At 60.6% G+C, this 115,343-nt stretch carries 99 protein-coding genes and 2 tRNA genes (1 of these 101 running past the window's edge); 58 read left to right on the top strand and 43 right to left on the bottom strand.

The window, feature by feature from the left end:
- Positions 1 to 3,034, bottom strand: partial view of a glutamate synthase large subunit gene (gltB, locus tag JN12_RS00505; protein ID WP_145017000.1) — the 5' portion only. Its footprint begins 1,547 nt before the window's first position; only the first 3,034 of its 4,581 coding nucleotides appear in the window; the start codon lies at positions 3,032 to 3,034; its stop codon lies beyond the left edge, outside the window.
- 396 nt (positions 3,035 to 3,430) lie between these two features.
- Here gltB and JN12_RS00500 point away from each other — a divergent pair, with 396 nt between their 5' ends.
- Together JN12_RS00500 and JN12_RS00495 are read left to right on the top strand one after the other, a co-directional pair.
- On the top strand, positions 3,431 to 3,760 hold the full coding sequence (locus JN12_RS00500; protein ID WP_145016998.1) for a helix-turn-helix transcriptional regulator: 330 nt from the start codon (positions 3,431 to 3,433) through the stop codon (positions 3,758 to 3,760).
- A 9-nt stretch (positions 3,761 to 3,769) separates the two neighbouring features.
- Entirely contained in the window at positions 3,770 to 5,077 is a 1,308-nt protein-coding gene (locus tag JN12_RS00495; protein WP_145016996.1) for a type II toxin-antitoxin system HipA family toxin, read from the top strand.
- A gap of 155 nt (positions 5,078 to 5,232) precedes the next feature.
- On the opposite strand, the gene JN12_RS00490 is transcribed toward JN12_RS00495, so the two are convergent.
- From JN12_RS00490 to glmU, 4 genes are all read right to left on the bottom strand, one after another.
- Positions 5,233 to 5,466: a hypothetical protein gene (locus JN12_RS00490; protein ID WP_145016994.1), complete on the bottom strand. Its 234-nt coding sequence runs from the start codon at positions 5,464 to 5,466 to the stop codon at positions 5,233 to 5,235.
- A gap of 24 nt (positions 5,467 to 5,490) precedes the next feature.
- Entirely contained in the window at positions 5,491 to 5,769 is a 279-nt protein-coding gene (locus tag JN12_RS00485; protein WP_145016991.1) for a hypothetical protein, read from the bottom strand.
- Between the two features lie 72 nt (positions 5,770 to 5,841).
- Positions 5,842 to 7,671, bottom strand: a complete 1,830-nt coding sequence (gene glmS / locus JN12_RS00480) for a glutamine--fructose-6-phosphate transaminase (isomerizing) (protein WP_145016989.1) — start codon at positions 7,669 to 7,671, stop codon at positions 5,842 to 5,844.
- A 77-nt stretch (positions 7,672 to 7,748) separates the two neighbouring features.
- Positions 7,749 to 9,128: a bifunctional UDP-N-acetylglucosamine diphosphorylase/glucosamine-1-phosphate N-acetyltransferase GlmU gene (gene glmU, locus JN12_RS00475; protein WP_145016986.1), complete on the bottom strand. Its 1,380-nt coding sequence runs from the start codon at positions 9,126 to 9,128 to the stop codon at positions 7,749 to 7,751.
- A gap of 155 nt (positions 9,129 to 9,283) precedes the next feature.
- Here glmU and JN12_RS00470 point away from each other — a divergent pair, with 155 nt between their 5' ends.
- Both JN12_RS00470 and JN12_RS00465 read left to right on the top strand, forming a co-directional pair.
- Positions 9,284 to 9,823, top strand: coding sequence for an MXAN_5187 C-terminal domain-containing protein (locus JN12_RS00470; protein WP_145016984.1), 540 nt, complete (start codon positions 9,284 to 9,286; stop codon positions 9,821 to 9,823).
- A gap of 71 nt (positions 9,824 to 9,894) precedes the next feature.
- Entirely contained in the window at positions 9,895 to 11,757 is a 1,863-nt protein-coding gene (locus JN12_RS00465) for a B12-binding domain-containing radical SAM protein (protein ID WP_145016982.1), read from the top strand.
- On the opposite strand, the gene JN12_RS00460 is transcribed toward JN12_RS00465, so the two are convergent.
- The 5 genes from JN12_RS00460 to JN12_RS20390 form a co-directional block, all read right to left on the bottom strand.
- Positions 11,747 to 12,154, bottom strand: a complete 408-nt coding sequence (locus JN12_RS00460) for a response regulator (protein WP_246125675.1) — start codon at positions 12,152 to 12,154, stop codon at positions 11,747 to 11,749. The genes JN12_RS00465 and JN12_RS00460 overlap by 11 nt on opposite strands.
- Positions 12,155 to 12,156: 2 nt before the next feature.
- On the bottom strand, positions 12,157 to 14,742 hold the full coding sequence (locus tag JN12_RS00455) for a response regulator (protein WP_145016980.1): 2,586 nt from the start codon (positions 14,740 to 14,742) through the stop codon (positions 12,157 to 12,159).
- Positions 14,739 to 15,608 carry an HDOD domain-containing protein gene (locus tag JN12_RS00450; protein WP_145016978.1) on the bottom strand — a complete coding sequence of 290 codons (870 nt, stop codon included), beginning with the start codon at positions 15,606 to 15,608 and terminating at the stop codon, positions 14,739 to 14,741. Before JN12_RS00450 ends, JN12_RS00455 begins: the two co-directional genes overlap by 4 nt.
- The gene (locus tag JN12_RS00445) at positions 15,595 to 15,930 is read right to left on the bottom strand and encodes a hypothetical protein (protein WP_145016976.1); all 336 of its coding nucleotides are present in this window, start codon (positions 15,928 to 15,930) and stop codon (positions 15,595 to 15,597) included. The genes JN12_RS00450 and JN12_RS00445 overlap by 14 nt, the downstream gene beginning before the upstream one ends.
- 218 nt (positions 15,931 to 16,148) lie before the next feature.
- Positions 16,149 to 16,229 (bottom strand) — tRNA-Ala (locus tag JN12_RS20390).
- A 151-nt stretch (positions 16,230 to 16,380) separates the two neighbouring features.
- Between JN12_RS20390 and JN12_RS00440 the strand changes: the two genes are divergently transcribed.
- From JN12_RS00440 to JN12_RS00405, 8 genes are all read left to right on the top strand, one after another.
- Positions 16,381 to 17,781 (top strand): tyrosine-type recombinase/integrase, encoded by a 1,401-nt coding sequence (locus tag JN12_RS00440; RefSeq protein WP_145016974.1) that lies wholly within the window; start codon positions 16,381 to 16,383, stop codon positions 17,779 to 17,781.
- A gap of 23 nt (positions 17,782 to 17,804) precedes the next feature.
- Positions 17,805 to 18,191 carry a hypothetical protein gene (locus tag JN12_RS00435; protein ID WP_145016972.1) on the top strand — a complete coding sequence of 129 codons (387 nt, stop codon included), beginning with the start codon at positions 17,805 to 17,807 and terminating at the stop codon, positions 18,189 to 18,191.
- Between the two features lie 101 nt (positions 18,192 to 18,292).
- Entirely contained in the window at positions 18,293 to 18,496 is a 204-nt protein-coding gene (locus JN12_RS21065) for a helix-turn-helix transcriptional regulator (protein WP_145016970.1), read from the top strand.
- Positions 18,497 to 18,843: 347 nt separating this feature from the next.
- Complete coding sequence (locus JN12_RS00425; RefSeq protein WP_145016968.1) at positions 18,844 to 19,188, top strand: AAA family ATPase; 345 nt, start codon at positions 18,844 to 18,846, stop codon at positions 19,186 to 19,188.
- An 80-nt stretch (positions 19,189 to 19,268) separates the two neighbouring features.
- Positions 19,269 to 19,487 (top strand): hypothetical protein, encoded by a 219-nt coding sequence (locus JN12_RS00420; RefSeq protein ID WP_145016966.1) that lies wholly within the window; start codon positions 19,269 to 19,271, stop codon positions 19,485 to 19,487.
- 28 nt (positions 19,488 to 19,515) lie between these two features.
- Positions 19,516 to 20,037, top strand: coding sequence for a hypothetical protein (locus JN12_RS00415; RefSeq protein WP_145016964.1), 522 nt, complete (start codon positions 19,516 to 19,518; stop codon positions 20,035 to 20,037).
- 82 nt (positions 20,038 to 20,119) lie between these two features.
- Positions 20,120 to 20,632, top strand: coding sequence for a terminase small subunit (locus JN12_RS00410; protein WP_145016962.1), 513 nt, complete (start codon positions 20,120 to 20,122; stop codon positions 20,630 to 20,632).
- Positions 20,633 to 20,994: 362 nt separating this feature from the next.
- Entirely contained in the window at positions 20,995 to 21,336 is a 342-nt protein-coding gene (locus JN12_RS00405; protein WP_145016960.1) for a hypothetical protein, read from the top strand.
- A 721-nt stretch (positions 21,337 to 22,057) separates the two neighbouring features.
- Here the strand turns inward: JN12_RS00405 and JN12_RS00400 are convergent.
- The 4 genes from JN12_RS00400 to radA all read right to left on the bottom strand — a co-directional run bounded on the left by JN12_RS00400 (position 22,058) and on the right by radA (position 26,464).
- Positions 22,058 to 22,133, bottom strand: a tRNA-Ala gene (locus JN12_RS00400).
- Between the two features lie 59 nt (positions 22,134 to 22,192).
- Positions 22,193 to 24,604 carry a GAF domain-containing sensor histidine kinase gene (locus JN12_RS00395; RefSeq protein WP_145016958.1) on the bottom strand — a complete coding sequence of 804 codons (2,412 nt, stop codon included), beginning with the start codon at positions 24,602 to 24,604 and terminating at the stop codon, positions 22,193 to 22,195.
- Positions 24,605 to 24,663: 59 nt separating this feature from the next.
- Positions 24,664 to 25,020: an RNA polymerase-binding protein DksA gene (dksA, locus tag JN12_RS00390; protein ID WP_145016956.1), complete on the bottom strand. Its 357-nt coding sequence runs from the start codon at positions 25,018 to 25,020 to the stop codon at positions 24,664 to 24,666.
- Between the two features lie 97 nt (positions 25,021 to 25,117).
- Complete coding sequence (radA, locus tag JN12_RS00385) at positions 25,118 to 26,464, bottom strand: DNA repair protein RadA (RefSeq protein ID WP_145016954.1); 1,347 nt, start codon at positions 26,462 to 26,464, stop codon at positions 25,118 to 25,120.
- Positions 26,465 to 26,639: 175 nt separating this feature from the next.
- Between radA and JN12_RS00380 the strand changes: the two genes are divergently transcribed.
- From JN12_RS00380 to mltG, 10 genes are all read left to right on the top strand, one after another.
- Positions 26,640 to 29,339, top strand: a complete 2,700-nt coding sequence (locus tag JN12_RS00380) for a 2-oxoglutarate dehydrogenase E1 component (protein ID WP_145016952.1) — start codon at positions 26,640 to 26,642, stop codon at positions 29,337 to 29,339.
- 154 nt (positions 29,340 to 29,493) lie between these two features.
- Positions 29,494 to 30,675 carry a 2-oxoglutarate dehydrogenase complex dihydrolipoyllysine-residue succinyltransferase gene (gene odhB / locus JN12_RS00375; RefSeq protein WP_145016949.1) on the top strand — a complete coding sequence of 394 codons (1,182 nt, stop codon included), beginning with the start codon at positions 29,494 to 29,496 and terminating at the stop codon, positions 30,673 to 30,675.
- A 312-nt stretch (positions 30,676 to 30,987) separates the two neighbouring features.
- Positions 30,988 to 32,430 carry a dihydrolipoyl dehydrogenase gene (gene lpdA / locus JN12_RS00370; protein WP_145016947.1) on the top strand — a complete coding sequence of 481 codons (1,443 nt, stop codon included), beginning with the start codon at positions 30,988 to 30,990 and terminating at the stop codon, positions 32,428 to 32,430.
- Positions 32,431 to 32,490: 60 nt separating this feature from the next.
- The gene (locus JN12_RS00365; RefSeq protein WP_145016945.1) at positions 32,491 to 34,431 is read left to right on the top strand and encodes an aconitate hydratase; all 1,941 of its coding nucleotides are present in this window, start codon (positions 32,491 to 32,493) and stop codon (positions 34,429 to 34,431) included.
- Between the two features lie 16 nt (positions 34,432 to 34,447).
- Positions 34,448 to 36,631 carry an ATP-binding protein gene (locus JN12_RS00360; protein WP_145016942.1) on the top strand — a complete coding sequence of 728 codons (2,184 nt, stop codon included), beginning with the start codon at positions 34,448 to 34,450 and terminating at the stop codon, positions 36,629 to 36,631.
- A gap of 8 nt (positions 36,632 to 36,639) precedes the next feature.
- On the top strand, positions 36,640 to 37,617 hold the full coding sequence (gene pdhA, locus JN12_RS00355) for a pyruvate dehydrogenase (acetyl-transferring) E1 component subunit alpha (RefSeq protein ID WP_145016939.1): 978 nt from the start codon (positions 36,640 to 36,642) through the stop codon (positions 37,615 to 37,617).
- The gene (locus JN12_RS00350; RefSeq protein WP_145016937.1) at positions 37,610 to 38,593 is read left to right on the top strand and encodes an alpha-ketoacid dehydrogenase subunit beta; all 984 of its coding nucleotides are present in this window, start codon (positions 37,610 to 37,612) and stop codon (positions 38,591 to 38,593) included. Before pdhA ends, JN12_RS00350 begins: the two co-directional genes overlap by 8 nt.
- Positions 38,583 to 39,848 carry a dihydrolipoamide acetyltransferase family protein gene (locus tag JN12_RS00345; protein ID WP_145016934.1) on the top strand — a complete coding sequence of 422 codons (1,266 nt, stop codon included), beginning with the start codon at positions 38,583 to 38,585 and terminating at the stop codon, positions 39,846 to 39,848. Before JN12_RS00350 ends, JN12_RS00345 begins: the two co-directional genes overlap by 11 nt.
- Before the next feature lie 29 nt (positions 39,849 to 39,877).
- On the top strand, positions 39,878 to 42,325 hold the full coding sequence (locus JN12_RS00340) for a Lon protease family protein (protein WP_145016932.1): 2,448 nt from the start codon (positions 39,878 to 39,880) through the stop codon (positions 42,323 to 42,325).
- 54 nt (positions 42,326 to 42,379) lie between these two features.
- On the top strand, positions 42,380 to 43,480 hold the full coding sequence (mltG, locus tag JN12_RS00335) for an endolytic transglycosylase MltG (protein ID WP_246125674.1): 1,101 nt from the start codon (positions 42,380 to 42,382) through the stop codon (positions 43,478 to 43,480).
- A gap of 75 nt (positions 43,481 to 43,555) precedes the next feature.
- Here the strand turns inward: mltG and JN12_RS00330 are convergent, their stop codons facing one another.
- Both JN12_RS00330 and JN12_RS00325 read right to left on the bottom strand, forming a co-directional pair.
- Positions 43,556 to 46,009, bottom strand: coding sequence for a molybdopterin-dependent oxidoreductase (locus tag JN12_RS00330; protein WP_145016930.1), 2,454 nt, complete (start codon positions 46,007 to 46,009; stop codon positions 43,556 to 43,558).
- Between the two features lie 48 nt (positions 46,010 to 46,057).
- Complete coding sequence (locus JN12_RS00325) at positions 46,058 to 48,076, bottom strand: FAD-dependent oxidoreductase (RefSeq protein WP_145016928.1); 2,019 nt, start codon at positions 48,074 to 48,076, stop codon at positions 46,058 to 46,060.
- A 233-nt stretch (positions 48,077 to 48,309) separates the two neighbouring features.
- Between JN12_RS00325 and JN12_RS00320 the strand changes: the two genes are divergently transcribed.
- The 3 genes from JN12_RS00320 to coaE are packed head-to-tail and all read left to right on the top strand — an operon-like array spanning position 48,310 to position 51,748.
- Positions 48,310 to 49,443, top strand: coding sequence for an aminopeptidase (locus JN12_RS00320; protein WP_145016926.1), 1,134 nt, complete (start codon positions 48,310 to 48,312; stop codon positions 49,441 to 49,443).
- A gap of 33 nt (positions 49,444 to 49,476) precedes the next feature.
- Entirely contained in the window at positions 49,477 to 51,096 is a 1,620-nt protein-coding gene (locus JN12_RS00315) for a DUF342 domain-containing protein (RefSeq protein ID WP_246125672.1), read from the top strand.
- Positions 51,097 to 51,139: 43 nt separating this feature from the next.
- Entirely contained in the window at positions 51,140 to 51,748 is a 609-nt protein-coding gene (gene coaE, locus JN12_RS00310; RefSeq protein WP_145016924.1) for a dephospho-CoA kinase, read from the top strand.
- A gap of 73 nt (positions 51,749 to 51,821) precedes the next feature.
- On the opposite strand, the gene JN12_RS00305 is transcribed toward coaE, so the two are convergent.
- A complete protein-coding gene (locus JN12_RS00305) occupies positions 51,822 to 52,604 on the bottom strand; it encodes an IclR family transcriptional regulator (RefSeq protein WP_145016922.1) in 783 nt (260 codons plus the stop codon).
- 334 nt (positions 52,605 to 52,938) lie between these two features.
- Here JN12_RS00305 and JN12_RS00300 point away from each other — a divergent pair, with 334 nt between their 5' ends.
- Positions 52,939 to 53,394 carry a universal stress protein gene (locus JN12_RS00300; protein WP_145016920.1) on the top strand — a complete coding sequence of 152 codons (456 nt, stop codon included), beginning with the start codon at positions 52,939 to 52,941 and terminating at the stop codon, positions 53,392 to 53,394.
- On the opposite strand, the gene JN12_RS00295 is transcribed toward JN12_RS00300, so the two are convergent.
- From JN12_RS00295 to trmB, 11 genes are all read right to left on the bottom strand, one after another.
- Positions 53,376 to 54,194, bottom strand: coding sequence for a sugar phosphate isomerase/epimerase family protein (locus tag JN12_RS00295; protein ID WP_145016918.1), 819 nt, complete (start codon positions 54,192 to 54,194; stop codon positions 53,376 to 53,378). The two genes, JN12_RS00300 and JN12_RS00295, sit on opposite strands and share 19 nt — an antisense overlap.
- Positions 54,195 to 54,248: 54 nt before the next feature.
- On the bottom strand, positions 54,249 to 55,322 hold the full coding sequence (locus tag JN12_RS00290) for a DUF294 nucleotidyltransferase-like domain-containing protein (protein ID WP_145016916.1): 1,074 nt from the start codon (positions 55,320 to 55,322) through the stop codon (positions 54,249 to 54,251).
- A gap of 33 nt (positions 55,323 to 55,355) precedes the next feature.
- Positions 55,356 to 58,538 carry an ATP-binding protein gene (locus tag JN12_RS00285; RefSeq protein ID WP_145016914.1) on the bottom strand — a complete coding sequence of 1,061 codons (3,183 nt, stop codon included), beginning with the start codon at positions 58,536 to 58,538 and terminating at the stop codon, positions 55,356 to 55,358.
- Positions 58,535 to 58,726, bottom strand: coding sequence for a hypothetical protein (locus tag JN12_RS00280; protein WP_145016912.1), 192 nt, complete (start codon positions 58,724 to 58,726; stop codon positions 58,535 to 58,537). Before JN12_RS00280 ends, JN12_RS00285 begins: the two co-directional genes overlap by 4 nt.
- A 94-nt stretch (positions 58,727 to 58,820) precedes the next feature.
- Positions 58,821 to 61,316 carry a 3'-5' exonuclease gene (locus JN12_RS00275; RefSeq protein ID WP_145016910.1) on the bottom strand — a complete coding sequence of 832 codons (2,496 nt, stop codon included), beginning with the start codon at positions 61,314 to 61,316 and terminating at the stop codon, positions 58,821 to 58,823.
- Positions 61,313 to 61,684 carry a response regulator transcription factor gene (locus JN12_RS00270; RefSeq protein WP_145016908.1) on the bottom strand — a complete coding sequence of 124 codons (372 nt, stop codon included), beginning with the start codon at positions 61,682 to 61,684 and terminating at the stop codon, positions 61,313 to 61,315. The genes JN12_RS00275 and JN12_RS00270 overlap by 4 nt, the downstream gene beginning before the upstream one ends.
- 22 nt (positions 61,685 to 61,706) lie before the next feature.
- Positions 61,707 to 63,002, bottom strand: a complete 1,296-nt coding sequence (locus JN12_RS00265) for a putative nucleotidyltransferase substrate binding domain-containing protein (protein WP_145016906.1) — start codon at positions 63,000 to 63,002, stop codon at positions 61,707 to 61,709.
- Between the two features lie 23 nt (positions 63,003 to 63,025).
- Positions 63,026 to 64,564 carry a VC_2705 family sodium/solute symporter gene (locus tag JN12_RS00260; protein ID WP_145016904.1) on the bottom strand — a complete coding sequence of 513 codons (1,539 nt, stop codon included), beginning with the start codon at positions 64,562 to 64,564 and terminating at the stop codon, positions 63,026 to 63,028.
- Entirely contained in the window at positions 64,557 to 64,880 is a 324-nt protein-coding gene (locus JN12_RS00255; protein WP_145016902.1) for a DUF4212 domain-containing protein, read from the bottom strand. The genes JN12_RS00260 and JN12_RS00255 overlap by 8 nt, the downstream gene beginning before the upstream one ends.
- 53 nt (positions 64,881 to 64,933) lie before the next feature.
- Positions 64,934 to 66,202 (bottom strand): tRNA pseudouridine(13) synthase TruD, encoded by a 1,269-nt coding sequence (truD, locus tag JN12_RS00250; RefSeq protein ID WP_145016900.1) that lies wholly within the window; start codon positions 66,200 to 66,202, stop codon positions 64,934 to 64,936.
- Between the two features lie 164 nt (positions 66,203 to 66,366).
- Complete coding sequence (gene trmB, locus JN12_RS00245) at positions 66,367 to 67,026, bottom strand: tRNA (guanosine(46)-N7)-methyltransferase TrmB (protein ID WP_145016898.1); 660 nt, start codon at positions 67,024 to 67,026, stop codon at positions 66,367 to 66,369.
- 127 nt (positions 67,027 to 67,153) lie between these two features.
- Here trmB and JN12_RS00240 point away from each other — a divergent pair, with 127 nt between their 5' ends.
- A complete protein-coding gene (locus JN12_RS00240; protein WP_145016896.1) occupies positions 67,154 to 68,476 on the top strand; it encodes a DEAD/DEAH box helicase in 1,323 nt (440 codons plus the stop codon).
- An 83-nt stretch (positions 68,477 to 68,559) separates the two neighbouring features.
- Here the strand turns inward: JN12_RS00240 and JN12_RS00235 are convergent, their stop codons facing one another.
- The 8 genes from JN12_RS00235 to JN12_RS00200 all read right to left on the bottom strand — a co-directional run bounded on the left by JN12_RS00235 (position 68,560) and on the right by JN12_RS00200 (position 74,524).
- Positions 68,560 to 68,856, bottom strand: coding sequence for an MTH1187 family thiamine-binding protein (locus tag JN12_RS00235; protein WP_145016894.1), 297 nt, complete (start codon positions 68,854 to 68,856; stop codon positions 68,560 to 68,562).
- Positions 68,857 to 68,876: 20 nt separating this feature from the next.
- Positions 68,877 to 69,206 carry a TfoX/Sxy family protein gene (locus JN12_RS00230; protein ID WP_145016892.1) on the bottom strand — a complete coding sequence of 110 codons (330 nt, stop codon included), beginning with the start codon at positions 69,204 to 69,206 and terminating at the stop codon, positions 68,877 to 68,879.
- Positions 69,207 to 69,471: 265 nt separating this feature from the next.
- Positions 69,472 to 69,897, bottom strand: a complete 426-nt coding sequence (locus JN12_RS00225) for a cupin domain-containing protein (RefSeq protein ID WP_145016890.1) — start codon at positions 69,895 to 69,897, stop codon at positions 69,472 to 69,474.
- Positions 69,898 to 69,958: 61 nt separating this feature from the next.
- Positions 69,959 to 70,549 carry a TetR/AcrR family transcriptional regulator gene (locus JN12_RS00220; RefSeq protein WP_145016888.1) on the bottom strand — a complete coding sequence of 197 codons (591 nt, stop codon included), beginning with the start codon at positions 70,547 to 70,549 and terminating at the stop codon, positions 69,959 to 69,961.
- Positions 70,550 to 70,610: 61 nt separating this feature from the next.
- On the bottom strand, positions 70,611 to 71,795 hold the full coding sequence (locus JN12_RS00215) for a M24 family metallopeptidase (RefSeq protein ID WP_145016886.1): 1,185 nt from the start codon (positions 71,793 to 71,795) through the stop codon (positions 70,611 to 70,613).
- A gap of 105 nt (positions 71,796 to 71,900) precedes the next feature.
- Positions 71,901 to 72,755: an HhH-GPD family protein gene (locus JN12_RS00210; RefSeq protein ID WP_145016884.1), complete on the bottom strand. Its 855-nt coding sequence runs from the start codon at positions 72,753 to 72,755 to the stop codon at positions 71,901 to 71,903.
- Between the two features lie 4 nt (positions 72,756 to 72,759).
- Positions 72,760 to 73,989, bottom strand: coding sequence for a hypothetical protein (locus JN12_RS00205; protein ID WP_145016882.1), 1,230 nt, complete (start codon positions 73,987 to 73,989; stop codon positions 72,760 to 72,762).
- Positions 73,990 to 74,041: 52 nt separating this feature from the next.
- Entirely contained in the window at positions 74,042 to 74,524 is a 483-nt protein-coding gene (locus JN12_RS00200; RefSeq protein ID WP_246125670.1) for an aminoacyl-tRNA deacylase, read from the bottom strand.
- Between the two features lie 689 nt (positions 74,525 to 75,213).
- Between JN12_RS00200 and JN12_RS00195 the strand changes: the two genes are divergently transcribed.
- Together JN12_RS00195 and JN12_RS00190 are read left to right on the top strand one after the other, a co-directional pair.
- A complete protein-coding gene (locus tag JN12_RS00195) occupies positions 75,214 to 75,915 on the top strand; it encodes a class I SAM-dependent methyltransferase (RefSeq protein ID WP_145016877.1) in 702 nt (233 codons plus the stop codon).
- Positions 75,916 to 76,030: 115 nt separating this feature from the next.
- The gene (locus tag JN12_RS00190) at positions 76,031 to 76,237 is read left to right on the top strand and encodes an AbrB/MazE/SpoVT family DNA-binding domain-containing protein (protein ID WP_145016875.1); all 207 of its coding nucleotides are present in this window, start codon (positions 76,031 to 76,033) and stop codon (positions 76,235 to 76,237) included.
- A gap of 179 nt (positions 76,238 to 76,416) precedes the next feature.
- Here the strand turns inward: JN12_RS00190 and JN12_RS00180 are convergent, their stop codons facing one another.
- Complete coding sequence (locus JN12_RS00180; RefSeq protein WP_246125668.1) at positions 76,417 to 77,568, bottom strand: glycosyltransferase; 1,152 nt, start codon at positions 77,566 to 77,568, stop codon at positions 76,417 to 76,419.
- A gap of 267 nt (positions 77,569 to 77,835) precedes the next feature.
- Between JN12_RS00180 and JN12_RS00175 the strand changes: the two genes are divergently transcribed.
- The gene (locus JN12_RS00175; protein ID WP_170241800.1) at positions 77,836 to 79,107 is read left to right on the top strand and encodes a rhodanese-like domain-containing protein; all 1,272 of its coding nucleotides are present in this window, start codon (positions 77,836 to 77,838) and stop codon (positions 79,105 to 79,107) included.
- A gap of 78 nt (positions 79,108 to 79,185) precedes the next feature.
- The gene (locus tag JN12_RS00170) at positions 79,186 to 79,617 is read left to right on the top strand and encodes a glycine zipper 2TM domain-containing protein (RefSeq protein WP_145016871.1); all 432 of its coding nucleotides are present in this window, start codon (positions 79,186 to 79,188) and stop codon (positions 79,615 to 79,617) included.
- A gap of 86 nt (positions 79,618 to 79,703) precedes the next feature.
- Here the strand turns inward: JN12_RS00170 and JN12_RS00165 are convergent, their stop codons facing one another.
- Positions 79,704 to 81,344, bottom strand: coding sequence for a methyl-accepting chemotaxis protein (locus JN12_RS00165; protein ID WP_145016869.1), 1,641 nt, complete (start codon positions 81,342 to 81,344; stop codon positions 79,704 to 79,706).
- Positions 81,345 to 81,556: 212 nt separating this feature from the next.
- On the opposite strand from JN12_RS00165, the gene JN12_RS00160 reads away from it, so the two are divergent.
- Entirely contained in the window at positions 81,557 to 82,882 is a 1,326-nt protein-coding gene (locus JN12_RS00160) for a radical SAM protein (protein ID WP_145016868.1), read from the top strand.
- A 97-nt stretch (positions 82,883 to 82,979) separates the two neighbouring features.
- Here the strand turns inward: JN12_RS00160 and JN12_RS00155 are convergent, their stop codons facing one another.
- Positions 82,980 to 83,756 carry a DNA-binding protein gene (locus JN12_RS00155; protein WP_145016866.1) on the bottom strand — a complete coding sequence of 259 codons (777 nt, stop codon included), beginning with the start codon at positions 83,754 to 83,756 and terminating at the stop codon, positions 82,980 to 82,982.
- A 145-nt stretch (positions 83,757 to 83,901) separates the two neighbouring features.
- Here JN12_RS00155 and JN12_RS00150 point away from each other — a divergent pair, with 145 nt between their 5' ends.
- On the top strand, positions 83,902 to 85,692 hold the full coding sequence (locus JN12_RS00150; protein ID WP_145016864.1) for a GspE/PulE family protein: 1,791 nt from the start codon (positions 83,902 to 83,904) through the stop codon (positions 85,690 to 85,692).
- 78 nt (positions 85,693 to 85,770) lie between these two features.
- Here JN12_RS00150 and JN12_RS00145 read toward each other — a convergent pair whose 3' ends face one another.
- On the bottom strand, positions 85,771 to 87,216 hold the full coding sequence (locus JN12_RS00145; protein ID WP_145016862.1) for a glyceraldehyde-3-phosphate dehydrogenase: 1,446 nt from the start codon (positions 87,214 to 87,216) through the stop codon (positions 85,771 to 85,773).
- A gap of 101 nt (positions 87,217 to 87,317) precedes the next feature.
- Positions 87,318 to 87,593: an acylphosphatase gene (locus tag JN12_RS00140; RefSeq protein WP_145016860.1), complete on the bottom strand. Its 276-nt coding sequence runs from the start codon at positions 87,591 to 87,593 to the stop codon at positions 87,318 to 87,320.
- Between the two features lie 238 nt (positions 87,594 to 87,831).
- On the opposite strand from JN12_RS00140, the gene JN12_RS00135 reads away from it, so the two are divergent.
- Together JN12_RS00135 and JN12_RS00130 are read left to right on the top strand one after the other, a co-directional pair.
- Positions 87,832 to 91,161, top strand: coding sequence for a beta strand repeat-containing protein (locus tag JN12_RS00135; RefSeq protein WP_145016858.1), 3,330 nt, complete (start codon positions 87,832 to 87,834; stop codon positions 91,159 to 91,161).
- A gap of 27 nt (positions 91,162 to 91,188) precedes the next feature.
- The gene (locus tag JN12_RS00130) at positions 91,189 to 91,722 is read left to right on the top strand and encodes a hypothetical protein (RefSeq protein ID WP_145016856.1); all 534 of its coding nucleotides are present in this window, start codon (positions 91,189 to 91,191) and stop codon (positions 91,720 to 91,722) included.
- Between the two features lie 100 nt (positions 91,723 to 91,822).
- Here the strand turns inward: JN12_RS00130 and JN12_RS00125 are convergent, their stop codons facing one another.
- Positions 91,823 to 93,163 carry an MFS transporter gene (locus JN12_RS00125; RefSeq protein ID WP_145016854.1) on the bottom strand — a complete coding sequence of 447 codons (1,341 nt, stop codon included), beginning with the start codon at positions 93,161 to 93,163 and terminating at the stop codon, positions 91,823 to 91,825.
- Between the two features lie 289 nt (positions 93,164 to 93,452).
- Positions 93,453 to 95,474, bottom strand: coding sequence for an NAD-dependent DNA ligase LigA (gene ligA / locus JN12_RS00120; RefSeq protein WP_145016852.1), 2,022 nt, complete (start codon positions 95,472 to 95,474; stop codon positions 93,453 to 93,455).
- A gap of 461 nt (positions 95,475 to 95,935) precedes the next feature.
- Between ligA and rho the strand changes: the two genes are divergently transcribed.
- The 23 genes from rho to JN12_RS00005 all read left to right on the top strand — a co-directional run.
- A complete protein-coding gene (gene rho, locus JN12_RS00115) occupies positions 95,936 to 97,183 on the top strand; it encodes a transcription termination factor Rho (RefSeq protein ID WP_145016850.1) in 1,248 nt (415 codons plus the stop codon).
- 105 nt (positions 97,184 to 97,288) lie between these two features.
- A complete protein-coding gene (gene rpmE, locus JN12_RS00110; protein WP_145016849.1) occupies positions 97,289 to 97,486 on the top strand; it encodes a 50S ribosomal protein L31 in 198 nt (65 codons plus the stop codon).
- Between the two features lie 130 nt (positions 97,487 to 97,616).
- On the top strand, positions 97,617 to 98,306 hold the full coding sequence (thyX, locus tag JN12_RS00105) for an FAD-dependent thymidylate synthase (protein ID WP_145016847.1): 690 nt from the start codon (positions 97,617 to 97,619) through the stop codon (positions 98,304 to 98,306).
- 82 nt (positions 98,307 to 98,388) lie between these two features.
- Positions 98,389 to 99,306 (top strand): DUF1385 domain-containing protein, encoded by a 918-nt coding sequence (locus JN12_RS00100; RefSeq protein ID WP_145016845.1) that lies wholly within the window; start codon positions 98,389 to 98,391, stop codon positions 99,304 to 99,306.
- Between the two features lie 218 nt (positions 99,307 to 99,524).
- On the top strand, positions 99,525 to 100,592 hold the full coding sequence (gene prfA, locus JN12_RS00095; RefSeq protein ID WP_145016843.1) for a peptide chain release factor 1: 1,068 nt from the start codon (positions 99,525 to 99,527) through the stop codon (positions 100,590 to 100,592).
- Positions 100,589 to 101,434 (top strand): peptide chain release factor N(5)-glutamine methyltransferase, encoded by an 846-nt coding sequence (prmC, locus tag JN12_RS00090; protein ID WP_145016841.1) that lies wholly within the window; start codon positions 100,589 to 100,591, stop codon positions 101,432 to 101,434. Before prfA ends, prmC begins: the two co-directional genes overlap by 4 nt.
- Positions 101,435 to 101,509: 75 nt before the next feature.
- Entirely contained in the window at positions 101,510 to 102,763 is a 1,254-nt protein-coding gene (murA, locus tag JN12_RS00085; RefSeq protein ID WP_145016839.1) for a UDP-N-acetylglucosamine 1-carboxyvinyltransferase, read from the top strand.
- Between the two features lie 73 nt (positions 102,764 to 102,836).
- Positions 102,837 to 103,475, top strand: a complete 639-nt coding sequence (hisG, locus tag JN12_RS00080; protein ID WP_145016837.1) for an ATP phosphoribosyltransferase — start codon at positions 102,837 to 102,839, stop codon at positions 103,473 to 103,475.
- Entirely contained in the window at positions 103,472 to 104,761 is a 1,290-nt protein-coding gene (gene hisD / locus JN12_RS00075; protein WP_145016835.1) for a histidinol dehydrogenase, read from the top strand. The genes hisG and hisD overlap by 4 nt, the downstream gene beginning before the upstream one ends.
- Positions 104,762 to 104,888: 127 nt before the next feature.
- Entirely contained in the window at positions 104,889 to 105,944 is a 1,056-nt protein-coding gene (gene hisC, locus JN12_RS00070) for a histidinol-phosphate transaminase (protein WP_145016833.1), read from the top strand.
- Between the two features lie 17 nt (positions 105,945 to 105,961).
- Positions 105,962 to 106,549, top strand: coding sequence for an imidazoleglycerol-phosphate dehydratase HisB (gene hisB, locus JN12_RS00065; protein ID WP_145016831.1), 588 nt, complete (start codon positions 105,962 to 105,964; stop codon positions 106,547 to 106,549).
- A 72-nt stretch (positions 106,550 to 106,621) separates the two neighbouring features.
- Positions 106,622 to 107,245 (top strand): imidazole glycerol phosphate synthase subunit HisH, encoded by a 624-nt coding sequence (gene hisH, locus JN12_RS00060; protein WP_145017348.1) that lies wholly within the window; start codon positions 106,622 to 106,624, stop codon positions 107,243 to 107,245.
- A complete protein-coding gene (hisA, locus tag JN12_RS00055; protein WP_145016829.1) occupies positions 107,242 to 107,982 on the top strand; it encodes a 1-(5-phosphoribosyl)-5-[(5-phosphoribosylamino)methylideneamino]imidazole-4-carboxamide isomerase in 741 nt (246 codons plus the stop codon). The genes hisH and hisA overlap by 4 nt, the downstream gene beginning before the upstream one ends.
- Positions 107,976 to 108,737 carry an imidazole glycerol phosphate synthase subunit HisF gene (gene hisF / locus JN12_RS00050; protein ID WP_145016827.1) on the top strand — a complete coding sequence of 254 codons (762 nt, stop codon included), beginning with the start codon at positions 107,976 to 107,978 and terminating at the stop codon, positions 108,735 to 108,737. The genes hisA and hisF overlap by 7 nt, the downstream gene beginning before the upstream one ends.
- A gap of 86 nt (positions 108,738 to 108,823) precedes the next feature.
- Positions 108,824 to 109,147 carry a phosphoribosyl-ATP diphosphatase gene (locus JN12_RS00045; RefSeq protein WP_145016825.1) on the top strand — a complete coding sequence of 108 codons (324 nt, stop codon included), beginning with the start codon at positions 108,824 to 108,826 and terminating at the stop codon, positions 109,145 to 109,147.
- Positions 109,148 to 109,271: 124 nt separating this feature from the next.
- Positions 109,272 to 109,469 carry a 30S ribosomal protein S21 gene (gene rpsU, locus JN12_RS00040; RefSeq protein ID WP_145016823.1) on the top strand — a complete coding sequence of 66 codons (198 nt, stop codon included), beginning with the start codon at positions 109,272 to 109,274 and terminating at the stop codon, positions 109,467 to 109,469.
- Between the two features lie 3 nt (positions 109,470 to 109,472).
- Positions 109,473 to 109,922 (top strand): GatB/YqeY domain-containing protein, encoded by a 450-nt coding sequence (locus JN12_RS00035; protein WP_145016821.1) that lies wholly within the window; start codon positions 109,473 to 109,475, stop codon positions 109,920 to 109,922.
- Positions 109,923 to 110,155: 233 nt separating this feature from the next.
- Positions 110,156 to 110,665 (top strand): CvpA family protein, encoded by a 510-nt coding sequence (locus JN12_RS00030; RefSeq protein ID WP_145016819.1) that lies wholly within the window; start codon positions 110,156 to 110,158, stop codon positions 110,663 to 110,665.
- A gap of 25 nt (positions 110,666 to 110,690) precedes the next feature.
- The gene (gene dnaG / locus JN12_RS00025; RefSeq protein WP_145016817.1) at positions 110,691 to 112,451 is read left to right on the top strand and encodes a DNA primase; all 1,761 of its coding nucleotides are present in this window, start codon (positions 110,691 to 110,693) and stop codon (positions 112,449 to 112,451) included.
- 28 nt (positions 112,452 to 112,479) lie between these two features.
- Positions 112,480 to 114,240 (top strand): RNA polymerase sigma factor RpoD, encoded by a 1,761-nt coding sequence (gene rpoD / locus JN12_RS00020; protein ID WP_145016815.1) that lies wholly within the window; start codon positions 112,480 to 112,482, stop codon positions 114,238 to 114,240.
- A gap of 188 nt (positions 114,241 to 114,428) precedes the next feature.
- Positions 114,429 to 114,710 carry a type II toxin-antitoxin system Phd/YefM family antitoxin gene (locus JN12_RS00015; protein WP_145016813.1) on the top strand — a complete coding sequence of 94 codons (282 nt, stop codon included), beginning with the start codon at positions 114,429 to 114,431 and terminating at the stop codon, positions 114,708 to 114,710.
- Entirely contained in the window at positions 114,707 to 115,003 is a 297-nt protein-coding gene (locus JN12_RS00010) for a type II toxin-antitoxin system RelE/ParE family toxin (protein ID WP_145016811.1), read from the top strand. Before JN12_RS00015 ends, JN12_RS00010 begins: the two co-directional genes overlap by 4 nt.
- Positions 115,004 to 115,077: 74 nt before the next feature.
- Positions 115,078 to 115,343: helix-turn-helix domain-containing protein (locus tag JN12_RS00005; protein WP_170241799.1), on the top strand; the 266-nt coding region annotated here is incomplete at its 3' end.

Genomic DNA, 115,343 nt, shown 5'->3' with positions numbered 1-115,343 from the left:
GTTCCGCCAGGTCTTCGATGGAGTAGATGTCGTGGTGCGGCGGTGGCGATACCAGCCCGACGCCGGGGGTGGTGTGACGGGTTTTGGCAACCCATGGATAGACCTTGTGCCCGGGCAGTTCGCCACCTTCGCCCGGCTTGGCCCCCTGGGCCATCTTGATCTGCAGTTCAGAGGCATTGGTGAGGTAGTTGCTGGTAACGCCGAAACGGCCGGAGGCCACCTGCTTGATGGCGCTGTTCTTGGAATCGCCACGCTCGTTGGTCCAGGTGAAACGGGCCGGGTCTTCTCCCCCCTCGCCGGTGTTGGAGCGGCCGCCGATCCGGTTCATGGCGATGGCCAGCGCTTCGTGCGCCTCCTGGCTGATGGAGCCGTAGGACATGGCACCGGTCTTGAACCGCTTCATGATCTCTTCGACCGGTTCAACCTCTTCAATCGGCACCGGCACACACGTTTCGGTGTTGAAGTCAAGCAGGCCGCGCAGGGTGTACAGCCGTTCGTTCTGGTCGTCTATCAGCGAAGAAAACAGCTTGAACTCGTTATAGTCATTGGTACGGGTTGCCTTCTGCAGCGACTGGATGGTCAGCGGATTGAAGAGATGTTCCTCCCCCTCCTTGCGCCACTGGTAGTTACCGCCCGGATCCAGGGTCGGCTCGGCAGCTACCCGTTGCGGATAGGCCTTGCGGTGCCGGGTCAACTGCTCCTCGGCAATGCCGTTCAGGTAGATCCCCCCGATCCGGGACGGTGTCCAGGTAAAGTACCTGTCGATCACCGACTGATGGAGCCCGACCGCTTCGCAGATCTGAGCACCTCGGTAGCTCTGCACGGTAGAGATCCCCATCTTGGCCATGGTCTTGACGATCCCCTTGATGGATGCCTTGACGAAGTTCTTTACCCCCGTCTTATAATCGATGCCGGGGAGCATCCCCTGCTTGATCATGTCGTCAATCGACTCGAAGGCCAGATACGGGTTGATGGCAGTGATGCCGTATCCCAGCAGCACGGCAAAGTGATGCACTTCGCGGGGTTCCCCCGACTCCAGCACCAGGGAGACGCGGGTTCGGGTAGCCGTTCTGATCAGGTGGTGATGCAGGCCGGCAACCGCAAGCAGGGCGGGAATCGCGGCATACTCCTCGTTTATCCCCCGGTCGGAAAGGATCAGGACGGTCGTGCCGGACTCAATGAACCTGACCGCGGTACTGAACAGGCTTTCAAGGGCTTTCTCCATCCCTTCGGTACCGTCAGCAGCCTTGAAGAGCAGGGTCAGGGTGGTGGTCTTGAACCCGGGCTGATTGAGGTGCCGCAGTTTTTCAAACTGCTCGTTGGTAAGGATCGGATGCTCAAGCCTGATGACGCGGGCGCTGGTGGCTGAGGGCTTCAGCAGGTTGGACTCCGAACCGATCCTGACTGTCGTCGAGGTGATTATTTCCTCGCGTATCGGGTCGATCGGGGGATTGGTTACCTGGGCAAAGAGCTGCTTGAAGTAGCTGTAGAGGAGCTGTGGCTTTTCGGACAGCACCGCCAGCGGCGTGTCGGTCCCCATTGATCCCAGCGGCTGCACGCCATCGTTGGCCATGGGACCCAAAATGACCCGCTGGTCCTCATAGGTATAGCCGAAGGCCTGCTGCCGTTGCAGCAGGGTGGCGTGGTCGGACTCCTGCACCCGGGGTGCATCGGGCAGATCCTCCAGCAGCAGGTGGTTCACTTTCACCCAGTCGCCGTACGGTCGGGCCGAGGCCAGCTCCTTCTTGATCTCTTCATCGGGTATGATCCGCCCCTGTTCGGTATCCACCAGGAACATTCTTCCCGGTTGCAGGCGACCTTTCTGGAGCACCTTTTCGGGTGGTATCTGCAGAACGCCCGCCTCAGAGGCCATGATGACCAGACCGTCGTCGGTGAGGTAATAACGGCATGGCCTGAGGCCGTTTCTATCCAGCACCGCGCCGATAATGCGGCCATCGGTGAATGCCAGCGCCGCCGGCCCGTCCCACGGCTCCATCAGGCAGGAGTGGTACTCGTAAAAGGACCGCTTTTCCCGGCTCATCTCCTGGTGGTTTTCCCATGGCTCGGGCACCATCATCATGACCGCGTGGGGGAGGGAGTACCCGGACATCGTCAGCAGTTCCAGGCAGTTGTCGAACATGGCCGAATCGGAGCCGTTGGTGTTGATGACCGGCAGTGCCTTCTTGATGTCGTCGCCGAACAGTTCGCTATTGAAGAGCGACTGGCGGGCATGCATCCAGTTTACGTTGCCGCGCAGGGTGTTGATCTCGCCGTTGTGGGCCAGCAAGTGATACGGGTGCGCCCGGTCCCAGCTCGGGAACGTGTTGGTGGAGAAGCGGGAATGTACGATGGCGAGGGCGGTTTCCATTGCCGGGTTGCGCAGGTCGGGATAGAACTGGTCCAGCTGCGTCGGCATCAGCATCCCTTTGTAGATCAGGGTTCGGGTCGAAAAGCTGGAAACGTACCAGTAGGGATCGACCTCCGTGTCGCGGATTTCATGGATGGCACGCTGGTTGACGACGTAAAGCTTGCGGTTGAACGCCTCCTCGTCGGCATAGGTCGCGTCTCTTTTGAAGAATATTTGCCGAACCTTGGGCTCCCCGGCCTTGGCGGTGTCCCCGAGAGAGGAGTTGTCCGTCGGCACCTCGCGCCAGCCGATGACCTCCAGTCCCTCCTCGGTTATGATCCGCTGGAAGATATGGCGGGCACTGCTTTGCTGCGTCGACTCCGGAGAGGTGAAGAGCATGGCAACGCCGTAAAATCCAGGGGGAGGGAGTTCGATGCCCAGCTGTGGGCAGACCGTGCGCAGAAAGGCATCGGGCATCTGGATGAGGATACCGGCTCCGTCACCGGTATTCGGTTCACTGCCGACAGCGCCGCGGTGATCGAGGTTGGCCAGCACGGTTATTGCCTGTTGTACGATCTCATGGGACTTCTTTCCCTTGAGGTTGGCCACAAAGCCGACGCCGCAGGCGTCATGCTCAAACCGGGGATCATACAGACCTTGTTTGGGGGGTAATCCAATAGTTTTCATGTGCAACCTTTGTGAGTTGTTGATCGCTTAGTTGGTCTTCCGTTTCGGAAGTCTAAGAGTGGTTCGCATGGAACGTGCCAGATGTTTGGAATGGTTTTGTGTTCCAATAACTGATGCCAAATCGAGGTGTTATGTTGAATGAATGGTGTCATGGCATATTGAGATGGTACAGTCATTGTTTGAATTGAGTTGTTTGTGTACACAGTTGAGTGCGCCACTGGTTTTCTGGGCAATGTAAGAGCCTCGTCGGGAATGGCATATGCAGGTGGTCTGTGACTTAAACATTGTGTTTGCATTCAGAGCCGTCTGGGACTATTCTTTATCATAAGCCATAACGACTAGAAAACGAGTCATTCAGCGTTGAGATAAAGTTTAATGACTCAATAAAGAGGTGCTATGAACTTGTATGCCATGACTGATGCGGCCATTGAAAAGGAGGTCGGCCGCCGACTCAAAGAATTGCGCCTACGCAAGAACCTTACCCAGGTCGAGCTTGCGGCCGCTGTATCGGTGGCCAGGGCCACTATTGAACGACTCGAAAACGGAAACGGTAAGATATCAACTCTCATTGCTGTGCTGCGGGAACTGGGCCAACTCGACAATTTTGACCTGTTAATCCCGGACCAACCGGTAAGCCCCCTGGTGCTGGCAGAACGACTAGGAAGGCAAAGAGAACGGGCGGGCAAGAAACGTGCTCCCAAGCAAGCTGCAGAAACAGATTGGTAGGAGAGACCCATGCCACCGAATAGGACAGCGAAAATTTATCTGTGGGGGAAGCTAGTCGGTGCGGTCGCGTGGATGGAAGACCGCGGCCATGCGGCGTACGAGTTTGATCCGGCCTTTCTCAAAAAAGGATGGGATATCTCCCCCTTGCACCTTGGAATCGAATCGGCGGCCGGACAAATTTTTACGTTCCCAGCTCTCAACAAGGTTACCTATATGGGACTTCCCGGGTTCCTCGCTGATGTTTTGCCGGATAAGTTCGGGAATGCCATCATAGACGCTTGGCTGGCCCGCCAAGGCAGCGGCGTGCAGAGCTTTGGTCCGGTGGAAAGGCTTTGCTACACTGGCAAACGCGGCATGGGAGCGTTGGAATTCGCTCCACCGATCAATCATAACCTTAACAAAGCTGTTCCTGTAGAAATTGAAGCATTGGTCAGCCTAGCTCAGGATGTAATGCATACTCGAGAAAAGCTGGACATCACGCTGGGGGACAATGAGGCGGCCAACGCAGAGGCCATGCTGGACATCCTCCGTGTCGGGACCTCGGCCGGCGGCGCCAGGCCGAAAGCCATTATAGCGATGAATGACAAAGGACGCGTGATCTCAGGTCAGACCGACGTCCCCCAAGGCTATGAGCACTGGCTGCTCAAGTTCGACGGCGTTACGGATCTGGAACTGGGTGAGCCAAAAGAATTTGGGCGCATCGAGTTCGCATATCACCTGATGGCACAGGCGGCCGGGATCGAGATGACTGAATGCCGCCTGTTGGAGGAAACCGGGCGAGCGCATTTCATGACCAAGCGTTTTGACCGTGATGGCCGCAAGAAGATCCACATGCAGACGTTGTGCGGGATAGCCCACTACGATTTCAACATGGCCGGCGCTTATGGCTATGAACAGGCTTTCCAGGTCATGCGAAGGCTAAGGCTGCCCAAGTCAGATGCCATCCAGCTCTTCCGGAGGATGGTATTCAACGTTCTGGCCCGCAACCAGGACGACCACACGAAAAACATCTCCTTTCTGATGGATCAGACGGGGACTTGGCGGCTCTCTCCTGCCTACGACGTCACCTACGCTCATAATCCAGCTGGCAAGTGGACGAACACGCACCAGATGTCCATCAACGGGAAGCTTGACGGCTTCACGATAGAGGACATGGCAATTATCGGGGAATCAATACGACTATCGAACCCGAAAGCGATCGTGTCCGAGATAGCTGGGACGGTGGACCGGTGGCCGGAATTTGCCAAACAAGCCGGTCTGCGTACCGACCTTGCAATCATGATCGGCCAGAACCATCGCAAGCTTTCACCCCGGTAATACGCATGCACGGGGCTTTAGCAGAACGCAGAAAACGCCGACTCAACCCAGCTGAAACCTATTTTTTCTTGCTCGCGCCGCAAATTCTGACGAGTTCGGTTGTCCCGCACAAGACTGGACTGGGTTTGAATGTCAAGACTCGGCGAGTTGAGAAATTACTTCGCTGCCGGAGCTGCTTCAGCAGGCTTAGCTTCTTCTTTCTTCTCGGCTTTCTTTGCCTTCTTTGCTTTTTTGGCTTTCTTTGCCTTCTTAACCGGAGCTTTTTCTTCTTTCTTCACGTCAGCGGCAGCAGGAGCAGCAGGAGCAGCAGCCGGCTCAGCGGCGCAAACGATACCGGCGAAAGAAAGAGCAACGATAGCGGCAACGAGGGTGGAGAGAACTTTTTTCATGTGTGAATCCTCCGAGAGTTTAATTTAAAATAAAGGTGTAGCATATGACATGCCAAAGATTTGTTGTTTGGTAACTTGCTGAAATACCGCAGCATTGCGAGGCTGAGCCAAATGTGCCAATGGCACGGCCACCTGATAAGCTCCAGAGAATACCTCATTTGCGGTTATCTCCTTAAGATAAAGTTGCATGTTGGCAGAGGTTGCTCCCACTCTTGAGAAATCGTGTTTGTCCATATCCAACTTGTCTCTAACTGGGTCCGTGCTGAGAAAAAGAGCGTCCCTGGTGAAGTTGGCAAGAGTCATTGAGGTGTCCACTATTGACGACCAACATCACTTAATTTTACGCCTATATTTGAACCACAATATCATCCCGAGTTACTCCACCGTAACGCTCTTGGCCAAATTGCGTGGCTGGTCCACGTCGGTCCCCTTCAGGACGGCGACGTGGTAGGAGAGGAGTTGGAGCGGCACGGAGAGGAGGATCGGCATCACCGCTTCGCTGGCGTCCGGGACCTCAAGGACCACCTCTGCCTTCTTGCGGATCTCCTCGTCTCCCCGGGTACAGATGGCGATGACCCGGCCGCCGCGGGCGATGACTTCCTCCATGTTGGAGGCGACCTTTTCGTAGGTGGCGTTTTTCGGCACCAGCACCACCACCGGCATGTTCTCGTCGATCAGGGCGATCGGGCCGTGCTTCATTTCGCCTGCCGGATATCCCTCGGCATGGATGTAGGAAATCTCCTTCAGCTTCAGCGCCCCTTCCAGGGCGATGGGATAATTCATGCCGCGGCCGAGATAGAGGAAATCCCGGGCGTTCATGTAACGGCGGGCCACCTTCTCCACCTCGGCATCCAGCGTGAGGGTCTCTTCCAGCAGGGTGGAGACGTGGAGCAGATCGGCCAGCATCTGCTGTCCCCTGGCCTGATCGATGGTTCCCCGTGCCCGGCCGAGCCGGACGGTGAAGAGGTAGAGCGCCACCAACTGGGTAACGAAGGCCTTGGTGGAGGCGACCCCGATCTCGGGACCGGCATGGGTGTAAATGACGCCATCCGCTTCCCGGGCAATGGAGGAGTCGACCACGTTGCAGATGGCGATGGCTTTGGCGCCGCGGCCATGCGCCTCGCGCAGGGCCGCCAGGGTGTCGGCGGTCTCGCCGGACTGGGAGATGAGGATGACCAGGGTCTTCTCGTTGACCACCGGGTTGCGGTAGCGGAATTCCGAGGCAATGTCCACTTCGACCGGGACGCGGCCGTGCTCTTCGATGAGGAATTTCCCCACCAGGCCGGCATGCCACGAGGTGCCGCAGGCGATGATGCAGATCCGCTCCATCCCTTTCAGCGCCTCGGCAGAGAGCCGCAGGTCTTCGAGGAATACGTCCCCGTCCTCTTCCCGCAGCCGGCCGGTGATGGTGTCGCGGATGGCGCGGGGCTGCTCGTAGATCTCCTTGAGCATGAAATGCTTGTAGCCACCCTTTTCGGCCATGAGTGGGGACCAGTCGATATGCCGCGGCTTCTTCTCCAGCGGCGCGCCGGCGATGGTGGAGAAGGCGGGGACGCCGTTTCGGAAAAGCACCAGTTCGCCGTCTTCCATGAACACCATCTGGCGCGTGTGGGACAAAATGGCCGGGATGTCCGAAGCAACGAAATACTCGCCCTCGGCCAGCCCCACCACCATGGGCGATCCCTGTTTGGCGGCGATCAGGGTCTCCGGCTCCAGCTTGCAGAGGATGCAGACAGCAAAGGCGCCGCGCAACTCCTGCAGCGCCTGCCGGACTGCCCGTTCAAAGTCGCCGGTTTCTTTCAGCCGCTCGTCCACCAGGTGGGAGATCACCTCGGTATCGGTCTCGCTCTTGAAGATCCGGCCGAGCCCCTTCAGCCGTTCCTTCATCTCCAGGTAATTCTCGATGATACCGTTGTGGACCACGATGATGTCGCCGGCCTCGTGGGGGTGGGCGTTCCTCTCCGACGGGCGGCCATGGGTGGCCCAACGGGTATGACCGATACCGATGGTGCCGGACAGCGGCTTCTGGGTCAGGAGCCGCTGCAGATTGACCAGTTTCCCCTCGCTGCGGACGATCTCGGCGCAGCCGTCCTGAATGGTGCAGATGCCGGCCGAGTCGTACCCCCGGTATTCCAACTTCTGCAGTCCTTCCAAAATAATCGGAGTGGCCTGCTGCCCTCCGACGTATCCCACTATTCCGCACATAATAATCTCCGGGAGGTGTTAGGAGTGAGGAGTGAGGATCAGCAAGATAGAAAGCTTTTTACCTCACTCTTCACCCTTCACTCCTCACTTTTCTTGAGTCTCCAACCTTCCTTGTTCACCTGGGGGACCCTGGCCAGGGCCAGGGAGTCGGGGGGGACATCCCGGGTGACCGTGGTGCCGGCGGCGATCAACGAGTTGTTGCCGATGGTGACCGGGGCCACGAACTGGACGTCGCTGCCGACGAAGACGTTATCGCCGATGACGGTCCGGTGCTTCTTTACCCCGTCGTAGTTGCAGGTGATGGTGCCGCAGCCGATGTTCACGTCCCGGCCGATCTCGGCGTCGCCCAGGTAGGTCAGGTGGGATGCCTTGGACCCTTCGCCCATGATGATCTTCTTGGTTTCCACGAAGTTGCCGATCTTCACGTGTGCCTTCAGTTCGGTGCCGGGGCGCAGGTGGGCCATGGGGCCGATGGTCACCTCTTCGTGGAGCAACGATTCGGCCAGCACTGATCCGGCCTTGATGGTGACCCGGTCTCCCAGGCGGCAGTCGCTGATTACCGCGCCCGCTTCGATGACGCAGTCAGCACCGATGGTGGTGGTGCCGCTGATCTGGACTCCGGGGTAGATGACACTGTCCCGGCCGATGGTCACCCCTTCCTCGATGTAGGTGGCGGCGGGGTCGACGATGGTGACCCCATCCAGCATGAACCGCTCGTTGATCCGCTGCCGTAGCACTGCTGCAGCGCTGGCCAACTGGACCCGGTCGTTGATTCCCATGACCTCGTCCGGATCAGCCACCGTAAAGGCGTAACAGGAGCGGTTCTGCTCGGTTGCCAGGGTGATGATGTCAGTCAGGTAATATTCTCCCTGGGCATTGTCATTGCCGAGGCGGCTGACGGCGTCAAAGAGAAAGCCGGCCTCGACGCAGTAGATGCCGGAGTTGATTTCGTCGACTTCGCGTTCCTGGGGGGTGGCGTCCTTTTCTTCCACGATCCTGACGATGCGGTTTGCTTCCCGCTTGAGCACTCGGCCATAGCCGAAGGGATTTGCCAGGTGGGTGGTGAGCACGGTTACCGTCGCCTCCCGTCGGTTGTGGGCGTCCAGCATGGCTTTGATGGTTTCGGGGCGGATGAGCGGGACGTCGCCGCACAGGATCAGGACGTTGCCGCTGAACCCGGCCAGTTGTTCCCCGGCGCAGGCTACTGCGTGGCCGGTCCCCAACTGTTCGGCCTGGAGGGAGAAGGCGAGGTCGTTCGCTCCGGTGAAATAGTCCCGGACCGCGTCAGCCTGATGGCCAACCACCACGGCGATTCTGCCGGCACCGGCAGCCCTGGCCGCCGCGACCGGCCAGGCGATCATGGGGCGTTCCCCCAGTTTGTGCATGACTTTGGCAAGGTCGGATTTCATGCGGGTGCCTTTGCCCGCGGCAAGGATCACGGCTGCTGTTTCACTCATTGTCCATCCTCCGTCGCATCTGACGAAAATTCCTGATACTGTAATCGATGAGTGGCAGGATGGTCAAGGGATTATAGGCTCTCTCATCCCGCCTCAAAAAGGGTTTCACTTTACAGTGGGGCGGCGAGCCGCTATAGTTTCCCCGGGAGTCACGCATGGGCGTACAGGAAGACATCTACCTCTTCGAGCAGCGTCTGAACGATCTGGTCGTGAAGTATGAACAGTATTTCCTCGGACTGGAGAAGCGGGAGCCGCTCAAGCTCCTGGATGATGTGGAGCGGCAGTCAAGGAAGTACGCGACGACCAAGATCAGCAACACCATGCTCAAGTTCCGCTATAACTCGCTGGTGGCCAGGTTCAGCAGCTACCGCCAGTACTGGGGCCGCATCATCCGCCTTATCGAGGAGGGGAAGTATTCCCGGGACCGGGCGAAGATGGCGCGCCATGCCCTGTTGCCGCCAGCCCCGGAACCGGTGTCATCGGTGCCTCCCGAGGCTGAGCAGGTCTACCGTGATTACCTGGCGGCCCGCCGGGCGTGCAACCTGAACAGCGGCACCATCTCCCCTGAAAAGATCGCCGATCTCATCGCCCAGCAGCAACCATTAATCCAGAAACGTTATGGCACGGACCGCATTACCTTTGTGGTGGTGATCGAGAATGGTGTTCCGAAGATCAAGGCCCGTCCGCAAAGGTGATGATTGCTCAGAGCTCCGGCGGTAACGTATGGTTATCCCCGCCCCGAACTCCGAACCATAAAGGTTTTCCTATGCGTCTCCTGCTGGTTACCAGCCATACCGAACCCTCGCCCCAGGCCATTCCCCTGGCAGCGGCCTTCCTGAAAAGCGCCCTGGCCGCCTCTCCGGTCGCTGATGCCGTCGATATCGTTCTCTGCGACCTTTTCGCCAACGATGACGTGGCGGCCTGTGTCGACAAGATCCTTGCCGTTGAGCCCGAAGCGGTCGGTTTTTCCCTCTACCTCTGGAACCGCGACCAGTGCCGGGCCATTATGCTTTCCCTCCGTCAGCTGCGGCCTGCCTTGGTGCTTTTTGCCGGAGGGCCGGAAACGACCGCCGACCCGGCAGGACTACTGGCCGGTTCCGCCTGTGACTTTGTCGTCTGCGGAGAAGGAGAGCAGGCGATCTGTGCTGCTGTGGCGCGACTCCTTGCCGGAGGCGATGTCGCCGGCATCCCCGGGGTGGTGACCCGCGACCAGTCTTTCCCGCATACCGTGGCCCTTGTTCCCGAGCTGGATAGCGTGCCGTCGCCGTACCTTTCCGGTATCCTGCCACTGGTTGACGGCGGGGGGGGCCTCTGGCAGCATTCCCGTGGCTGCGACTATGCCTGTGACTACTGTTTCGACACCCTGGGCCAGCGCGGGGTGCGTCGGTTTTCCGTGGAGCGCCTGGCGGCAGAGCTCGATCTGTTTGTTGCCAGCCGGATTGCCCAGGTCTTTGTGCTCGACTCCACCTTCAACCGTGACATGGCGCGGGCAAAGACGCTGCTCCGCCTGATTCGGGACAAGGCACCCCATATCCATTTCCACTTCGAGGTCCGGAGCGAATTCATCGACGAAGAGATGGCCGAGCTCTTTGCGGCAATTACCTGTTCACTGCAGATCGGCCTGCAGAGCGCCGACCCGCGGGTGCTGAAGAATGTGGGAAGGATCTTCAACCGGGAGGGGTTCGTTTCGCGCATCATGCTGCTCAATGAGGCCGGTGCGGTGTTCGGCTTCGACCTGATCTACGGCCTTCCCGGTGACACCCTTGAGGGCTTTGCCATGAGCCTGGACTTCGCCTTCGACTGCTATCCCAACCACCTTGATATCTTCCCGCTGGCGGTGCTGCCGGGAACCCGCCTGGCTGCCAGAGCAGGCGAATGGGGGCTTGAGCATCTGCCGTCCCCCCCCTATACCCTGCTCCGTTCGGCCACCATGGACGAAGGCGCTCTGGCCACGGCCAGGGGGGTGGCTACGGCCTGCGACATCTTTTTCAGCCGGGGCAAGGCGGTGGCCTGGTTCAATGCGGTGGTGCGCTCACTGGGGATGCGGCCGGCCGGGTTCCTCGGACATTTTTGGGAAAGGCTGTCGCAGCGGCACGGTGCCGGCGTGACCGAGCGGGCGTTCACGGACGAACAGATCTGGCAGCTGCAACGGTCGTTTCTGGAGGAGCTGTTTTCCGCGGAAGGGGTGGCGCATCTGCTGCCGGTGGCCCTCGATCTGGTCGATTACCATCATCTGTTTGCCGTGGCACTCATGACGGTTCCTCCGGAACTCCCCACGGATCGGGAGCTGGCAACGGAGGATCTGCTGGGGCGGCCGTTCGTGCTCGCCCCGTCTGCCCGTCTCGCCCGTTTCCACTACGAGATCTTTGACCTGCTGGAGTCCGGGGAGCCCGATCTGGAGGAGTTTGCGGACTGTTTTTCCCCGACGGGATCATGGGCGGTTATCTATCCCAGGGCCGGTGAGGTTTTTACCGAATCCATTGACGAACGGCTTCACGCTCTGCTCGAAGAATTGGATGGCTGTCGGCCGGCGCGGGAGGCTGCCGAAGCGGCAGGCATGGAGCCGGCGGCGGCAGCAGCCTTCCTGGAGTTTGCAGCAGCCGAAGGGATCGTGACGCTTATCTCTTAAGGCCCACTTTCCCCAGGGTTTCCCGCAGTTTCGCCGGTTCGACCGGCTTGACCAGGTGGGCGGCCGGCTGGGACGACATGAAGGAGTTCATGACGTCCTGGGGGGTGTTGAGGGCGGTGAGCACAATGATCTTTACCTGCTGTGCCAACGGTATCCCCCGTTCCTTTTCGATCCGTCGTATCTCTTTGCCCGCTGCGTGACCATCCATGTTGGGCATGACGATATCCAGGATGATCAGGTCAAAGGGGGTTCCTTCCTCGTGGGCCGTCATGAACTGTTCGACGGCTTCGTTGCCGTCGGTCGCCATCGTACAGGAAGCAGTTCCCTCCAGACACTGGGCAATCAGCCCTCTCCCCAGCTCATCATCGTCAACGATCAGGCATTTCAGATTTTCCATGGTCACTCCTTTTCCGTTGGATTAACAATTCCTTCCGTGGTCCGGGTAAAAGCGTCGAGTTCTTCCCTCAGCCGCGGTACTGCTGATAATGCCTCGTCCAGGTTGCCACTCTTGGCGGCCAATTCGATCCGATGGGCAACTTCCTGCACCCGTACGGCACCGATGTTGGCCGCACTCCCTTTGACGGCGTGGGCGTGCACCCGTATGGCGTCTGTATCCTTTGTTCCTACTGCGGTAGCGAGCTCGTCCCAGCAGACCGCCACTCGTGTGCTGAACATGGCGACAAATTTGGCGACCAGATCGTCCCGCCCTCCCAGCCGTTCCACAAGCCCTGTTCGATCAAATACCGGCGTCGGTGGGGAGGATTCGGTTTCATCCGGATGTGCCCCGGTTGGTGTCGGCGCAGCGGCATCGGCTTTAGTGTGACAGTGCTCCCGGAGGGCGGCCCGAAGTTCTTCCGCTTTGAACGGCTTTGAAATATAGCCGTCCATGCCGGCAGACAGGCAACGCTCCCTGTCCTCTTTGGCCGCGTAGGCCGTCAGCGCCAGGATGGGGGTACGGTGGCCGGTACTGGCCTCCCGCTCGCGGATCGTCTGCGTGGCCTGCAGACCGTCCATGCCGGGCATCTGTATATCCATCAGGACCACATCGAACCGTCCGGCAAAAAAAGTGGCGACCGCTTCATGTCCGTTCTTCGCGAAGGTTGCACGATGCCCGGACCGGGAGAGGATTACCGCGGCCAGTTCGCGATTGACCTCAACATCATCTGCCACCAGGATGCTCAACCGGGGACCCTCTTCGTCGGCGGCTGACCCGGTGGGGCCGGTGGTGCATTCGTTGCGGCCGCTCATCACCGCTTTGATCGTCTCCCTGAGTTCTGAGTGGACCACCGGCTTGGTCAGGTAGTCATCGATCTTTAACTGCTTGAATACCCCGGCGTCAGCCGTGTTCCCGGCATTGCCCATGACAATCACCTTGAGCATGCCCCCTGTTGCTTTTTGCAGGCATTCGACCAGCTCTGTTCCGTCAGTGCCGAGGAACTGCATGTCGATCACGGCCAGGAAAGGGGCTGCGTTGTGCTGCGCCAGCTTCCGGAGCCGGGTCGTGGCACTCTGTCTGGTATCGGCAGTTGTCGGGAGCATCCCCCAATTGGTGAGAAAATCGGCAAACATCTGCCGGTTCGACGCCAGGTGGTCGATCACCAATACCTCGACCCCGCGCAGTGCCGGCTCTGTGTCAAGAGCGGCGCTCTGTCCTTCCACGCCGCACGGCACGGTAAAGTGAAAGGTGCTCCCTTTGCCCAAAACGCTGTCAACCCAGATGTCGCCATCCATCATTTCCACGATACGTCGGGAGATGGCGAGTCCCAGGCCGGTCCCGCCAAACTGCTTGGTAGTCGATGCATCCGCCTGTTCAAAGGCATAGAAGATTCTGGTCATGACATCGGGAGTCATGCCGATCCCCTGGTCGGTCACGGAGAACTGCAGCAGCACTCGGTCCGGCGACCTGCTCTTTATCTTGACGGTGGTGGAGATTTCGCCGTGGTCGCTGAATTTGATGGCATTGCCGACCAGGTTGATCAGGACCTCCTTCAATCGTTCCCCATCGCCCACCAGGATCTCGGGTATGGCGGGCGCCGGGGTGAACGTCAGTTCCAGCCCCTTCTGACTGGCCCGGACCGCCAGGGAGCGCAGTGTCTGGCCGATGGTGGTCCGGAGCATGAAGGGACTGTTGTCGATCGTGAGCTTGCCGGCCTCGATCTTGGAGAAATCCAGAATGTCGTTGATCAGCAGCATCAGGCTGTCGGCGGAATCCTTGATGATGCCGAGGTACTGGTGCTCCTGTTGGGGCGAATATCCACCCTGCAGAAGCTGTTCGGTCATCCCCAGGATGCCGTTCATGGGGGTGCGGATTTCGTGGCTCATATTGGCCAGAAATTCGCTCTTGGCGTTATTGGCAGCCTCTGCCATCTGCCGGGCGGACTCCAGCTCGTTGGTCCGCTCCCGGACCCGTTCTTCCAGGTGGGTCATCTGTTCCCGCACCATGGCGGAGAGGGAGGTGCTCTCCAGGGCGTAGGCGCAGGTGTAGAACAGGATCGACAGCGCATTGAGCGCTGCTGCGTCGATCGTTGCCGTCCCGCCGACCAGGATGGCGGCAAAGACTCCCCGAATGCCCGTGCGGGTGGCAATGACGTGCAGAAGCACGCTACGGTCTTCCGGTAGCGGGAATAGAATTGCCTGGTTCCGGTGGAGCGCCCAGGAAAAGGAACCATCCAGGATCATGACGTCGAGTTGCTGCTGAAGAACCCCATGAGAAATTTCGGGAGAGCAGGTGGATAGCTCGAAACTACCGTCGTCCATTGCTTCGAGACAGCCCATCACCTGGCACGACAGCAAACGCCCCACCTGACTGAACGTGGCGTGGAAAATATCCCGGGAACTCTTTGCCCTGCTCAGATCGCCGTGGAAATCGCCGCTTGACGTCAGCATCTCCAGAATAGCCATATAGCGGCGATTCATTTCCTCAAGGTAGTCAACCCGTTCCTGGAGGAAGGTCGGGGAAGGGGTTATTGTCCTCTCCTCGTTCATGACCCCTCCGTCAGGATGGTAAAGGTTTCGTGGATCTGCGGTTCGGACTGTTTCAGGATGGTACCGAGCATGCTGATGGGCATGCCCAGGCGGTCCCAGGCGGCCTCGGCCAGCGGGGGAACGAACCATTCGGCGCTTTGGCCGAACTGCATACCCTGACAGATGATGTCGGCAAGGTGAATAACCGCTGTTTGCAGCGGGAACTGGGTCGCCAGGGCCGGGGCGTGATGACAGGCGACCGGTTCGACGATGCTTGCCGGGATCTTCCATTCGCGGAACAGTGCGCTGCCCACATCGGCATGATCGAAACCAAGCAGTTCCCGCTCGGCGCAGGAGTAGAGCTGACCCGATTCCCTGCTCCTTTCGGAAAGGGTGCGGACCGTGTCGGGAACGGTGGTGCACATGATCAGCTGACCGACATCGTGGAGGATGCCGGCGACAAAAAAGCGTTCCACGTTGCTCTCACGGAGGTAGGTGGCCAGGTTGCGGGCGATGATGCCGCAGGCAATACTGTGCTGCCAGAACGAAGCCATGCTGATCAATTCTTCGGGGATGCCATGGAAGACCTTGATGACCGAACTGGCCAGGGCCAGGTCCCGGAGCTGCTGCGTGCCGATGATCGTCACCGCCCTGGTGATCGAGTCGACCCTGGAGTAATAGCCGAACATGGGGCTGTTGGCGAGCTTGAGGATGCGGGCCGTCAGTCCCTGGTCTTCGGTGATGATCCTGGCAATATCGTCGATGGAACTGCGCGGGTGGTTGATCGCCTCGTTGAGTCGTTCATAGAAGAATGGCAGGGAGTAGACCGTTCTGGTCTCTGCGACGAGGCGTTCAATCGTAATGGGTGACGTATCAGTGATGGCCATGAAGGATTTTACTGATTGCCGCCAGGCGCAGCAGTTCGCGGATTGCGGGATGGTTCGTGTTGGCGTGACGGAACAGGGAGGTAAGGGACTGTTCGGTTTCTTCCAGTTGAGATTGGGTGACTTCCGGTGGAAGCGGGACGGAGCGGTCGACATCATCTATGCCGGCAATGTCGGCCTCTTCTACTCCCCAGGTCCGGAAGATCACCAGGTGTTTCTGGGTCAGCTCGACACCGCTTCCCAGGAGCAGTCTGCCGGTGCTGTCCTGAACGTCTGTCGCCAGGACCATCCCGGTTTCCAGCGTATCAATTGGTACCATTCCCATGTGGTAGTTCCGTGCCACCCAGCGGTTCGACGGCAGATGTCTGTTGCCGGGCCAATAGATGGTATTGACATGTACCAACTCTTCGGTGGCGTATTGGCTTTCTTTAGGGAATGGGTGTTTCAGGAGCAGGTTAGCGGTTTGTTCCTGCTGGAGGAAACCTATAAACAATAATCGAAAAACAAAAGGGCTATGCCCACAGGCATAACCCTTTGATTTATTGGTGGAGCTGAACGGGATCGAACCGTCGACCTATGCGTTGCGAACGGCAACATATTGTAATTCCAGCCTATACCAGCCTCACCCACTCTCCGTGTAAATAATTACCTCAAATGCTTGACAGTACTGGTTTTTTCCATTATTCTCTGTTTCAAGTTGTATCAACTGATTCATGCCACGGCCACAATTTAACACGGCAACAGTACGGCAACAGTTACGGGGGAGGGCAACAGTATGGAATTCACTATGAACGATATGTCTCTGAGGAACCTGAAGCCTGAAGCAAAGGAATTCACGCGCCGTGAGAAAGGCGGTTTCGGCGTTCGGGTGCATCCATCAGGAACAAAGACACTCTTCTTCATGTACCGTGTTGCCGGTCAAAGGAAGTTCCTGAACCTGGGGGAGTACTACGAGCCGAAGCACAAAGGGGAACCGAAGGGCAACAGGGTTACATTGTCGGAAGCCCGCGCGGCATACGAGACGGAGAAGAAAAAGGTTGAGCTGTTCGTCAAAGGTCAAGGCGGTGCTGATCCTGTTGCAGTCAAGAAAACTGCCCGGCTGCAACAACTGGAAAGCCGTAAGGCCCATTCCGTCGACGATCTTGCCAAAGAGTACATGGAGAAGCACGCCAAGCCGAATAAGAAGACCTGGAAGCGTGACGAGTTCTGTCTAAACAATGACGTGCTCCCGCTGATCGGGAAGGCCAAGGCTCAGGACGTGAAGAAACGCGACCTGATTCTTTTGCTGGAAAAGATCGTTGAGCGTGGCGCGCCTGGGCAGGCCCGAACGGTTCTTGAAGTCATGCGCCGGATGTTTACCTTTGCCGTGGAGCGCGACATATTGGAGAACAGCCCCATGTTCGGGGTGAAGCCGCTGACGAAGAAGGTCGCCAAGGACCGAGTGCTGACCGCTGACGAAATCAAGGCGTTATGGATCGGCCTTGACACCGCGGGAATATCTGACGAGATCAAGCGCGCCTTGCGGCTTATCCTTGTGACCGGAGCACGGCCAGGGGAAGTAATCGGGATGCACACAAGCGAGCTTGACGGCGATTGGTGGCAGATACCGGCAGACCGGAGCAAGAACGGTATTGTTCACCGGGTGTTCTTGACCGGCACGGCAAAGGAGATCATCGGCCCCCTGGAGATTCTGGACACCGGAACCGGCGAGATGGTTGCAAAGGGATACATCTTCCCTTCACCTCGTGTTGAGATCGACCCCGAAACCGAGAAGCCCATTATCAAGCCGATAGACGTCAACGCGCTGGCCTATGCTATCCGGCGCAACCTGAAGGACTACAAACGCCAGAGAGCAGCACGGAAGTCGCCAGACAGTGACACCCCCGTTATGGTGCCGGTCAAGGATGAAAAGAAGATCGACATGCAGCCGTTCACGCCTCACGACTTGAGGCGGACGGCGGCAACATTGCTTGCCGAGATCGGTTACAGCAATGAGGTGATCGACGCCATTCTAGGACACAAGGCGCGGGGCGTGGTGGCAGTCTATAACCGGCACGACTACGCCAAAGAGAAGCAAACCGCAATGGAGGCGCTGGAACGCAAGTTGACCAGCATCACCACCAGCAAGAAGTCAGACAACGTGGTCAGTATCCAGATAGGCAGAAGAAGCGCATAATCATTGCTTCAGGAGGCGCGAATATGAGCGGATGGGATTTGCTTCCCAGCACAGAGGATGAAGAACGCTACCAGGCTGAACTATCTGCAAAGCTCCTGAGTGGCGGTGAACTATCCGAGCTTGATCGGCGCTATCTTGCGGATCGAATTGCACCCAAGGCAAAGGCCCAACCGAAGAAACCAGCACACCGGCCGAAAGGATCAATAACCACTTACGGGAGAAACCTGCATCTCTGTGTTGAGTATCTTGACCTGTTGGAGCAGTTTGGCGCCGGTGGATCAGACGCCGCCTATAAGGCTCTTGCAGCAAATTATGGCATAAAAGAGTCAACTATAAGAAAATCTGTTGGTACTGAACTATTGCACCATGTCAAAATTCTCCACCCCTTCATCCTACGAGAAAAAAAGTAACCCTCCTTTAATAGTTTTATTATCCTGCAAAATCAGTGCATTACAAGATATAGCCTGCTATTGATTGGTTCAGCTTGAACCAATTTCTAGGAGGTAACGTTATGGCGTACAAGTCTAAGCCTACCGTCGAGGATCGGAACGTCTCACTCGGGGAATGCATCAGTATCCTGGGGCGGTCTCGGTCCTCAATTCTGCGTGACGTTGAGGCTGGTAGGATTCCCCGCCCTTTCAAACTGGGGGGAAAGGTGTATTGGCGGCTGTCTGAACTCAGGGAGTGCATGGAGCAGATGAGGCACGCAGCCTAGAGCGAGGATCACGACCGACTGTCGTGAGACAGCCAGCGCCGACGCCCAGAGGCGCGGCGCAGTGAGGCGAAAGGAGCCCACGCCACATACAGGAGACCTTATATCGTGAGAACATTCGAGACTGAAAACCTAGACCTTTCGAGCTACCTTGTCACGACCGGCTATCAGCCGGACATATTCCGCAACACGATCAGCAACCGGGCCGTCTTACCTACCTACGTCGACCCGGGAAAAATACTGGAATCAGCGGGACGCTAAATTATCAGGGTAACGACCTGTTTCATAACTTCAGCTCGTCCACTCCATTCGAGCAACGCAGCTACACCAAATTCGGAGCCTATGCCCTGTTGTACCACGGCGGCGACTTCGGAGCGGCTGCTCGGGAGCTGGCGCGGCAGGGATACGGGGAGAAGGCACCGGAGCCAGCTATTGTTGGAAACCAGGAACCCGGCACAAAACCTTCCCTCTTCATGTCCGCCGGTGATTTCCTCGACACTCACATCTCCATAAATCACCTCATCAAGCCGTTTATCGAACGCGACACCACGGGGCTACTATTCGGCCCATCAGGATGCGGGAAAACCTTCACCGTTTTGGATTGTGGGCTTGCTGTAGCGGTAGGCGGCGAGCCTATTACCGAAAACGGGACAAGGGACATAACCGGGACATGTCCCGGACTTGTCCGGGGGTAGTAAGGGGGACAGACGGGACACACCTCTTTAGAGGTGTCCCGATGTCCCGCTACCTGTCCCGTCCAAAAAAGGAGGAAGCAATGAACCAACCCGACAAAGTCACATTGAGATTACTGCGCCAGAATAATCGCCTTGATGTAGTCCTATCTGACAGCACCTTCGACATTGTTCAGAAGTTGGCGGCCGGCCTGGGAGTTGATGCCGCCCTGTATCTGAAGAGCGTTATTACCGACCATATCTGCCTGAACGCTTCAAAGGTACTCCCCCCGCCACCTGTACCGGCGTGGGTTAACAGATGACCCAACTACACCAAAAGGAGGCGCAAAAATGACCGCTCCAAGCCACAAGGCAGACATAAACAAGTACGGTATCCCCTGTATCAAACATGACCTGTGGGCATGGTTCAACCGGGACATGGGAACCGTTGCATGGATCAGCCGTGAGTTGTGCACACTCTCCCAGCACACGGTTGCCTACTGCGTAAAGGAGGGATTGCTTACTCCCGAGCAGATCAAGCGTGACCTGGTAGAGCCAAGCCGGAAAATGCTTGAGCATGGCGATGCATCCCTTACCGATGATGAGCGGGAAAGAGGCGCGGATATGGGGGACTTCATCAAGGCCCATACCATCATTGCCTTGGATTACTGGTTCAAGGATATGGCCGGGAGCCGGTGCCGCTTGCATTGTTGGGGGAAACTGAGCAGCCTCAGCAACCTGCCTTGCGGGTTTGATGACCTGGCGGAAAGGTGCAAATCCGACCCGGAATTATATGACGCTTTCAAGACTGTCCTGGCAGGTGTGACAGATGGAGGGGACACCCGGCAGGATCAGGCCGAGCAGTTAACTTGAACGGCTCAACACCCCGCGCCAGCGGTAAACGGCACGGCACCCTTAACCACCCCCGCGCCACTCTACGGAAAGGAGGCAGACATTGAAGAAGATCGACGATGCAGTGTTGCTGGCAATGATCGACCAGGGCACGCCACAAAAGGACGCAGCAGCCCATTTCGGCGTTACCGAAGCGGCAGTATCGAAAAGGCTTCGCCGGTTGCGACTGGCAGCGAAACGGCCGGCGATCCTGGACAAGCTCACGGACAAAGAGCAGGCATTTGTGGTGGAGATCGTAAGCGGCAAGACACAGACCGACGCCGCGGCCGCTGCCTTCGACGTGACCACCCGTGACAGTGCCAAAAGCCTCGGTTGCAGGCTGGCTAAAAAACCTGACATTGCCGAGGCGATCACGGCCGTAATGGAGACGGAAGGTTTGGGGCGCCGGCACCTTATCCGCACCCTGAAGCGCCATGTTGACGGTCCAGATGCACAGGTGTCGATTCGGGCCACCACGGAGGCCTTGAAGCTTCATGACGCATACCCCGCCAACAAGTCCGTATCGCTTCAGATCACGGCCGTCTGCCCGGTCGACTTGGACCGGTACCGGCGATAGGAAGGAGGCGAACCCCGATGAAACGAAAAACACCACTTTATGCAATCCGTGGCAAGCGCGTTGATGGAGGGTTGTTACTGGTACGGCAGGCGTTTGCCGGTTGATTGCGGCGCCTGCCCGTTCTGGCAACCGGAAGAATTCTGTTTTCTCTCCATTCCGCGCCAGTTGTGGCCCGAGGCTTACACAGAGAGAATGCAGAGCATGACACAAGCCGAAATTATGGGGCACTATGACAACTTGAGTCTTGCACTGACTGATTCAGGGTACACGGAATACGGCGCGGCCATGGCATTGATAACAGCGACAAACAGAAAGAATTTCAATCGGTGGTCATGAGCACCGCCAGAAAAGGAGGTTGAACGATGCCAGTGCTTGAAAACTTACTGATGATGAACAACCGGACAGGTGCAGACCGCCAGACAGAACAAGAGCAGCCAGCCGACCAGCAGACGCAGCCGACCGGCTGGGGAATATTGGCAGACAAGGCCACCACCTACGGCGAGAAATTTGTTGACCAGCTTTGGCAACAGCACATGGCACAGGCTTTGGCGCGTGGTCGCTACGATCCGGCACAGTACCCCGTCGAGATCAACATTGACTACCAACCCGGGGGGGCAACCCCTGTTTACGGTCCGACCTTGCAGCGATCAGACCCGAAGATAAAGCGATACTTGGATTATCTGGGGTATCGTGGGGGATACTGAGCAAACGGAGAAGGGGAGGCGTAACCGCTTCCCCTTTTTCTCCCCCTGGCGAAGATTCCGGCAGCAATCAGCCTGCTTTGTGGCTTTGCCCCACTCCGTACTGACCGCCAGAACGAACACCCCTCAGAATCGAAATTTGGACGTTGCCAGTCTTCCCGGCCTGTAAGATTCATCCCGCCAGCTATGCGACCCCATAGCACACATGCAGCCTGACATATTCTGTCGTGATTCGTTGGCGCGTCAGAAGCACCTTGTCCCGGTGAATGTCTCGGGGGTCGATTGTCTCGGCTTCGCATCCAGGGATGCTAACCCGAGATTCCTGGTTGATCAGATTCCCAATGTGGTCTTTTCCTGCTTGTCTCTGCCGCTCCTTCGCCTCTGCCTTCAGCAAGGGTAGCATTTCGAGCATGGGGAGCCGTGACGGGCCGCTCGTCAACCACTTGACCATTTCTAAAAATATGTCGCAGCCCAGAAGGAGGGTACGGCAAACTCCTGAGGAGAGTCCGATGCCACCCCCCCCCTCTGATCGATGCCCGCTCCCCGTACCTGGTACGGGGGGAGGGGAGGGCTAGGCTTCACCCCAATAGAGGGCCGGAAATATCAAGTCGTATCAGTCGCTATCAGGCAGCTATGCGGCAACAAAGCGGCAACAAAGCGGCAACAGTGTTGCCGAATAAATAACAAAGGCGCTATGGAATGATCCATAACGCCTTGTTTTTATTGGTGGAGCTGAACGGGATCGAACCGTCGACCTATGCGTTGCGAACGCATCGCTCTCCCAGCTGAGCTACAGCCCCATGGTTATCAGCTAATAGACGAAATATATACCCCAAACACCGATCATTGAAAAGAAAAATTAGTGGTTCAGGGGGAGGATGACCGTGAAGTCGGTTCCAACGCCCGGTTGGCTTTTGACCTGTATCTTGCCGCCGTGGTTGGCGACTATCCGGCTTGCTATGGGGAGCCCCAGGCCGGTACCGTCCAACTTTGTCGTATAAAATGAATTGAAGATCTTGTTGATCGCATCAGTGGGGATGCCGCTGCCCGTGTCACCAACTTTTACGGCAACGGCCGGTTTTCCGTGCAGGGTCGAGCCGGAGATGGCTATGTGCAGTTCCCCCTTATTCTGCATCGCTTCGTTGGCGTTGCTGAACAGGTTTATGAAGATCTGCTTCAGCTGCTGACAGTCGGCAAAGAGATGGATCGATTTGCGCGGGTAGGCCTTGACTACCTTGAGGGCACTTCGCTCCAGAAGCGGCATGACAATGGTGAGGGCGTCTTCCACAACGTCGGTTATGTCACAGCGGTCGTAGCAGATGGTCGCTTTACGCGAGAAGGAGAGGGTATCGGAGAGGAGTTTTTCCAGTCTTTTGACTTCATTGACGATGGTTTCTGCATATTGAGCCTCGACGGAGTCCTTGTTCATCTTCCTGCCAAGGCGACGGGCAAATCCACCAATGGATACCAGCGGCCCTTTCAGCTCGTGGGCGATACTAGCTGCCATCTCGCCGATAGTGGCGAGTCGTTCGCCATGCAGGAGTTGGTCCTGGGCTTCCCGCAGTCGCCGGTTCGCCTCCTCCAGGCTGCCGTACAGGAGCGAGTTCTCGATGGCTATGCCGGCTTGGCTGGTAAAGAGCTGGAGGAAACGCAGATCTTCACGGGTGATCGCCTTACCGCTGTCCGGGTTGTCGACGAAGACGACCCCGAAAACGCGATCCTTGGTCTGGAGCGGGGCAACGGCAAACGATCTGATGGAGAAGTTGTTAATGATGGCCGGGTTTACGCGCTTGTCGTTCACCGCATCGGGAATGTAAAAAATTCTCTTTTCCAGCACTGCCCGGGATGAGATGTTTTTCGTTTTGTCCAGTTCGATACGGACCTTTTTGACCTGGGAGCAGAGCTCGGATTCACGCTGGCATGCCAACCTGGCGTCGTCCAGGTCCCAGGGAGTGGGGTGGCCGAGGTCGGGCTTGGTCGGAAACGGCAGGTCTATGGAGGTTCCCCTGTCCACTCCCAGCATCCCTTGGAGGATGCCTGAACGTTCGTTGATCATGAAAAGCATGGCCCGTTCGAACACCGGCGACGGTCCGGCCGTGAGGGCGGTCAGAATCAGATGCGCCAGCTTATCCACCCGTACCGTCGCCAGGATCGGGCTGCTGAGGCGATGCAGCAGTGAGAGTTCCTGCAACTTCTGGTTGTTTTCTTCACTTACCTTGCGGAGTTCTTCGGTCCGCTTGGCCACTCGCTTTTCGAGGCCGCTGTTGAGCCGCTGGATTTCCAACTCCGCCCGGCGCCGTTCCTTTACCTCCAGTGTCAGTTTCTGGTTGAGGCGGAGGAGTTCGGCCGTCCGGTTTTTTACTCGCTTTTCTTCTTCCTCGAACAGGACTCTGAGGGTTTCTTCGGCATGCTTGAGTTCGGATATGTCGCTGAAGATCAACACCATGCCGATGAGCTGTTTGCTGAAGTCGAGCAGTTCGCGCCCGAATACCTGGTACTGCCGGACCCCCTGGCGTGTCTCGAGCATCAGCGTTATCGGCTCTGCATTAAGAAGCATTGAAAGATGCGGACGGATTTTTTTGAACAGTTGTGAGGCGGCGTCCTGTTCCGTAGGGCGTCCGTAATAACGTCCTCCGGGGGTCGGCAGCTCTTCCAGAAGCTGGGCAGCGGCCAGGTTCAGGTTGATGGGGCGAAATGCCTTGTCATAAAGTATGGCCGGGGTAGGGAGGCTTTCGAACGTGGTCAGGTAGCGGTTTTTTTCATGGATCAGGTCGCGGTTGGCGTCCTGCAATTCGGCTATGTACGCATCTGCCGTTGTCTGTTCCCATTCGCCGAGGAATCCGAGCTCAACCCGGTCGAAATAGTGATCGATAAAATGACGACAACCCAGCCGTTCCGTTTCGGCCTTCATCTCGTCGATCAGGTCCAGATAGCTGCGCCGAAAGTACTTCATGAGTCCGAAAAACATGGCGACGGTGACGCCGCGTTGCCGGTGGCGCTTCGCCTCAAGAACGCCGAAGGCAACAGAGGGGTCGTCCCGGTCGATCTCCGGGGTTATGGGGGGAGGGGACGGATGCTGGCGGATGCTGGTCAGCATCCCGTTGGACAGGCCGGAGATGGAACTGCGCCATGCTTCTTCCAGGGGGGGGGTAAAGGGGGTGTAGCCGCGCTCTTCGGCATACTTGAGCAGGCGCCTGACGAGCCAGGTCTCACTGGCAGCGATCAGTTCGGCAAAGGACTGCAGGGGCTTTTCCGCATGAGGTCGACGCATCGTCACCGTATTGGGTCTGGTCGCGTGTGCTGGTTAGCCTTCTGGGGGATGATCCGGTGTCAGGGGACCTTTTCCTGGCGTTCCTGCTCCATCTTGCAGTCGATGCAGAGGGTGGTGACCGGTCGGGCCTTGAGCCGCCCTTCGCTGATATCCTCGCCGCAAACCTCGCAGGTACCGAAGGAGCCATCGTCGATACGGCTCAAGGCCTCCTTGATCTTGTTGAGGAGCTTCCGTTCCCGGTCACGGATACGGAGTTCGAAGTTGCGGTCCGACTCCTGGGTGGCACGGTCGGTGGGGTCGGGGAAGTTCGTGCTGTCCACGGTCATCTCTGATACGGTTTTGTCTGCTTCCTGCAGAAGGGAGTGCATCTCTTCCTGAAGCACAGTTCTGAAATATTCGAGCTTGTCCTTCTCCATAACTCTCTCCACTGGCTGGCAAAATACAATGCACTATTAAAAAGCATTTCGTAAGCCAAGTAAAGGGAAATTTCCTCACCATGGCTGCCCCAACGGTTCAGAAAAGCCGTTCCATGGCATCGTCGACGGTCTTGACGCCAACCAGTTCGATCCCTTTTACCCGCACCTGCTTCAGGTTGCCGGCCGGGAGCAGGCAGCGGGTGAAGCCGAGTTTGGCAGCCTCCCTCGCCCGCAGTTCCGGTTGGGTGATCCCCCGCACCTCGCCGGCCAAGCCGACTTCACCGAGCAGCAGCACCCCGGGGTCCACCGGTTTGTCCAGGTGGCTTGAGGCAACGGCCATGATCATCCCCAGGTCGGCTGCCGGTTCGTTCAGCTTCACTCCGCCGGCCACGTTGAGGAAGATGTCCTGCCCTGCCATGGTCAGACCGACCTTCTTTTCCAGCACCGCCACCAGCAGGGCCAGCCGATTGTGATCCACGCCGATGGTGGTGCGCCGGGGGGTGCCGAACGGCGAGCTGCTGACCAGGGCCTGCAGCTCGACAAGCAGGGGGCGGCTTCCTTCCATGGCTGCCACGACCACCGACCCGGCCACCCCCAGGGGGCGCTCGGCCAGAAAGAGCTCGGACGGGTTCTGCACCGGCAAGAGCCCTTCGCTCTTCATCTCGAAGACGCCGATTTCGTTGGTGGAGCCGAAACGGTTCTTGACCGCCCGGAGTATCCTGAACGGGTGCCCGGCATCCCCCTCGAAGTAGAGGACCGTGTCCACCAGATGCTCGAGAACCCGGGGGCCGGCCAGGGAGCCGTCCTTGGTGACATGGCCGACCAGGAAGATCGGGATGTTGCTCCCCTTGGCCAGCAGCATGAGCCGGCCGGCCGACTCCCGCACCTGACTGACGCTGCCGGCGGCCGACTCCAGGGCCGCGGTGAAAACGGTCTGGATGGAGTCGACCACCACCGCCCGCGGCTTCATGGTGCCGATATGGGCGATGATCCGCTCCAGGCTGGTTTCGGCCAGGAGAAAGAGTGCCGGGGCGTTGACCCCCATTCTGGTGCCGCGGAGCTTTATCTGCTGGGGGGACTCTTCGGCAGAGACGTAGAGGACCGGTTCGCCGCTACGGGCCAGGTGGTCGGCGGCCTGGAGCAGGAGCGTCGACTTGCCGATACCCGGGTCGCCGCCGATCAGCACCAGCGAGCCGGAAACCAGCCCCCCTCCCAGGACCCGGTCGAATTCGGAGATACCGCAGGGAAGGCGCTTCTCCGCATCGCCCGACACCTGCCCGATGGGGCAGGGCGGGTTATCAGCGGCCGTGCCGGCTGTCCCCCCCCCTTTGACGAGCAACTCTTCCACCATGCTGTTCCAGGCGTTGCAGTCGGGGCATTTCCCCAGCCATTTGGCCGATTGGTAGCCGCACTTCTGGCAGGTGAAGAGGGATCTGGGTTTCATGGTAGCTCCTGGAATGCGGGGATTGCCGCATAGTAGCCTTGCCATTCGGGGCTGTCAATGAGCCGGCGTGCCGGACAGCTACCGGTGTCGTTTCTCTGCATTGAACGCCGGGGATGCTCTGGTATACTTCCATCTGGTCAGATCTGACCAATTAAGCGATGACAAGGAATGCTGCATGGTCTCTCTTGGAAACCTCTCTCCGCAATGGATCGAAGAACAGTACCGCCTCTGGCGCCAGGCACCCGACCCGCTGCCGGCTGACTGGCAGGCCTTTTTCGCCGGATACGAACTCGGCGGGGGCGCGCTGGCGGCTGTGCCGGCAGAAGGCGGCCCCTCTGCCGCCCCCCTCAAGCAGTCGGGGGTACAGTCGCTGATCTACCGCTACCGGGATATCGGCCACCTCCTGGCCTGTACCGATCCCCTCTCTCCCTGTGCCCTTTCCCATCCGCTCTTGGACCTGGCTGCCTTTGACCTGACCGAAGCCGATCTGGACACGCTGGTGCATACCCGGCGCTTCATGAAACAGAGCACGACGCTTCGGGAGATCCTGGAAGTGATGCGTGACACCTACTGCCACGCCATCGGCGTGGAGTTCATGCATATCCAGGAACCTGCCGAGCGGCAGTGGCTCATCGACCGGATGGAGCCGGTCGGAAACCGCACCCGCTTTTCCCGCGACGAGCAGCTCCGGATACTCAGGCGGCTCCAGGAAGCGACCCTGTTCGAGGAGTTTCTCCACCGCAGGTTCATTGGCCAGAAACGGTTTTCCCTGGAGGGGGGCGAAGCCCTGATCGTCCTCCTGGACCAGCTGGTCGGCAGTGCAGCCGGCCACGGCATCAGTGCCATGGTCCTCGGCATGGCACATCGGGGGCGGCTGAACGTCCTGGCCAATATCCTCGGCAAGCCGCTGGCCAACATCTTTGCCGAGTTTGCCGACAACCGGGAACTGGGTATCGTCGGTGAGGGGGACGTGAAATACCACAAGGGGTTTTCCGTTGACCTGGAAGCGGCTCCCGGCCACCGGCTCCACCTGGCCCTGGCCTTCAACCCCTCCCATCTGGAGGCGGTCGATCCGGTGGTGGAAGGGACGAGCCGTGCCCGCCAGGACCGTCTCGGCACCGACGGCAGGAAACGGCTCCTGCCGGTCCTGATCCACGGCGACGCGGCCTTTGCCGGCCAGGGGATCGTGGCCGAGACCTTCAACCTCTCCCAACTGGAAGGGTACGGCACCGGCGGCACCCTCCACGTGGTCATCAACAACCAGATCGGCTTCACCACCCTGCCGGCGGACGCCCGGTCCACCCGGTATGCCACCGATATGGCAAGGATGCTGATGATCCCGGTTTTTCACGTCCACGGCGAAGATCCGGAAGCCGTTGCCCATGTGGCGAGGCTGGCGCTCGATTACCGGCAGGCGTTCGGCCGGGACGTGGTGGTGGAGATCATCTGCTACCGCCGGCACGGCCACAACGAGGGTGACGAGCCGTTCTTCACCCAGCCGCTCATGTACGAACGGATCAAGGGACGGCCGCCGGCCTATCGTCTCTATGCCGACCAGTTGATTGCCGCGGGTGAGGAGACGGCAACCATTGACGCCATGGAGCAGGAGGTGAAGGCCCGCCTGGAGAGCGCTCTGCAGGAGGAGCCCGATCCCACGGCGGATCTCGGGCATGAAGGGGCCTGGCACGAGATCCGGCGCGACTACGCACCGGTGGAGGTTGCCACCGGTGTGCCGCGGCAAACCCTGGCCTCCCTGGCCGACCGTCTCGCAACGCTCCCCGATGGGTTCACCCCCCACCCCAAGGTGGCTGCCCTTCTGGACCGCCGCCGGGAAATGGTCCAGGCGGGAACCGGGCTTGACTGGGGGAGCGCCGAGGCCCTTGGCTATGCGACCCTGCTGAATGAGGGGGGCGTGGTCCGACTTTCGGGGCAGGACTCCCGGCGCGGCACCTTCAACCATCGCCATGCCGTGCTGCACGACCTGCATACCGACGCCCGCCATATCCCGCTCGCCGGCGTGGCGAAGGCCGGGGCGACCTTCCAGGTTTTTGACAGCATGCTTTCGGAGAATGCCGTGCTCGGTTTCGAGTACGGCTACGCCGTCAGCTTCCCGGACAGCCTGGTGATCTGGGAGGCCCAGTTCGGCGACTTCGCCAACGGCGCCCAGGTGATCATCGACCAGTTCATCGCCGGCGGCGAGAGCAAGTGGGACCGCTCCTGCGGCCTGGTCCTCTTCCTCCCCCATGGGTACGAGGGGCAGGGGGCGGAGCACTCCAGCGCCCGGATCGAGCGGTATCTCCAGCTCTGCGCCGAGGACAATCTTCTGGTCGTGTATCCGTCCACGCCGGCACAGCTCTTCCATCTCCTGCGACGCCAGGTAAAGCTCCCCTTCCGCAAGCCGCTGGTCGTGTTCACCCCCAAGAGCCTGCTCCGCCATCCTGCGTGCGTCTCGGACCTGGCCGACCTTAGCGACGGCTCGTTCCGCGAGGTTCTGCCCGATCCCGAGATCCGGGAAGGGGCGACGACACTGCTCATATGCAGCGGCAAGATCTATTACGAACTCCTGGAGCAGCGGGAGGCGCTTGCCAGGCGGGATGTGGCGATCATCCGGGTGGAGCAGCTCTACCCGGTACGGACCGACCTGCTCCGGAAAGCGGTAGCCACGTTTCCCGACGCCGTTGAGTGGCGCTGGGTCCAGGAGGAGCCGGCCAACATGGGGGCCTGGGAGCATCTCCGACCGTACCTGACGGAAGCGATCGGCCATGAGCCGCGCTATGTGGGGCGGCCACCGGCCGCGGCGCCGGCAGTCGGCTCCCATCGGCTGCATGCGGAGGAGCAGAAGAGGATCATTGAGGCGGCGTTCGGCGCTTTGTGAGACCCGAGCTGTCCCGGTTCCTGTCGGGAAAGGCGTTTGAACCGCGGATGCACGCTGATCGATTGGATGCGTCTTGTTTCAAGGATTTTATCGGCGTTCATCCGCGTTCATCAGCGGTTGACAATTGTTTTCAGGTTAGGGCACTGGAGGAATCATGGATATCAAGATCCCCGAGGTCGGCGAATCGGTGCATGAGGCGTTGGTGGCGAAATGGCTCAAGGAGGACGGTGCGGCGGTGCAGAGGGACGAGCCGCTCTGCGAGTTGGAGACCGACAAGATCACCCTGGAGCTGCCGGCCGAGGCGGACGGCGTGCTTACCATTGCCGTCCCGGCCGGCGAAACGGTGAAGATCGGCACGGTGATCGGCAGTCTCGCCACGGGGCCGGTACCGAAAACAGTGCTGCCGGCCGGAGATGCTGCAAAGCGGCCACCCCTGTCGCCGGCGGTGAGGAAGCTGGCGGCCGAGCAGGGGGTAGACGTGACGGCTGTCGTCGGTACCGGCCGGGGTGGACGGGTAACGGTCGAGGATCTGCTGGGGACTGGAAAACAGGAACCAGGAAAAGGCGATGAGACCTTGCCGTCGTCCGTCAGGTCGGAGGAGCCGGCCCCCTACCGGCCGACAGCGGACCGGACTGAAGACCGGAGCCGGCGGGTGGCAATGAGCCCGATCCGGAAGCGGATCGCCGAGCGGCTCCTTTCGGCCCGGCAGCAGACCGCCATGCTCACCACCTTCAACGAGGCGGAGATGAGCCGGATCATCGAGCTGCGCAGGCGCCACAAGGAGCATTTCCAGCAGAAACACGGCGTATCCCTGGGGTTCATGTCTTTTTTCGTCAAGGCCTGTTGCGAGGCGCTGCGCGAGTTTCCGGCCGTTAACGCCAGCATCGACGGCGACGACCTCGTCTTTCACGATTTCTACGACATCGGCATCGCCATTGGCGGGGAAAAGGGGCTGGTGGTGCCGGTCCTGAAGGATGCCGACCAGCTCCATTTTGCGGAGATCGAGCAGCGGATTGCCGGTTTCGTGGAGAAGGTCCGGACGAACCGCCTGGCCATTGCCGACCTGGAGGGGGGTACCTTCAGCATCAGCAACGGCGGGGTCTACGGCTCCCTGATGAGCACCCCGATCCTCAATCCGCCCCAGAGCGGCGTGCTGGGGATGCATGCCGTCCAGGAGCGGCCGGTGGTGCGGGATGGTCAGATCGTGATCCGCCCCATGATGTACCTTGCCCTCTCCTATGACCACCGGATCATCGACGGTCGGGAGGCTGTGCAGTTCCTAAAGAAGGTGAAGGCGTATGTGGAAGAGCCGGAAGAGCTGTTTCTGGAGGGATAAGAAAAACGGTCTTATCCGTTGGGTTGAGGAACGAAACCTTATGGTGTAGCAGTGGCGAGAGAGGTTGTTGGTTTTCGAGGGCTCAACATAACCGACGGGACTTTTCGTCCCGTCAGGGACAGAATGCGTGTAGCCGGGGGATTTATCCCCCGGTTGCAGGATTCCTCGTTATCGGCAAGCCGCGTAGCGGCTTATCGTTAGAGATGTCGCTACGCGACAGAAATGGTTTGGGTGATAGTTTCCCCGGCGATGAATCGCCGGGCTACAGGCGTTCGGTCGCTACGCGACGAAAATCTTGGAGGATTTCTTAACATGTCTGAAATTTTTTTTGACCTGATTATCATCGGTGCCGGCCCGGGTGGCTACGTGGCCGCGATTCGGGCTGCCCAGCTGGGGATGACGGTAGCGGTGGTGGAGAGCCGTTCCGCCCTGGGCGGGGTCTGTCTTAACGAGGGGTGCATCCCGAGCAAGGCGCTCCTGGATTCTTCCGAATACTTCGCCCTGGCGCGGGACCGGTTTAGCAGCCACGGCATCGAGATCCCTCCGCCGGTCCTCAATCTGGGCCGGATGATGGCGCGGAAGGACGACGTGGTGAAAAAACTCACCGATGGCGTCGCCTTCCTCTTCAAAAAGAACGGGATTACCCTGGTAACCGGCCAAGGCCGGCTGGCCGGAAAGGGTGCGGACGGGATGCATCGGGTGGAGGTGAAAAATGGGGACCAGGGACCGGGGACCGGGGACCGGGAAGATTCAAAGGCCATAAGGGGCCGTCGCGTCCTCCTTGCCACGGGCAGTGCCGCTGTCGAGCTGCCGTTCATGCCGTTCGACGACGAGACCGTGGTGAGTGCGCGGGAGGCACTCTCCTTTGCAACGGTGCCGGAACATCTGCTGGTGGTGGGTGCCGGCTACATCGGCCTGGAGCTCGGATCGGTCTGGCGCCGGCTCGGCGCCAGGGTGACGGTGGTGGAGATGCTTCCCAAACCTCTGCCGGCCACCGACGGCCAGGTTGCGGACGCCCTGGTGCGGGGACTCAAGAAGCAGGGGATAGCCTTTCGCTTCGAGACACGGGTGACAGGCGTCACCAAGCGGGACGGCCAGACCGTGGCCAGCATCGAGGGGCCGGGGGGGAGCGAAGAGCTTCCCTGTAGTGCACTGCTGGTGGCGGTCGGCAGGAAGCCACTGACCGGCGGCCTGGGGCTCGAAGCGGCAGAGGTAAAGTTGGATGACCATGGTAGAATAGTTGTAGACGAAAACTATCAGACTTCGGCACCCGGCATCTACGCCATCGGCGATCTGATTCCCGGTCCGATGCTGGCGCACAAGGCGATGGAGGAGGCGGTGGTGTTCGCCGAACGGCTCCGCGGTGAGGCATCACAGGTCGATTACGACTATCTGCCCGGCATCTGCTACACTTGGCCGGAGGTGGCGTCGGTGGGGAAGACCGAGGAGCAGCTGAAGGCGGAAGGAGTCCCTTATGGGAGCGGCAGGTTCAGTTTTGTGGCCAATGGACGGGCCAGGTGCCTGGACGAAACCGAGGGGTTCGTCAAGGTACTGGCCCATCAGCAGAGCGGCCGGCTCCTGGGGGTCCATATCATCGGGCCGCGGGCCTCTGACCTGATCGCCGAGGCGGTCACCGCCATGACCTACGGTGGGACAGCCCAGGATGTGGCCATGACCTTCCATGCCCACCCGACCTTTTCCGAGGCGATGAAAGAGGCGGCACTGGACGTGGAAAAGCGGGCCATCCACGCGTGAAACAGCACCCATTGAACCGCTCTCTGCAACTGTTACAAAGGTTTTCAAAAGGAGAACGCCATGGCAAAGAACCTTACGACAAAGATCCTGGAGGCTCACCTGGAAAAGGGTGAGCTGATTCCGGGCACAGAAATAGCTATCAGAATCGACCACACCCTGCTGCAGGATGCGACCGGCACCATGGCCTTGCTGGAGTTCATGGCCATGGGGGTCGACCGGGTGAAGGTGGAGCTGGCGGCCCAGTACATCGACCACAACCTGCTCCAGACCGACAACAAGAACGCCGACGACCACGTCTTCCTGGCAACGGCGGCCCAGCGGTTCGGCATCCACCTCTCCAAACCGGGTAATGGTGTCTCCCACCAGGTGCATCTGGAGCGGTTCGGGGTGCCGGGAAAGGTGATGCTCGGTGCCGATTCCCACACCCCGTCGGCTGCCGGGCTGGCCATGCTGGCCATCGGCGCCGGCGGCCTGGACGTGGCCCTGGCCATGGCCGGCCACCCGTTCCATCTTCCCTGTCCCAAGGTCTTTGGGGTGAAGCTGACCGGTCAGCTGCCGCCGTGGGTCTCGGGCAAGGACGTGATCCTGGAGATGCTCCGTCGCCACAGCGTGAAGGGTGGCGTGGGGAAGATCATCGAGTATTACGGCCCGGGCGTGGCGACCCTGTCGGCCACCGACCGGGCCACCATCGGCAATATGGGGGCTGAACTGGGTGCAACCACCTCCATCTTCCCGTCGGACCACCGGACCCGGGAGTTCCTGGAGGCCCAGGGGCGCGGTGCTTCATGGTCGGAACTGGCCGCCGATCCCGATGCCGGTTACGACGAGTACGACGAGATCGATCTTTCCACCCTGGAGCCGCTCATCGCTTGTCCCTCGTCACCGGACAAGGTGGTACCGGTTCGTGAGGTGGCCGGGACCAAAGTGGACCAGGTGATCGTGGGGAGCTCGGTCAACTCCTCGTTCCGCGACCTGATGACCGTCTGCCGCATCTTGGACGGCCAACGGGTGGCACCCCATGTTTCCTTCAACATCAACCCCGGCAGCCGCCAGGTGTTGGAGAATGTTGCGGCGCAAGGGGGCTTCATGATGCTCCTTCTGGCCGGCGCCCAGATCCACCAGCCCGGCTGTCTGGGGTGTATCGGCATGGGGCAGGCGCCGGGCACCGATCAGGTTTCGCTGCGCACCTTTCCCCGCAATTTCCCGGGCAGAAGCGGCACCAAGAACGATCGGGTCTACCTCTGCTCGCCGGAGACCGCCGCTGCCGCCGGCCTGTTCGGTGTCATCACCGATCCGCGGGAGCTGGGCAAGCTGATGACATGGCCGGCCGTCCAGAACCCGGATAGTTACCTGCTGGACGACTCCAGCATCATCCATCCCCTGCCGCCGGCCGAGGCGGCACGGGCGGAGATCGTCACCGGGCCGAACATCGTGCCGTTCCCCGACTTCGAGCCGCTGCCGGACGATCTGTCGGCGGAGGTGATCATCACGGTGGGTGACAATATCTCCACCGACACCATCATGCCGGCCGGCAACAAGGTGCTCCCGTTCCGGAGCAACATCCCGGCCATCAGCCGGTTCGTGTTCGAGATCATCGATCCGGAATTCCCGGAGCGGGCCATGGCCAAGGGAAGCGGGGTGGTGGTTGCCGGCGAGAACTACGGCCAGGGGTCAAGCCGGGAGCACGCGGCACTGGCGCCGCGTTACCTGGGAATCCGCGCCAAGATTGCCAAGAGCTTCGCCCGGATCCACAAGGCGAACCTGATCAACTTCGGCATCCTGCCGCTCACCTTCAGGGACCCGGCCGATTACGACACCCTCAGGCAGGGGGAGAGGCTGCTGTTCAAGGGTGTGCGGCAGTTCGTCGCCTCCGGTGCCACGGAGATCCCGGTGGAGGTGAACGGCAGGACCATCGTTACCCTGCTGGAGGTGTCGGCACGGCAGCGGCAAGAGCTGCTGGCCGGTGGAACGCTCAATTTCGTGAAACAGGGTGGCGCATGACGGAGCCCGGCAGACCATGACCGAACAGTCCGCAAAGGCCAAGAGCGGGCTGGTGCCCCGGTACCGCACGGCAGTTGCCATTACCTTTGTCGTAACCTTGCTGGCCTCGCTGGGTGCCATCTGGCTGCACATGCACATTATCCGGCGGGACAACCAGGAAGAGGCCCTGGCCCTGGCGGGGTATCAGGCAAGCGTGTTGAACCAGTACCTGGATGGGGCACTTTCCGCAACCTATGCCCTGGCAGTGGTGCTTCGCGAAAACGGCTACTACGTCAACCCTCCCGCGTTCGAGCGGCTCGCCACCGACCTGCTCCGCTTTCATCCCGGGGCCAGCAGCCTGCAGTATGCACCGGGAGGGGTGGTGCGGCACATCGTTCCGTTGGCAGGAAACGAGCGGGCCATCGGCCATGACCTGCTGGCCGACACCAAGCGTAACCGGAAAGCCCGGGAAGCGGTCGAAACACGGCAACTGACGCTGGATGGGCCACTCAATCTGGTCCAGGGAGGAGTGGGGCTGGCCGGCCGACTCCCCGTTTTCCGGGTGGACCGCATTACAGGCGATGATTTCTGGGGCTTCGCCAATGTGCTCATACGGCTGACCGACCTGCTCAAGGCGGCAGAAATCAGGAGGCTGGAAAAACAGGGGTACGATTATGTCCTCTGGCGGCTCCACCCGGACACAAGCAAGCCGCAGATTATCGCCCGGAGCGGACCGGACCGGTTAAACGATGCCATTTCCTACGATTTTGCCGTATATAGCGGGACCTGGCACCTGAGTCTCCAGCCCAGGGATGGGTGGCTGGCACGTCGTCACGGCGTGCTCTGGCTGGAGGTGGGGATAGCGCTCTTCCTGTCGCTGCTGGTTTCCCGGCTGGCGTATCTCCTGCTGAAGCAGCCGATCCTGCTGCAGCAGGAGGTGGAACTGCGGACCAGGGAGCTGCGCGAGAGCGAGGAGGCGCTTAGGCGCCATCAGGAGCAGCTGGAGGATCTGGTACGGGAACGGACGTCAGAGGTGGCGCGGACGGTTTCGCTCCTCAACGCCGCCATCGAGTCAACGGTCGACGGGATACTCGTTGTCGGACTGGACCGGAAGGTCAGCATCTACAACCGGAAGTTCGTCAACTTGCTGGACGTACCGGAAGAGCTGCTGACGCAGGCCACAACCCGCGGACTCCTGGAGTTCATGAGTAGCCGGGTAGATGGGATAGAGGGCTATATCCAGCGCATTGACGAACTCTACCGTGACCCCGTTCGGATGGAGCGGGACCTGTTCCGCACCCGGGACGGCAAGGTTTTCGAGTGCTACTCCATTCCCCAGCTGTTGGAAGGGAAGCCGATCGGCCGAGTCTGGAGCATCAGGGACGTGACCGAAGAGAAGCTGGCGGAAAAGGCGTTGCAGGAAAAGGACGAGCTGCTGGAGGAGAACAACCTGGAACTGGAAGCGATCAACGACGAACTGGAGACCACCATCGGCCAATTGGGGACCGCCAATCGTGAGCTGGAGTCGTTCACCTACGCCGTCTCCCACGACCTGCGGGCACCGCTCAGGCATGTGGGGGGCTTTGCCCGCATTCTCATCGAGGAGAGCGCGGAGCGGCTTGACGAAACGGGACGGGAGTATCTCGACCGGATCGTCAGAGGATGCAACCGGATGCAGGAGATGATCGATTCTCTCCTGGCCCTTTCCAGGATCAATCAGAGCGAACTGGTCTTCAAGGAGGTCGATTTGAGCGAAACGGCCCGGGGGATTGCCGACGAGCTCCGGGAAGGTCAGCCGGGGCGCAGGGTGGAGTTTACGGTCGCCGAAGGGGTGACTGTCATGGGTGACCCTTCCCTTCTGAAGGGGCTCCTTGAAAATCTTCTTGAAAATGCCTGGAAATACAGCAGCAAGCAGGATGTGGCGCGGATCGAATTCGGCAGTTCGGCAGAGAGCGGCGAGACGATCTACTTTGTCCGGGACAATGGTGCCGGTCTCGACATGACCTATGCAAACAGGCTTTTTGTCCCGTTCCAGCGGCTGCACCGCGACGAGGAATTCCCCGGCACCGGCGTCGGCCTGGCCACGGTGCAGCGGATCGTTCACCGCCACGGGGGGCGGATCTGGGTCGAGGCAGCGCCCGGCCGGGGAGCTACCTTCTCGTTTACCCTGGCCGGCTGGCGCCACGACAGCCATGAAGGTGACCGACAGAAAAGTCATTGAGGTGATACATGGAGACGAGACTGAGGGCGGTCCTGCCCGACCAGCAGTTGATCAGGCTTTACGAACAGATGGTCCTTTCCCGCGAGTTCGAGGAGTCGTGCGCCGAGCAGTACACCAAGGGGCAGATCACCGGTTTCCTCCACCTGTACAGCGGCCAGGAGGCGGTGGCAGTCGGCGCCACGGCCGGGCTTCACAAGGATGACTACATCCTCTCCGCCTACCGGGAGCATGCCCAGGCGATCGTCCGGGGGGCGGACCCGAAACGGGTGATGGCCGAGCTGTTCGGCAGGAGCACCGGGATCTGCAAGGGGAAGGGGGGCTCCATGCACCTCTTCGATCCTTCCTTAAACTTCATGGGGGGATACGCCATTGTGGGGGGCCAGTTCCCCATCGCCGTCGGGCTGGCCTTCAGTGCCAAGTATCGGGGCGAGGACCGGCTTGCCGCCTGCTTCTTCGGCGACGGCGCGGTCAACCAGGGGACCTTCCACGAGGGGCTCAACTGGGCGCGGCTCTGGGAGCTGCCGGTCCTGTTCGTCTGCGAGAACAACTTCTACGGCATCGGCACCGAGGTGCACCGTTCCTCGGCCATTCCCGACATCCACAAGCGGACCTGCGGCTACGACATCCCGTCGGAAAAGGTGGACGGCATGGACGTGCTGGCGGTCTATGCGGCGGTCAAACGGGCGGCCGAGTGGGTGCGGGAGCATAGCCGACCCTACTTCATCGAGGCGGTCACCTACCGGTTCCGGGGTCACTCCATGGCCGACCCGGCCAAGTACCGCAGCGCCGCCGAGCACGAGGTCTGGAAGGCCCGGGACCCGCTTCCGGCCTTTAGCAGGCGGCTCCTGGAGGAGGGGATCGTTACCCGGCCTCAACTGGATGCCATCCTGGCAAAGGCACGGGCGCGGGTGGCAGAAGCGGTCACGTTTGCCGAGGAGTCGCCCTGGCCTGAGGATGGGGCGGTGTGGGAGGATATCTATGTCTGAAATGACCTATCGAGACGCATTAAATCTCGCCCTGAAGGAAGAGATGCGCCGCGACCCGTCAGTCGTGACCTTTGGCGAGGACGTGGCGCTGTACGAGGGCTCCTTCAAGGTGACCCGGGGGCTGTTGGCCGAGTTCGGCGAGGAGCGGGTGAAAGACACCCCCATTTCGGAAAACACCATCGTCGGCGTGGCGGTTGGCGCCGCCATGGGGGGCCTGCGGCCGGTGGCCGAGCTGATGACCGTCAACTTCGCCCTCCTGGCCATGGACCAGATCGTCGACCATATGGCCAAGATCCGCTCCATGTTTGGCGGCCAGACCTTCCTCCCCATGACGGTCCGGATGCCGGGCGGTGGCGGCAGCCAGCTGGGCGCCCAGCATTCCCAGTCCCTGGAGACCTATTTCATGCACTGCCCCGGTCTCCGCGTTGCCTACCCGGCCTTTCCGGCCGACGCCAAGGGGCTCCTGAAGAGCGCCATCCGGGACAACAACCCGGTGATCTTCCTGGAGCACGAGCTCCTGTACAACAGCAAGGGGGAGGTGCCGGACGACCCGGAATTCCTGGTGCCGTTCGGCAGGGCGAACGTAGTAAGGGAAGGGACGGACGTGACCATCGTCGCCTATGCCCGGATGACCATCCTGGCCCTGCAGGCCGCTGCCGAGCTGGAACAGGCCGGGATCTCCTGCGAGGTGGTCGACCTGCGGACCCTGAATCCGCTGGACACGGAGACCTTCATCGCTTCGGCGCGGAAGACCGGCCGGGCCGTGGTGGTCGAGGAATGCTGGCGGACCGCCGGCCTGGGAGGGGACCTGGCCCACCGGATTCACGAGGCCTGCTTCGAGACCCTCCTGGCACCGGTAAAGAGGGTGGCCGGCCTGGATGTGCCGATGCCCTATTCGCGGAAGATCGAAAAGTTATGCATCCCGCAGACGGAGACGATCGTCGCGGCGGTAGAAGAGGTGCTGCATGGCAACTGAAATCACCATGCCGAAACTCTCTGACACCATGACCGAGGGACGGCTCGGCGCCTGGAAGAAGGGGATCGGTGAGGCGGTCCAGCGGGGGGACGTGATTGCCGAAGTGGAGACCGACAAGGCCGTGATGGACCTGGAGGCGTTTACCACCGGTGTCCTGCTGGAGCAGCGGGTCAAGGCCGGCCAACTGGTGCCGGTTGGTACCGTCATCGGTCTGATCGGCGCGCCGGACGAAGCGGTGGCAACAGCACTGCCGCCGGCCTCCGAACCGCCGGTGGATCGCGTCGGGATCGGTCCGGAGCGGGTGATCGAGGAACCGGCTCCGCCCGTGACCGTTGCCGCTCCGGATCACCACGAGGAGCAGGCGGCGCCGGTGGTGCGCCGCAAGGCGCGGGAAATGGGGATCGATCTGGCGTTAGTGCAGGGAAGTGGCCCCGGTGGCCGGGTGCTCCTGGAGGACCTGGAGCGGTTCTCCGGGGTCAGCCTGTCAGCGGCTCCGCTGAACGAGGAGCCTGAGCCGGCGACCGCCGCCACTGGCGAGGCTGGCGCGCCGGCCGGCCAGGTTTTCACCGGAGCGCCGCAGACCGTTTCCGAGCTCCCCCTCTCCCGGATGCGGGCGGCGATTGCCCGGACCGTGGAACTGGCGTGGCGGACCATTCCCCATTTTTTCGTGACCATGGAGGTGTTCATGGATGCCGCGCTGGAGCTGCGGCGCGAATTGAAGGCGAACGGTATACCGGCCAGCGTGAACGATTTCGTGCTGAAAGCCAGTGCCGTGGCCCTGCAGAAGTTTCCCCGTATGAACGCCTCGTTCGGTGGCGACCGGATTATCGTCAACCAGGAGATCAATATCGGAGTGGCGGTCAGCCTTCCCGACGGGCTTCTGGTGCCGGTGTTACGGGGCTGCCAGGGGCTGTCGCTCAGGGAGATTGCTGCCAGGAGCCGTCCTTTGTTCGAAAGAGCCCGCAGTAGCAGGCTGAGCGAGGCGGAACTGAGCGGCGGCACCTTCACAATCTCCAACCTGGGGATGTACGGGGTGCATGAGTTCGCTGCCGTGATCATGCCGCCCCAGGCGGCGATACTGGCTGTTGGCGGACTGCAGGATGCGGTGCTGGCCAGGCACGGGCAGCCGATGGTCGGGAAGGTGATGAAGCTGACCATCTCCGCCGACCACCGGATACTGGACGGGGCCTATGCCGCCGGGTTCCTGCGGGAGCTGAAAGGGCTCCTGGAGCATCCGGTGAAACTGCTGTTGTGACGTTGAATTATAACTTTCAGGAGGGAATCATGTCAGTAAGCGACAAACAGAAAGTGCCAATGGAGAAGCTCCGCTGGGAATGCGACGAGAACCTCTTCACCTTCGGGACGACCGCGGAGATCCCGGAACTGGAAGGGAGCATCGGCCAGGAGCGGGCGCTCCGTTCAATCGACTTCAGTCTGGGGATGCGGGATGGCGGCTTCAACCTTTTTCTGTCCGGACAGGTCGGGACCGGCCGGAACTCGACGATCAAGAACATCCTGAAAAAGCGGGCCAAGGGCGAGCCGACCCCGCCCGATCTCTGCTACGTCTACAACTTCAAGTCCGCTGACAACCCGATCTGCCTTCCCCTGGCGGCAGGTCAGGGGTCCGTTTTCGTTGCCGACATGAAGGAGATGGTGGAGGGGATCAAGATCAATATCCCCAAGGCGTTGGACAGCAAGGATTACGAGACCGGCAAGTCGGCGGTGGTCGAGGAATACCAGGAGAAGAACGGCGAGCTTTTCAGCGCCCTGGAAAAGGAGGCCGAGGAGCGGAGCTTTGCCCTGCAGCGTACCGTGTCGGGTCTGGTCATGGTTCCCCAGAAAGAGGGGCGCAACTATACCCAGGAGGAGTACGAGGCCCTTCCCCGGGAAGAGCGGGAGAAGCTGGACGAGAACGGCGGATTCCTCACCGAGCGGCTGAACGATGTCCTGCGTCAGGTGCGTGAGAACGAAAAGGCGACCAGGGATGCCCTGGCGCTCTTGGACCGGAATGTGGGGCTTTCGGCGGTTGGCCACCACATTGACCCGCTGAAGGAGAAATACGCTGACTGGCCCAAGGTGGTGACCTACCTGGAGTCGGTCCAGGAGGATATCCTGAACAACCTGGACGATTTCAAACCCCAGGGACCCCAGCCGCAGATCGCCGGCATCCGCCTTCCACGCCAGGAGCCCTCCTTCGAGCGGTACGAGGTGAACCTGTTCATCGACAACCACGAAACGGAAGGCGCACCGGTTATTTTCGAGCAGAATCCCACCTACAACAACCTCTTTGGCCGTATCGAGCATGTGATGCAGATGGGGGGGATGGCCACCACCAACTTCACCCTGGTGAAACCCGGGGCAATGCACAAGGCCAACGGCGGGTACCTGGTCGTGGATGCCAGGGAGGTCCTGATCAATCCGTTTGCCTGGGATGCCCTCAAGCGTTGCATCCGGAGCGGCGAGATCAAGATCGAGGATGTGCTGGAGCAGTACCGGTTCATGTCCATTGCCTCGCTCAAACCGGAGCCGGTGACGCTCCAGACGAAGATCATCATGATCGGTTCTCCCTGGATCTACTATCTCCTCTTCTACCTGGAGCCCGATTACCGGAAGTTTTTCAAGGTACGGGCCGATTTCGACAGCCGGATCAGCAGGACGCCGGAAATTGTGCAGGATTACGCCCTGTTCGTCGCCACCCACTGCAAGGAAGAGGGGCTCCTCCCCTTCGACCGGAGCGGGATGGCCGGGCTCCTCGATTACTCGGCCCGGCTCGTGGAAGACCAGCAGAAACTCTCCTCCCAATTCACGGAGATTGCCGACCTGATCCGCGAAGCCAGCTACTGGGCCGGGAAGGACGGGGCCACGGTGGTCTCGCGGCAGTTCGTGAAGCGGGCCATCGAGGAGAAGATCTACCGGAGCAACTTGATCGAGGAGCGGATGCAGGAACTGTTCGAGGACGGCACCATCATGGTGGACGTGGATGGTGACGTGGTGGGGCAGATCAACGGCCTCTCGGTCATTACGCTGGGCGACTACATGTTCGGCCGGCCCTCGCGCCTGACGGCACGGGTCTACCTGGGGCGGGCCGGCATGGTCAATATCGAGCGGGAGGTGAAACTCTCCGGCCCGATCCACGACAAGGGGGTCCTGATCCTGACCGGGTACCTGGGGGGGAAGTTTGCCTATGACAAGCCGCTGTCGTTCTCTGCTTCACTCTGCTTCGAGCAGAACTACGAGGGGGTGGAGGGGGACAGCGCCTCGTCGACGGAGCTCTACGCCCTGCTCTCGGCCCTCTCCGGGGTGCCGATCCGGCAGGGGATCGCCGTCACCGGCAGCGTCAACCAGTTGGGCAGGGTCCAGCCGATCGGCGGGGTCAATTACAAGATCGAGGGGTTCTATGCGGTCTGCAAGGCCAAGGGGCTGACCGGCGACCAGGGGGTGATGATCCCCAAAAGCAACGAGCGGCACCTGATGCTGTCGGATGAGGTAGTGGCCGCGGTGCGCGAGGGGCGATTCCATATCTGGAGCGTGGCCACCATCGACGAGGGGATCGAGATCCTGACCGGGATGCCGGCCGGCGAACGTAAGGATGACGGCAGCTGGCCGGACCAGACCGTGAACGGCCTGGTGGACCGGCGCCTCAGGGAGATGCTGAAGCAGATGAAGAAATTCGGCGCTGGCAGTGATAAGGAAAGTGGCAAGGAGAAAAAGGCGAAGGAGGGGCCGGAGTAGAGTTCGGACTTGACAGGAGGGAGCGTATCTCCTAGAAGGGGATAGACATTCTCTTTGCACCACCCCAAGGATATGGCCGCTGACCTTCTAGCAAAACTGACACGCCTTCTCCGCCAGCAAAGGATCGCCCTGGCCAGTGCCACCACTCTGCTGGTGGTTGGTACCGTTATTGGCTCACTCTTCCTCCTTACCCCGCCTGGCAGGGGCGAAAAGGTCGTCCTGGCCGATTTTGCCAAAGGGGGCTCTCTGAAACGGTTTGCCGAGGACCTGGAGAAAAAGAGGGTCATCCGCAGCCAGCGGCTGTTCGTTCTGTATGCCCGGCTCGGCGGTGACGCCAGCCGTTTGCAGGCCGGCACCTACCGTTTCACCGATGGGTTGTCGCCGGCAGAGATCATCAGGGAGATGGCCCGTGGCGAGGTGTACGAGCAGCGGTTCGCTTTGCCCGAGGGGTATTCCATCTACCAGGTGGCCGAACTTCTGGAGGGGCGGAAGCTGTTCACCAGGGAGCGCTTCCTGGCTGCCTGTTCCGACGGCAAGCTCCTGACAGAGTTGAAGCTGCCGGGAAAGAGCGTGGAAGGGTATCTTTACCCGAGCACCTACGGCATTCGTCCGGGAATGGACGAGGCGGCAACCATCCGGGCCATGGTGGGTGCGTTCAGGAAAAGTGTCGGTGAGATGCTGTTCAAGGCGCCGGTTCCGGCCGGGCTGACCCGTCACCAGATAGTGATCCTTGCCTCCGTGGTGGAGAAGGAGGCGGTCGTGGCCGGTGAACAGCCGCTGATCGCTTCGGTCTTTCTGAACCGCCTTCGTAAAGGGATGCCGCTGCAGAGCGATCCGACGGCGGTCTACGGGGTGCGGGCCTTTGCCGGTAAGGTACGGAAGGCCGACATTCAGCGGGAGAACCCGTACAATACCTATCTCATCAAGGGACTGCCGCCGGGTCCGATCGGCAACCCCAGCGCATCGGCGATCAAAGCGGTTCTGCAGCCGGCCACCTCTCCCTATCTCTACTTCGTGGCCAGGAACGACGGCACCCACCAGTTTTCCACCACGCTTGAGGAGCACAACCGGGCGGTCAGCAGGTATTTGAAGGGTAAGCAGCCGGTTGCCGAGATCCGCAACGACAATCCGAATATTGCAGGTAGACGGCGATAGCCTCCATAGTGCAGGAACGAAAAAATCCCGACAGGGCATGTCCTGTCGGGATTTTTTGCGTCGAAAACGTTTGCTTCAGGCTTTGCTGACGGTCACCGTTACCGTGTTGGCCGAGCCTGTCAGGAGCGCGTTTGCGTTCAGCTCCGGGAAATGATACGGGGCGAAAACCAGTCCTGGCTGGAGCCTGTCGGAAACCTTTGCCGGACCGGTCAGGGAACCGGTGCCGGCGGTCACGGTGACGGCAGCGCCGTCGGTGATGCCGAGCCCGGCAGCGTCGTCGCCGTGGATTTCAATGAAGCCTCTGCCGGCGACAAGCAGGTTGTTGGCCGAGGCCGTGGTGGCGGTGCCGCTGTGCTGCAGGAGGGGGCCGACCAGCAGAGTCAGTCCGCCGGTAGCCGGCTGCGCCGGTGCCGATACCGGCGCAAAGCCGAGGGCGGCCGGGACGGAATAGGCCTGGCGAACGGTGCTACAGCACGAGCCGCTGTACAGGGGATTGGCCGCCTTGATCCCTGCCAGGAGCTGGTCCGGCGAGATGGTCGGTGCTTCACCGGTCAGGGCGTTGATCAGGTCGCCGATGATCGTCAGGTCCTGGCGCGCCTGGCCCGGGGGATTGGCAGCCTTTTGCAGGGACTGAACCCGCCCGTCGGGCGTGGTGAAGGTGCCGATCTTCTCGGCGGCTGCCGAAGCGGCGAAGACCACGTGGCCGAGCCTGGTGGTTTCGGTCTCGGCGATATCCTGCACGATGAGGAGTTGCAGCTTCTCCAGGGCCTTCCTGAGCCGGCCGTTTTCCGGAAAGGCAACGAGGGGGTTGGTGCCGAGCAGGTAGAGCGCCTTGATGGAACCGTTTTCGATCCCCTCGATGATCCCGCTGAGGTCCTTGCCGCCGTTACCCGGTGCGATGCCGGCATCCAGCAGCCCGAGGGTGTTGTTCTTTTCGTCCACCGGGAACAGTCCGCCGGCCTCTTTGCCCAGTGCCCCCAAGAGAAGCGCCAGGTTGGCGACGGCGGTGACGGCTGCTTCTGCCCGGGAACTGCGGAGGATGTCGGCGCCGAAGATGACGGCCGGCCGTTGCTTGTTGGCGAGGAGCTGGGCTGCCTCTTTGAGTGCCGCCTCGGTGACGCCGGCAGCAGCAGCCAGATCAGCAAGGGAGCTCGCCGCAAGAGCGGCCTGCAGGGCGTCCGGATTGGCGGCTGTTGTGGTGCAGCCGGCATCCAGCAGCGCCTTTGTCAGGCCGTTCACCAGTGCCACTTCGCCCCCGGGGCGGTACTGCAGATGGCTGTTGGCAAACTTCTTCAGCTTCACTGCCCGCATGTTGGCCAGGACCAGCTTGGCGTCGTTCTTGGTGGCGGCCTTGATGACCCGGTACTCCATGCCGGTGGATTCGGCATTCAGGTCGGAGCCGAGCACCAGGATGGCATCGGCATTGTCGATCCGGTCTATGGTGGCGCTGGCGCTCGTCAGCCCCAGCTGTTTGTTGAGGATGGCAAGGGCCGGGGCAAAGCCGAGACGAGCCTCGGAATCGAGGTTGGGAGAGCCGATGGCCTCGGTGACCAGTTTCCTGAAGAGGAAGTTTTCCTCATTCGTAACCCGCGGCGAGGCGATGCCGGCCACGGCCCGGGGACCGGCAGCGGCAATGACCGCCTTGAGCCCGTCAGCAGCAGCCTTTATTGCCTGGTCCCAACTGGCCGGCTTCTGACCGATCAGGGGGGCGGTGAGGCGCGTGGTGCTGCTTAAGTAGCTGTAGCCGAACCGGCCGTTGATGCAGAGGTTCCCCTGGTTATAGGTGGCGTCGTCGCTGGTGGTTCGCTCCACCCGGCCGTCCTTGCTGTGGTATTCGATCTGGCAGCCGGTGGAACAGAAGGGGCAGACGCTCTTGGTGACACTGAAGGTCCAGGGCCGCCCCTTGAACTTGAACGGCTTGCTGATCAGGGTGCCGGTGGGGCAGGCGGCAATGCAGTTGCCGCAGAACTCGCAGTTCAGGGGCTGGCCGTCGTGGGTATCGATGACGGTGGCTTCGCCCTTGTTCACCACGGAGATGGCGTCGCAGCCGACGATCTCGTGGTCGACCTTGACGCACTTCTCGCAGAGGATGCAGCGGTTCGGATCGCTCTCCAAGAGCTGCCAGTCGTACCGGATCGGGCGCCGCTCCAGGACGGCAGAGTATTCCTGTTGTGCCACTTCCTGGGCGTAGCAGGTGTCCTGCAGGTCGCACTCGCCGCCCGCGTCGCAGACCGGGCAGTCAAGGGGGTGGTTGACCAGGAGGAGTTCCGTGACCTTCTTGCGGATGGCGCTGATGCGCGGGGACTGGGTGGTGACAGAGATCCCTTCCTTGACAGGGGTGTTGCAGGCGGTCATGGGGCGGTCGATCCCCTCGATCTCGACGGCGCAGATGCGGCAGGCACCGGTGGGGGAGACCTTTTCCAGCCAGCAGAGGGTCGGGATGCTGATGCCTATCCGGCGGGCCGCCTCAAGGATGGTTGTCCCTTCCGGGACCGATACCGTACTGCCGTCAATCGTCAAGCTGACCATATGTACACACCTCAAAAAATTCGGAAACCGGGTTGATTCCAGTACGGATCAGATGGCCGCCATTGCCACTCTGTAGCAGCGGAGGCAGCGCTCCGCCTCCTTGACCGCCTGGCTGTCGCTGAAGCCGAGTTCCACCTCGCAGTAGTTCTTGTAGCTGGCCCGCTCCTTGCCGTGGACCTCTGCCTGGTGGGCGCGGTGTCCGGTGGCAAGCCAGGGGACCTGCTCGTTCTTGTCGTAGACCCCAAGATACATGAGGATGTCTTCCATCCGCTCGTCATCGGTGAGGTAGACCTTGCCTTCGTCGAGCCAGCGCTGAATGACCTTGGCGGCCCGGTGGCCGCTGCCGATGCAGGCCACGACCGTCAGAGGGCCTATTTCCGCGTCGCCGCCGGCAAAGACGCCGTCCATGTCGGTGATGAGGGTCCGGGAAAGGTCGTTTCCCATGCCGTCCTTCAGCGGCTTGCCGTCAGCCCCCTTGAGCGGGACATACTTGGTGATCACCGTATTCCACTTGGTGATGTCGATGCCGCAGTCGGCCGGGATGAAGGAGAGGTCGGGGTCCTGGCCGATGGCCGGGATGACCGTGTCGCACTCGATGACGAATTCGCTGCCGGCCATCGGCTCCGGCCGGCGGCGCCCCGAGGCATCGGGCTCGCCCAGGGCCATCCGGACACACTCGACGCCGGTGATCTGTCCACTTTCGTCGGCAATAACCCTGGTAGGGAGTACCTGGAATTCGAACTGCACCCCTTCTTCGTCGGCGCCATCCACTTCCCAGACGTCCGCCGGCATCTCCTTGCGGGAGCGGCGATAGACCAGGTACGATGCCTCGGCCCCTTCCCGCAATGCCACCCGGACACAGTCGATGGCCGTGTTGCCGCCGCCGACTACGACGACCTTCTTGCCCATGCCGGTCGGTTTGCCCATGTAGGCTTCGCGGAGGAAGTCGATCCCCCCTTTGAGGAATCCCTTGTATCCCTTGTCTTCACCCTCAACACCCATCGGCTTGGAACGGTGGGCGCCCGGGGCGAGGAAGACGGCGTCGAATTTCTGCTTCAGCTCGGCCAGGGAGATGTCCTTGCCGACACGGGTGTTGTAGACGATCTCCACACCCAGGGCGGCGATGATGTCGATGTCCCGCTGCAGGATGTGGCGCGGCATCCGGTAGGGTGGAATGCCGACCGCGATCATGCCGCCGCCGAACCCTTCGGGGAGGGTTTCGTAGATCGTGACCGGATACCCTTCCATGGCCAGATAATAGGCTGCTGCCAGGCCGGCGGGACCGGCGCCGACCACGGCCACGGTCTTGTTCTTCCGTGCCTTCGGCTGCATCGGCGGAGCGGCCTTGTGCTGCCACTCATAATCCGAAGCGGTCCGCTTCAGGACCATGATGCTGATCGGTTCGTCCACATTCTTGCGCCGGCAGGCGGTTTCACATGGGTGCGGGCAGACCCGGCCGCATACCGACGGCAGCGGCATGTTGTCCCGGATCACTGCCAGGGATTCGTCGAACCGGTACTCCTTGAGCGCCTCGATGTAGGTCGGAATGTCGATGTGGGCGGGACATTTATCCTGACAGGGGGCCGTGTACTTCTCGATGTAGCGGAACCCCTTGCCGCGGCTCTTTTCCCCTTTGATGCGGGCGAGGAAGTCGTCGCGGAAATGGGTTACCGCGTCCAGCACCGGCACGGTCGAACTCTGGCACAGGGTGCACTTGCAGTTTTTCAGGAGTTCCGCCAGGTCCGGCACCGTTGCCAGGTCGGTCTCCTTGGCCCTTCCTTCTTCGACTGCGGTCAGGAGGTCGGCCAGGACCTTGGTCCCCTTTTTGCCCGGGGTGCACTTGCCGCAACAGTACAGGGTCTGTACGCGTCGCATGTACTCGGCAGCCATGGCCGGCACGTCCACATCCCGGTCGAACAGGATGATGCCGTCCCACCCCATGAACCCTGCCAGAGGCTGGTCGCCATCGTAGGTCGTTGGCAGACGGAAGGTTGCATCCTTTGCTTCGCCGCCGCTGCGGTTATCGATAATTGTTCGGCCCCAGCTGGAAAAGACTACCTGTGCCACGTCAGCCCCCGCTCTGAACTTTATGCTGGTAAAAGGCAGATAACTGTCTGCATTTATTGAGCAAATATGCTTATTGTGTGTGTATACAGTATGCAAGTATTAGCACAACCGGTTCGGGCAATCAAGGGAAAAATCAGAAATTGGTAGGCGGATGCGATTGCCACGGGAGGGCTGCTCTGGTATATCAATGGGCAAGCTTTGGCTGTGACTTTGCTCGTCGGAAGGTGTTGGCTATGACCGATTTTGAGGAGGCGTTTGGTTCGCTGTTTACTGTCAATATGGGGGTGCGCCCGGGTGAGAGGATAGTGGTCTTCAGCGACACCATCCGTGATGACGAACATCCTTCGCCCGATGACCGGGAGCGGCGCGAGCGTCTCTTTGCCGCTGCCGGGGGCGCCAGTCGGTTTGCCGCGGCAACATACGGGGATACGTGCTTCGAACAGTTCCCGGCCACGAGCGGTTCAGGGGCGGAACCACCGGAACACCTCTGGCGCGCCGTGTTCGGAGACGCCATCGTGGATTCGTTGGCTGCTGCGGGACTGCTGAAGCGGCTCATCGCCAAGGAGGCATCTACGGACGACCTGGCTGCGGCGAGGGAGATGGTCGTTGCCGGCCGGGAAGCTGTAGCCGAGGTGGTTGTGGCTCTGGCTAACAACTCCACCAGCCATACCAGGTTTCGAGCCCTGGCCAATGCGGCTGGCACGCGCTACGCCAGCCTTCCCCATTTCGATCCGGCAATGTTCTTCACCTCCATGCAGGTCGACTGGTTGGCCCTGGCAGAACGAACTCGGCTGCTGGGGGAGGCGGTCAACCGGGCGGTGGAACTCCTGGTAACCACTTCCAACGGTACGCAGATGCGTTTTGGCAAGCAAGGGCGGATAGCCAAGGGGGACGATGGGCTCCTGACCATGCCGGGGAGTTTTGGCAATCTTCCTGCTGGGGAGGTGTATCTGGCTCCTCTGGAAGGGACGGCGAGCGGAACCATGGTGCTCGAATATGCCCCGACGCGAAAGCTTGTCACACCCTTGACACTGATTGTTGAGAATGGTGAGGTCGTGGATATCCGGGGAGACGAGCCGCATCGGGAGATTCTCGAACGGAAGTTCGCGGAAAGCCGGCTGAACAGGAATATTGCGGAACTGGGGATAGGTACCAACGACCGGGCGAGCAGACCCGACAACATCCTTGAAGCAGAGAAGATTCTCGGTACAATTCATATTGCCTTGGGGGACAATGCCGGTTTCGGCGGCCGGATCAGCACCCCGTTTCATGAGGATTATGTCTTCTACAAACCGACAGTGACTGCAGTGGATGCGAACGGCACACAAGAGCTTCTTATAGCCAAAGGAACTCTGCTGGTGCGATGATCGCGAACTGACGACGATTCGGGAGTAATAACTATGTCCTTCATGACGTTTCAACTGCAAGGTGCCAAGCTGCTGGCTATCTGTCGACCTTCCGACCTGACGGCGCCGCTCAATGACGTAGCGTTCCGGCAGGCGCTTGCCAATGAAGGGTATGCCGCCTATGCCCTGCAGCCGGCAGCAGTGGCGGAGTTGATCAGGCGGTGCAACGGCGAACAAGCCGAGTTTTCCCTGGAGGTCGGTGAGCGGCGCGACGGTGCCTGTGCGATTACGTTGACCGGGGACAAGATGTCGGCATTGCTGTCGATCACTCCTCCCCAGGGAGGGGCTGCGGTAACTCGGGAGCAGGTCCTCCAGAAACTACATGAGTGCGGCGTGGTAACCGGTATCCTTGAGCACGAAATAATGCAGGCAGTGGTAACGGGGAACTGTTCCGGCACCGTAGTCGCGTGTGGTCGCCAACCGGTGAGGGGGGCAGATATCCAGTTCGTCAGTCTGGTCCAGGAGGTGAAGGAGCGCCAGCCCCACTTAGAGGATGATGGAGGTGTGGTCGACTACCGTGATATGGGTGATATTATCAGCGTTACGGTGGGGACGCCGTTGATGCGGCGGGTTCCTGCAACGCCGGGTGAGCCCGGAGAAAACGTATGTGGTGAAGGTATACCGGCAACGCCGGGCAATGACCTGCCGTTTTCATCCACCCTGCAGGGGACCGTGCAGTCTGCTGATGATCCCGATCTGCTGGTGGCCGCCATTGCCGGTCAGCCGGTACTGCTGGCCAACGGCGTCATGGTCGAACCAACGATCTCCTTTAAAACCGTCGATCTTTCCACCGGAAATGTCCGCTTTGAAGGGAGTATCACCATCGATGCGGATGTCAGAGAAGGGATGGTGGTGCATGCCTCGGGTGACATTGTTGTCGGTGGGGTTGTGGAAGGCGCTATACTGGAGGCTGGTGGCAATATCGAGGTTAAGGGGGGAGTGATCGGCCAGGGGGAGGTTCGGACGTCGAAGGGCGAGATTGCACCGGAAGCGGCCCGTATCCATGCCGGTGGTTCGGCCAGCGTTAATTTTGTTGAAAATGCCGTCATTACTGCCGGCGAGGACATAACCGTCAACGACTTTGCCATGCAGAGCGAGCTGACTGCCGGCGGGCAGGTGGTGGTCGGCAATGCGGAAAGCCGGCACGGTCACATCATCGGTGGTGCCTGTCGGGCAGCCGTTCTGGTGCAGGCCGTCACACTGGGGTCGCCGGCAGGTGTCGGCACGCGGATAGAGGTTGGTGTCGATCCGTTCGTGAATGAAAAGCTGACCGCTGTGCTTGCCAGCATGGAGGCCAAAGAGCGGGAAGTGCAGGAGTTCGAGAAATACCTGAACTATCTGCGCGAGCATCCCGAAAAAGGCACTCCAGAGCTGATTCGCCTCAAGGAGCGGGCCTATCACGGCAAGCAGACGGAGCTGATTGAGTTGGTCGGTCAGAAAAAGCGGTTGCAGAAACGGCTGGAGCCGATTCCCACCGCCCGCATCGAGGTGGCAAGAAATGTGTACGCTGCCGTGAAGATGACGATCAGCAACCACAATCATATCGTTGAAGAGGACCTGGCAGGCGGGGTGAAGTTTCGTTGGAGTGAGGAAGAGCAGAGCGTAGTCTATTGATGAGGAGCGGTGTGGTGGCGGGAGCAGAGGCAGCGGTGACACAATGCGGGTAATCGGTCTGACCGGCGGAATCGCTTCGGGTAAGAGTACGGCGGCCAGGGTCCTGGAGCGCTTCGGTGTGCCGGTGATCGATGCCGATCGTCTGGCCCGGGAGGTGGTGGAGCCCGGTGCTCCGGCCTTTAATGCGATTGTCGCGGCATTTGGTGTCGAGGTGGTCGGCCCGGATGGGGCACTGGACCGGGCAAGGCTCGGCTCAATTGTCTTCAGTGACCCGGCGGCCCGGCGCCGCCTGGAAGCGATCACCCATCCGGCCATCGGCGCACGTGCCGACGAGCTGCTTGCCCGGTATCGGCATGACGGAGAGACGGTGGTGATCTATATGGCTCCGCTCCTGATCGAGGCCGGGGTGACCGGCCGGGTTGACGAGATCTGGGTGGTGTATGTTGACCGTGAGACCCAGGCGTCCCGTCTCTGCAAGCGGGACGGGATCAGCCGACAGGAAGCGCTGCAGCGGATTGAAAGCCAGATGCCCATGGAGGAGAAGGCCGCCCGTGGCAGGCTGGTCATTGACAACAGGGGGACCCCGGAAGAGCTGGAGCGGCAGGTGCTGGCGATATGGGAACGGGAGATTCAGGGACCGGAGAAAAACTGAAAAGGCCCCGTGTCGGGGCCTTTGTCTAATGCTGTTGTGCGCTTCTGTTCCTGGTTCTACTGGTCCTGGTCCCTTATTTGTGGTACCCCAGTTTGGCTGAGATGTCTTCGCCTGCCCTCTTGACCATGGGAATCAGTTCGTTTTCCATCCGCTCCTCGGTGAAACGCATGGACGGTCCCGAAATGCTCACTGCACCAATGATACGACGGGTGTAGTCACGAATCGGGGCTGCAACACAACGGACCCCGATATCCAGTTCTTCGTTGTCGATGGCATAGCCCAGTTCGGCCACCTTTTTCAGGTCAACCTTCAGTTCGTCCCGGCCGGAGATGGTGCTCGGGGTATAGCGTTTGAGCTCTTTGGTCGGCAGGAAATTGTCCAGCTCTTCCTCGGTCATGTAGGCCAGCTGTACCTTGCCTGCAGCGGTGCAGTAAGCCGGAAGCCGTGAACCGACCCGCGGCACGACCCGAACTGTCAGGTCGGTCTCCACTACGTCCAGATACACGATGTGGAATTCCTTGAGAATGGAGACGTAGGTGGTTTCGTTGCACTCCCGTACCAGCGCTTCCAGAATCGGCCTGGACTGGCGAAGAAGCCCCATCTGCTTGATGAAGGTCTGCCCCAGTTCGAGGGTCTTGAGTCCCAGACGGTAGTTCTCGGTCACCCGGTTCTGTTCGATGTAGCCGCGAGACTCCAGGGTGGCGAGCAGTCTGAAGACGTTGTTCTTGTGGAGCTTGAGCCGCTTGGAGAGTTCGGTGACCCCCAATTCGTCCACTTCATCGTGAAATTGCTCCAAAAGATCAAGGGCATGGTCGACGGCCTGGATGATGTATTCTGATTTTTCTTTCTTAGCCATAAGATGGTCCTTGTTTTATATTTTTCCAAACATATTTCTATAGTATCAGGATTATGCACAAGTCAAGGGCAAATTTATTTCGATTGATGAAAAATTAAATTTTTTGCTCTGAAGCGGTGATAATGTTCCCGGTAACGGCTGTAGATTAATCTATTTTATATTGTTTCTGGTAGTGTTATTTACATTAAAAAATATTTTCTAAAATATAGAATATTGTTTTATGGTTGTCAAGAATTGTAATACAATTTTATCTCGTTGGATGGTTCGATGGCTGCTTGCTAGTTGATTCGTAGTATTCTTTGGCATAATGATCTGAATCGCCTGGAGGGAAACCATGTTACACCTGCGCAAGAAAATCCTGGTGGCCATTGATGGCTCACCTCTTTCCGACAAGGCTGCGGAAGAGGCTGTGCGGATGGCTGCCTGCAATCCGGGGCCTCTCAAAAGTACCGTCTATGCCTTACTGGTGCTTCCCAATGCCCCCCGTAATACGTTTACCGACTTCGTTCCGGCGCCCCCCATTACCGAGACCGATACATGGCAGGAGCTCAAGGAGCGGATCTTCTACGTGATCGAGAAGAACGCTGCGGAAACGAATGTGGCGTTGGAGATCATGGTCGCTTACGGCAATCCGGCCGATGAACTGCTCGCCTTTGCCGAAAAGGAAGAGATCGACGTCATCGTTATCGGGAGTACCGGCAAGGGTTTTCTGAAGCGTAAAGTGCTGGGGAGCGTCTCCCACTCGGTGGTGAAAAATGCCAGATGCTCGGTCTATGTGGTGCGTGGCTGATGGGAGACCGCCGCAACCGGTGCGGTCTCCTTGCGGAGATATCCGAGGATCTCTGTCAGGCTTTCCATGATCAGATCCTCGTCACGGGAGAACTCATGGGGTGAGAGCTCCAAGGTCAGGGTGTGGTGGTAGTCGATGCTGCTCAGGTGGTTCAGGAAGCGGGTGAGGGGCAGTATGCCGCGACCCGGGATCAGGTGTTCGCGGCCGTAGCCGTAGTCTGAAAAATGGATGTTCCTGATCCTGCCCGAGTTGTGGTAGAGGTAGAAGTCGTTGATGAAGTTGGCCTTGCCCGACCCCATATGGGTGGTGTCGAAGGTCATGTAGAGGTTTCGTTCCGTGATGAACTCGACCATCTTCTGGGTATTGGAGAGGATGTGCGGGTTGATCTTGTGTTTTCCTCCCCACGGCATGTTCTCCAGGGTGAGAGTTACCACCCCCTGCCCGACCTCTTTCTGAAAATCGTTGATCCGATAGAGCCAGCGCCAGAAACCGAACTCCATGCCGAGCCAGGAAGGGGGGTGGAAGTTGACCAGTGACACCCCTGCTTCGGCGGCAATCTCCACGGCCCTCTTCAGGGAGTCGATCTGGTTCCCCCAGCCGAACAGGGGCATGAAGGGTGCATGTATCGAGAGAATCGGCATGATGCCGGACAGGTCCCGCAACAGTTCCCGGACATTGATCCGCTCGAAGTCCTGGTTAATGATCAGCTCCAGTCCGTCGAATCCGGCCTTCCCGGCCATCTCGAAGTTTTTCCGGAGCGGAAAGACGAAGAGCGTCCCTGTTGAAATGGAGATCTGCATGAAGCTACTTCTCCCGTGTCAGCTGCAACAACACCCCGCCATCACTTCCAGCCATCAGCCGGAGATGTAATCGAGATGATAGCGGTTGCGGACTATCCGCAGAAAGCAGTCGATCCCTTTGAGCGCGGCCCTGAATCGTTCCCGCTCCGCCCTGGTCATGCATTGGGGGTCGACATAGTTCGTGGGGATCTTGTCGGCGGCAAGTTCCCGCAGTTGCGACCGGATGCGCAGTCGGACCAGATATGAGAACGCCGCCTCGATTTTTTTGAGATCGCCGCTAGTGACTATTTTCCGCTGCCCGAGGAGCGAAAGCTTGTCCCAGGTATTCCCGCCGACAACGCCGGCTTCGAGTGCCATGAGGCTGGCCCCGACGGTAATGGCGAAGATGCCGGATTTCTTTATGTCCACCAGCCCCCGGTGTTCTCCGCCGCGCTCGACCCGGATCCGCTTGAAAAAGGTGAGCGGTGACGGGAAGCGCGTTGCATGGCAGGCCAGATTCGGGAAGAAGAACGGCGGCAGCCGGACAGTGGTCCGGATATGGTCGCGCAACTCCGTGCAGAGGCTCTCATCGCCGTGCAAGGAGCTGAGATCCTGAAAGAGGCAGAAGTCCAGGATGTTTTCGTGGGTGGGGACGGTTATCCACTCTTCGAGCAGCCGTTTCCATGCGCCGACACTGTGGCACCACTGGGGATTACTGGCCATGACGTTGCCCGGACAACGGGGGACGCCGATTGCCTCGAGTGCCTCGACGAGGCGGGCGGCGAAGCGGTTGACTTCAAGGAGTTTTTTCGCAGAGAGGTCGTCGGGATAGACGATGGCGCTGTCCTGGTCGGTGCGCAGGGTCTGCTCTCCCCGTCCTTCGCTGCCGAGGGCCAGGTATGCGACCCCCTCGGGGAGGCTGATCCCCTCGACCGTTTCCATGAGGGCGATGAGACGCCGGGTGATGGCGCTGTTGACCCGGGCGATCATCCGCACAATGCTCTTCTCGTCTACGGGCACCGTGATGATGCACCTGACCGTATCGAGCATCTTGATGCCGAGCTCCCTCAGGACCTCGATGGACGGGGCCACCTCTATCTCATGATAAAGCTTGAGAGGAGTGATGATGTCTTGTTCACTGCCGGGCATACAACCTCATCTGCTGTGCATCACATCACGAGCTCAACGATCCTGAAAACCGCTAGCGTCAATCTGTTCAGCGAAGGGAACGGTGAAGGAGAAGACGGTGCCGGCTCCCAGTTCGCTATCGACCCAGATCTTGCCGCCCAACCGCTCCACGATCTCCCGTGAAATCGTCAGCCCCAGGCCGGTGCCAAGGGGGTGGGACTTCTGGGGATCACGCACCTGGTGAAAGCGATCGAACACCTGTTCCAGCCGGTCCGGTGGGATGCCGGGGCCTTCGTCGGCCACGCTGATCAGGGCAAAACCGCCCTGCCTTTTCCCGCTGAGACGGATACGCCCCCCTTCGGGTGAGAACTTCACCGCATTGGAGAGGAGGTTCGTCAGCACCTGCTGGATCCTGTCCGCATCGGCATGGATCGGTGGCAGGTCAATTTCGACGTCGCTCTCCACCACGATCCCCTTTTCCGCCAGCAGTGGGTGGGTCGTGCCGAGTGCCCTGGCAAAGACCGGCTCCAGTTCCAGCGGTTCGGAGTTCAGTTCAACGCGGCCGGCTTCGATCTTCGAGAGATCGAGCAGGTCGTTGATCATGCGGGTGAGCCGTTCCGCCTCATAGTTGATGACCCCCACGAATTTCCGGCGTTTTTCCGGGTCGTCCACCTCGTAGCGGAGCAGAATCTCGGAGAAGGAACGGATCGAGGTGAGGGGGGTGCGCAATTCGTGACTCACGGTGGACAGGAAATCGCTCTTGAGGCGGTCCAGTTCCAGCAGTCGGGCGTTGGCCTTCTCCAGTTCGGCCGTGCGCCGGGCCACCTTTTCCTCCATGGCATGGCTGTATGCCTGGACCTCGGCGTAGAGTTGGGCATTGACCGCTGCCATGGCCAACTGGTTGGCCAGGGCAGCGAACAGCTCGACGAACTCGTCGGTGAAGTGCATGGGGCCGCGGGTCGCATAGGCCGTGAGCACGCCGATCACCCGGCCCTCGTAGGTCATGGGGGCGTGGATGAAGGCGCTGACCGGCACGTCCTTGACCAGTTTGGAAAAGAGCAGCGGCTTGTCGATCTCCCGGGCGTCCCCCACTACGACCGGCCGGGCGTCCAGGAAACAGAGGCCGAAGTAGGTATCCCGCGAGGGAACCATGGCGGATGCCGATACATAGTCGGCTATAAGTCCCACATGGCTGCGGATCTTCAATATGCCGTTCTCGTCCAGGAGCCGGACCGCCAGGTGCTCGAAGCCGAACTCCCGCTTGATCAGCAGGAGCACCTCCTGCAGGAGCGTATCGATGTCCAGGCTTCTCGACAGGGCGTGGGAGGCCTCGTGGAGGACCACCAGCTCCCGCAGCCGTCGTTCCAGGGTATCCCGGCTCTCTGCCAGGGTCTTGGAAACACCGCCGAAGACGTCGAGGATTTCCACGGCCCGTTCACGGGGCCAGGCAAGGGTACTGTCGATAATCATGCGCGCCGATGGGGCACCGATGGCGCTGGCCAGGCAGCGCTCGGTCGTCTCTAAGAGCAGTTGCGGGGAAGAGCGTTCCGGAAGGGCGCCAAGTACGTCATGCGCCATCCGGGCACCGACGAACCGGGCCAGAAGCCCTTCCAGATCGGCCCTGGTAGCCCAGGCGGCAGGGAGCTCGGAGCGCGGGGATTCCTCCGCCGGACGTGCACTCAGCAGGCTGAAGGTGATATGGGCCCCCAGGTTGAATACCAGGCTCCAGATCAGGGCATGGGTCCAGGTGTCGAACCCCTGCAGCCCGAACAGCGCCCGGGGGCGCAGCAGTTCGATCCCCCATGGCCCCTGCGTCAGGAGCGATGCGCCGATCCACCCCGAATCGACGAAGCTGGGGATGAGCAGGGTATAGGTCCAGACGCCAAACCCGGCGGCAAGCCCGGCGAGTGCCCCGCTCCGGGTGCCACCTTTCCAGTAGAGGCCGAGCAGGACGGCAGGTGCAAACTGGAACACGGCGGAAAAGGATAACAGCCCGGTGGCGACCAGGGTGTGGGATTCGCCGATCGAACGCTTGAAGGCGTAACCCAGCAGCACCACGCCGAAAATGACGGCCCGCTTGGTGTACAGCAGGGGCCGGGAAATATCCACTCCCCCGCCGCGAAAGGCAGGGAATACACTCCCCAGGAGTGCAACTCCGTAATGGTGCAGGATCATGGTTGCCAGGGCGACGGCCTCGACGATTACCATGCTGGTTGCGGCGGAGAACCCCCCCAGGTAGGCGAGAAACGCCAGGCCGGTATGCCCCCGCGACAGCGGCAGGGAAATCATGAAGAAGTCAGGGGCCAGGTCTCCCCCGTACAGACGCCCGACCAGGGCCACCGGAAGCACGAGCAGGTTGATGAAGAGCAGGTAGGCCGGAAATGCCCAGGATGTCGTCCAAAGGTGGCCCTCCCGTACGTTTTCTACGGCCAGCATGTGAAACTGGCGGGGAAGGAGGATTACTGCCGATGCGGAAAGCACGCTCAGAGCGGCCCAGGCCGATAACGACGTGCCCGAACCCTCGCCGAGCAGGAAGAGACGCGACAGGTTCTGATCTGCCATCGCCCTTTCGAAAATCCGGGTCAGCCCGCCGCCGATGCCGAAGGTGATGTAGAGACCGATCACCAGGAAGGCCCCGAGTTTCACCGCGCTTTCAAAAGCGATGGCTGCGACCATCCCCTCATGACGCTCGGTTGCCACCAGGCTTCTGGCGCCGAAGAGGCCGGCAAAGATCGACAAACCCAGGGCCGCCCAGAAGGCGGCATCGTTAAAGATCCCCGTGGCCGCGGCCCTGCCGGTGAGCAGGTCGAAGGTGTAGCCGACCGCCTTAAGCTGGAGCCCTATATACGGGGTGATGCCGATCACCATCAAGGTAGTGGCGAGTGCCCCAAGGGCCCACCCCTTGCCATACATGACCTCCAGCAGGTCCGGCAGGCTGGTGACCCCTTCCGCCCGACAGTAGGAAACGAGCCGTTTCAAGAGGGACGGGGCCAGGAGGAAGACCAGGGTGGGGCCCAGGTAGATCGGCAGAAAACCGAGTCCCGTGGATGCGGCCTGCCCCACGCTACCGTAATAGGTCCAGGAGGTGCAGTAGACTGCCAGGGAAAAGCTGTACACCCATGGGTTGTCGACCGGACTGCGCCCCATCTCCCTTGCCTTGTCACTGGCGTAGGCGATGGCGAACAGGCCGAGGAGATATACAACCCCGAGAAATGCGACCCAGAAGGTATTGCTCACGGCTTGTTTCCCCGGATCAGCACCCAGCTTGCCAGCACCAGTCCGCCCCAGACCGCGAACAGGTAGAGGGGGAGGGTCGGGATGCCCAGAAGGCTGCCCGGCCGGTTGAATGCCCCCAGCAGAGGGGAGTACAGGGCCACAAGGCCCACGGCGAACAAGGCGGCAAGCCGGCGCGAGGTGACATTCATGGTGCGAACCTCCTGAAAGCGAGTTCGATGTTCGACGTTAACATCACGAAATGACCTCGAACATCGAACATCGAACATCGAACATCGAACAGACTTAAAACTTCGACGTCTGCCAGCGCAAGAGCAGGTGCTGGTCGCAGAACGCCTTGGCTTCGGCCAGGGTTCTCACCCCCCGCCCCGGCAGCAGCGTCAGGAGGCCGAGGAAGATCTGGGCCGCCGCACGGGCATCTCCCAGGGAACTGTGCCGCCCCTCGATCGTGATCCCCATTCGCTCGGCTATGGCTTCCAGACTATGCCCTTCGATCCCCTTATGCAGCGCATAGGAAAGGAAAATGGTGTCGAGAATCGGGTTGTCGATCCGGGGGAGTCCTGCTTCGGCCGCGGCCAGGTCCAGACACTTCTTGTCGAATGCCGCGTTATGGGCCACCAGGACCGAGTTCCCCAGGTACTCGACGAATTGCGGATACACCTCGCTCATGGATGGCGCATCCGCCACCATCCGGTCATCGATCCGGTGAATTTCCACCGATTCGGGAGGAATGGGCCGGCCCGGGTTTACCAGGGTGTTGAAGATGTCGACGTTCTGGATACGTCCCCGGCAAATACGAATCCCGCTGATGCTGATGACCTTGTCCCCCCGGGACAGCTGCAGTCCCGTCGTTTCGGTGTCGACCACCACGTAATCGAGATTCTCCAGCTCTGCCCGGAGCAGATCATCCCGCTCGAAAACCGGCCGCGGTAGGAACAGGTCGAAATTGTAAAACCCCGGCTCCCCCTCGATCAGTCCGATTGCCAGGCCGGTTTCGGAACCGGCGGTAGCCTGCAGCAGTGCCAGCCTCACCTCCAGGCAATCTCCGGACGAGCGGGTCCAAAGCTCCCCCCGGTTCCGGCGCACCGCCTCCCCCAGTGGAATGGGCTCTTCTCCGGCAGGGCACAGCACAAGGGATTCCAGCGCAGCCGGGTCGCCGGCAAAGGCGCCCTTGATCCTGAAGGTCGTCACCACGGTGCCGTCTTCCGCCTTGAGATTCGCGTCGACCTGCAGCAGTTCGGAACCTTTCTGTTCGATCCAGTGGAGGACACACCGCAGGGAGGCCACCCAGGAGAACGGTTCCACCAGTACCGCCGGGATCGGGTTGCCGTTGTCGATCTCGACGGAGACCCCGGGGACCGACGCCACCGATTCCTCCAGGAGTTCCCGGGGATCGGACGGAATGGCCGGCCAGCGCGCCGTCCGGGCAGCGCTGGCGGTTTCCTCGATCGCCGTCACCCGCACGCTCAACCGATCCATCTCTTCTGCCACCGCAGCCAGGAACGCCTGTTGTTTCTCCGCCGACATCTGCCGGTGTCGTTGCAGCGTTTCGACCAGGGCGTGGGCGGTCGCCACCGGCCCTCTCAGGAGTTGGGGCATCTCCAGCAGGGTCTTCTCGAACCGTTTGTCCTCCCCGGTGGTAGCGTTCAGGTCCCGGAACACCAGGAGAAACCCGGCCCGATCCCCTTCGGGGCCGGGAATGACCGACAGCGAACCTTTGAGGAGCTTTCCGTCCCGCAGGGGAAAGATGACCTCTTCCACGGCCTCCCGGCCCGGTTCCCATCCCTGGCGCAGCCGTTTCAGGTGGAAACTGAGCCGGTCGCCGGGGAAGATGCGCGCCAGCGGCGAGCCGATGCCCGAACTGTACCCCCGGCCCAGGATCATCCGGGCTCGCGGGTTCATCAGTATCGTCTCGGCGGCCTCGTTGGCCACGATCACACCGTCCACCATGGTGCGCAGCACGGTTGCCAGCCGGTTGCGCTCCTCCTGCAGGGACAGGGTCGCGTCTCGCACCCGCCCTTCCAGCTCGTTGTAGGCTTTGCCCAGGTTTTCGGCCATCAGGTTGAATTCGATGGCCAGCTCTTCGATCTCGTCCCCGGCATCGACCTTGATCCGGTGGTCCAGGTTGATGTGGGAGACGATCTCGGCGCCGCGCTTGATCTCCAGGATGGGGCGCATGTACTGGTCGGCCATCCACCAGGCCATGGCGGCGACCAGGATGACGAACACGATCGTGAACAGGGCCACCTGGCGGCTCACCGCATGTAAATGACCGAATACCCGGGACTCCGGCTGGACCACGGCGAGGAACCAGTCGCGGGGAGTGGCCCCCCCTGGAGCCCGCACCGCGGTCACGCCGGCAAAATAGTGCTCATTGCCGGTCGTGAAGGTCACCCAACCCGGTTCCCCCGCTTCAGCGGGGGGTAGAGGGGTCTTGGGGTTTCCTGCCAGGCGTTCCCCTTTGGCGGTGAACAGCACAACCTCTCCACGGGTCCCCTTTCGTAACCGCTCCAAAGAGGCCGTCACCTCGGGGGCCGCCGTCAGGCCGGCCGCAGTTTGCCGGATGCGCTGCAATTCCCCCTGCAGGTGCTCTGTCAACTGCCTCGCTTCCTGGGCGAGCTGCCTGCCGTGGCTACTCCCCACATCGTCGCGGACCACGAAGAACAGGGCTACCAGTGCGGCCAAAAGGGGGAGTACCGCCATCCCGGTGAGGGATACGATCATCCGGTGACGCAGACTTCTTCTCCTGCGGGAGGGCCGGGCCTCCGGGACAGTGATCATGGTTCGATCATGGCCCGGATCTTTTCCAGCAGATCCCCGGCGCTGAACGGCTTGGTCACGTAGTCGTCGGCCCCCACCTCCAGTCCCTTCTTCCGTTCGAGGGTCTGGCCCTTGGCCGTGAGCATGATCACCTTCGTTGTGGCCAGATCCTCCCGTTCCCGGAGAATCCGGCACATCTCGTAACCATCTTTGCGCGGCATGTTGACGTCCAGAAGGATCAAATCCGGCCGCACGCGTTCGGCCACTTCCAAAGCCTCTTCTCCATCTCGCGCCGTATGGACCTCATATCCTTCCATCTCCAGGATGAACTCGATGGACATCAGAATGTTGGGTTCGTCATCCACGGCCAGAATCTTCTTCTTCCCCATGTGTTCGTCTCCTGATCAGAAACTATGCCCGTTCGGTAAAATAGAGATAGGCGATCTTTTCCAGGGCCGAAACCGCCTGCAGTCCGTTTTTAAGCCTTTGCTCCAGATCCTCGGTCAAATCCTTCGGGTCGATGAAGCAGGCGTACCCATCGTCGCAGTTACCCGTACTCTGGCGGAAAAGCTTGAGGGAGATGAAATCGTTATAGGCGTGCAACAGCCTCTCGGTCAGCTCGATACCGAGATTGCCCCGTTCCTGAAGCCCCTTGATCCTGGCCATGGTGCCGGTTCCAGCCATCCCCGTCGCGAACGACAGCCAGCGGACAGCCGTTATGAGCGGGGTGATGGCCAGCTGGTCCAGATTGAAGTATCCCCGGTGTTCCCCGCCCCGCTCCACACGATATCCGCCAAACATGCCGACGGCCAGGGGGAGGGCAGTTGCCCGCCGGGCAAGAGCCCTGCCGGTGGACATCTGCCAGCACCCCGCGATCCGGGCCGCTGTCAACGCCATGCCGCTGGCAAGGAGAGCCGGGTCTCCGGCAACGATACGCAGATCGACCAACTGTTCCAGGAGGTGCGGTGCGGTTTCGTCGTCGGTGGTGTGGAAAAAGCCGGGGAGGTGGATGGAAGGACGTCGGTCGGGAAGCGGTCCCCGGTCAGCCTGGGCGATAAACTCCTGCCATACGGCAAGGGTCCCGGTCCAGACATAATCGCCAGGGGCGTGCAGATCGGGCGCAACGGTGCAGCCGCATTCGCGGAGCAGCGCCAGGATCTGGAATTTCAGCCGGTTGAAGTACTCGCGATCCGCACCGTCGCTATCGTCGAAAATCAGGAAAAAACTGCCGTTGCTGCGCAGGGTCTGCTCCTGCCGGCCACTGCTGCCGGCCGTCAGAATGGCGAACCGGGCGGTCGGCGTGTGCTTATCTTCAAGGTGGAGCAGTTTGAAGGCCAGTAGTGCGGCTGCCGTGATCAGACGGTCTTTGGCCAGGCCTGCCATCTCGTGCATGGCGAGCACTGATTGCCGGTGGACGAAATATTCTTTGCACAAGGCGACGCAGCGCCGATAGGCGGCAGCCAGTTCGTCGGCATACGCCGCCTGGTCCAGGCTGTCGAGAAAGGCGGTGAAGGTGACGCTGGTTGCTTTTTCGTAGGCGATCTCGTGATCCAGCTCATGGGAAAGCCGGGAGAGCAGGTTGCTCTCTTCGTCGGCCTCGGCCGGGGCATGGCGGCTGGTCGCCTGGTCCCGCAGAAAGGCGAGGAGGTCTGCAGCACCGCGCGAAGCGAGGATGCCGTTGCCGCTGGAGCCGAGGAAGATCGCCATGTTACGGGCTCCTCCGGATAGTGTCAGTTATGGTTGCCATGAACCTCCCGGGCAAGGAACTCGCGGATCTCGGCTGGTGGCGGTGGGGTGGCCAGGGAGACGGCGACCATGATGAGAATGACCAGCGGTGCCCCGCAGAAGGCCGACGACGTGAGCGGAAACAGCGTTGCCACCAGCGGCAGGTATGAGCCGAAGAGCGGCGCGCTGAAGGTGATGAGACTGCCGGCGGCCATACCGGCGATGGCCCCCTGGCGGTTGGCCCGTCCCCACCAGATACCCAGGAGGAACGCAGGGAAGATCGTGTTGCCGGCCAGGGCGAACGCCACCGCGGTTGTCTCGGCGATCAGACCGGGATGTCGCAGCGCGGCAACCATCACCACGAGGGCCAGACCCAGGGTGCCGGCCTTGGCCACGGCCATCCGCTTCCCTTCGCTGGCCCGGGGATTGATCAGCCGGTAATAGATGTCGTAGGAGATGGACACCGCCCCCGTCATCAGCAGCCCCGCAACGGTGAAGAAGGCGGCGCTGACGGCGCCGGCGGCCAGGATGCCGATGAGCCAGATGGGGAGTCCTCCCAGCACCGCCGTCTTCAGGACCACGATGTCGGCCATGGCGCGGTTGGCTGCCGGCGGGAGGAGTATCCCCTGACGCGCCTCAAGGAGCTTGCCGAAGACGGCGTAGGCCGGCGCGGACCAGTAGATCAGGGCGATGAAAAAGAGCCCCCAGGCCACGCTCCAGCGGGCATCCCGGATGTTGGGGACGGTGTAGAAGCGTGACAGGACATGGGGGAGACCGGCGGTCCCCACCATCAGCGAGAAGCAGAGAGCGATCCACTGGAACAGGGAGCCGTGCACGAACGGGGCTGCCAGGTCTATGGCGTAGTTCCGCTGCAGCTCGGTCAGGGCCACGCCATAGCCGAACTGGGGCAGCGGCCAGAAGTAGCCGAGCTTGTAGGCCAGTACCATGAGGGGGAGGATGAAGGAGACGATCAGCACGGTGTACTGCAGTTGCTGGGTCCTGGAGACGCCCAGCATGCCGGACAGCACGATGTAGGACATGAGCGCGCCGGTGCCCAGCATGACCCCGTTGTTGTACGAGATGCCCAGCAGCCAGGAGAAGAGTATCCCGATCCCCTTGAACTGGGCAACGCTGTAAATGAGCGCAATAGCGATGGAGATGTAGGCCGACAGCCGCCGGGCAGTGGTCGAGGCGTACCGTTCGCCGACAAAGTCGGGGGCCGTGTACTTGCCGAAACGGCGCAGCGGGCCGGCGAGGAGCACCAGCAGGAGGATGTAGCCGCCGGTCCAGCCGATCACGTAGGCAAGGGCTGCGTAGCCGTAGAGGTAGATGACGCCGGCCAGGCCGAGAAAGCTGGCAGCGCTCATCCAGTTGCTGGCAATTGCCGCACCGCCGCCGATCCTGCCTGTGTAGCGGCCGCTGAAACCATATTCGGAAGTCTCCCGCGCCTTGGAGATCAGGCCGACCACAACGAAAGAGAGGAGGACCAGGCAGACGATGATAATCGGCCAGACGGATTGTTCGGCAAGGCGCATGCTAGTCATAGAAGCCGTTTCTCCTGCGGTGGCTTCTCTCCGACAGACGGTCGACGCAGACATTGAAGATGACGCAGAGGATGATGAACCAGAGGGGAAGGAACTGAGCGGTGAACCAGAAATGGAACGGAAGATTGAAAAAGGTGAAGCGGGTCAGGAAGCTCTGGCCCTGCTGGTCGGCCAGGAGCCAGACCAGCAGCTGAAAGCCGAAAGGAAGCAGTCCCCACCCCGCCAGGATGGCGATGATCAGGGCCACTTCCCCGTTCAGCCGGCCATTTTCCGGCTTGAGGATGGTGATCCGGTCCTGGTCGTTCTGCTGGTCCATGGTCTACCCCTGTACGCCGGTTGTAGGTGAGGCGGGTGAAGCAGCCTCACGGATTACGCATTCTGTATACACCCGTCCATTGTAGCAGTAAACCCCTGCAAGTCCACGGCATCGGGTTTCATGATCTCGCGCAGGACCGTGGTGGCATAGGCGCCGCGGGGGAGGGTGAATTCGATGACGATGCCCTCTTCGTCCTGGTGGGCGGTGGCATCGCTCAGGGGTATCCGCAGGGGACGGCGTTCCCCTTCCAGCCGGAACGAGGCCGGTCCGGCAAGTTCCGCCGGGGTCAGCCCCTCCTCGGCCAGGACAGCCAGCTCCATCTCCAGCGGCATACCCTGGGGGAGGGTGACTTTGCTGCCGAACAGCGGCCCGGACGGGGAGATTTCCCGTGCTTGCGCCCGCGGCGCCTCGACAGCCGGGTCATCCACCAGGAAGCAGGCGCCGTTCACATGTTTCCAGGCAAGATCGCCGGCCAGCAGCCGGTCGAAGCTGTCGAGCCGCCGGGCCAGGAGCCGGTCGAAGAGGAGCGACTGCCAGGCCGAGAGATAGAGCCTGACCAGGCGGGGAGGGATGCGGCCCACGGCCCGCTGCCAGTCGTCGGGGCGTTTCACCAGACTGGCCACCACGTCCCGCTCCACCCGGCAGTGGCCGGGGAAGGCGGCCATGCTTCCTTCCAGGTCACCCTCCCGGAACAGGGTAATGGCCTGCTGCCACCGCTCGTCACGCACCTGGGCCGGGTCGCCGATAAGCGCCATGACCGCTTCCCGGAACTCCCCTCTCAGCAACTGGCGGCCGATCAGGTGGGAATTCCCCTGACTGCCGTAGCGCTGTTCGCCGAAAAAGTTCGGGCAGCCCCGGTCCATGAGGATCGCCAGGATGGAGCGGCACTGTTCCGCGGCTCCTGCCGGCACTTCCCGTATCCTGATCAGGAACCGGTTGCCCGCCAGGTGGCCAAGGCGGAGCTTGTTGGTATGCCGCTGCACGTCGAGGATGGTGAGCCCCGGAATTGCGACCTCCTGGAGCCGTTCCGGCGCGACCCGCGGCAGGGAGAGGGTCTGGCGGGTGATCCCCCGGCTGTCCTTCATGCCGGCATAGCCGATCTCCCGCTCCGGCAGGTGCAGGGTCTTGGCCAGGCGGCGGATTGCCTCCGGGGTGGTGATGCCGCTCTTTTCGACGGTCACATAGGTATGTTCGCCACTGCCGCACGGCTGATAGAGGGGGAGCTCGGTCACCTGGAAGTCGGCGGCCAGCGCCTTGATGACTCCGCCAATGCCGGGGATGCCGGCGGTCAGATAGGGAAGGGTCCGTAGATCACTACTCATTCTGTACTCCTAAGTCGGCATAGCCGGACCATACAAAAAAAGGCAATTAAACGCGGATCAATATCTGAAAGAAAGCGGATTAACGCGGATACAAGCGAGGCAAAAAGATGTTCACAATCCGTGTAAATCCGTCCAATCCGCGTCCTTCCGCGTTTAATTGCAGTTTAGCTTTCAAGTCGTAAGGGACTAACTGCCTTCCGGTAGTGCACGAAGTAGATCCGCGCCCCGTGGGCCATGAACTTGAGCATGTACTTGGTGCGGTGGTAATTGGCGAGTTCGTGGCGATAGAGATCGGGAGTCAGGCAGTTTTCGAACTCGTCAAGCTGCGGCATGAAGCCGGCCACGTCGATCCCGTAGTCGTCGAAATCGGTGGCGAAATGGAAGTCGCCTCCCGGTACCAGGTAGTCGGCCAGGAATTTGACGAATGCCGGCTGCACCAGGCGGCGTTTCCGGTGGCGCTGCTTGGGCCACGGGTCCGGGCAGTTGATGAAGACCTTTTGCAGTGAGCCGGGCTGGAGATAGTCGGCAATGAACTGCCTTGCCTCGAACCGTCCCACCCGGACATTGTCGAGACCGGCCTTCTCGACCCGGCGGCAGCTCTTGTAACACCCCTTGTTGTAGAAATCGAGGGCAATGAAGTTCAGGTCGGGGAAGTCGACGGCGGTCTTTACCACGAAGTCGCCGATGCCGCAGCCGATCTCCAGGGCCAGGGGTCGGTCGTTGCCGAAGATGGTGCTCCAGTCGGGCTGCTTTGGCAACTCTTCCGGCTGCAGGAAAAACGGCGAGTCGATGGCGATCATGGTCTGTGTGGATATCCGGTGCATGGCCTGGAACTATTAGCACATACGAGTAGTTTCGGCAAAGGGGATATTTTGCGACTTCGTTGCCATTTGGGGGAGGGTGTGTTACACAAGTATGATAGCTAACCATAGGAAGGAAAAAGAAAAAAACATGCGTTTCGACGAATTGCACCTCCCTGAGCCGGTACGGCAGGGGATTGTAGATGCCGGCTTCAGCAACTGTACCCCGATTCAGGAGAAGACCCTGCCGCTGTCCCTGGGCGGCCGTGATGTGGCAGGACAGGCCCAGACCGGTACCGGCAAGACCGCCGCCTTCCTCCTCACCCTGTTCACCCGCCTCCTCACCCAGGAGAAGCGGGGGGAGAAGCGCCATCCCCGGGCGCTGGTCCTGGCGCCGACCCGGGAACTGGTGGTGCAGATCGAGAAAGATGCCCAGCTCCTGGGCAAACACTGCGGGCTTTCCATCCAGGCCATCTACGGCGGCGTGGACTACATGCTGCAGCGCAACGCCCTGAAGGAAGGGGCCGACGTGGTGATCGGCACCCCGGGGCGGCTGATCGATTACCTGAAGCAGAAGGTCTACTCCTTAAGCAGCATCGAGGTGCTGGTCATCGACGAGGCGGACCGGATGTTCGACATGGGGTTCATAGCAGATCTCCGCTTCATCCTCCGCCGGCTCCCCCCCTATGACAAACGCCAGAACATGATGTTCTCCGCCACGCTGAACCAGCGGGTGATGGAGCTGGCCTACGAGTTCATGAACCTCCCCGAGAAGGTATCGGTAACGCCGGAGCAGATGACTGCCGAGCGGGTGGAGCAGGTCCTGTATCACGTGTCCCGCAAGGAGAAGTTTCCGCTCCTGTTGGGGCTCCTGCGCAAGGAGGGGATGGCGCGGACCATGATCTTCGTCAACACCAAGCGGGAGGCAGAGTTCCTCCACGACCGGCTGAACGCCAACGAGTTCCCCTGCCGGGTCATCTCCGGCGACGTGGAGCAGAAGAAGCGGCTCCGTATCCTGGAACAGTTCAAGGAGGGGACCATGCCGCTTTTGATCGCCACCGACGTGGCGTCCCGTGGGCTCCACATCGAAGGGGTCTCCCACGTCATCAACTACGACCTCCCCCAGGATTGCGAGGACTATGTCCACCGGATCGGCAGGACGGCCCGGGCCGGAGCCGAAGGGAAGGCGATCTCCCTGGCGGACGAGGACGGCGCCTTCTACGTGGAGGCGATCGAGGAGTACATCAAGGAGAAGGTTCCGACCGAGTGGGCCGAGGACGACCTGTTCGTGCACGACTACAAGCGGACCAAGCCGAACCTGAAGAAGCTGGAGAGCCAGCACGGCCACAAGCCGGGACACAAGCCGGGACCGGGAAAAGCGGTTGCGGCTGGTGACGGGGAGAAGCGAAAGCGGCCACGGAGCAGAAAGAAACCGGCCGCAGCCGGTCAGGGGAGTCCGACGTCGGCTGGGTGAAAAATTGTTGATCTTGTCAACGAAAAGGGGTGGTCCGAAAGGGCCACCCCTTTTTGCGGGCCATATCCTCTATCTAAGGGCCGTCAGAGCTTCTCCTGCACGCTCCGCACCTTGTCTTCCATACTCTGGACACGGTCAGTCCGAGTTCCCAGCTTGATGGTCGTGGTGATGCGCGGGGCACCCATCTCGTGCACCACCTCGTGACAGCGCTTCACCGCCGCAAACACGGCATCCCACTCCCCCTCCACATTGGTGCCGTAGGAGTGCAGCGAACTCTTCAGGCCGGCCTCGGTCAACACCTTTTCGCACGCGGCGACGTAGCTGGAAAGGGACACGCCGACACCGATCGGCACGATGCATAGATCAACCAGGACGTTCATGGTAACGCTCCTTTCATAGGTTATTTGTTTGGCAAGGTGAGGGCAAAGGTTCGCCCCATGACGAGCCAGTCGTTAAGGTCTGTTTCTCCCGGCCATCCGGCGGCTGCCACCATGAGCCACCCCTTCATGGGCCGGCCCGTCACATCGAACGGCCGCACCTGCTCCCGCTTGAGCATCTCCTGCGCCGTGGCCTCGTCAGTCCGGACAATCAGCTCCTCCTGCCAGATGCCGAAACAGATGTTGCCGTTCAGCAGGTAGCAGACGCCGCCGAACATCTTTCTCTTCTCGATGTCCGGCCATGCCGCGATCAGCGCGTCAATGCGCTGTTCGATGCTCTTGTCGTATGCCATGCCACCCTCTCCTTGTCTGACAGATGGACTGAGTATTGGTTTAGTTATCCCTTCGGGTATCGCTCATCGCTACCCCTTCCTCACTCGATCGGCCGTTTGATTCGCTGCAGGCACTAAAGGACGTGATTCGGATCATCTTCCATCATGCCGCATCAGACCAAGATAGGGATGCAGAACATGCTTTATGCAGCTCAGTACAAAATTTCAAGGTAAATGTGCACAGCTATTGAAATTGATCAGTAATTTTGCCGTGACGGCTTGGACACTACTTTTTCATCCACGAGGCCTTGGTCGCGAGCCTGACCCCGTCTTCCAGGGTGGCCTGCGTCAGACTTCCCGCTTCGGTCTGGATGCAGATGAAATAGAGATCCTCGCCGCCGGCCTTATAGGCCCGCTCCCCTTGCGGCGCCACCCGGACCAGGCTCCCTTCGCTCACCGGAAACTCCTCTCCATCCACGTAGAAGATGCCTTTGCCGCCCAGTACGATGTAGAGTTCTTCGTTTTTCTTGTGGTTATGGACAAACGGCATTCCCTTGCCGGCCGGAAGGCGGTTGAGAGAGACCTCGCATCCGGTGAGGCCCAGTTCACCGCCAATGAAGTATTTCCCGTGAAACCCCAGGAAATCCCGCTGCAAAAGGGTTTCAAACGGCCCGGCGTGCTCTGCGGTAAAGTTGCTTCCCTGCATGGTCATGGTCGTATTCCTCCATTGTGTGATATGTGGACCGTGCGGTCCAGAAATGGGTAAAAAAATTTCAGGTTAGCGCCCGCAGGGTAACGGCGACGATATCACGCACGCGTTGTTCGTCCGCCCCACCCTTGACAACGGTCTTGATCCCTCCCAGGCTGCTGATCAGATAGCTTGCCAGCGCCTCGGCCTCCAGGTCGCGCGTTATCTCTCCCTTGGCTTGTCCCTGTCTGACCGCCCGGCAGAGTATCACCCGCAATCCTTCAAAACCCAGGGAAACCCGTTCGGCGATGTCGCTGTCTTTCTGGGCGCATTCGGTGGCGGTATTCATCAGCAGGCAGCCGCGACGCGCATCGTTTGCGCGCCTGGCTTCGGCCGCCGAATTGAGCAGCATCTGCTCGATGAAACTCCGGCCGGAATCCGAGCTCTCCAGCAGATCGGCCAGGGCCTGCGAGATCTTTTCCCGGTAGCGGGAGATGCAGCGCAGAAAAAGCTCTTTCTTGCCGCCGAATGTCTGATAGAAGCTGCTTTTGGAAAGACCCATGGCCTTGAGCAGGTCCTGCAGGGTCGTTGCCTCGTATCCCTGGGACCAGAACACCTGCATGGCGGCATTGAGGGCCGTGTCGGGATCATATGCCAGTGGTCTGCCGAGTGTCATGAGTGAACTTTAGGACCGATCGGTCCATATGTCAACAGTAAACCCATCATGTAGGGAGTCGTCATCTGTCAACAATCCGCAGCTCATCCGGCGTGGCGGTCAGTTTTTCCAAGCCTTGATCGGTGACGGCAAAGCAGTTTTCGATCCCCACGGCGCCGATGCCGGGTAATGCAAACTTGGGCTCGATGGCAATGACCATCCCTTTGGCCAGGAGTTCCCGGGACCCCCGCGCCAGCACCGGAAGTTCGTCGACCTCCAGGCCGACGCCATGGCCGAGGAAGGGGACGCCGCCGCCTGCCCCCATGAACCCCTCGCTCAGGCCGGCCTTTGCGGCCATTGTCCGTGCCCGGTCGAAAAGCTCGCCGCACGCGGCGCCCGGTCTGGCCAGCGCCATCATCTCCTGCTGGATGGCCAGTGCCGTGTCAAAGGCATGCCAGCCCTTGTCGGGCAGATGGTTGATGGCAAACACCCGGGTCGTGTCGAGGACATAGGCAGCGTAACAACTGCCGAAATCGATGGATATCGGCTGGCCCGGCTCCAGAGTAATGCCTGCCGCACCGAAGGGAAAGGCGGAGGTCAATCCCACCCCGGCAATGGGCACATCGTACGAGCTGAGCGTGGCAGCCTGTTCCCCGGCTGTGATACAGGTAAAGGCCATTTCCTGGTTGAAGCCGCGCAAGCGAATGAGCCCCTGCTGGCCCTGCTCACGGGCGCGGGCTTCAAAGGCAGCCGCCAGTTCCAGGTCCGTCGTGGCGGTGGCGATAAGCGCTGGCACCTCCCCCCACAGGTCGCAGTCCTTCCGGGCATAGCTGCGCAGGATGTCGAGTTCCCACGGGGTCTTTACCGCGCGGACCTGGCGGATCAAGCGGCCCACGTCAACCAGGTTCCTCCCGGGCAGCGCCTTTTGCAGACGCTGCCAGAGCATCACCGGCAGGACATCCAGCTCAAGTCCCAGACTCCCCGACGTGGCTAGGCCAGCGTCGTGCAGGATACCGGGCAGATCGTCGAGCTTACCGAGTTTGACCACCGGCCAGGGCCAACCGGCGTCAATCTCCCCGCGGTGGCGATTCAGAAAGACCGGATCGCCTGCGGCGGGAATATAGAGATAGGCAGGCCAGATGCGGCCGGTGAAATAATACAGGTCGGTATTCTGTAAAATCAGGGCCCCGGCGATATCCCGGGCCGCCATGTGATTTTGAAAGGTCTTGATCCGTGCTGCCAGTTCCGTTGCCGGTGGTAAATTCATAGCCGCTCCCCGCGTTTCGCCCGGTTCGAAATAATGGGCAGTCGTTTCTTCCGGGCAACCATACCACCCGCGACGAGCTGCCGCCAAAGCAATTTTGACAAGGGATCAGGGTCGATCCCTTACAAAATATCTCCCCCGTCTACAGACCATGAGCCCTTCCCTCTCCATCCGGGCGAGATTGAGGGCGATCTGTTCACGGTCGCCCCTCACCCGGGTCGCCAGGTCGTCGGCAGACAGGCCGGGCTGGGCCAGGATCGTCCTGAGCAGGGCGCTGCGCTGTTGCCGGTTCGACCCCTCGAAACGGGACTGGCGGAGATGGTGGATGCTCTTGCGGGAGGGGTTGGGATGGTCCCGTTTCAGCACCACTCCGTAATCCATGAGCGCGTTGTACCAGTCCCGCGGTCGGGATCGGTCCAGGGTCGCCGCCACCAGCGGGAGCAGTTCCCTGTCGTGGATACCGGTGCGATCCTGGAAAAAGTGATGGATAAAGACGCTGCGGATGTTGGTTTCGATGAACAGTTCCGGCAGGTCAAAGGCGAACGCCATGATGGCGCCGGCGGTGTACGGGCCGATGCCGGGAAGCGATTCCAGCTCTTTGCGGTTAGGGGGAACGATGCCGCCGAAGCGTTCCACGATCGCCTCGCTGGCCCGTTTCAGCGCCAGGGCGCGCCGGTTGTAGCCGAGCCCCTGCCAGGCCTTCAGCAGTTCGCTCAGCTCGGCCGATGCCAGGGCCGCCACCGTGGGGAACTGGCTGACGAAGGCGACGAACTTTCCGGTCACCCGGTCCGCCTGGGTCTGCTGCAGCATGACCTCGGAGACCAGTGTCCGGTAGGGATCAATGGCCTCGCGCCACGGAAGGGTGCGGGGATTGGCGCTGGCGGCCGCGTACACGGCAGCGCGAAACCGTTCGATCTCGGCCTTTGCAAGCGGGGCTATGGGGTGTTCGGTACGCGTCTTCATCTTGTCACAACAGGGCAATAAGGAGTTTTCGAAAATCGATGCTGACCCTCTCCCGCTCTTCCCGGAGAGTGAAGCCCCGCGTCAGGACCTCCTCCTCGATCTCTTTCATGTGCAGGGCTCCCCAGGGGACGACGACGGTATCGTAGCTCTCAAGTGCCTTACCCAGGTGGCGGATCACTTCCCTGTTCCGCCGGTGGAGGATGTCATCCATGATGGCCTCGTTCATCTCCGGGGTGATGTTCTTCTCGGCCCAGGCGTTCAGGGCCAGGAACCCCTTCACGAAGGAGGGGCTCTCCTGCAACTGCTTGCCGATGGCATCGAGGACGAGGATGGTCGGCGGGCGAAAGGCGCTCACGTCCAGATCGGCCCTGAGAATATCGGGCTCCCGCGCCGGTTCCTTCTCCACCGAACCCGTTGCGTGCGGTCGGAGGGCAGCGAACTCCTCCTCCTCGAGGAGCCTCCCCGGGAACAGCATCTTATCCTGGGAGGTCAGCCCCAGGAAACCGGCCACCCTCCCGTAGCCGAACCTGTTCCGCAGCAGCTTCCCGTCGTCGGAAACCCCCTCGGCCAGCACAATGGTCCGCCCCGGAGCAACTGATCGTGCCAGGTCGTCGTAGTAGTGTTTCTCCCCCACGTGGATCATCCCTGCCAGCCTGATCGTCCGGTTGTCGCGCCGATAGACCCGCTCCGTCATGTAGAGCCCGCCGGGTTTGAGGTGCATGAACCCCGCGGTATACTCGGCCATGTACGCGTTTGCTGCAGAGAGGGCGAACATCGCCAGGGCGAGCGGGACGACGAACAGGTTGGCCGTACCGAAGAGGAGAGTATTCCTGAGGCTGAAGAACGGGGCCGCAAAGATCGCCGCCGGCAGCGCCGGGGGACGGCCGTCCGGCTGCCGGTATTGCCGGAGGAGGAACAGGGCGAGTGCCAGCTGTGCGGCAGCCGTAAGCAGTCCGTAGGCCCGGGCACCGGCGAGGGGAGGGAACAGCCAGCCGGACAGGAGGCAGAAGAAGGCGAAGATGGTCAGGGGGAGAAAGAGCCGCTTGGGGAGCCGCCGGTCTATGCCGAGGGAGAGATAGAGCGGAACCGCCATGAGGATGACGATGTTGGCCAGGAGGTTCCGTACCCCCGAAAGGGGCGCCAGCGGGACAAGGAGCGAGACGGCCTCGTCAAGGAGGGATACTCCGCCATCGACGAGGAACAGGAGCAGGAACAGGTTGGCAAAGGATCTCATCGGATGACTTTCCGTGTCAATGGTGCGCTCCGTGTCGTGGGATGAGCAGCGCTCACCTTGAAAAGCCGCCGGCGCGGCCACCGCTCAGGCGCACGAGGTCATCGGGCGCCAGCTCCAGGGTCCGATCGGGTCGGCCGATGCCGCAATAGAGGGTTGGCAGGACCGTCAGCACGTCGGCATCGATGAAAACGGCGGCATCCTCCCGGAGCGGCAACGGCGAGACGCTGCCCGGCTCCACCTCCAGCAGTTGCCGCACCTCCTCCGGCGAGAGTGGTGCAAGGTCGCGCCGGTTCACCCCGGCAAGGGCTGCGAGCCTGGGGTAATCGACCCTCGCGGTTCCCCGGAGCGCGGCCAGAATCAGCGCGCCGCTGCGGGTGCGGAACGCCACGGTTTTGACGATCCGCGCCAGGTCGAACGAGAGCTCTTGCTCCGCGTCCGCCATCGTCCTCGTTGCCGCGTGCTCGTGGAGAACGAACGGGACGCCGCTCTGTTCAACGCGGCTCACGAGACGGTCAAAGGTCGAATCCTTTTTCATCATATTTGTCCTTCTCGAAGGTAGCTGCTTGTCATGCGGTGCAACAGTCCGAAATATCTCTCATGGGCCGATCCAAGTCAACGGGAATGCCTCATACCCCGCATCAATGCACCATTTCATCCCTCTCTTACCCGTCGAGTACCAACCCCTTCGGAGCGAAATGGTCGCCTTGGTCCCCCGGGGCGGCCCTGATCATAGGCTACGGGAATCTGGGTGAGGAGCAGATCGAGCGGGGGGTGCGGATACTTCGGGCGGTGTTGGATCGGCAGGTGGTTGCGGGGGGAGGATGTGCACTGTCACAAAAGCTGTGAGTATCGTTGACAGAAATGCGGTATGCGTGCAATAAGAGTGCATTAATTGTCCAAAGGCTGCCGGTTTCTCGTCAACTGAGTGGCTTTGCAGATGGGACGTGCCTTGTGCGTTTTCAGGAGGGGTGAATGATTGCCGTACAAGGGTTTGGATGCCCGCACTGTCGAATCTTAGAGATCAGAACATTCAATAATCGGCTCCACGGGAACGCTTCGCGTCCCATAAACCTCAATCCATTGTAGCTAAGAGAGATGAAGACTACAACAATGGAAAAGGGTAGATGCGTGGTCACCCGTTATGAATAAATACCGACCCACCGGCTCATGACAAGCTGGTTGCGCCGAGATCGCTAGTTCAAACCGTGAGAGGGTAGGGCACAGATGTCTTTTAATCTCGAAAAAGTAGTCCCCTGGGGGCGATCGTTTGACGAGTATGTCGCCATGTTTGCGCTGAACAGGGATGATCTTCGGAAGAGCATCCTCGGCTGCAGCGATGGACCGGCAAGTTTCAACATGACGCTTACAAGCCTCGGCGGCTCGGCTGTATCCGTTGATCCGATCTATCGGTTCACAGCAGGGGAGATTGCGCGGCGCATAGAAGAAACCTGCGATATCGTAATGGAGCAGACGCGGGAGAACGAGCACGAGTTCGTCTGGACTCGGATACGCTCCCTGGAAGAGCTCAGGCAGGTTCGCATGTGCTCCATGCGCGACTTCCTGACGGGCTTTCAGCAGGGTAAGGACGAAGGCAGGTACATCGATGCCGAGTTGCCGAACCTTCCGTTCCCTGACGGGGCGTTCGATCTCGCCCTCTGCTCGCACTTCCTGTTTCTTTACAGTGAACAGTTCGACCTGGCATTTCACCTTCAGTCCCTTCACGAGCTTTGTCGTGTGGCGCGCGAGGTGCGGGTGTTCCCCGTGGTAGAGCTCGGTTCCATCCGCTCCCGGCATCTGGATGCCGTGGTTTCTGTGCTCTCTGCAGAAGGTTATCAGGTAGGGGGTGAGCGGGTCGGCTACGAGTTCCAGAGGGGCGGCAACGAAATGCTCAGGCTGAAGCCCGGAACCGCCCGTCGGGCGGTATGAAAGGCACTCGTCCCGATTGAACCTGCCGGTGCTTTTCACTTCTTTCCGGTTTGCTTGACAGGACATATCGACAGATGTTTCGTTTTAGGAAATTGTGATCGATAGAGGGTGCGCGATGGAAATAGTGAAAATTTCTCCGAAATTCCAGGTTGTCATTCCCTGGGAGGTGCGGGGAAAGCTGAACCTGGTGGCCGGTCAGCGGATGCAGGTGGTCGTCTACGGCAACCGGATAGAACTGATCCGGGAGAGGGAGATCGCCGATATGCGCGGTTTTTTGAAGGGGATTGACACCGCCGTCGAACAGGAACCTGATCGCGTATGAATGTGGTAGATCCATCTGCCTGGCTGGATTTTCACCGACGGCCCGACTGCACGAGGCGACCTTCTGGACCCAGGATGAGCACTTCCGCGGCCTTCCAGGGGTGCGGTATGTTCCCTAAACAGGAATATTGAGCCCTCACAATTCGCGTATGCATTCCTGAACCGCTTTCGGCTACTCGATCAACCGCCCGATCCTGTTCCAGCGGACCCGCCATGCGTCGCTGTCCCGCACGCTGATCCCGTCTCCCGCCATAGCAGCCGTCGAAACCAGAACCGGGTGAGGAGGGCGGCCAGGCCAGCTCCGGCGGAGGCTGCCAGGAGCGGGGCCAGCCAGCGCTCGAACCCTGCCGTGAGTGGCGTGGCCGGCTGTCGTCCGGACGGGTCGCGGTGAAAACCGCGCCGCATGTCGAGAAAAAACGGGATCTGCCAGGCATTGTCCCGCACGTATGCCCCGATGGCGCGCCAGAGCAGCCGGCGTTCCGTTGGCGGAAGCTCCGCCAGGAGTCCGTCGATGCTGGCCAGGATGGGGCCGAGTTGCAGCCGGCCGCTATTGGCCTGTTGCCGGTAGAGTTGGGGGACCTCGGCAAAGAAACGGTCCCAGCGGGCAGCGGCGGCCCCCATGATCAGGGCGTTGAGGGTCTGGCGCTCCCGCAGCCCCTCGGTTTCGAAGCGGCGGGCGGAGGTCAGGATCTCGTCGGGAAAGAGGAGCCATTCCCCCTCGTCCAGTATCCGGTCGGCCAGGTGGGTCTCGGCGAGCATCGGCGGCCCCGTTGGAAAGGGGCCGATCGTGTCGAAGAAGGTGCGAAAGAGCATGAACCCCTGGTCGCCGTGGATGCAGCCTTGCCGGTTCAGGCGGGCCTTGGCTTCATAGAAGGCAAACCCCCGCGCTGCCTGCTGGCTGCTCTGCCGGAAGACAAGCCGGAATCGGCCGGCAAACCGGTCGTTTCCGGCTTGCCGGCACCCATCTTCCAGCGCCCGGACGGCCCTTTCCAGGGCGTGGCAGTCCGGGAAATGGGAGTCGGCATGCAGAAAGAGGAGGAGCGGTGCCCTGCTGGCAGCAACCCCGGCATTCAACTGGCGCGCGCGTCCCGGCGGTTCGGCGATGATACTGATCCGCAGTGGCAGCGCCGTGGCGAGACCGGCCGCTACCTGTTGGGTCCCGTCGTCCGAACCGCCGTCGCAGAGGATCGTCTCGAAGTGTACCCCGGTCTGAGCAGCCAGGTTCCGGAGCAGTTTTGGCAGGGTCTCCTGCTCGTTCAACACCGGTACGATGACGGAGAGGGCTGGAGGCCGGAAATCATGTCGTTCGGGCAATGGGAATAACGGATTCAATAGTACCTCCCAGGGGTCGAAGAGTATCTACCAACGGGAACAGAGAGCCACAGCGGAGAGTCCCGTCCTCAGATCGCCCGGCACCATCCTGAAGCTCTAATCCCCATTTTCTGATTACCGTTTCCAATATACCGCCTCTTCTCCCTATCTGCCAGGAGGTAGATCCTGTGGCGGGATACGACGGCGCCTTTGTCTTTTTTACCTGCTGTGTTATAACACCTGTCGGCGGTTACGGTATTTCATTTTGTGCGGTTGTGGAGGATGTATATGGCTCGTGCATGGCTGTGGTTGGTTTGTTCGCTGGTATCTCTGCTCGGAGCTGGCCGCACCGTTTCTGCTGCCGAGCTGCGTGGCCTGGTCAGCGCAGTCTCAGGCGAGGCCCGGGTAGTCGCTTTGGAGCGCGTCCCCAAAGAAACGATCCTTATCCAGTACGACGACAGAACCGTTTTTCGTAGTCTCAAGGGGGCGGGGGACCTGGAAGCGGGGGAGACGATCATAGTCGATTACCGTGAGCTTACGGACCGGAATCTCGCAACGACCATTTCTGTCGATCTCCCTCCGTTGCCACAACCGGTCACGCTTATCAGCCGTTCCGAACTGGAAGCGCTTCTGCGTTCAGGCGATGGCGGCAAACCGTTTTTTTTGGCAGATATCCGTACTCCGGAAGAGTTTGCCAATGGACATATCCCTGGCGCCGAACCTGTCCCCTACTCATTTCTCGAAAAGCGTATGGGTGAGCAGCTCCCCGAAGACAAAGGCACCTCCCTGATCTTCTACGCCAACGTTGCCAGCAGCAGCCTGCTTCCCAAGGCGGTGGCGCTGGCTCTGAAACACCGGTACCGTGATGTCAGGGTCTACCGTGGCGGTATGGCCGATTGGCTGAAGAGCGACAATCTGGTTGAGTCGACCGTGGAATCGCTCAACAAGGGGGCGCAGGGGATTGTTGACCTGAGGAGCACGATTGCCGCTGCTGCCGGACATATTCCGGAAGCGGCCAACATACCGGCTGAAGAACTGGAAAAAGGCCGGTTGCCTGCTGACACGAACATGCCACTGATCTTTTATGGGGACAGGAGGACCGACGTTCGATCGGTTGCCGCCAAGGTGCGAGGATGGGGATACCGCAAGGTGTTCTACATCGTCGCCGGGATCGAATCCTGGCAGGAACATGGCGGAGCGCTGCAGCACGGTCCGGCCGCCGGCGAGGTCAACTATTCTTCCAAGCACGAAGGGGGAAGGATTGACAAGGAAGACCTGCCAAGTGTTATCAGTTCAAAGAAAACGGTCCTGATCCTGGACGTACGCGGTGCAAAGGAGTTCGCGTCAGCACGTCTGCCCAGGGCGGTCAATATCCCGCTGGCAAGCCTGGCAAAGCGCCGGGAAGAGATCAATAAGCAGATGATCATCTTTATCTACGCTGCCAACGGTACAACTGCCGGTATGGCGTATCGGTTCCTGAACGAGAAAGGCTATCGGGCCTGCTACCTTGACGCTTCCCTGGAGATCCGGAAAGACGGCACCTACCGGGTGAAGGAATGATCGGGCCGCTGCCGTGTGCTCTTTGCAGCGATCTGTGGCGATGATATACTTTATTAAAAACAAAACAAGGAGGATCTGATGAAACTGACGACGGTACGAATACTCATGCTCGTGCTCGGACTGGCAGTGACCCTCACCGCCTGCGCCCCCTACCAGTACAGCGGCGGTACTGCCGGCGGGGCGATGGGTGGGATTGCCGGGGCTATTCTCGACCGGAGAAACCCATGGCGGGGTGGGGTGATAGGCGCGGCCCTGGGAAGCATTGCCGGCGCCACCATCTCGGAGATTTCGGTGCGCGGGGCAGGAGAGGCGGTCAGAGAGGGGCGGCCGGTGGAGTATCGGACCGAAACGGGGGAAGGGCATGGCCGCTACTATGCGGAGCCGGTGCCGCAGCAACAGACCCAGACCAAGTGCCGCAAGGTGCGTGAGCGGATCTATGAGGGGGATCGCTTGGTGAAGGATCACATCAAGGAGGTCTGCGAAGGGGAGAAGACCGACTCGTCCTACTGAGCCGGCCGTATCTGTAAACGCAGAAAGGGTGGCCCCATATGAGGAGCCACCCTTTCTTATCTACTGCTGCCGACAGCTCGGCAGCGTCATGCCAATTTGAACTGCCCCACAAGTCGTTGCAGCTCCTCGGCAGTCGAGGCCAGCTGGCTGGCGGCGGATGCCGATTCTTCCGCCCCTCTCGCGGTGTGTTGAATCACTTCGGTAATCTGCTGGATATTGCCGCTGATCTCGCTCGACGTTGCCGTCTGCTGCTCCGCGGCGGTGGCGATCTGGTTCACCTGCATGCTCACCGAATTAACCTGGTCGAGGATCTCCTGGAGGGCCGCTCCCGATTTGGCCGCTTCCGAAGTACCGTTTTCCACCTGGTGCACCCCCTCCTCCATGACGGCCACGGCTCCCTTGGTCTCGGTCTGGATTGCCTTGATCATCTCCCCGATCTCACGGGTCGCCTTGGTGGTCCGTTCGGCCAGTGCCCGCACCTCGTCGGCGACAACCGCGAAGCCACGTCCCTGCTCGCCGGCCCGGGCCGCTTCGATGGCCGCGTTAAGGGCCAGCAGGTTGGTCTGGTCGGCGATATCCTCGATGGTGCCGATAATGGCGCCGATCTGATCTGACCTGTTCCCCAGACTTTCCACGGTTTTTGCCGACTCCTGCACCTTGACCGCTATCTGGTTCATAACTGCTACGGTCTTCTCTACCACCGATGCCCCGGCATTGGCCGAATCATTGGCGTGCCGGGAACCGTCGGCCGCCAGGTGACAGTTCTGGGCGATATCGCCGGACGTGGCAGCCATCTCCTCGGCTGCGGTCGCCACGGTGCCGGCCTGGGCCGCCACTTCCTCGGCGCCGTTCGATGTCTGCACCGACGCCGCCTGAAGCTGGTTGGCCGCCGAAGCAACCAGCGCCGAGTTCTGGGCGACCTGGGAGATTATGGTGCGCAGCTTTTCCACAAAGGTGTTGAACATGGCGCAGATCTCGCCCAGTTCATCCCGACCTGCGTAGTCGAGCCGCTTGGTCAAGTCCCCCTCACCTTGGGCGATATCGGTGAGCATGGCATTGATCTGCAGAAGCGGCCGTTTGATGGAGCGGATAAGGGTGACCACAACAAGAAGCGCCAGCAGGATTGCTGCCAGGGAGAGGGTGGTCAGGACGCCATTGATCTTCTGCTTGATGGCTTCTGCATCCTTGCTGCTGCTGGCCATTCTCTTGTCTATCCGGTTGGCAAGGTCTTCGGCCTGGGATTCCATGCGATGGATCGGCTCCTTGTATTCGCCGATCGCACTGTTGGCGTCCTGGGTGGTCCTGATCTGCCCGGCGACGACCTGGTCGGCCACCAGGTTGAAGCCGGCCACATAGGTCTCCAGCTCCTTTCTGATGGCGGCCACAACCGCCTTGTCCTGCTGGTCGGTCAGCAGCCCGTCGATTCCGTCAACGCGTTTCTTGCACTGTTCCAGCGCCTCACCCCATTTCTTCCGGTATTCGCCGACCTTGGCCGGATCGCTCAGGTTGATAAAGGCGTCCTTTTCGAAGCGCCGCATGATGTTGACGTTGGCCCTGGTCCGCTGGGCATACTCCACCAGCTTGGCCTCGGTGTACAGAATTCTCCGGCTCTCCTTTTCCAGTGCGTGCGTCCCCCAGTAACCGGTTATGGCGATGGCGACCAGAAAGAGCAGGATAATGCCGAAGCCTATGGCCAGACGTTTGCCGATTTTCACGTTTGCGAGCATATTCCCTCCTTGATGAACGGATTGATGAGCCTGCATGCTGAACCTGGCAGATTGAATCAGGATTTCTTTTCGGATGGGGAATTAATAACTAAAGCAAATTATTATCATTTCGCCTGTCAAGAAGGCGCCGTCGCACCTGTTACTTTCCGCTTTTCCCCTTGCACCCGGAATGGTAGGATTGTCGTCTGACAGTAAACGACAGGAGCGAACCGATGGGGCGCCACACCAGGCCAAAACTTCTCTATGCCGACCGTAAAGGGAACATCTACGACCACCCGTACCTGGAGATGGCCGGCATGAACGGCCAGGAGCCGGTCCTGCCCGAGGAGGTGGAGCTTATCCCGCTTCCCGACGACAGCCGGCTCTTTACCATTCCCGACACCCCGCCCATTGCGTGGAATGGGAAAAATCGGCAATTCACCACCGTCGCCACCGTGCGGGAGGGGAAACGGGAGGAGCGGGTCCAGGCGGTCTCCGCCTTCATGGCCCCCGGGTATGTGCGAACCCTGCTGCCGGCCTGCGACTACAGTCGGAAGCGGATACACCTGCCGCTCTGGTCCTACACCGCCGTCGGGTGGGACGAGGAGCAGGAACGGTTCGTGGTGGCAGCCAGCCGGGTGGACACCAACGAGAACTGGCTCCCCAAGAACTATGACGACCGGCTGCTGGACCCCCTGGTGCGCAAAATGCTGGGCGTGTTTCCCGATAACCGGCTCCTGGAGCAGCTTAGCCGTTGTGCCATCGACTACCACTGCTTTGCCGCCAAGAACCTTTTCTACCGCCGATGGGAGGCCCCCATCCCCACGTCGCCGGTCTGCAACTCCCGCTGTCTTGGGTGCATCAGTCTCCAGCCGTCCGACTGCTGTCCTTCCAACCACGAGCGGATCGGTTTCGTGCCGACGCCGGAGGAGATATGCGAACTGATGCTCCCCCACCTGGAGGAGGCCCCGGAGCCGATCGTCTCCTACGGCCAGGGGTGCGAGGGGGACCCGATCATGCAGGCCGACACCGTGGCCGAGGCGACCAGGCGTCTGAAGAGTATCGCCGGGCGCGGCACGGTTAACTTCAACTCCAACGGCTCCTTCCCGGACCGGATCGCCATGCTTTGCGACGCCGGGATGGACTCCATGCGCTTTTCCATGAACTCGGTGCAGGAGGAGCTGTACAACCTCTACTACCGGCCAATGAACTACCGGTTCAGCGATGTGGTGGCGTCGGTGCGGACGGCCAAGGAGCGGGGGCTCTTCACCATGATCAACTACCTGGTGTCGCCGGGAGTCACCGACAGCGAGGCCGAGGTCGAGGCGCTCTTGCGCTTCATCGCCGACACCGGGGTGGATATGCTCCAGCTGCGTAACCTCTCCATCGATCCGGACTACTACAACCGTCAGATGGGGGTGACCGGGCGAGGAATGGGGATGTACCGGATGATGGAGCGGGTGAAGCGGGAGTTTCCCTGCATCCAGTACGGCTACTTCAACCGGACGAAAGAGAACTTCTATCCCGAGGGATTTGAGAAGGGGTGGCCGATCCGGTAGTGGAAGCCATGGATTCACCACCGACCGGGAAGCGAAAAGGCCTGCGGAGATATCTCCACGGGCCTTTTCGCTTGAAACGTCCAGGAAGCCGTGGGGGCTACTCGACCGTGATCTCCGCCTTTTCCACGATTATGTCGTACTTGTAACCGCCGCCGAAGTCCTTGTTCTTGTAAAGGGTGCCGTTCACGGTGACCGTTTCCCCCTCTGCCGGTACTGACTGGGAGGTGACCACCAGGTTGAAGTCGCCGGTGGCGTGGGAACCGGAGCCATCCCGCAGGTGAATCCAGGTCTTTCCCATGATGTTGGCGGAAACCTTCACCACCTTGCCGCGTACCCGGACCTGCTTCTTGTCCAGTTTCGCCTTGTTCTTGTAGAGTTCGCTGATGGTGTAGGCGTTGGTGCCGGTTGCCTTCTTCACCTTCACCTTCATGTCCGGTGAAACCGTGCCGCCGCTTCCCGGCGATTTGCCCTTTACGTCGCTCGCCTTTTTTGCCCCCTTGGGCGGCGTCGGCAGGTCGGTGAAGACGATCTTGTCGAAGGTCCGGTTCAGTGTCTTGCTCTGGAAGTTGACCATCAGCATGCCGGGGTTGAAGGTCATCTGCGAGCCGACTTCGATCGGGGCGTCGGGCACGGCCAGCCAGATCTTTTCGCCGCTTTTCTTCTTGAGCTGCACGTACGTATAGCCGCCGCTGTTGATGATCTGGACGACCTTCCCCTTGTGCGGTTCCTGCAGTTGGCCGGTATCAACGGTGCTCCGGATGGCCGGCCCGGCAGAGCCTCCGCCGTGTCCGGCGGGCAGTGCCGGTTCGCCGGCGCAGAAGGCGTAGCACGGTGCCAGGAGGTAGAGTGCGGCAAGGATTGTCAGTCGTTTCATGAATGGCTCCCATGCTGTTTGTAGTGGTGTGCACTGATCAACATTTATAGATGAAGTGAAAAGGGAAGTCAAACAGCCGCGCCGCATTTGCTGGCAAACGTTCATGGGCGTGCTATTATGGAGCAGACCGGAGGGATAGGTGACGATGAGCCATAAGAAAACCCTGACCATAAAGAATGTCGGCCAGATACTGCTCAAAAGGGGGATGATCAGCGAAGAGCAGTACGGCGAGATAGTTGCACGGGGGGAGAGCCAGGCTGTTCGGCTGACCAGTTACCAGCAGGCGGGCTACTCCCGCCGTTTTCACCAGGTGCCGGAGCAGGTTTCACCGGCAGAGGTGATCTCTTCATTCAACCTGGAAATGCCCGGGACCGACGGCAGGGTGCTGACCGAGGACGCCATTACCGAGACTATTGCCCTGGCCGTCAGGATGGAGTATGTCAAGATTGACCCCCTTAAGCTGGACCTGGGAACGGTCACGGCCCACGTCTCCCGCCCCTTTGCCCTGAAGCATCTGATCGTACCGATCGCCGAATCGGCCGGCACGGTCACGGTTGCCGTGGCCGACCCGTTCAACGACGAGGTGATCGCCGACCTGGAGAGCATCCGCAACATCCGGGTGCGCCGGGTCCTCGCTTCACGGAGCGACATCCTGAAGATCCTCCGCGAGTTCTTCGGCTTCCGGGCCTCGGTGCTGGCCGCGGAAAACGAGTTCCTGGCCGCCACCGACCTGGGTAACCTGGAGCAGTTCGTCCGGATGAAGGGGCAGCAGGAGGTCGAAGGAAGCGACCAACATATCGTGTCTGCGGTGGAGTATCTCCTCCAGTATGCCTTCGAGCAGCGGGCCAGCGACATCCATATCGAGCCGAAACGGGAAAAGGCACTGGTGCGCCTGCGGGTCGACGGGGTCCTGCACAACATCCACACGATCCCCAAGAGCCTTCACGCGCCGATCGTCTCGCGGATCAAGCTCCTCTCCCGCCTCGACCTGGCCGAAAAGCGGCGTCCCCAGGACGGCCGGATCAAGACCACCCACAAGGCAAAGGAGATCGAACTCCGGGTCTCCACCCTGCCGGTTGCGTTCGGCGAAAAGGTGGTGATCCGGGTGTTCGACCCGGACGTGCTGATGCAGGACCTGGACGGGATCGGCTTCTACCCACGGGAGTTCCAGCTCTACAGCTCCTTCATCCGGCGGCCCAACGGGGTGATCCTGGTGACCGGGCCGACCGGCAGCGGCAAGACCACCACCCTCTACTCGTCGCTCCGGACCCTGTCGTCGCCGGAGGTGAACATTGTCACCGTGGAGGACCCGATCGAGATGGTGATGGAGGAGTTCAACCAGGTGGGGGTGCAGAGCGGGATCGGCGTCACCTTTGCCACGGTGCTGCGCAATATCCTTCGTCAGGACCCGGACATCATCATGATCGGCGAGATCCGCGACCGGGAGACGGCGGAAAACGCGGTCCAGGCGGCCCTTACCGGCCACCTGGTCCTCTCCACCCTTCACACCAACGACGCGCCGTCGTCCGTTACCCGTCTGCTGGACCTGGGGGTGCCGTCGTTCCTCATTTCGTCCACGGTCATCGGCATCATCGCCCAGCGGCTCTTGCGGACCATCTGCCTCCACTGCAAGCGGGAACGGCGGCTTGCGGACGAGGAGGTGAGCTACCTGCAACTGGAGCCGCGGGAATACCGGGTATGGGAGGGGGAGGGGTGCACCGAGTGCCGTGGCACCGGTTACAAGGGGCGGACCGGCATCTTCGAGGTAATGGATTTCACCGACACGGTCAAGGGGGTGCTTTCCAATCAGGTGGACCTGACGGCACTCTATGGGGCGGCCAGGGCCGACGGCATGGTAGTCCTGAGGGAGGTGGCGGTGCGGAAGATGCTGGAAGGGGTGACGACCTACGAAGAGGTGGTGGCGGTCACGGGATAACAGCGAGGATCGGGGGGAGAGAACAAAAACTAAGGGCACTCCGGGGAGTGCCCTTAGTTTTTGGGGAACTGAAACAGATCAGCTCGGCAGGCAGGGGAGTTCCAGTCCGGCCATCTTCTGGACCATCCGGACCACCTGGCAGCTGTAACCGAATTCGTTGTCGTACCAGACGTAGAGAACGCAGCGGCTCCCCTGGGTGATGGTCGCCAGGGAGTCGACCACACAGGCGTGGCGGGAGCCGACGAAGTCACTGGATACCACCTCCGGCGAGTTGGTGTAGTCGATCTGGTTCTGCAGGGGCGAGTCGAGTGACATGTCGCGCAGGTACTCGTTCAGCTCCTTGACCTCGGTCGGCCGGGAGAGTTCCAGGTTGAGGATCGCCAGGGAGACGTTGGGGGTGGGTACCCGGATGGCGTTGCCGGTCAGCTTGCCGGTTAGTTCGGGAAGGACCTTGGCCACGGCCTTGGCGGCGCCGGTCTCGGTGATGACCATGTTCAACGGGGCGCTTCGGCCACGGCGGTTGTTCTTGTGGTAGTTGTCGATCAGGTTCTGGTCGTTGGTGTAGGAATGGCAGGTCTCCACATGACCGCTGGCGATGCCGAACCGGTCGTTGACCGCCTTGAGCACCGGCACGATGGCATTGGTGGTGCAACTGGCAGCGGAGAAAATCTGCTCTTCCCTGGTGATCAGTTCGTTGTTCACGCCGGAGACGACGTTGGGGACATCACCCTTACCCGGGGCGGTAAGGACCACCTTGGAGATCCCCTGCGCCTTGAGGTGCCGGCCAAGCCCTTCGCGATCGCGCCACTTGCCGGTATTGTCGATCAGGATGGCATTGGTTATGCCGTACTGGGTGTAGTCCACGTTTTCCGGGGCATCGGAGTAAATGATCCGGATCATGTTGCCGTTGGCGATGATGGCGTTCTCTTCCTCGTCAATGGTGATGATGCCGTTGAAATGGCCGTGGACAGAATCCCGGCGCAGCAGGCTGGCGCGCTTGACCAGGTCGTCATCCCCGGCCTTGCGTACCACGGCGGCCCGCAGCCGCAGTTTCTCGCCGCTTCCCGACTTTTCGACCAGGAGGCGGGCCAACAGGCGACCGATCCGGCCGAATCCGTAGAGAACAACGTCCTGCGGTTCGTCCAGGACCGGGGCACGGCCGGTGTTGATAGCGGCCAGTTCCTGGCGGACGAAATCGGCAACGCTGGTTGCGCTGCCTTGTGCCTGATAACGGGTGATGAGTTTGCCGATGTCGATCCGTGCCGGGGCGAGATCGAGTTTTGCCATCTCTTCGAGGATCGGGAAGGTGTCAAGTACGGAAAGCTCGTGATCGAGGATCAACCGCGCAAAACGGTGCGCCTTGAGAATGTCGATAGTGGTGCTGTTGACGAGCGGACGGCCAAAGACCGTGGTAACAATGTTATTGTCCCGATAGAGATGGCCGATCAGCGGTAGCATCCGCTCGGCGCATTCTGCCAGACCCTGCCAGTCCTTCAGGTAGACCCCTTGCTTTTTGACGTCCATTCCGTAGTCCTTTCAAAGAAAGTTGCCGTGGCATTTTAGCCAAACTAAAGCAGACTAATCGAAAACGCGGTTTTTTTCAACAAAACAATAAACCGCGATGGTCAGAAAATTATCCGGAACCCCTCGAATTCGCCGCTAAACGGCTCTTCCTTCAGTTCCAGCCGGTCCACCCGCGCACTGTCCGGACCGTTTTTGCACCAGTCTACCGCGGCGTCGACCGCGGTTGCTTCCCCTTCGAAACATCCCTCCACCGAGCCGTCGGCCAGGTTGCGGACCCACCCCGAAACGCCGAGTTGCTGGGCAGTCTTCCTTGTGTGGTGGCGGAAGGCCACTCCCTGAACCAGGCCGAAAACGATGATGTGCACCCTTTTGTTCATGCTGGTTTCCCTCTCCGTCTAGCCGACAGGCAAGCAGATTATGAGATATGAATTCCGTTCACCCGGCGGAAGCGTGCTTTATCATTAACGCAGTGTCAAGCTGAAAGAGAGAAAACGTTTCCGGTACAGGCTGGTAACGTGATGCCATTGATCGCGCGTTGGTGCCAACTGTTTGCCGTGTTATTAAATTGAGGTACATTTGTTTTTGCTTAAGAAGCCTGGCAAGGAGGCGCCGCGAATGATGTGGAAAAAGTTCACCGGGAGCTGGCTCCAGGGAGTCTCGACCCGGCAGGGGATCAATCGGATGAAACGTGATCATTCCCTGGCCATACCGCTCATGTTCCTGGCAGTCGTGCTTACGGGAACGATCTTTCCGACCGTGGCACACTCTGCAGCAACCTATGTCTGGAACGGCGGCGCAACCGGTGACTGGCAGGCCGCGGCAAGCTGGAATCCGCCCCGTTCGGTGCCGGCAGCCGACGACATCCTCCGGTTCAGCGGCGGGGGGACGGTTACGGCCACAAATCTCCCGGATGAAATCTGCGGCCAGCTTCTCATAAGCAACGGTACCGTTGTGACCCTTGAGGCGGGGACTATCCGGATCGTGACCATTACTGGCGGTGCCGGGACCGATCTGGATGTTTCCGCGGGATCGAGCCTGAATCTCGGCGGCAGCAAGGCAATCAAGATCATGCTGGAAAGCGGGGCAACGGGGAGTGTTAGCGGCAGCATGACCTTGGCGGGAGCTTCCCACAAACTGGATGCACGGGATGCCGGCGCCATCAGATTCATGTCGGGTGCCACCCTGATCCAGGCCCCCCTTTGCACCGGCTCCGCCTTTGATATCAGCACGACCCCTGAGACGGTCATCTTTGCGACAGGCTCGACATTTGTCTCCCGGGCCGGTTCCAACCCGTTCAAGTTGGGCCAGCCCGCGTCCAAGGTAGTATTCCAGGACGGCAGTCTGTACCGTCACGAACAGAATTCGTCTCCCTCGCTCTCCGGGCGGAGCTACGGGAATTTCGAACTGAAAGTTTCCGCTGCGGTTAATGGGGGCTCAGGCACCGGCCCCTGCTTCATGAACGACCTCACGATCACGAGCGGCACGCTGAATACGGTCCTGTCCGGACCGATGACGATCAGGGGAAACATCGCGGTTGCAGCCGGGGGAACACTCAACTTCAACCCCGCCGTGCCGGCCACCCTTACCCTGGGCGGCACGGTGGCACAGAGCGTCGGTGGTGACGGCGTCCTGACCTTTGCCCCCGGGCAGGGCGTTGTCGTCAGCAACCCGGCCGGCATCACTCTGCAGCGGGACATCTCCCTCACCGACCTGACCATTGCCACCGGCAGCAGCCTGACCGCTCCGGCCGGCACCCTTTCCGTGGCCGGCAACTTCACAAACAACGGCGCATTTGTCCACAACAGCGGCACAGTCCTCCTGAATGGCGCCAATCAGGCTATCTCCGGCTCCAGCACGTTCCAAAATCTGACAAAGATCGGCACTGGCGCGGCCACCCTGACCTTTCCGGCAGGGGAGACCCAGACCATTGCCGGCATGCTGAGTCTGCAGGGGGTGGCGGGAGGGCTTCTTTCGCTCCGCTCCTCGGCCCCCGGAACCCAGTGGCGGATCGACCCCCGAGGTGGCCGCACGCTCGCGTATCTGGACGTGCAGGATGCGAGGAATATCAATCCCGTCATCATCGATGCCGCCGGCACCGGCAGCCTTGATACGGGCAATAGTATGAACTGGCGTTTCGTCTTCCCGCCCGCTCCCCCGGTTGCCGTTGCTGCCGATCCCGTGGCCCAGACCGGTTTCTCTGCCAGGTGGAACGCCTCTGCCGGTGCGGTGGGGTACCGCCTCGACGTGGCGGAGGACCCGGGTTTCACTGTTCCTGTCACCAGCTACAGCGATCTGGACGTTGGCTCGATCACGGCCTTTCCGGTCACCGGCGTCACCGGCGGCAGGCCGTACTATTTCCGGGTGCGGGCCTACAACGCCGGGGGGGCCAGTGCCAATTCCAACAGCATGGGGGTGACAACCGTCCTGGTCCCGGTCTTAACCAGCGCGGCCGCTACGATGCTGACCTACGGCTCCGTCGGGACCTTCACCATCGCTGCCATCGGCAATCCCGTGCCGGCGCTGACCATAGGGGGCTCCCTCCCGGGAGGGATTGTTGTCACCGATAACGGTAACGGCAGCGCCACCATTGCCGGGACGCCGAAGGCGGCAGGCATCTTCCCCCTGACCGTTACCGCTGCCAACGGCGTCGGTTCCGATGCGACACAGATCTTCACCCTGACTGTCGGCAAAGGCTCCCAGTCGATCGACTTTCACCCCCTGGCCCCGGTAACTCCCGGCACCCCCGACGTTGACCCCGGTGCAACGGCATCTTCGGGTCTTCCGGTTATCTCCGCCAGCGACAACCAAGCCGTTGCCACCATTGTCAACGGCAGGATACATATCGCCGGCGTCGGCACTGCCGTCATCAGTGCCACCCAGGAGGGGAACGGCAACTGGAAACCAGCCAGCGTCAGCCGCCCGTTGTCAGTTGCTCCCAGTAGCGACTCCCCCACCGTTTTCCTCTCCACCCTCAGCGATGGTGCCGTTACCACTGCGCCGATCCTCAACGTCAGTGGCACGGCAAGCAGCCCCAACGGCATCGGCTCGGTTGCCATCAACGGGACAGAGGTTCTTCTTGACGCCCGGGGTGGCTTCAGTGCCCTTCTGCAACTGGTCGCCGGGAGCAATTCTATTGCGGTGGCCGTCACCGACACTGCCGGACAACGGACCGTGCTCACCCGTACCGTGGTCCTCGACGCCACGGCGCCCGGCATGACGGTTTCGACCCCCCCTGACGGAAGCATCACCACCGGCGCCCGCATCACTGTCGCCGGGGCCGTCACCGACCCGACCAGCACCGTTGCCTGGTCCGTCAACAACGGTACTCCTCTGGCCGCCGACATGGATCGTGGCTCATTCAGTTTCTCCGCGGAACTGGCCGTTGGTCTGAATACTGTCGAGGCGATCGCCACGGCAGTCGACGGCAGGGTCTCCCGCATCAAACGCACTATCAATAGCCTGCCCACCACCTTTTCCCTGGCGGTCACGTCCCCGCCGATCGACAGCCGCACCGGCCGGACCTCCTATGCCATAGGCGGGAGACTCTCAGGCGACGTGGTGTCGGTCAGTGTCGCCGATGCCGTGAATGGCAAGATTTATTCCGCGCCGGTGGAGAATGGCGCCTTCCTCCAGGAATTTACCCTTGGTGGCGAGCGGAGCCACCCCGTCACGGTGACAGCCGTGGACCGGAGCGGCAGCAGCGTCACGGTTACGCGCAATCTCCTGCATAGCCGGCTCGGGTCTGTTGCGGATGGTGAAACGGTCTCGTTGATCGACGGCCTGGTTGCGTTGAAGATCGCCGTCGGGATACTCGCTCCGACAGCCGAACAGCTGCTGCGGGGGGATGTGGCGCCGGTGGTGGAAGGTATCCCGATGGGTGATGGCAGGATCGACGTCGAGGATGTGCTGGTTATCCTGCGTATGGCACTCGGTCTGACCATCTGATTAATCAAAGCAGTCGTGGAGGTCAAAATGAAGCGAAGCGCTTGTCTCATAGTGGGACTGCTGGCCACTGTTACCCTGCAGGGATGTGGTGGCGTGGCAGGCGATCCACCACTGGCGAAGAAGGCTACCATTGCCTTTTCAGCGGTGAGCACATCGAGGCTCGACAGCCCGATCGGCGGGATAGATCTTGCCGTGGCACTCCCCCGGGGGATGGAGGTGGCGACCGTCGGCGGGGGATCGGGTGTGATCGAGAACGGATCGATCAATTCCGGAAACGCCCTTGCGGGGACGAACATCGCGTACGGTACCTACTCTGCTTCCACGCGCAGGGTACGGCTTTCAATGGGGACGGTCAGCGATGCGTATCGTACCGGCGAGTTCCTTCGTCTCACCTGCCGGGTGACGGACGATGCCGCTGTTAGCGCAGACGCCCTTCAGGCGCTGGAAACCTCCCTTTCGGTACTGAGGGTCGCAGGGTACGATCCTGCTACCAAAAGCACCAGGATATTGACCGGCAGGGTAAAGGTCACGACGGCCCTCAGTTGGCTGGCTACGCCCTGAGGAGTTTGCCACTGCCCGAAGCCGTGAGGCGGATAGCTCCCCTGCGGCCACTTCACGTCCCTGGCAGATAGGGGAACCCAGATGGTTTGACGCGTCACTATCAGTCCCGCGAGTCCGGTAATGGCGGCTGTTCGGCGGCTGATTCCATCCCCTGGGCAACCTCCTTGATTATTCCCATCCTGACGTATATCGGCCGTACCTTTTCCCTGATCTGGGGGAGATGCCGGGCAAACACGGCAGCACCGGCAAGGCAGCATGCGGCTCCGAACAGAAGGGTCTCCCGGGGGCCGATAGTGCCGGCCATGGCCCCGGCGCCGAAGCTGCCGAACGGAGCGATCCCGATGAATGCCACGGTGAAGAAGCTCATGACCCGGCCCCTTTTGTCCTCTTCGAGGATGGTCTGGAGTATCGTGTTGCAGGACGCGACCAGTGTCATAGCCCCGAAACCGGCCAACACCAGTGCTGCCAAAGAGAGGCGGATATTACTCGACACAGCAAAGGCGGCTATTCCGGCGGCAAACAGGACGGTGGCAATGACAACCAGCCTGCCGAGCCCGAGGACGCTCTTGCGGGAGGCGAGGTAGAGGGTCCCGGCAAAAGCCCCGCATCCCGCCGCTGTCATGAGAAAGCCGAAGGTATGGGCGCCACCATGGAGAACCTCCTTGGCGAATACGGGCACCAGCACCGCGTAGGGCATCCCTGTCAGGCTTACCAGGGCGACCAGTAACAGGATGCTCCTGATTGGTCCGAATCCGAAGGCGTAGTCGAAACCTTCCCGAAGTTCATGAAAGATGTGCCGTTGCTGTTTACGGTGATGAGAACCGGGCTCAAGGCGCATGGCGGCCAGTGCCACCAATACCGCCAGGTAGCTGGCGCTGTTCAGGATGAAACAGACGCCTTCCCCCGTTGAAGCGACCAGGAGTCCGGCAATGGTCGGGCCGATAAGCCGGGCACCGTTTACCATGGAGGAGTTCAGGGCAATGGCGTTGCCGAGGTCTTCGCGGTTGGAAACCATCTCGACGAGAAAGGATTGCCGTATCGGGATATCAAAGGCGTTGACGACGCCGAGGAGCAGGCTCAGGACGATAATGTGCCAGACCTGGACAATCCCGGTGAGGACGGTGGCAGCCAATAATGCTGCCTGGAGCATGGCGAGGGCCTGGGTGACAATGAGCAGACGCCGCCGATTCCACCGGTCGGCAAGTACCCCGGCGACGGGAGAGAGCAGTAACGTGGGGATCTGGCTGGTAAAGCCGACAACTCCGAGCAGGAAGGCAGAGCCGGTTAACCGGTATACCAGCCAGCTCATGGCAACCTGTTGCATCCAGGTGCCGACCAGGGAAACACTTTGACCGGCAACGAAGAGCCGGTAATTCCGGGAGCTGAGCGCCCGGAGCAGGGTCTTCATCCCGGCATGGTTTGTAGTAAAGGTCGATGCCATGTAGGTACTGTTTGTTATGCCTGATCAGATGGGAAAGTGCAAATCAAAGAGGATTTCAGTAGACATCAAAATCGGTGCACCGATGTTCAAATTCAGGCCATCCCGATCCCGGTGGCAACGCAACAGGTTGAAATTACGTGACCCGTAGTTGGCATGCATTTGGCTAATCATGAGACATGGAAGATGAACAGTCTTCCCGACTAGCCCCGATGATAACCCTCCTTCATCGGGGCATTTTTTGTCCGAAGCATCCTGGATTCGAGCAGCGGAAGCCGGCCCCCGGGGCCGTTCAACTACCGTTCAGCTCCTCCAGCATCCCCAGAAATTCCTCCTCGGTCAGCACCGTCACTCCCAGCGCCCGCGCCTTCTCAAGCTTGCTCCCGGCCTCGGCGCCGGCCACCACGTAATCGGTCTTCTTTGACACCGAGCCGGCGGCGTGACCTCCTTCGTTCTCCACCATCCGCTGGGCGTCGCTCCGGGTGAAGCGGGTGAGGCTGCCGGTGAAGACAAAGGTCTTGCCGGTGAAACGGCCTCCCACCTTCTTTGCCGCCACTGACGGCCGGACCCCGGCGGTCAGGAGCCGCTCCACCACCTGCCGGTTGGCCGGGTTGTGGAAGAAGGCCCGGATGCTTTGGGCCACCTGGGGGCCTACCTCGCGGATGGCCAATAGCTCTTCTTCGCTGGCATTCATCAGGTTCTCCAGGGTGCCGAAGGCGCTGGCCAGGAGCTTGGCCGTATGCTCCCCCACGTGACGGATCCCCAGGGCAAAGACGAAGGTAGCCAGTTCCCGTTCATTGCTGGCAGCAATGGCATTCAAGAGGTTCTCTGCCAGTTTGTCCCCCATCCGCTCGAACTGCATGAAGTCTTCTTTTGCGAGGGTGTAGAGGTCGGCCACGTCCTTCACCAGCCCGAGCCTCAGGAGCTGGTCGATGTACTTGTCCCCCAGCCCGTCGATGTCCATGGCGTTACGGGAGGCAAAGTGGATGATCGACTCCCGGATCTGGGCCGGGCAGGCGAGCCCCAGGCAGCGGACCGCCACCTCGTCCGGGATCTTCACCACCTCGGAGCCGCATTCGGGGCAGGTCGCCGGGATCGGTAAGAGCCGCTCGGCGCCGCTCCGCTGCTCGATCACCACTCGCACCACGGCCGGGATCACGTCCCCGGCCCGCTCGATCACCACCGTGTCGCCGATCCGGATGTCCTTGCGCTCCATTTCCTCCCAGTTGTGCAGGGTGGCGCGGGAAACCGTCACCCCGGAGACCTCCACCGGCCGCAGATGGGCCGTGGGAGTGATGACCCCGGTCCGGCCGACCGACGGGACGATATCCTCGATCACGGTGATTGCCTGGCGGGGCGGAAACTTCCAGGCAATGGCCCATTTGGGGGAGCGGCTCTTCTCTCCCAGCTCCCGCTGCAGAGTGTAGCTGTCGACCTTCACCACCACCCCGTCAATTTCGTACGGGAGCGCCTCCCGCTCCTCTTCCATCTGCCGGTAGAACGCGATGATGCCGTCGACACCGCTGACCATTCTGGCCCGGTCGTTCACCGGCAGCCCCCAGCCGGGGAGGGTGGCCAGAAAGTCGGCCTGAGAGGCGAAGGCATGCCCCTCCACCTGCCCCGGGGCGTAGCAGAAGATGGCCAGCGGCCGCCGGGCCGTCACCCTCGGGTCGAGCTGGCGAAGGGAGCCGGCGGCCGCATTGCGCGGATTGGCAAAGGGGGGCTCGCCGCTCTCCTCCCGTTCGGCGTTCAGCTTCCGGAACGGTTCCAGAGCAAGGAAGACTTCGCCCCGTACCTCCAGGAGCTGTGGTGGGGTGGTTGTGGTGAGGCGCAAGGGGATGCTCGTTACGGTCCGCAGGTTCTGGGTGATCTCCTCACCCATCTCGCCGTCGCCACGGGTGGAACCAACAACGAGCAGGCCGTTTTCAAAGACCAGTTCTACCGCTACCCCGTCCATTTTCGGTTCGCAGACGTAGTCGACGATGTTTTCCGCGGCAAGTCCCAGTTCCTTTTTTACCCGTTTGTCGAACTCGATGATGTCCGCCTCGGTGAAGGCGTTATCCAGAGAGAGCATCGGGAGCCGGTGGGTAACCTGGCCAAATTTTTCCAACGGCTTGCCGCCGACCCGCTGGGTCGGCGAATCCGGGCGGGTCAGTCCGGGGAAACGCTCCTCCAGTTCCCGCAGTTCGCGGAACAGGAGGTCGTACTCCGTATCGCTGATCTCCGGTCGGTCGTGTTCGTAGTAGAGGCGGTTGTGGCGTTGGATTTCGGCGTAAAGAAAGGCAAGGCGCTCCTGAGCGGTTGATTTTTCCATTGAAAGACTCCGGTTCGGGGAATGCTTGGTGCCGGATCATAACATAAATTGTCGGTGGGGTGCCAGTGGTCGAGACGATAGGGGCTGTTAAGTCCCTTCCCCGTAGCCAAAGTCCAGAATGGATGAGCGGGTGGGGCAGCGAGGGATGTAAGGCCGACCGGCAGCAGGCCGTCCAGTTTTTACGGTCTATCTCCTCTGATGCAAATAAGGGTATTGACAAGTTCTGCGAGAGCGGATTATAAACAACTATCCTCGTACTTATCCTTGATAAACTTCATTCTATCGCGTACATCCCAACAAAGTCCGGACTTCCATACCAAAGACTTCTTTATACCAATCAGACGATAGCCCCGTTTCGCTCTCCACGGCGCGTCATGCCTTAATCCAGTCGTAACTTTGAGCATACATCCGAGATAACCGCGCCCGATTGTTGCGTCCAACAAACACATGCAGGAGCATCGATGAACCTCCAAGAACTGAAAGGCAAGAAGATTAATGAACTGGCATCCATTGCCAGGGAACTGAACATCGAAGGGTCTTCCAGCCTGCGCAAGCAGGATCTGATCTTCGCCATCCTCAACGCCCAGACCGAACAGAACGGCATGATCTTCGGCGAAGGGGTGCTGGAGACCCTGCCGGACGGTTTCGGCTTCCTCCGCTCACCGGACTACAACTACCTGCCGGGGCCGGACGACATCTATGTCTCCCCCAGCCAGATCCGCCGCTTCAACCTCCAGACCGGGGATACGGTGGCCGGCCAGATAAGGCCTCCCAAAGAGGGGGAGCGCTATTTCGCCCTGCTCAAGGTGGAGACGGTCAACTTCGAATCTCCTGACGTGGCGCGGGACAAGGTGCTCTTCGACAACCTCACCCCGCTCTACCCCAACGAAAAGCTGAAGCTGGAGAGCGCGCCGGACAACATGTCCATGCGGGTCATGGAGCTGGTCTCCCCCATCGGCAAGGGACAGCGCGGCCTGATCGTCGCCCCGCCCCGGACCGGCAAGACCATGCTGATCCAGAACATTGCCAACTCCATCGCCGAGAATCATCCCGAGGTGTTCCTCATCGTGCTCCTCATCGATGAACGGCCGGAAGAGGTGACCGACATGCAGCGCTCGGTCAAAGGGGAAGTGGTTTCCTCGACCTTTGACGAGCCGGCCTCCCGTCATATCCAGGTGGCCGAGATGGTCATCGAGAAGGCAAAACGCCTCGTGGAGCACAAGCGGGACGTGGTAATCCTGCTCGACTCCATTACCCGCCTGGCGCGGGCGTACAATACCGTCATTCCACCGTCGGGCAAGATTCTCTCCGGAGGCGTCGATTCCAACGCCCTGCACAAGCCGAAGCGGTTTTTCGGTGCGGCCCGCAATATCGAGGAAGGTGGCTCCCTGACCATCATCGCCTCGGCCCTCATCGACACCGGCAGCAAGATGGACGAGGTGATCTTCGAAGAGTTCAAGGGGACCGGCAATATGGAGGTCCACCTGGACCGGAAACTGGTGGAGAAGCGGACTTTCCCGGCCATCGACATCAACAAGTCCGGCACCCGGAAGGAAGAGCTCCTTATCGAGAAGTCCTCCCTCAACCGGATCTGGATACTGCGCAAGGTGCTCCACCCCATGAACGTGGTGGACAGTATGGAGTTCCTGCTGGACAAGCTTTCCGAGGCCAAAACGAACCAGAATTTCCTCGATTCCATGAGCAAGTAGGCTGGGAAAAAGGTCTTGCAATAACATTTTGGAAGTGTTACGTTTTGAGCTTCCGACCAAAGAAAACGTATGGCAATGCGCCAGTTAGAAAAGAGGAGGAAGCACATGAGAGAGGGAATTCATCCCAAGTATACGGACGTCACGGTGAAGTGTCTGTGCGGCAACGTCTTCCAGACCCGTTCCACTAAGCCGGAGATCAACACGGAGATCTGTTCCGCCTGTCATCCGTTTTTCACCGGCAAGCAGAAGCTCATTGATACTGCTGGCCGCGTCGAGCGTTTCAAAAAGCGCTACGGCATGTAACAGGTTTTACGGTCTGTCTGTTTCAAGGGGATTTTGTCTAGTACGAAATCCCCTTCTCTGTTTCTTAAATCCGATGGAATCGGTGCTACAAGCTGATTCACGGCACTTCCCCCCCTTGTGTTAGGTGTTCATGAACATCATCCTCCTTCAGTATACCCCTGAACCGGAAAAGACCGTGGCCCTTGCGGCCCGGCTTTGCTATTCTCCCACGGCGCTCGGCGAGTTGCGGGAGAAGTTGTCGGCCACCGATATCCAGAGCTTTCTGGAAAAGATCATGTCCCTGGGGCATCAGTCGGTGCTGGAGCACGCCTCCTTCACCTTCGGGATCGAGGGGATTTCCCGGACCACCAGCCACCAGCTGGTGCGCCACCGCCTTGCATCCTTCTCCCAGCAGTCCCAGCGTTACGTCAGCCATACGAAGCGGTTCGCGGCTGTCATCCCCGACACGGTCCGGGATCTGCCCGAGGCGCGGGAGCTGTTCGAAAAGGAGCTGGCTGCACAGCACGAGGTGTACACCCGGCTGGTGGCCATGGGTATCCCGGCAGAGGATGCCCGCTATATCCTACCCAATGCCACGGAGACCAAGATCATGGTCACCATGAATGCCCGCGAGCTCCTGCATTTTTTTGCCGTCCGCTGCTGTCAGCGGGCCCAGTGGGAGATCCGGGCCATGGCCATAGAGATGCTGCGGCTGGTACGACCGCTGGCCCCGACCATTTTCCGGGAGGCTGGCCCCGGCTGCCTTGTTGGTCCCTGCCCTGAAGGGACCATGACCTGTGGGCAACTGGTCGAAGTGCGCGAACGATTTCGTTCCATGTAGGGGCGGGGTATCCCCGCCCGTGCAGATTGTAAAAGTTGGGCGGGGATACCCCGCCCCTACGGTAGATTGAACGAGGTTTTTGATGGAAAAAATCAACATCGGCGGTCAGGCGGTTATCGAAGGGGTCATGATGCGGGCCCCGCGGGCAATGGCCATTGCCGTCCGCCGGCCGTCCGGCGAGATCGTCGTCAAGAAGGACGAAGTGGTTCCCCTGTCCGAGCGGTTCCCGGTGGTCAAGCTTCCCATTGTCCGGGGTGCGGTGGCCCTGTTCCAGTCCCTGATCGTGGGGATATCGGCCCTCAATTTCTCGGCCAACGAGGCGATCGTTGAAGAGGATGCGGACGGCACCGAGAAAAAGGAACTTTCTTCCTGGGCCATGGCCGGCACCATGGCGGTGGCCTTTGGCTTCGGCATCCTGCTCTTCTTCATCATGCCGCTCTACCTGACCAAGCTGCTGGTGCCGGTCATCGGCCAGTCCAATCTGCTCTTCAACCTGGTGGACGGCATCATCCGGGTGGCGGTTTTCCTCCTCTACATCGTCTCCATCTCCCGGATGAACGACATCCAGCGGGTCTTCCAGTACCACGGCGCCGAGCATAAGTCGATCTTCGCCTTCGAGGCCGGCGACCCGCTGACCGTGGAGAATGTCCGCGGCTACAGCCGCCTCCACCCACGTTGCGGTACCAGCTTTCTCCTGATCGTCATGGTGGTGAGCATCGTCATCTTCTCCATGATTCCCAAGCTCTGGCCGTTCTACCTGAAGGCCGGTTCACGGGTCGTGCTGCTGCCGCTCATCGCCGGGGTTTCCTACGAATTCCTCAAGTGGAGCGCCAGGAACGACCAGTCGCCGCTGGTCAGGTTGATCATCGCTCCCGGTCTGGCACTCCAGAAGCTGACCACCAGGGAGCCGGACGACAGCCAGATCGAGGTGGCGATCCGCTCCATGGAGGAGGCGTTGGCGGTGAATGCCGGGTACAAGGACGACCGCCTGGTGATTTAGCAGGTCGCTGAAAAACAGCCATCTCGCCGCCGTCCTCGCAAGCCGCCTTGTGCGGCGTAGCGCTGCTACGCCTCCGCGGGGCTTGCTGCGGGTGCGACGATCTGACTATTTTTGAGCAACCTGGAGATTGTTCTGATTCAGAAGGCACTACAGAGACACGGAGACACTAGACGGGATACCTCTGTGTCTCTGTGGTGAAACGATTTAGAGGTTGATTCATGCTTGAGAAAATTGAAGAAATAGAGCGCCGCTTCCAGGAACTGGAGGCCCTCCTGTCCGACCCTGCCGTCATCGGCAACCAGACCGAGTTCCGCAAGTTTTCGCGGGAGCATGCCGATATCGCGCCGCTGGTGGATGCCTATCGCCAGCACCGGAAGGTGCTGGAAGAGATCGAGGGGAACCGGGAGCTCCTTTCCGATCCCGACATGAAGGAGATGGCCGAGGAGGAGCTGAAGAGTCTGGAGGCGCGGCGTGAGGAACTGGAGAAGGAGATCCGGCTTCTCCTGTTGCCGAAGGACCCGAACGACAGCAGGAACGTGATCCTGGAGATCCGCGCCGGAACCGGAGGCGACGAATCGGCTCTGTTCAGCGGCGACCTGTTCCGGATGTACAGCCGTTTTGCCGAGAAGAACCGCTGGAAGGTGGAGATGCTCTCCTGCTCCGAATCGGAGCGGGGTGGATACAAGGAGGTCATTGCCGCCATCGAGGGGCAGGATGTCTATGCCAAGCTCAAATATGAGTCCGGCACCCATCGGGTCCAGCGTGTGCCCGAGACCGAGGCCCAGGGGCGGATTCACACCAGTGCCTGTACCGTGGCGATCATGGCCGAGGCCGAGGATGTGGACATCGACATCAACCCGACCGACCTCAAGATCGACGTCTACCGCTCAAGCGGGGCCGGCGGTCAGCATGTCAACACCACCGATTCCGCGGTGCGGATCACCCACCTCCCCACCGGCACCGTGGTTGCCTGCCAGGAGGAGAGGAGCCAGATAAAAAACCGCGCCAAGGCCATGAAGGTCCTGAAGACCCGTATCCTGGACTCCATCCAGCAGGAGCAGAACGCCAAGATGGCTGCGGAACGCAAGCAGCAGGTGGGGAGCGGCGACCGGAGCGAGCGGATCAGGACCTACAACTTCCCCCAGGGGAGGATGACCGACCACCGGATCGGGCTCACCCTCTACAAGCTGGATGCCATCATGCAGGGGGATATTGCCGAGATCGCCGATGCGCTAAGGGCGCATTACCAGATGGAGGCGTTGCAGGCGCAGAGTGAAGCGGCGTGAGTGATATCTGGACCGTGCTAAAGGTCCTGAACTGGACCAAGGGGTACCTGGCGGAGAAGGGGGTGGAGAACGCCCGGCTGGAGGCCGAGTGGCTGCTCTGCGCCATCACCGGCATGGACCGGGTCGGTCTTTACGTCAATTTCGAGAAGCCGCTGACCGATGCCGAACTGGCTGCCTACCGTGCACTGGTGGCCCGGCGGGCAAAACGGGAGCCGCTCCAGTACCTGCTCGGCAGCCAGGAGTTCTACGGCCTCGACTTTCTGGTATCCCCGGCGGTGCTTATCCCCCGCCACGACACGGAGGTATTGGTTGAGGAGGCGCTCAGGCGCGCGCCGGCTACCGGGAGCATCCTGGATATCGGCGTGGGGAGCGGCTGCATCGCCGTGGCCCTGGCAAAGTCGCTTCCCGACACGGATGTCAGGGGGGTGGAGAAGTCTTCCGCGGCGCTGGCCGTGGCCCAGCAGAACATCGAACGCCACGCCGTCCGCGTGACCCTGTTCGAAGGGTCACTGTTCGAGCCGTTCGTAGGCCAGCGCTTCGACCTGATCGTCAGCAACCCGCCGTACATCCCGACTGCCGACCTGGCAACCCTGCAGCCGGAGGTCCGGGAGTACGAGCCGATCACCGCCCTGGACGGGGGAGAGGACGGCCTGGACTATTATCGGACCATCATCCCGGCGGCGCCTGAGCATCTGACCCCTGGAGGCTGGCTTCTCGTGGAGATCGGGATTGGCCAGGCCGAGGCGGTGCTGGGGATGTTCGCCGATGCAGGCTTCACTGATCTCTTCATCGCCAAAGACCCGTCGCTCATCGAGCGTGTGGTCGGCGGCAGCTTTTCGTAGGGGCGATCCTCGTGATCGCCCGGAATCAGGGCAAACACGAGGTTTGCCCCTACACATTCATGTTGAGGAACTCCATTGGATAAACTGATCATCAGGGGGGGAAAGAAGCTGTCCGGCGACGTGACCGTGAGCGGCTCCAAGAACGCCTCCCTCCCCATTTTCTGCGCTACCCTGCTGGCTTCGGGCCTGCACGAAATCAGCAACGTTCCCTTTCTGCGCGACATCAACACCACCATCAAGGTGCTGGAGTCCCTGGGGGCTGTGGTGGACGGCAACGGCAACATCGTCCGGATCGATACCAGCGGCGTCAATAATGTGGAGGCGACCTACGAACTGGTGAAGACCATGCGGGCCTCGGTGCTGGTGCTCGGTCCGCTTTTGGCCCGTTTCGGTCGGGCACGGGTGTCGCTCCCCGGCGGCTGCGCCATCGGCGCCCGTCCCATCGACCAGCACCTGAAGGGTCTGAAGGCCCTGGGTGCGGACATCCACCTGGCTCACGGCTATGTGGAGGCCAAGGCCAAGCGGCTGAAGGGCGCGCGGGTCAACTTCGACATGCCGACCGTCGGCGGTACCGAGCATCTGATGATGGCGGCGTCACTGGCCAAGGGGGAGTCGATCCTGGAAAACGCGGCCCGTGAGCCGGAGATCGTCGATCTGGCGAACATGCTGAATGGCATGGGAGCCCGTATCGAGGGGGCCGGCACCGACACCATCAGGATCACCGGCGTCAGCGAACTGGCCCCGGCCACCTACCGGGTGATGCCGGATCGGATCGAGGCCGGCACCTTCATGTGCGCCGCAGCCATCACCGGCGGCGATATCCGCATTCATGCCATGCAGCTGGAGCATCTGGATGCCCTGGTCTTCAAGCTGCAGGACGCCGGCGTGGAGATCATCAACAAGGACGGCGTGGTGCGGGTGAAGGGACCGAAGAAGATTCGCAGCATCAATATCAAGACCCGCCCCTATCCCGGTTTTCCCACCGACATGCAGGCCCAGTTCATGGCCCTCATGTGCGTTGCCGACGGGGCGAGCGTGGTGAGCGAGAACATCTTCGAGAACCGCTTCATGCACGTTTCCGAGCTGCTCCGTTTCGGCGCCGACATCACCGTCGAGGGGAACAGCGCCACGGTCAAGGGGGTGAAGAAGCTCTCCGGCGCGCCGGTCATGGCCACCGACCTGCGGGCCTCGGCCTCCCTGATCCTGGCAGGATTGGCAGCGGACAACACCACCGAGGTCTCCCGGATCTACCATCTTGACCGCGGCTATGAATCGATCGAGAAGAAGCTGGCGGGGTTGGGCGCGGACATCCAACGGGTTAATGAATGACGTTGTAGGGGCGCGGTCACCGCGCCCTGGGCGGGGAAACGGGGCGGGGAAACCCCGCCCCTACGGGAGAACCATGTCAGATTACATTACCATAGCCATTCCCAAGGGGCGGATTCTGGACGAGTCGGTGGCCCTGTTCAAGAAGATCGGCATCGACTGTGACGAGCTGCTCTCCAACTCCCGCAAACTGATCTTCGAGAATGTGGCACAGCGGATGCGCTATATGATTGTCCGGGCCACCGACGTCCCGACCTATGTTGAGTACGGTGCGGCCGATCTTGGGATTGTCGGCAAGGACACGCTGCTGGAGCAGGAGAAGGACGTCTACGAGCCGCTGGACCTGAAGTTCGGCTACTGCCGGATGATGGTGGCCGAGCCGGCCGGACTGGCCAAGGACGACGACCCCTCCCGCTGGTCCAACATCCGGATCGCCACCAAGTACCCCAACATCACCGAGAAGTATTTTGCCGGCAAGGGGGTGCAGGTGGAGATCATCAAGCTCTACGGTTCCATCGAGCTGGCGCCGCTGGTGGGGCTCTCGGAGCGGATCGTCGACCTGGTTTCCACCGGTGAGACCCTGAAGCAGAACGGCCTGGTGGAGGTGGAGACCATCGCCGAGATCACCACACGACTAATCGTCAACCGGGCGAGCCTGAAGACCAAGCACCAGCGGATCACCGAAATCATCAAGGGGCTGGAGAAACAGGTATGAAATTCCTTGATATTCGCGATGCGGATTTCGATCAGCAGTTCGCCGCCATCCTCGGCCGGGGTGAAGAGGCCGGCCGGGAGGTGGAGCAGGTGGTCCTGGAGATCATCGCCGCCGTGCGAAAGCAGGGTGACGCGGCGGTCCTGGAGTACACCAACCGTTTCGACCGGATGGATGCCGCTTCGGTTACCTCCCTGCAGGTGACGGACGAGGAGATCGACTACGCCTTTGCCAGGGCGAAGGATGAGGAGATTGCCGCCCTGAAGCTGGCCGTGGAGCGGGTTGCCCGGTTCCACGAGAAGCAGAAACAGGAGACCTGGCTCTCCACGGAAGAGACCGACATCATGCTCGGTCAGATGGTCACGCCGCTTCAGCGGGTCGGGATCTACGTGCCGGGGGGTAAGGCCAGCTATCCATCCAGCGTCATCATGAACGCGGTGCCGGCCAAGGTGGCCGGGGTGCCCGAGGTGATCATGGTCGCCCCCACGCCGGGCGGAGAGATCAACCACCATGTCCTGATCGCGGCCCGACTCTCCGGGGTCGACCGGATCTTCCGGATCGGCGGCGCCCAGGCCGTGGCGGCCCTGGCCTACGGAACCGACGCCATTCCGCGGGTGGACAAGGTCACCGGGCCGGGCAACATCTATGTGGCCACGGCCAAGAAGCTGGTGTTTGGCCAAGTGGGGATCGACATGATTGCCGGGCCGTCGGAGATCCTGGTGATCAACGACGGGAGCGGCACGCCTGCCCACATTGCCGCCGACCTTCTTTCCCAGGCCGAGCACGACGAGCTCGCCTCGTCGATCCTGATCACTACTGACCGCGGTTTCGGCGAGCAGGTTGCCGGTGAGGTGGAAAAGCAGCTGAAGAAGCTTTCCCGCCGGGAGATTGCCCGGGAATCGTGGGAGACCTACGGCGCGGTGATCGTTGCCGGTAGCCTGGACGAGGCGATCGCCTTTTCCAACCGAATCGCACCGGAGCACCTGGAGCTGGCCGTCGGAGACCCGTTCGCCATTCTGCCGAAGATCAGGAACGCCGGCGCCATCTTCATGGGGCACTTTACGCCGGAGGCGGCGGGCGACTACCTGGCCGGCCCGAACCATACCCTCCCCACCGGCGGCACGGCCCGCTTCTTCTCCCCCCTGTCGGTGGATGATTTCATCAAGAAGTCATCCATTGTCTACTTCAGCGAGACCGGACTCAACCGGTTGGGGAGGGACATCGTCCGGATCGCCGAACTGGAGGGGCTGGAGGCCCACGGCAAGTCGGTCAGTATCAGGTTGAAGTAAATCCTACATCGATTCAACGCGGAGGGACACGGACCGTAACGGATTAGCGCAGATCCCTGTAGGGCGCTTTACTGCGTCCATCCGACTTTCTCCGTGTCGTTCCGCGTTGAATTGCTTTTGAGGTCTCATGACGCTTCCTCTTCGTCCCAATATCGCCTCCATGGCCGGCTATGTTCCGGGCTACCAGCCGCCGGACATCGCCTCGTGGATCAAGATCAATACCAACGAAAACCCCTATCCGCCGTCACCCCGGGTGGTCAAGGCCATTCTGGACGAGTTGGGGCCGGACGGCGCCAGCCTGCGCGCCTATCCCAGTGCGTCCAGCCAGAAGCTGCGTGAGGCGGCCGGCGAGGTCTTCGGGTTCGACCCATCCTGGATCATCATGGCCAACGGCTCGGACGAGGTGCTGAACAACCTGATCCGGGCCTTTGCCGCCGAAGGGGAGGAGATCGGCTATGTTCACCCCTCGTACTCCTATTACGCCACCCTGGCAGAAGTCCAAGGGGCGCGGGTGCGCACCTTCGGTCTGACCGAAGATTTCCGGATTGCCGGTTTTCCGGAGCGCTACGAGGGTAAGGTCTTCTTCCTCACCACTCCCAACGCTCCGCTTGGTCCCGCGTTTCCTATCGAGTACATCGAGGAGCTGGCAGGGCGGTGCGACGGCATGCTGGTGCTTGACGAGACCTACGCCGAATTCGCCGAGTCGAGCGCCGTGGACCTGGTGAAGCGGCATGAAAACGTGGTGGTGACCCGTACCCTGTCCAAGAGCTACTCCCTGGCCGGGATGCGTCTGGGGCTGGCCATTGCGCGGCCCGAGGTGATCGCCGCCCTGGACAAGATCCGCGACCACTACAACCTGGACCGCCTGGCCCAGGCTGCCTGCGTGGCAGCGCTGCGCGACCAGGCCTATCTTGCGGAGTGTTGCCGGAAGATCCGGGAGACCCGGGAATGGTTTTCAGGCCAACTGCGGGCACTCGGTTACGACGTGATCCCTTCACAGGGGAACTATGTTTTCGCCACGCCGCCGGACCGTGACGGCAAGCGGATCTATGACGGGCTGTACCAGCGGAAAATTCTGGTGCGCCATTTCTCGGACCCGCTCCTTTCCCATGGTCTGAGGATCTCAATCGGCACAAGGCAGGATATGGAGCAAACGTTGGCGGCATTACTGGAAATAGATTGAATCCCAAGGAGGCGACAATGGCCAGAACTTCATCGATAGAGCGCGTCACCAAGGAGACCAGGATCAGGCTGACCATCGACCTGGACGGCAGCGGCCAGGGGAAGATCTGTACCTCCGTGCCGTTTCTGGACCACATGCTGGACCTTTTCGCCCGCCATGGCCTGTTCGATCTGGAGGTGGAGGCGAGCGGCGACATCGATATTGATTTCCACCATACTGTGGAAGATATCGGCATTGTCCTCGGTCAGGCCTTCAGGGAGGCGCTCGGCGACAAGAAGGGTATCCGTCGCTACGGCCAGGCCACGGTGCCGATGGACGAGACCCTGGCCAGCGTGGCCACCGACCTCTCCGGCCGTCCGTACCTGGTCTACCATGTGAATCTTCCCAAGGTGAAGATCGGCGAGTTCGACGTGGAACTGGCAAAGGAGTTCTTCCAGGCACTGGTGAACACCCTGGGGGCCAACCTGCACATCAACGTCATGTACGGCGAAAATGTCCACCATGTCCTGGAGGCCTGCTTCAAGGCCACGGCACGGGCGCTGGATATGGCGACCCAACTGGACCCGCGCATCGAAGGGGTCATGTCGACCAAGGGGAAATTGTGATGGTGTAGGGGCGATCCTTATGATCGCCTTTAATCCGGGCAAACACAAGGTTTGCCCCTACAAGGTACAATGATGATCGCGATTATCGACTACGGGATGGGGAATCTCCGTTCCGTGCAGAAGGGGTTTGAGAAGGTCGGCTTCGAGGCGGTAGTGACCGCTGATCCCAAGGTGGTGCTGGAGGCCGAGAAGGTCGTGCTCCCCGGCGTCGGCGCCTTTCGTGACTGCATGCGCAACCTGGAGCAGGGGGGGTTCGTCGAGCCGATCCTCAAGGTAATCCGGGACGGCCGGCCGTTTCTCGGCATCTGTGTCGGGATGCAGCTGCTTTTGACCGACAGTGTTGAATTCGGTCTCTACCAGGGGCTGGACGTGATTCCGGGGCATGTACTCCGTTTCCCGGACGGGATGGAGGAACACGGCGAGCGGTTGAAGGTGCCGCACATGGGATGGAACCAGCTCTCCATCCGGCGGCCGGCGCCGATTCTGGCCGGGATCGAGGATGGGGCCAACGTCTATTTCGTCCACTCCTACTACGAGATGCCGGACGACGAGACAGCCGTGGCCGCCACAGCCACGTACGGGGTCCAGTTCTGTGCCGCCCTCTGGAAGGACAACGTCATGGCAACCCAGTTCCATCCTGAGAAGTCACAGGCGGTGGGGCTTTGCATGTTAAAAAACTTTGGAGAGTTCAAGTGATAGTCATTCCAGCCATTGATCTTAAAGAAGGAAAGTGTGTCCGCTTGGAGCAGGGGCTCATGGAGCGGGACACGGTCTTCAACGACGACCCGGCGGCCCAGGCCCTGGCCTGGCAGGCCCAGGGGGCCGAACTGCTCCATATCGTCGACCTGGACGGCGCCTTTGCCGGCGAACCGAAGAACCGCTCCTCCATCGAGGCGATCGTCAAGGCGCTCGCCATCCCGACCCAGCTGGGGGGCGGCATCCGGGACCTGGCAACTATCGAGGCCTATCTGGGACTGGGGATCGGCCGGGTGATCATCGGTACGGCCGCCCAGAGGAACCCGGAACTGGTGAAGGCGGCCTGCGCCAGGTTCCCCGGCCGGATCGTGGTCGGGATCGACGCCAAGGAGGGGATGGTGGCGGTGCAGGGATGGGCCGAAGTGACCGGTGTGACCGCCGTGGAGCTGGCGAAGCGGTTCGAGGGGGATGGCGTGGCTGCCATCGTCTATACTGACATCAGCCGGGACGGCATGCTCCAGGGACCGAATATCCCGGCCACCAGGGCGCTGGCCGAGGCGATCAGCATTCCGGTCATCGCTTCCGGCGGCGTTTCGTCACTCAAGGACATCGAAAACCTGCTGGCTGTTGAAGCGAGCGGCGTCACCGGCGTCATCACCGGCAAGGCGATCTACACCGGCGCCATCAACCTGGCCGAGGCCATTGCCCTGACACGAAAGGCTAACGAGAAATGCTGACCAAACGCATCATTCCCTGCCTCGACGTCAAGGGGGGCAGGGTTGTCAAAGGGGTCCAGTTCCTGGAACTGCGGGATGCCGGGGACCCGGTGGAGATTGCCGAGCTCTACGACCAGCAGGGTGCCGACGAGCTCACCTTTCTCGACATCACCGCCTCCTCCGATGCGCGGGACATCATTATCGACGTGGTGCGCCGAACCGCCGAGCGGGTCTTCATGCCCCTGACCGTCGGGGGCGGAGTGCGGACGGTGGACGATATCCGTAGTCTCCTGAATGCCGGTGCCGACAAGGTCTCCATCAATACCGCCGCCGTGCATCGCCCCGAGTTCGTGCGGGAAGCTGCGGAGCGTTTCGGGTCCCAGTGTACGGTGGTGGCCATCGATGCCCGCCGCGTGCCGGGTGAGGAGCGCTGGGAGGTCTATACCCACGGCGGCCGCAACGCCACCGGCATCGACGCGGTGGAATGGGCGTGCCGGATGGAAGAGTACGGTTCGGGCGAGATCCTCCTCACCAGCATGGACAAGGACGGCACCAAGGACGGCTATGACCTGCCTTTGACCCGGGCCATCGTCGATGCGGTCGGTATCCCGGTCATCGCCTCCGGTGGGGTGGGAAACCTGGAGCACCTTTACGACGGCTTTACCAAGGCCGGTGCCAGCGCCTGCCTGGCCGCCTCGATCTTCCACTACCGGGAACACACCATCGGCGAGGCCAAGGAATACCTGCATAGCAGGGGAGTGGCGGTGCGGCTATAAACCTGTTCGACGTTCGAAGTTCCATGTTCGAGGTTAAATGTCTCGAACATGGAACTTCGAACGTCGAACCTTGAACCGAGGTTCACATGCATGACGACATCCTCCAGGCAGTCTACCAGGTCATCCTCGACCGGAAGGCCAACCCGACCGACAGTTCCTACACGGCGTCCCTGATGCAGAAGGGGATCGATAAGATCCTCAAGAAGCTGGGGGAAGAGGCAACCGAGCTGGTCATTGCCGGCAAGGGCGGGGTGCGTGACGAAACGGTCTACGAGGCGGCAGACCTCCTGTTTCATACCCTTGTCCTCCTGGCCTATCGCGATATCCCGCTGGACGCGGTATATGACGAGCTTCGCCGCCGGTTCGGCCGTTCCGGCATCGAGGAGAAAAATTCCCGCACCGCACCATGATGGTGGAAAAATCGATAAAAATCTTGACATGGTGCTCCATGGTGCTACTATGCAAATTCTTTGTGAAGTACCGGCTTTGCCCTTATGATGCGTTAAATTAGCGAGAGAAGGGGGGGGAATATGGATGCCGGGAATCAGGGTCAAGGAAACTGAGCCGTTTGAGGTCGTGCTGAAGAAGTTCAAGAAACAGTGCGAGAAAGCGGGGATTCTCTCGGAAGTGCGGAAACGCGAGCATTTCGAGAAGCCCAGTATCAAACGGAAGAAAAAGGCGATAGCAGCCCGCAAGCGCGCTCTGAAGAAGCAGCGCAAGATGATGGAGTAGTGCATGTCGTTGCGGGATAGACTGACCGAGGCAATGAAGACGGCAATGAGGGCCAAGGATGACATCACCCTGGCCACTGTCCGTCAGGTCCGGTCGGTCGTCAAAAACCGTGAGATCGAACTGAAGAGCGAACTGGATGACCAGGGAATCGGCGAGGTGATCGCCTCCCTGGTCAAACAGCGTCGCGAGTCGATCCGGATGTTCGCCGAAGCTGGCCGGAACGACCTGGCGGAGAAAGAAGAGCGGGAGCTGCAGATACTCCTCGGCTTCCTTCCCGAGCAGCTGACGCGTGAAGAAATTGCAGCCCTGGTCGATCGGATCGTTGTCGAGTCCGGCGCTCAGGGGACCAAGGATATGGGCAGGGTGATGAAGCTGGTGATGCCGCACGTGGCTGGTCGCGCCGACGGCAAACTGGTCAACGAGGCGGTACGGGACCGGCTTTCCGCTGCCTGACAGCACATACCGGACAGGCGCAGCCGAAGGCAGCGCATAGAACCGATCAAGGTAGGGGCGATTCGTACGATTGCCCCTTCTTTGCGTTGATACGAAGTTGTATACGCATGCTCTGACTTCGTTGGCCTCGCTTTCGGTCCTCGACGCACCTCCGGGTGCGCCCGCCCTGTTCACCTCATCGCCTGTTTGCCATGTAGAAAATACCGTTGCTTCGGGGAAGTCGGGGACAGGGCATGAACCTTATTGACATCCTGATCTGGGCCGTTTTGATAGGCTTTATCGTCAAGGGATTTCTGAAGGGGCTGGTTCTACAGGTGTGCTCCCTTCTCGGTTTTCTGGTCGGCGGCTGGGCCGCCTTTTCCTACTATCCGTACCTCGCCGGCGCGAGCAGGCACCTAATTCGTCTCCCGAGCCTGGTCGCCGTACCCCTGTCCTTTCTCCTGATCTTCATCGTTGTCGGCCTTCTGTTTTATCTCCTCGGACACTTCCTGACCGTCTTGTCCAAGATCATGCTGCTGGGATGGGTCAACCGCCTGGGGGGAGTTGTCCTCGGTTTCCTGGAGGGAGCCTTTATCCTCTGCATGCTCCTCTATCTGGGAACCACCAAACCGGTGCCGAATGCGCTGAAAGTGGCGATCACCCGTTCCCGGTCGGCCCAGGGATTCATCCTGTCGGGGAGAGAGATCATCAGCGGCTGGGAGAACTCGGCCAAGACGGCGAAGCCTTCCCCGGCGGCGAAATAGCGGGCGCCTGCTCGGAGGCGGGGCAATGGCGATAATTCCGGACGAAAAAGTGGCCGAGGTCCGGGAGCGGGCCTCAATCCTGGAGGTGGTGGGGGACTACATCAGTCTCCGGCGTTCCGGCGCCAACTACCTGGGACTCTGCCCGTTCCATGGCGAGAAGAGCCCTTCGTTCAATGTCAATCCGGCCAGGGGGATCTTCCACTGCTTCGGCTGCGGGGTTGGCGGCAACGTTGTCACCTTTGTCATGCGGATGGAGGGGATCTCCTTTCCCGAGGCAGTGAAGCTGCTGGCGAAACGGGTCGGGGTGGTCATCGAGGACCGTCCCCTGACAGCCGGCGAAAAGCGGCGTCTGGACGAGCGTGAGGAGCTGCGCCGGGTTGTGGCGGCGGCGGTTTCCTACTACCGCAAGGTGCTGGAAAAGGAAGAGGCCGGGCAGCCGGGCAGGAACTACCTGGAGCGGCGCGGGGTCACTCCGGAGGCGGTCGCCGCCTACCGTTTGGGCTACGCCACCGACCGGTGGGACGGCCTGGTCAGGCATCTGGAGCATCTGCGGATATCCCTGGATCTTGCCGAACAGGTGGGGTTGGTGCGGCGGCGAAGCAGCGGGAGCGGCTGGTACGATCTGTTCCGGAGCCGGCTCATCTTCACCATTGCCAATCACCAGGGAGAGCCGATCGCCCTGGCCGGGCGGGTGCTGGACGACGCGCTTCCCAAATACATAAACTCTCCCGAGTCGCCGATCTACCACAAGGGTGAGGTGCTCTTCGGCATTGACCTGGCCAAGCAGGCGATGCGGGAAGAGGGCGCGGCCCTGATCGTGGAGGGGTACTTCGACCACCTGGCCCTCTGGCAGGCCGGGGTACGGAATGTCCTGGCAACCTGCGGCACGGCCATGACCAGTGGTCATCTGCAGCTCCTGCGGCGCTATGCGGAACGGGTCCAGCTCCTTTTCGATGCCGACGGCGCCGGGAAAAAGGCGACCTTCAGGGCCATGGAACTGCTTCTGGGCGAGCAGGTGCCGGCCTTTGTGGTGGAGCTGGCCGCTGGCGAAGACCCGGACAGCTTCCTGGTCAAGGAGGGGCGTGAAGCGTTTGCCGACCGGCTGGCCAAGGCGCGGCCGGTGCTGGACTATTTCATCCGGGACCTTCTTGCCGGCGCCGATACCGGATCCGTGGCAGGGAAGGTGGCGGTAGTGGAGCAGTTGACCCCGCTGGTGCAGAAGATCGGCAACCAGATGGAGCGGGAACTCTACGTCAAGGAGATCGCTAGGCTGCTGGGGATGGACCCGCGCTCTCTGCTCCGGCAAATGCAGGTGGGAAGGGCTGCCTCCCCTGCCTTCCAACGCTCTGCCGGACAGAATCAGTCGGTGCCGCCGGCCACCCCGCCGGAGGAGACCCTTCTGGCCTTGATGGGGCGTTACCCTGAGGTTGTCGAAATGGTCAGGCAACGGGGGGTGGAGTTCCTCTTTCCGCCCAGCATGGTTTCCCTGGCCCACCGGCTAATGGAACAAGAGGCGGACGTGGGGACCTTCCTGTCCGAGGTGGAGTCGCCAGAGTTGCGTCAGCGGCTGGGAGCGCTCTTCATGGACGACGCCCACCTGATCGAGATCGATCCGGCTCGGACCTTCGCCGATCTCTGCCGGGCCATCGAGCGGCGGCAGTTGAAGAAGCAGGACGCCAAGGCCCTAATGTTGGAGCTGGCGAGGCTCGACCCGGACTCCCCCCGTGGCAAGGAAATTCTTCAGACCCTCGATGCCTTGCGAAACAGGAAATCGCAATTATCATAGATAGTAGAGAAGGAAAAAGGGGAAGTTGATGGCCAAGAAGAATATGGAAGAAGTGAAGCAACTGATCGATATGGGCAAAGAGAAGGGTTTTCTCACCTATGACGAGGTGAACGACATCCTTCCTGCCGATATGGTCTCATCCGAGCAGATAGATGATGTCATGAGCATGTTTGGCGAGATGGACATCGAGATTGTGGACTCGGTCCAGAAGGTCAAGATCCCCAAGGTCAAGCTCGACATGGAGGATGAGGAAGAGCTGGAAGGGGAGCAGGAAGAGCAGGAATTCGAGCCCGGCGCACTGGGCCGCACCAGCGACCCGGTCAGGATGTACCTGCGCGAAATGGGTTCGGTGTCTCTTCTCACCCGCGAAGGCGAGGTGGAGATTGCCAAGCGGATTGAGGACGGGGAGCGGGAGATGGCGGGGGTCATCCTTAATACCCCGATCACCATCAAGGAAGTGATCTCCCTTGGCGAGCGGCTCCGCAAGTTCCAACTCAACCCGGTCGATATCAGCAAAGAGATCGAAGAAGAGGTGGTGGAAGAGGACGAGGAGGACGTTACCCGTATCCGCCTTCTGGAAGCGATCGATCAGATCAAGGAAGGCGACCTGCGGATGGAGGAGATCCTCGCCCGCTTCGAGCAGCGCGACCTTGGCGAGGTCGAACGGGAGGAGCTCTGCCGCGAAAAGCAGGAGTTGAAGGCATCCCTTGCCGAGCAAGTCAAGTCGCTCAGCCTGAAGGATCGTCACATAGAGAAGGTTGCCCTGCGCCTCAAGGAGCTTTCCGGCAAGGTGGACACCATCATGCACGAGATCGCCGATCTGGAGCGCGAAGCCAAGTGTGAAGCGGGCATGCTGGTATCCCTGTTCAGCGCCCCCTCCTGGAACGAGGAGGACGAGCATAGGCTGGTGGAAGGGCTCAAACTTCCCGAGGAAGAGGCCATTCGGCTGGAGAAGAGGATTAGGAGCGCCGGCAAGAAACTGCGCAAGGTCGAGCATGAATCGGGGTTCCGCGGCATCGAGCTTTCCAGGGCGCTCCTGGCCATCGAGCAGGGGGAGAGCCGGGCCAAGCTGGCCAAGTCCGAACTGGTGGAGGCGAACCTGAGGCTGGTGGTCTCCATTGCCAAGAAATACACCAACCGGGGACTCCAGTTTCTCGACCTGATCCAGGAAGGGAACATTGGCCTGATGAAGGCGGTGGACAAGTTCGAGTACCAGCGCGGCTACAAGTTTTCCACCTACGCCACCTGGTGGATCAGGCAGGCGATCACCCGGGCCATTGCCGACCAGGCAAGGACCATCCGGATTCCGGTCCACATGATCGAGACCATCAACAAGCTGATCCGTACCAGCCGGCAGTTGGTCCAGGAGATCGGCCGCGAGCCGTCGCCGGAGGAGATCGCCGAGCGGATGAGCCTGCCGCTGGACAAGGTGCGCAAGGTGCTGAAGATCGCCAAGGAGCCGATCTCCCTGGAGACCCCCATCGGCGAGGAAGAGGATTCTCACCTGGGCGATTTCATCGAGGACAAGGGGGTCGTCTCTCCCCTGGAAGCAGTGATCAAGGCGAACCTCTCCGAACAGACCGCCCGCGTGCTGGCCACCCTGACCTCCCGCGAGGAGAAGGTGCTCAGGATGCGTTTCGGCATCGGCGAGAAGAGCGACCACACCCTGGAAGAGGTGGGCCAGGATTTCGAGGTCACCCGTGAGCGGATCCGCCAGATCGAGGCCAAGGCGCTCAGGAAGCTTCGGCACCCCAGCCGCGCCAAGAAGCTGAAGAGTTTTGTGGAGTAGGGAAATATTGTTTTCTGTCAAAAGGCCGTATCGTTGCTGACGATGCGGCCTTTTTTTGTTGATGTAGGCTGAGCATAGGCTGGAACCGAGTTCGTAGCCGGCTTAGAGAGTGCGGGCAGTTCAATAATGCTTGAAGTGTTATATGTTGTACGTTACAGTGTACAAAATAGTGTCGAAAGAGGTGCCAGATGCAACGATTGAGAATCGATCAGGATATCAAGCCGATGTCGGAGTTCAGGACTGGCATCGCCTCATTTATCAAGCAGATACACGATACTAAAAGACCCATGATTATTACCCAGCACGGAAAGGGCGTAGCCGTTCTGCTCGATGTAAACGAATACGAGGCCATGCAGGAAAAAATCGAACTTCTCCAGGATGTACAGACGTCGATCAGTCAACTGGAAAGCGGCGCTGGGATTGAACATGGGGATGCAAAGGCGATGGTGCTGAAACGGGCACGAAAATGAAACTGCGATGGTCCCCCCTTGCCGTCGACAAAGCGTCGGAAATCGCGGAATATATTGCCCAGGACAATCCAGCGGCTGCAGAGAAGTGGATAGACGCCGTCTTCAGTAGCGTTGAACGGCTGACGACGTTTCCTGAGAGCGGTCGGAGCGTACCAGAAATCAACAGTCTTGCCATTCGCGAATTGTTGTACGGAAATTACCTGATAATCTACCGTATAGAAGAGAAGCAGCTCTCCATCCTGACCATCCGCCATGGAAGGCAAATTCTGCCTGTGGATGAAATTGTAGCCTAGTACCACTTAACATTTAATATTTCGTTTAATTGCGGTATATGGCATACTGGCGTAACTCATTCAAGGAGGCCACCATGTCGCCAAGATACCGAGTAACACTTACCGAGCAGGAGCGTAAAGATCTTGAAGCCTTAACCAAGCGTGGAAAGACCCACGCAAGGCGGTTTGTCCACGCCCGTGCCTTGTTGCTTTCTGATGCCGGTGATAATGGTCCAGGCTGGAGTGTTGCTGATACTGCAGAGGCACTTGGTGTGAGTAGTCGGACAATTGAACACCTGAAGAAGCGTTTTGTAGAAGATGGCCTCGAAGCTGCACTTGAGCGGAAACAGCGGGAGAAGCC

Origin of the sequence: Geobacter argillaceus (assembly GCF_007830735.1) — a bacterium.
Classification (GTDB): Bacteria; Desulfobacterota; Desulfuromonadia; order Geobacterales; family DSM-12255; genus Geomobilibacter; species Geomobilibacter argillaceus.
This window is presented reverse-complemented; position numbering and strand designations above follow the sequence as displayed.

Excerpts from the sequence above, each read along its gene's own strand:
- dnaG (WP_145016817.1), top strand. The coding sequence starts at position 110,691 with ATGGCGATAATTCCGGACGAAAAAGTGGCCGAGGTCCGGGAGCGGGCC.
- JN12_RS00305 (WP_145016922.1), bottom strand. The coding sequence starts at position 52,604 with ATGGCTAAGAAAGAAAAATCAGAATACATCATCCAGGCCGTCGACCAT.
- JN12_RS00215 (WP_145016886.1), bottom strand. The coding sequence starts at position 71,795 with ATGAATTTACCACCGGCAACGGAACTGGCAGCACGGATCAAGACCTTT.
- JN12_RS00255 (WP_145016902.1), bottom strand. The coding sequence starts at position 64,880 with ATGGACCAGCAGAACGACCAGGACCGGATCACCATCCTCAAGCCGGAA.
- hisB (WP_145016831.1), top strand. The coding sequence starts at position 105,962 with ATGGCCAGAACTTCATCGATAGAGCGCGTCACCAAGGAGACCAGGATC.
- JN12_RS00130 (WP_145016856.1), top strand. The coding sequence starts at position 91,189 with ATGAAGCGAAGCGCTTGTCTCATAGTGGGACTGCTGGCCACTGTTACC.
- dksA (WP_145016956.1), bottom strand. The coding sequence starts at position 25,020 with ATGGAGAAGGACAAGCTCGAATATTTCAGAACTGTGCTTCAGGAAGAG.
- rpsU (WP_145016823.1), top strand. The coding sequence starts at position 109,272 with ATGCCGGGAATCAGGGTCAAGGAAACTGAGCCGTTTGAGGTCGTGCTG.
- prfA (WP_145016843.1), top strand. The coding sequence starts at position 99,525 with ATGCTTGAGAAAATTGAAGAAATAGAGCGCCGCTTCCAGGAACTGGAG.
- JN12_RS00280 (WP_145016912.1), bottom strand. The coding sequence starts at position 58,726 with ATGAATGTCACCTCGCGCCGGCTTGCCGCCTTGTTCGCCGTGGGCCTT.
- JN12_RS00275 (WP_145016910.1), bottom strand. The coding sequence starts at position 61,316 with ATGATCACTGTCCCGGAGGCCCGGCCCTCCCGCAGGAGAAGAAGTCTG.
- JN12_RS00295 (WP_145016918.1), bottom strand. The coding sequence starts at position 54,194 with ATGCAGATCTCCATTTCAACAGGGACGCTCTTCGTCTTTCCGCTCCGG.
- JN12_RS00265 (WP_145016906.1), bottom strand. The coding sequence starts at position 63,002 with ATGGCGATCTTCCTCGGCTCCAGCGGCAACGGCATCCTCGCTTCGCGC.
- rpoD (WP_145016815.1), top strand. The coding sequence starts at position 112,480 with ATGGCCAAGAAGAATATGGAAGAAGTGAAGCAACTGATCGATATGGGC.
- hisG (WP_145016837.1), top strand. The coding sequence starts at position 102,837 with ATGTCAGATTACATTACCATAGCCATTCCCAAGGGGCGGATTCTGGAC.
- JN12_RS00395 (WP_145016958.1), bottom strand. The coding sequence starts at position 24,604 with ATGCGTCGACCTCATGCGGAAAAGCCCCTGCAGTCCTTTGCCGAACTG.
- JN12_RS00490 (WP_145016994.1), bottom strand. The coding sequence starts at position 5,466 with ATGAAAAAAGTTCTCTCCACCCTCGTTGCCGCTATCGTTGCTCTTTCT.
- hisF (WP_145016827.1), top strand. The coding sequence starts at position 107,976 with ATGCTGACCAAACGCATCATTCCCTGCCTCGACGTCAAGGGGGGCAGG.
- JN12_RS00460 (WP_246125675.1), bottom strand. The coding sequence starts at position 12,154 with ATGGAAAATCTGAAATGCCTGATCGTTGACGATGATGAGCTGGGGAGA.
- JN12_RS00465 (WP_145016982.1), top strand. The coding sequence starts at position 9,895 with ATGCGTCTCCTGCTGGTTACCAGCCATACCGAACCCTCGCCCCAGGCC.
- JN12_RS00035 (WP_145016821.1), top strand. The coding sequence starts at position 109,473 with ATGTCGTTGCGGGATAGACTGACCGAGGCAATGAAGACGGCAATGAGG.
- JN12_RS00300 (WP_145016920.1), top strand. The coding sequence starts at position 52,939 with ATGTTACACCTGCGCAAGAAAATCCTGGTGGCCATTGATGGCTCACCT.
- hisH (WP_145017348.1), top strand. The coding sequence starts at position 106,622 with ATGATCGCGATTATCGACTACGGGATGGGGAATCTCCGTTCCGTGCAG.
- JN12_RS00495 (WP_145016996.1), top strand. The coding sequence starts at position 3,770 with ATGCCACCGAATAGGACAGCGAAAATTTATCTGTGGGGGAAGCTAGTC.
- JN12_RS00260 (WP_145016904.1), bottom strand. The coding sequence starts at position 64,564 with ATGACTAGCATGCGCCTTGCCGAACAATCCGTCTGGCCGATTATCATC.
- JN12_RS00415 (WP_145016964.1), top strand. The coding sequence starts at position 19,516 with ATGACCGCTCCAAGCCACAAGGCAGACATAAACAAGTACGGTATCCCC.
- JN12_RS00175 (WP_170241800.1), top strand. The coding sequence starts at position 77,836 with ATGGCTCGTGCATGGCTGTGGTTGGTTTGTTCGCTGGTATCTCTGCTC.
- JN12_RS00155 (WP_145016866.1), bottom strand. The coding sequence starts at position 83,756 with ATGAAACGACTGACAATCCTTGCCGCACTCTACCTCCTGGCACCGTGC.
- JN12_RS00270 (WP_145016908.1), bottom strand. The coding sequence starts at position 61,684 with ATGGGGAAGAAGAAGATTCTGGCCGTGGATGACGAACCCAACATTCTG.
- JN12_RS00195 (WP_145016877.1), top strand. The coding sequence starts at position 75,214 with ATGTCTTTTAATCTCGAAAAAGTAGTCCCCTGGGGGCGATCGTTTGAC.
- JN12_RS00225 (WP_145016890.1), bottom strand. The coding sequence starts at position 69,897 with ATGACCATGCAGGGAAGCAACTTTACCGCAGAGCACGCCGGGCCGTTT.
- JN12_RS00210 (WP_145016884.1), bottom strand. The coding sequence starts at position 72,755 with ATGAAGACGCGTACCGAACACCCCATAGCCCCGCTTGCAAAGGCCGAG.
- JN12_RS00100 (WP_145016845.1), top strand. The coding sequence starts at position 98,389 with ATGGAAAAAATCAACATCGGCGGTCAGGCGGTTATCGAAGGGGTCATG.
- JN12_RS00445 (WP_145016976.1), bottom strand. The coding sequence starts at position 15,930 with ATGGGAATGGTACCAATTGATACGCTGGAAACCGGGATGGTCCTGGCG.
- JN12_RS00030 (WP_145016819.1), top strand. The coding sequence starts at position 110,156 with ATGAACCTTATTGACATCCTGATCTGGGCCGTTTTGATAGGCTTTATC.
- thyX (WP_145016847.1), top strand. The coding sequence starts at position 97,617 with ATGAACATCATCCTCCTTCAGTATACCCCTGAACCGGAAAAGACCGTG.
- JN12_RS00015 (WP_145016813.1), top strand. The coding sequence starts at position 114,429 with ATGCAACGATTGAGAATCGATCAGGATATCAAGCCGATGTCGGAGTTC.
- radA (WP_145016954.1), bottom strand. The coding sequence starts at position 26,464 with ATGAAACCCAGATCCCTCTTCACCTGCCAGAAGTGCGGCTACCAATCG.
- JN12_RS00235 (WP_145016894.1), bottom strand. The coding sequence starts at position 68,856 with ATGAACGTCCTGGTTGATCTATGCATCGTGCCGATCGGTGTCGGCGTG.
- JN12_RS00150 (WP_145016864.1), top strand. The coding sequence starts at position 83,902 with ATGAGCCATAAGAAAACCCTGACCATAAAGAATGTCGGCCAGATACTG.
- JN12_RS00455 (WP_145016980.1), bottom strand. The coding sequence starts at position 14,742 with ATGAACGAGGAGAGGACAATAACCCCTTCCCCGACCTTCCTCCAGGAA.
- JN12_RS00340 (WP_145016932.1), top strand. The coding sequence starts at position 39,878 with ATGTCAGTAAGCGACAAACAGAAAGTGCCAATGGAGAAGCTCCGCTGG.
- JN12_RS00145 (WP_145016862.1), bottom strand. The coding sequence starts at position 87,216 with ATGGACGTCAAAAAGCAAGGGGTCTACCTGAAGGACTGGCAGGGTCTG.
- JN12_RS00345 (WP_145016934.1), top strand. The coding sequence starts at position 38,583 with ATGGCAACTGAAATCACCATGCCGAAACTCTCTGACACCATGACCGAG.
- JN12_RS00125 (WP_145016854.1), bottom strand. The coding sequence starts at position 93,163 with ATGGCATCGACCTTTACTACAAACCATGCCGGGATGAAGACCCTGCTC.
- rho (WP_145016850.1), top strand. The coding sequence starts at position 95,936 with ATGAACCTCCAAGAACTGAAAGGCAAGAAGATTAATGAACTGGCATCC.
- JN12_RS00330 (WP_145016930.1), bottom strand. The coding sequence starts at position 46,009 with ATGGTCAGCTTGACGATTGACGGCAGTACGGTATCGGTCCCGGAAGGG.
- JN12_RS00165 (WP_145016869.1), bottom strand. The coding sequence starts at position 81,344 with ATGCTCGCAAACGTGAAAATCGGCAAACGTCTGGCCATAGGCTTCGGC.
- JN12_RS00240 (WP_145016896.1), top strand. The coding sequence starts at position 67,154 with ATGCGTTTCGACGAATTGCACCTCCCTGAGCCGGTACGGCAGGGGATT.
- JN12_RS00500 (WP_145016998.1), top strand. The coding sequence starts at position 3,431 with ATGAACTTGTATGCCATGACTGATGCGGCCATTGAAAAGGAGGTCGGC.
- pdhA (WP_145016939.1), top strand. The coding sequence starts at position 36,640 with ATGGAGACGAGACTGAGGGCGGTCCTGCCCGACCAGCAGTTGATCAGG.
- truD (WP_145016900.1), bottom strand. The coding sequence starts at position 66,202 with ATGAGTAGTGATCTACGGACCCTTCCCTATCTGACCGCCGGCATCCCC.
- glmS (WP_145016989.1), bottom strand. The coding sequence starts at position 7,671 with ATGTGCGGAATAGTGGGATACGTCGGAGGGCAGCAGGCCACTCCGATT.
- JN12_RS00440 (WP_145016974.1), top strand. The coding sequence starts at position 16,381 with ATGGAATTCACTATGAACGATATGTCTCTGAGGAACCTGAAGCCTGAA.
- JN12_RS00220 (WP_145016888.1), bottom strand. The coding sequence starts at position 70,549 with ATGACACTCGGCAGACCACTGGCATATGATCCCGACACGGCCCTCAAT.
- JN12_RS00420 (WP_145016966.1), top strand. The coding sequence starts at position 19,269 with ATGAACCAACCCGACAAAGTCACATTGAGATTACTGCGCCAGAATAAT.
- lpdA (WP_145016947.1), top strand. The coding sequence starts at position 30,988 with ATGTCTGAAATTTTTTTTGACCTGATTATCATCGGTGCCGGCCCGGGT.
- JN12_RS21065 (WP_145016970.1), top strand. The coding sequence starts at position 18,293 with ATGGCGTACAAGTCTAAGCCTACCGTCGAGGATCGGAACGTCTCACTC.
- hisD (WP_145016835.1), top strand. The coding sequence starts at position 103,472 with ATGAAATTCCTTGATATTCGCGATGCGGATTTCGATCAGCAGTTCGCC.
- trmB (WP_145016898.1), bottom strand. The coding sequence starts at position 67,026 with ATGCACCGGATATCCACACAGACCATGATCGCCATCGACTCGCCGTTT.
- JN12_RS00315 (WP_246125672.1), top strand. The coding sequence starts at position 49,477 with ATGTCCTTCATGACGTTTCAACTGCAAGGTGCCAAGCTGCTGGCTATC.
- odhB (WP_145016949.1), top strand. The coding sequence starts at position 29,494 with ATGGATATCAAGATCCCCGAGGTCGGCGAATCGGTGCATGAGGCGTTG.
- coaE (WP_145016924.1), top strand. The coding sequence starts at position 51,140 with ATGCGGGTAATCGGTCTGACCGGCGGAATCGCTTCGGGTAAGAGTACG.
- JN12_RS00135 (WP_145016858.1), top strand. The coding sequence starts at position 87,832 with ATGATGTGGAAAAAGTTCACCGGGAGCTGGCTCCAGGGAGTCTCGACC.
- JN12_RS00170 (WP_145016871.1), top strand. The coding sequence starts at position 79,186 with ATGAAACTGACGACGGTACGAATACTCATGCTCGTGCTCGGACTGGCA.
- JN12_RS00380 (WP_145016952.1), top strand. The coding sequence starts at position 26,640 with ATGGTCTCTCTTGGAAACCTCTCTCCGCAATGGATCGAAGAACAGTAC.
- JN12_RS00290 (WP_145016916.1), bottom strand. The coding sequence starts at position 55,322 with ATGCCCGGCAGTGAACAAGACATCATCACTCCTCTCAAGCTTTATCAT.
- JN12_RS00045 (WP_145016825.1), top strand. The coding sequence starts at position 108,824 with ATGCATGACGACATCCTCCAGGCAGTCTACCAGGTCATCCTCGACCGG.
- JN12_RS00405 (WP_145016960.1), top strand. The coding sequence starts at position 20,995 with ATGCCAGTGCTTGAAAACTTACTGATGATGAACAACCGGACAGGTGCA.
- JN12_RS00350 (WP_145016937.1), top strand. The coding sequence starts at position 37,610 with ATGTCTGAAATGACCTATCGAGACGCATTAAATCTCGCCCTGAAGGAA.
- rpmE (WP_145016849.1), top strand. The coding sequence starts at position 97,289 with ATGAGAGAGGGAATTCATCCCAAGTATACGGACGTCACGGTGAAGTGT.
- glmU (WP_145016986.1), bottom strand. The coding sequence starts at position 9,128 with ATGAGTGAAACAGCAGCCGTGATCCTTGCCGCGGGCAAAGGCACCCGC.
- JN12_RS00450 (WP_145016978.1), bottom strand. The coding sequence starts at position 15,608 with ATGGCCATCACTGATACGTCACCCATTACGATTGAACGCCTCGTCGCA.
- JN12_RS00435 (WP_145016972.1), top strand. The coding sequence starts at position 17,805 with ATGAGCGGATGGGATTTGCTTCCCAGCACAGAGGATGAAGAACGCTAC.
- JN12_RS00010 (WP_145016811.1), top strand. The coding sequence starts at position 114,707 with ATGAAACTGCGATGGTCCCCCCTTGCCGTCGACAAAGCGTCGGAAATC.
- JN12_RS00485 (WP_145016991.1), bottom strand. The coding sequence starts at position 5,769 with ATGACTCTTGCCAACTTCACCAGGGACGCTCTTTTTCTCAGCACGGAC.
- JN12_RS00320 (WP_145016926.1), top strand. The coding sequence starts at position 48,310 with ATGACCGATTTTGAGGAGGCGTTTGGTTCGCTGTTTACTGTCAATATG.
- ligA (WP_145016852.1), bottom strand. The coding sequence starts at position 95,474 with ATGGAAAAATCAACCGCTCAGGAGCGCCTTGCCTTTCTTTACGCCGAA.
- JN12_RS00360 (WP_145016942.1), top strand. The coding sequence starts at position 34,448 with ATGACCGAACAGTCCGCAAAGGCCAAGAGCGGGCTGGTGCCCCGGTAC.
- JN12_RS00140 (WP_145016860.1), bottom strand. The coding sequence starts at position 87,593 with ATGAACAAAAGGGTGCACATCATCGTTTTCGGCCTGGTTCAGGGAGTG.
- JN12_RS00365 (WP_145016945.1), top strand. The coding sequence starts at position 32,491 with ATGGCAAAGAACCTTACGACAAAGATCCTGGAGGCTCACCTGGAAAAG.
- JN12_RS00200 (WP_246125670.1), bottom strand. The coding sequence starts at position 74,524 with ATGAAAAAGGATTCGACCTTTGACCGTCTCGTGAGCCGCGTTGAACAG.
- hisC (WP_145016833.1), top strand. The coding sequence starts at position 104,889 with ATGACGCTTCCTCTTCGTCCCAATATCGCCTCCATGGCCGGCTATGTT.
- JN12_RS00205 (WP_145016882.1), bottom strand. The coding sequence starts at position 73,989 with ATGAGATCCTTTGCCAACCTGTTCCTGCTCCTGTTCCTCGTCGATGGC.
- JN12_RS00190 (WP_145016875.1), top strand. The coding sequence starts at position 76,031 with ATGGAAATAGTGAAAATTTCTCCGAAATTCCAGGTTGTCATTCCCTGG.
- JN12_RS00160 (WP_145016868.1), top strand. The coding sequence starts at position 81,557 with ATGGGGCGCCACACCAGGCCAAAACTTCTCTATGCCGACCGTAAAGGG.
- JN12_RS00470 (WP_145016984.1), top strand. The coding sequence starts at position 9,284 with ATGGGCGTACAGGAAGACATCTACCTCTTCGAGCAGCGTCTGAACGAT.
- JN12_RS00230 (WP_145016892.1), bottom strand. The coding sequence starts at position 69,206 with ATGGCATACGACAAGAGCATCGAACAGCGCATTGACGCGCTGATCGCG.